We start from the raw sequence: 106,650 nt of genomic DNA, 5'->3' as shown, positions 1-106,650 counted from the left end.
GAGGTGCGCAACTTCCTGGTCGCCAACGCCGTGTACTGGTGCGAGGAGTTCCACATCGACGGCCTGCGCGTGGACGCCGTCGCCTCCATGCTCTACCTCGACTACTCCCGCGAGCCCGGCCAGTGGACCCCGAACGAGCACGGCGGCCGGGAGAACCTGGACGCCGTCGCGTTCCTCCAGGAGATGAACGCCACCGTCTACCGCCGCTGCCCGGGCGTGGTGACCGTCGCCGAGGAGTCCACCGCCTGGGACGGCGTCACCAGACCCACCGACCAGGGCGGCCTCGGCTTCGGCCTGAAGTGGAACATGGGCTGGATGCACGACTCCCTCGTCTATGTGTCCAAGGACCCGATCCACCGCAGGTACCACCACGACGAGATGACGTTCTCGATGGTGTACGCCTACAGCGAGAACTACGTCCTGCCGATCTCCCACGACGAGGTGGTGCACGGAAAGCTGGCCCTGGTGTCCAAGATGCCGGGCGACTGGTGGCAGCAGCGGGCGAACCTCCGTGCGTACCTGGGCTTCATGTGGGCGCACCCGGGCAAGCAACTCCTCTTCATGGGACAGGAGTTCGCCCAGGGCGGCGAGTGGTCACAGAGCCAAGGCCTCGACTGGTGGCTGCTGGATCCGGAGTACGGGGCGGAATCCGAGCATCGGGGCGTGCGGGACCTGGTCCGCGACCTCAACACGATATACCGCCGCACCCCGGCCCTGTGGCAGCGCGACACCGAACCGTCCGGGTTCCGCTGGGTCGTCCCGGACGCCGCCGACGACAACGTGTTCGCGTTCCTGCGCCACGACGCGGAGGGCGGACCTCTGCTGGCCGTGTCGAACTTCTCCCCCGTCGTTCGCCACGACTACCGCCTGGGTGTCCCCGACGACGTCCCCGCCTGGCAGGAGGTGCTGAACACGGACGCGGCGCCGTACGGCGGCAGCGACGTCCGCAACCCGGCCCCCCTCGCCCCCGAACAGGGTCCCGGACACGGCATCCGTCTGACCCTTCCGCCCCTGGCCACCGTATGGCTGCTTCCCGCAGTCGGGTGAGCGCCGACCGTCACTGTGTCCGAGAAATTGTTTGTCGTCCAGAAAGTCGGGAATGGGCTGATTAGTGCTTCGGACAGGAGGCACGTCCGTGGGAGCTGGCTCACCAGCCCCGGGTGTGTCCCCGTGCTGCTCCGTGAGTGCGCCCTCCCATGGTGTCTGTCCAATCAGCCCCTCGAGGGAGTTGAAAAGCACATGCGCATCACGGTCAAGGCCAAGCAACACCCGCACGACGACGCCCCTGACACCACAGACGCCTTCGCTCAGCTGCGCGGGCTGCCCGACGGCCCCGAGCGGCAGGCGCTGCGCGACGAGATCGTCCGGTCGTGGCTGCCGATGGCCGAGCGCATCGCCCGGCGCTACAGAGGCAGGGGCGAGTCCGTCGAGGATCTGTGCCAGGTGGCCGCCCTCGGGCTGGTCAAGGCGGTCGACCGCTATGAGCCGGCGCGCGGCTACGCGTTCGAGAGTTATGCCATTCCCACCATCACCGGTGAGATCAAGCGGCACTTCCGGGACCACATGTGGGTCCTGCACGTACCGCGGCGTGTTCAGGACCTGCGCAACCGGGTGCGGGCGGCCGTCAAGGAGATCGGACAGGAGGCCCCGGGGCACGGCCCGACCGTCGCAGAGATCGCCGAGCACGCGCACCTCAGCGAGGACGATGTGCGAGTGGGACTGGAAGCCATGGACAGCTTCACGGCGCTCTCCCTGGACGCGGAGGTCGCCGGCAGCGACGACGGCTACGCGCTCGGCGACGCCCTCGGCGACGCCGACGCCGGCTACGACCTGATCGTCGACCGGGAGGCCGTCAAGCCGTGTCTGCGTTCCCTGCCCGAGCGCGAGCGAACCATCCTCTATCTGCGCTACTTCCGGGGGATGACCCAGAGCCGCATCGCGAGCCAGCTCGGCATCTCCCAGATGCACGTCTCGCGCCTGCTCAGCGGATGCTGTGCGCGTGTGCGTGAGGAGGCCCTTTCCGACAGCGCCTGATGCCCGGACCCGGCCGAAGCGCCCTGCCCGTTCCGCTGTGCCGATCCGCCCTGCCGGTCCGCCGCGGCATCGGTTCGCATCGCATTCGGCCGCCCGAGCCGCTTGTCGACCGGACGGCCGTTTGCGGTGGGCTCACTGCCGAACCCTCCCGGGAACGGTTGGCCAGTGCGCCGACACCTTCCGGACTATCCGCGAGAGGGTGTTTGAAACACGACGCCGACACACGCGGCGTCAGTGCTGCGGCGGACCCTCCGGCAACTGCGTGGGGCCGTAACGGTCGAGCGTGTCCTCCAGAAGGGCGCGCAGGTCGTCAGGCAGATCCCCGTCGCGGCCCCAGATCAGTATCAGCTCCGCGACATTGCGCAATTTGATGTTCGCGTGCTGCGAGACCTCCCGCAGCACCTCCCATCCCTGGCCGGGCGTCACATGACCGAGGGCGACGAGCATGCCGATGGCCTGGTCCACCGTCGCGTGCGAGGTGACGGCCTCCTTCAGCTGGCAGATCTCCTCCTCCAGCTGGAAGATCCGTTCCGCCTGGGAGGTGGTGTCCGGCTCGTCGTCTCCCGGACGGGCTTTCGAGGTCATCGTCCCCTCCGGGCTGCCGTGGTCTTCGCCGATGTCGGGCTTCCTCCATCGTCCCCACCGCGCCAGGGGTGTGCGAGCCGGGAGAAGGGGTACTGCGGGGACCGGGTCAGGACCGTGGGCCGGGGAGGTGAAGAAAGTCATGAGCCGTACCGAGGACGCCCGGGCGAGCTCGTACGACGCGACGCCGTTCCTGCCGGACGGCGGTGACCTCGCCGCATACCGGCGTGCCGCCGCCGACTGCCACGGCTGCCCCCTGTACGAGAACGCCACCCAGACCGTGTTCGGGCAGGGGGACGGTTCGGCGCGGGTCGTGCTGGTCGGCGAGCAGCCGGGCGACCAGGAGGACCGCCAGGGCGAACCCTTCGTGGGCCCGGCCGGACGCCTGCTGGACAAGGCGCTGACCGAGGCCGGCATCGACCGCGGCACCGCGTACGTCACCAACGCGGTCAAGCACTTCAAGTTCACCGTCGTGCCCGAACGCGGCAAGCGGCGCATCCACAAGGCGCCCAGCCTCCGCGAGATGGGCGCCTGCAAGCCCTGGTTGCGCGCCGAACTGGACCTGATCCGGCCCGATGTGGTGGTCGCCCTGGGCGCGACCGCCGCCAAGTCGCTGCTGGGCGGCTCCTTCCGGGTGAGCAAGGACCGCGGGAGCCTGCTCCCGCTGCCCGGCTCCGAGGAGGAGCGGTACGTCGTCGCGACGGTGCACCCCTCGGCGATCCTCCGCGCCGACGACCGGGAGGCGGCGTACGCCGGGCTCGTGTCCGATCTGAAGGTGGCGGCGCGGGCGCTCAACGGGCGGGCCTGAGCTGGAGGCGGCGGTGCGGCGGCCGAACGCGTGAGCGGCGGCTCCGGCCCGCCTGATCCGGCGATCCGCGGGTACCCGGCCCGCCATGAGCACGATCCTGTCGCGCCTGCCGTGGCGCAAGAAGCCGACCCGTACCGCCACCGAGGAGGTTCTTCAGGAGGTGAAGGAGCAGGGCCACGAGGACGACACCGACACCGGCGGGGGCACCGGGGGCGGCGCGGGTGACCCGATCACCCCGAGCCGCCAGGCCAACCGGAAGGCCGCCGAGGGACGCCCCTCCGACCGAGAGCCGTGACCGACCGCTCGACGAAGGAGGGAACACCCGTGGACCAGACCCGAGTGCCGATTCTCGAAGCCCTGCGCCGCTACCACGAGCGCGGGGAACTCGCGTTCACGCCACCCGGGCACAAACAGGCCCGTGGCGCCGACCCGGAGGCCAGAGAGCTGCTGAGTGACGTCTTCCGCTCCGATGTGCTCGCCTCGGGCGGTCTCGACGACCGCCGCATGACCGGTGACGTCCTGGCGCGGGCCGAGGAGCTGATGGCGGACGCCGTCCATGCCGAGCACACCTTCTTCACCACGTGCGGCAGCTCGCTGTCCGTGAAGGCCGCGATGCTCGCCGTGGCGGGCCCGCACGAGCAGCTCGTCGTGGGCCGTGACGCCCACAAGTCGGTGGTCTCCGGACTGATCCTGGCGGGCATCGAGCCCGTCTGGGCCGACCCCCAGTGGGACGAGCGGCAGCGCTTCGCGCACGCACCCTCGGCGGAGGCCTTCGCCGAGGCCCTCGACCGCCATCCCGAGGCGCGCGGCGCCCTGGTCACCAGCCCGACCCCGTACGGCGGCTGCGCGGACCTGGCCGCGATCGCCGAGGTCTGCCACGCGCGCGGAGTGCCGCTCATCGTCGACGAGGCGTGGGGCGCGCACCTGCCCTTCCATCCGGATCTGCCGTCCTGGGCGATGGACGCCGGCGCGGACGTCTGCGTGACCAGCATCCACAAAATGGGCAGCGGCTTCGAACAGGGCTCCGTCTTCCATCTGCAGGGGTCTTTGATCGATCCCACGACCCTGAAGTCGCGTGCGGACCTGCTGGGCACCACCAGCCCCTCGGTCCTCATCTTCGCGGGACTCGACGCCTGGCGCCGCCAGATGGCCCTGCGCGGCAAGGACCTGCTGGACGACGCGCTGCACCTGGCCGAGCAGGTCCGGGCCGCCGTCGAGGAGATCCCGGGCCTGGAGGTCCTCGGGCGCGACGACCTGGTGGGCCCGGGCCTGTCCGCGGACTACGACCCGCTGCCCGTCACCATCGACGTCAGCGGCCTCGGCACGAGCGGCTACCGCGCCGCCGACTGGCTGCGCGCCGAACACCACATCGACATGCACCTCTCCGACCACCGCCGGATCAGCGCACAGCTCACCTTCGCCGACTCGCCCGACACCACCCGCCCCCTGCTTCGGGCCCTGCGCGACCTCGCCGGGCACGCCGACGAGCTCGCGGCCGGTCTGCCGCACCCCGAGGTGCCGACGGGAGACGGGATGCGCCTCGAACAGGCGTGCCTGCCGCGTGACGCGTACTTCGGGCCCAAGGAGTCCGTGCCCCTGGAGCAGGCGGCAGGCCGGATCTGCGCCGAGATGATCACGCCCTATCCGCCGGGCATCCCGGCCGTCCTGCCGGGCGAACGCCTCACCGAGCCGGTGCTGCGCTATCTGCGTACGGGCCTGGAGTCGGGCATGAACCTCCCCGACGCCGACGACCCCCGGCTGAACACCATCAGCGTGAGCCGCTGAGCCGTCCCGCACGCGCACGAGGGGCGGCCCCCGCCTTGGGGCTGCCCCTCGGGTCGTACGCACCTCACGCGGGCCACGGTTCCCCCCGCCCCGCACGCACGACACCTCCGTCGCCACCGCGGTGCGGACGGCGACACCCCGACGGGCCACCACAACGAGCGCGGCCCCTCACCCGCCCGGTCCCATGGACGTGTGACCTCGCCCCCGGACGACTGCCTCGCCCGCAACGAGTGGATCTGCGGCGCCTACCTGCGCACCCGCCGCCACATCCTCCTCGACGCGGTGCTCCAGCATCTGCAGCTGGTCACGGCCTCTATCGTCATCGGCCTGCTCGTGGCGCTCCCGCTCGCGGTCCTGGCACGCCGCCTGCGCCGGGCCGCCGCACCCGTCCTCGGTGTCACGACGGTCCTCTACACGATTCCGTCGCTGGCCATGTTCTCGCTGCTCCTGCCCCTGTACGGGCTGTCGGCGACCCTGGTCGTCACCGGACTCGCCCTCTACTCGCTCACTCTGCTCGTCCGGAACATCCTCGCCGGGCTGCGCGCCGTTCCCGAGGAGACCCGGCAGGCCGCCCTCGGCATGGGCTACGGGCCGATCCGGCTGCTGCTCACCGTGGAACTGCCGCTCGCCCTGCCTGCCGCCATGGCCGGCCTGCGCATCGCCACCGTCTCGGCGGTGTCCCTGGTCACGGTCGGGGCGATCGTCGGCTTCGGCGGTCTCGGCAACCTCATCTACGCGGGCATGAACACCTACTTCAAGGCACAGGTGTTGACCGCGTCCGTGCTGTGCGTGCTGATCGCGGTGGCCGCCGACGTGCTGCTGCTCGGTGTGCAACGGCTCGCCACCCCCTGGGCGAGGGCGAGAAGCCGATGAGGACCCTCGGCGACACCTGGGACTGGCTCACCGACCCGGCGCACTGGGCGGGCGACGACGGCATCGGGCACCGGCTGCAGCAGCACTTCGTCCTGACCGCGGTCTGTCTCCTCGTCAGCTGCCTGATCGCACTGCCGGTCGCCCTCGTCCTGGGTCACCTCGGCAAGGGCGGCGCACTCGCCGTCAACCTCTCCAACGTCGGCCGTGCCGTCCCCACCTTCGCCGTACTGGTGCTCCTGCTGCTCACCCCGATCGGCGCTTGGGGCGACGGCCCGACCGTCGTCGCTCTCGTGCTGTTCGCGGTACCGCCGCTGCTGACCAACGCGTACGTCGGCATGCGGGAGGTCGACCCCGACGTGGTGCGGGCGGCGCGGGGGATGGGCATGACCGGCCGGCAGATGCTCCTGCGCGTGGAGCTGCCCCTGTCGCTCCCCATGGTGCTGGGCGGGGTGCGCATCGCCGCCGTCCAGCTCGTCGCCACCGCCACGATCGCCGCGCTGGCCGGGGGCGGCGGACTCGGCCGCATCATCACCGCGGGCTTCAACCTGGCCAGTACGCCGCAGGTCGTCGCCGGGGCGGTCCTGGTGGCCGCGTTCGCACTGGTGGTCGAGGGGATCTTCGAGGCCGTCGAGCGGCTGGCGCCGCGCCGGGCGAGGGACCGGCGATGAGACGGTACGCGGCGCTCGCGTCCGCCCTGGTGGTCGCCGGCTGTATGACGGGCCCCTCCCTGGAGACCCGGGGCCGGGTCACCGCGCCGCCCGGCGACAGCAGGCACCTGACCGTCGGCTCGGCCGGCTTCACCGAGAGCGACCTGCTCGCCCACATGTACGCCCTGTTGCTGAACCGGGCCGGCTACACGACCTCCCTCATCACCGTCGCCAACCGCGAACTGTACGAACCCGCCCTGGAGTCCGGGCAGATCGACGTGATCCCGGAGTACGCGGCCACCTTCGCGGACTGGCTCCAGGCAAGGTCCCACGGCGCCGGGGCCGCGCCCGTCGGCTCGCCGGACCTCGCCGCCACCATGAGAGCGCTGCGGGGACTGGCCGCGCCCCGCGGACTGACGGTGCTCGACCCGGGACGCGCGGTCGACCGGAACGCCTTCGCAGTGACCCGCGCCTTCGCCCGCGACCACCACCTGAGGACCCTGAGCGACCTCGGCCGCTCCGGCCTGAAGGTGCGGCTCGCCGCCGGGGACGAATGCGTGCGCCGGCCGTACTGCGCGCCGGGGTTGAGGAAGGTCTACGGCATCGACATCACCGGTGTCGACCCCAAGGGTGTCGGCACCACACAGGCCAAGCGCGCCGTCCGGGACGGACGGGACCAGATGGTGCTGACCACCACGACGGACGCCACCCTCGACGCGTTCGGGCTCGTCCTGCTCGCCGACGACCGACACCTGCAGAACGCGGACTACGTCGTCCCGGTCGTCAACCGCGCCCGGGCGGGCGGAGTCCGGGTGACCAAGGCCCTGGGCGCTCTCAACTCGGTCCTGACGACAGAGGACCTGACGTCCCTGAACCAGCGGGTGGACAGCTGGCGGCGGCTGCCGCAGGACGTGGCCCGCGCCTACCTCGAGGACAAGGGGCTCCTGAAGTGACGCCGCGGGTGGACCTCCTGTCCGCTCCGGAAGCCGATGAGCGGCGCCGCACAGCCGCGCCCCAGCAGCAGGACGACACGACGCCCGACCGGGCGGCCCGTGGCTGTCGGGTCATGCCCGCCACTGTCCGCCGCCCGGTTCTGACGCACACGCCCTACGTTTCGGGTGCCCTGACGAAGCGTTCCAGAAGTGAGCACAACAGTTCCTGGTCGTCCTCTTCCAGGCAGTCCAGGAGCCGGGCGCCCACCTCGTCGGCGATCCGCGAGGCCTCGGCGAACAGGTCTCTGCCCTCTTCGGTCAGCTCCACCGCGTGGGCGCGCCGGTCGGCGGGCGAGGGCCGCCGCACGGCCAGAGCGCGGGCCTCCAGGTCGTCGACCGTGCGCACCATCGAGGACTTGTCGCTGCCGGTGAGGTCGATGAGCCGGCGCTGGCTGAGCGCCCCGTGCCTGGTGAGGTTGAGCAGCACCCCGTAGTGCCGGCCCTCGATGCCGAGCGGACGCAGTGCCTCGGCGAACGTCCGTGCGGCCCGTCGCTGGGCGAGACGGAGGAGCGGGCCGATGCGCGCGGGGCCGGCATCGGGTGCGGGGGAGGCGGAACGGGGGGCGTTCATGGCCGTTCAGCATAGGGCAAGCCGAGATTGGTTCCCAAGAGATAGTCTCATCTGGCACTATCTCGTCCATGCCTAATCGGATCGTTCCTTCCCCGCGCCCGGTGGCGGATCCCCCCGTACCCGCCGACGGCGGCCGCCCCTCGGTGCGGCCCTGGGCCCTCGTGCTCTTCCGGACCGTGGTGACATGCGAGGCCGTCCTGGCCGTCGGGCAGGCGGTACTGGCCGGGAGCTTCCTGTCCGGTCACTACGGAGCCCTCGACCTGCACGCCCTCAACGCGACCGCCACCGGGCTCGTCGCCGTGGCCCAGATCGTGGCTTCGGTGCTGCTGTGGCGACCCGGTGGCGGGCCCGGCTGGCCGGCCCTGACCGGCGTCGCGCTGTTCGGGGCGGAGGCGGGACAGATCGCCATGGGGTACGCGCGCGTACTCGCCGTTCATGTCCCGCTGGGCGTGGCGATCATCGCCTGCACCTTGCTGATGCTGGTCTGGGCCTGGCGTCCGGACCGTTCCCGCCGTGCGGAGGAGAGCGCATGAGCGGGGGCATCGGCCGACGCCGCCTGCTCGCCGCGGCGGCCCTCGGCGGCGGCGCGCTCACCGTCGGCGGATGGGCCATGGCCTCGGGCGCGCTGACGCCCGGTCAGCCGGGGCTGCTGCTGCGCAGCCAGGCCCCGCTGCCGCCGCGGTACGCGGTGCCGCTGCCCGTGCCGTCCGTGCTCGCTCCGGTCCGCTCCGACGGCACCACGGACGTGTACGAGATCACCCAGCGGACGGCGCGCCTGCGTATCCTGCCCGGTCTGGAGACCACCGCCTGGACCTACGGCGGGACCTTCCCCGGGCCTACGCTGCTCTCGCGCTCGGGGCGCCGCACGGTGGTGCGGCACCGCAACGAACTGCCGCATCCGACCGTCGTCCACCTGCACGGCGGCCACACCCCGTACGGCAGCGACGGCTATCCGACCGCGCTGATCCTGCCGCGCGGCGGCACCGTGTCCGGGGCGGACGACATGGCGGCGATGCCGGGGATGTCGGGGATGACCGGCATGGCCGGGACCGCCGGGTCCCACGACAGTGCCGCGGTCGTGCGGACGTACACGTATCCGATGGAGCAACGGGCCGCCACCCTCTGGTACCACGACCACCGTATGGGCTTCACCGGCCCGAACGTCTGGCACGGCCTCGCCGGGTTCCACCTCGTCCACGACGACGAGGAAGAGGCGTTGCCGCTGCCCCGCGGCGACCGCGACATCCCCCTGATGATCACCGACCGGTCCTTCGCGGCCGACGGTTCCTTCCGGTACCCCGCCCTGGACGCGGCACAGCACACGCCAGGCGTCAGTGCGCGCTACATGGACGGCGTCCTGGGCGACGTCATCCTGGTCAACGGGGCACCCTGGCCGGTACTTCCGGTCCGGCGGCTGCGCTACCGGCTGCGCCTGCTCAACGCCTCGAACGCCCGCCGTTACCGTCTGGCGCTCGACCCTCCGCCTCCGGGTGGCGGCGGCCTGGTGCAGATCGGCGGCGACGGCGGCCTGCTTCAGACGCCGCTCGCGCACGACTCGCTGGACATCGCCCCGGCCGAACGCTTCGACGTGGTCGTCGACTTCTCCCGCTACCGGCCCGGCACCCGCGTACGGCTGGTCAACCAACTGGGCAGCGGCAGCACGACCGCCGTGATGCGATTCGACGTCTCCACCGCCCGGCCACCGGCCGACGACTCACGCATACCGGCACGGCTGTCCGCGATACCCACGCCGCGCCCGGACCGGGCCACCGCGGTGCGGACGTTCCACTTCCAGCGGCGCGCCGGATCCACCGGCTGGACCATCAACGGCCGCCCCTACGAGCCCGGCAGGCCCCTGGCCACCGTCCGGCTCGGCACCACCGAGGTGTGGCGGTTCGTCACCGACTTCCACCACCCCGTCCATCTCCACCTCAACCACTTCCGGGTGACCGCCCGCAACGGCCGCTCGCCCGGGCCGTACGACGCGGGCTGGAAGGACACGGTCGACCTGCGCCCCGCCGAATCCGTGGAGATCGTCACCCGGTTCACCGACTACCCGGGCCGCTACATGCTGCACTGCCACAACCTGGAACACGAGGACATGGCGATGATGGCCGACTTCGTCACGGAGTGAACGCGTCCGCCGAGCGGCGAAGGGCCGTGTGGAGCCCGGCCGGGGTCAGGACGCCGAGGAAGTGCCTTGCGTCCAGAACGGCCACCCACCCGGCGTCGTACTGGATCATCACCTCGAACGCCTCCTTCAGCGAAGCGCCCACCGGAACCCAGCAGTCCATCCGGTGGGCGTGGTCGCGTACGAGGCCGCCGCCGGCCAGCTCCTCGGTGCCGACCCAGCCGTGCAGACCACCCTCAGCGGCGAGGACGACCGCCCGGAGTGCGCCCTCGGCCCGCAACCGGGCCTCGGCCCGCCGGGCGGGCTCGTCGAGGCGGGTGACCGGCGGCTGTTCGAGGTCGCCCGGCTGGACCTCCGTCACCGACAGGCGCTTCATCCCACGGTCCGCGCCCACGAACGCGGCGACACGCGGGGTGGCCGGCCTGCCCAGCACCGCTCCCGGCGTGTCGAACTGCTCGACGCGTCCCTGCCCGTACACCGCGATCCGGTCGCCCAGCCGCACCGCTTCCTCGATGTCGTGCGTGACCAGCAGCACCGTCTTGCGCACCGCCGCCTGCATCCGCAGGAACTCGTCCTGCAACTGTTTCCGCACCACCGGGTCGACCGCCCCGAACGGCTCGTCCATGAGCAGCACGGGCGGATCGGCGGCGAGTGCCCGCGCCACCCCGACCCGCTGCCGCTGACCGCCCGACAACTGGTCGGGGTAGCGCGGCCCGTACGTCCTCGGGTCCAGGCCCACCAGCTCCAGCAGCTCGGCGGCCCGCGCCCGCGCCTTGGCCCTCTTCCAGCCCAGTAGCAGGGGGACCGTCGCCGTGTTGTCGAGCACGGTCCGGTGCGGGAACAGCCCCACCTGCTGGATGACGTAGCCGATCCGGCGCCGCAACCGCACCGGATCGACGCCCGCGACGTCGGCGCCGCCCACGAGGACCCGCCCGGAGGTCGGTTCCACCAGCCGGTTGACCAGCATCATCGTGGTCGTCTTGCCGCACCCGGACGGCCCGACGAGCGTGACCAGTTCCCCCTCGGCGACCTCGAACGACAGGTCGCGCACGGCCGTCGTGCCGTCCGGATACCGCTTGGTGACCTGCTCGAACCGGATCATTCCCTCACGCTAACCGCGCCGGTCACTCACCGCTCACCAGCACCACCTCCAGGGTGCGCGGACCGTGCACCCCCTCGACCCGGTCCAGCTCGATGTCGCTCGTCGCGGACGGCCCGGAGATCCATGTCAGCGGGCGTGCCGGATCGAGCCGTTCCAGGGCCTGGGGGACGGAGGAGACCACCTGGTCGGGCACGCGCACCACACAGATGTGGTGGTCGGGGACCAGGGTGATACGGCGGCGGCCCTGGTCCGGTGCGCCGTCCAGCACGATGGTGCCGGTCTCGGCGATGGCGACGGCGCAGCCGGTGACCACGCTGTCGACGCCGTCCAGCTCGTGCGGGGTGCTCTCCGCCCGGTCGGGGACCTGCTCGACGCCGGTGAGCCAGTGCGACGGCAGTCCGGGCGGAACCAGGACGGTGCGCGCGCCGCGCGCGGCGAGCAGGCCGGCCAGCACCGACGGCAGCGCGGTGGCATCGGAGCGGTGCACGATCGCCCGGTAGTCCGCCAGGTTCTCCGCCAGCAGATCGATCGTCTCCTTGACGGTGCGTTCGCCGTGCTGCCGCAGATAGTCCCGGGGAACGGCCTGTTCGTACGCCGTGTCGTCCTTCGGTACGTCCGTCAGCGCGCGCCGCACCCGGCCCAGGATCTGCTCTCTGCTGTTCACTTGCCGTCGCCTCCGTCCTTGCTGCCGCGGGTCCGCTGCCACCAGTCGCGGAACGGCTCCGCCGGCACCTGCGGCAGGTCCCGGCTCGCGCTCCACGCCCGGCCCGGCCCCGGCAGCGTCCGGGGGAGGAAGCGGCGCGACCGCGACGCCAGCCGCTGACCCGTCCGCAGCGCCCCGGGGTGGCCGAACGCCCAGCGTGCCGCCCGCATCGCGGCCCGTTCGGCGGCATGGCCCTTCGCGGGCCTCAGCACGACCTTGTTGCCGCCCCGTGTCACCGGCCCGCCCTGCACGACCCGTTCCCGCAGATGCACCAGCACCTCGGGGATGTCGATGGCGACCGGGCACACCTCGTAGCAGGCGCCGCACAGCGAGGACGCGTACGGCAGCGAGGCGTCGATCTCGCTCTGCGTGCCCCTCAGCTGGGGACTGAGGATCGCGCCGATCGGGCCCGGGTACACCGAGCCGTAGGCGTGTCCGCCCGCCCGCTCGTACACCGGGCAGACATTGAGACAGGCCGAGCAGCGGATGCAGCGCAGCGCCTGGCGGCCCACCTGGTCGGCGAGCGTGTCGGTGCGCCCGTTGTCGAGCAGGACCAGGTGGAAGGTCTTCGGCCCGTCCTCATCGGTCGTGCCGGTCCACGTGCTGGTGTACGGGTTCATGCGTTCGGCCGTGGAGGAGCGCGGCAGGGTCTGCAGGAACACCTCCAGGTCCCGCCAGGTCGGCACGATCTTCTCGATGCCGACCACCGAGATCAGCGTCTCGGGGAGGGTGACGCACATCCGCCCGTTGCCCTCGGACTCCACCACGACCAGCGTGCCGGTCTGAGCGACCATGAAGTTCGCGCCGGAGATCCCGACCTTGGCGCGCAGGAACTTCTCCCGCAGGTGCAGCCGGGCCGCCTCGGCGAGTTCGGCGGGCCTGTCGGTCAGCCCCTCGGGCGCGGGGCGGCCCCACTCGGCCATCTCCGAGCGGAAGATGTCCCGGATCTCCCCGCGGTTTCGGTGGATCGCCGGGACGAGGATGTGGGAGGGCCGGTCCTTGCCCAACTGGACGATCAGTTCGGCGAGATCGGTCTCGTAGGCGCGGATGCCCTCCGCCTCCAGAGCCTCGTTGAGGCCGATCTCCTGGGTGGCCATCGATTTGACCTTGACGACTTCCGACTCGCCGGTCGCCCTGACCAGTTCGGCCACGATCCGGTTCGCCTCGTCCGCGTCGGCGGCCCAGTGCACCACGCCGCCCGCAGCCGTGACCGACTCCTCCAACTGGACCAGATACCGGTCGAGATGGCGCAGGGTGTGGTCCTTGATCCGCCGGCCCGCCTCCCTCAGCGCCGTCCAGTCGGACACCTCCGCGACCGCCTTGGCCCGCTTGGCGCGGATGGTGTGGGTGGCGTGGCGCAGATTGCCGCGCAAGGTCCGGTCGCGCACCGCCTCGTGCGCCGCCGCCGGGAAAGCGGGCATACCGAGATACGTTCCGCTCATATCAGCGGCTCCTCTTCCGTGCTCGCCAGGATCTCCGCGATGTGCACCGGCCGCATCCCGACCCTCAGGCGCGCCATCGTCCCGCCGATGTGCATCAGACAGGAGTTGTCGGCCGCGCACAGCACCTCCGCGCCCGTCGACTCCGCGTTGCGCACCTTGTCGACGCCCATCGCTGCCGAGACATCGGAGTTCTTCAGGGCGAACGTGCCGCCGAAGCCGCAGCACTCCTCGGCCCCCGGCAGCTCGGCCAACTCCAGTCCCTTCACGGCCTGGAGCAGCCGCCTGGGGCGGTCGCCGAGGCCCAGGCCCCGCAGACCGTGGCAGGTCGGGTGGTAGGTCACCTTGTGCGGGTAGTACGCGCCGACATCGGTCACTCCCAGCACGTCCACCAGGAACTCCGTCAGCTCGTACGTCTTCGGGACCACGGGCGCCAGCGTGGCCGCGAGCGTGTCCCCGCGACCCTCCGCCCGCGCCCGCTCGCCCATCCGCGGATACAGCTCCCGCACCATCGCCCCGCACGACCCCGACGGCGTCACGATCGCCTCGTATTCCCTGAAGACATCGGAGAACTTCACGGCGAGCGGCTCGGCCTCGTGCCGGTATCCGGTGTTGTAGTGGGCCTGCCCGCAGCACGTCTGCGCCATCGGGAAGTCCACCTCGACGCCCATCCTGGTCAGCAGTTTCACCACCGCGCGGCCGGTGTCCGGATATAGCGTGTCGTTGACGCAGGTCAGGAACAGGGCGACACGCATCGCGGCTCCTCGGGGGTCGGTCATCGGATGAATGCAGGGTAGTCGGCGGGGGCGACTTAGGGTAGACCCCGGCTCAGGGGGTGGTGAGCCGGGACTCCGCCGCCCGCCACACGGCCGTGTCGCCGCGCGGTTCGTACCGTGTGAGCGGCTGGGTGGCGGCGAGCAGCAGGCGCATCTCGGCCCGGTCGCCGACGAGCCCGTGGGCGCGGGCCTGGACGAGGACGTTCCCGAGGGCGGCCGCCTCCGTCGGGCCGGCCACCACCGGCAGCCCGCAGGCGTCGGCGGTCAGTTGGCACAGCAGGGCGTTGCGGGTGCCGCCCCCGACGATGTGGACCACGTCCACCGGGTGGTCGGCGAGCCGCTGGACCTCGGACACGGCCCGGCGGTGGGCGAGTGCGAGGGAGTCGAGGATGCACCGCGTGACCTCGGCGGGCGAGTCCGGCACCGGCTGCCCCGAGGCCCGGCACGCCTCGGCGATGCGCGCCGGCATCCGCCCGGGCGCCAGGAACTCCGCATCGCCGGCGTCCACCACGGACCGCAGCGCCGGGACCTCCGCGGCGGCCGACAGCAGCCCGGGCAGGTCAGGGTCGCCCCATTCCCGTACGCACTCCTGGAGCAGCCACAGCCCCATGATGTTGCGCAGATAGCGGACCGTGCCGTCCAGGCCCAGCTCGTTGGTGAAGTTGGCGGCCCGGCTCTCCTCGGTCAGCACGGGTGCCCGGAGTTCCAGGCCGGCCAGCGACCAGGTGCCGGTGCAGATGTAGGCGAACCGCTCACCGACGGCCGGTACGGCGGCCACCGCGGACGCCGTGTCGTGCGAGCCCACGGTGGTCACCGGCACGGGACCCCGCAGACCCGTCTCTTCCAGCACAGCGGGCCGCAGCACACCGGCCGGGTCGCCGGGCCGGCGCAGCGGCGCGAACAGGCTCAGGTCGATGTCCAGCCGGGCCGCGACGCCGTACGCCCAGTCGCGGGTGCGGGGGTCGATGAGCTGGGTGGTGGAGGCGTTGGTCAGCTCGGTGCCCTGCTCGCCCGTCAGCCAGTACGTCAGCAGGTCCGGAACGAGCAACAGGCGCTCGGCCTGGCCGAGTTGGGCGGTGGAGCGGGCCGCGGTCAGCTGGTACAGCGTGTTGAAGGGCGCGTACTGCAAGCCGGTGGCCGCGTACAGCTCGTCCGCGGGCACGGTCGCCCAGACCTTCTCCGCGATCCCCTCCGTGCGGGCGTCCCGGTAGTGCACCGGATTGCCCAGCAGGGCCCCGTCCGCGTCCAGCAGGCCGTAGTCCACGGCCCAGCTGTCGATGCCGACCGAGTCGACCTGACCGGCCGCGCGCAGCCCGTCCAGGACGCCCGCGTACAGCGACAGGATGTCCCAGCGCAGCCCCTCGGGGACCCGCACGGGCCGGTTCGGGAACCGGTGCGCCTCGGTCAGCTCCAGGGTGCCGGGGCCCACGCGGCCGACCATGACGCGCCCGCTGGACGCGCCGAGGTCGACCGCTGCGTACGACTGCACGGCGCTCACCGCAGGAAGGCGGCCGCGACGCCGGCGTCGACCGGGATGTGCAGTCCCGTGGTGTGGGTGAGGTCCCCGCCCGTCAGCGCGAACACGGCGTTCGCGACGTGCTCCGGCAGCACCTCCCGCTTGAGGATGGTCCGCTGGGCGTAGAACTCGCCGAGCTTCTCCTCCGGCACCCCGTACACGGCCGCGCGCTGCGCGCCCCAGCCGCCCGCGAAGATCCCGGACCCCCGTACCACCCCGTCCGGGTTGACCCCGTTCACGCGGATGCCGTGCTCACCCAGCTCGGCGGCCAGCAGCCGCACCTGGTGCGCCTGGTCGGCCTTGGTCGCGGAGTAGGCGATGTTGTCGGGCCCGGCGAAGACGGCGTTCTTGGAGGCGATGTAGACGATGTCGCCGCCCAGCTGCTGGGCGATCATCACGCGGGCGGCCTCGCGGGAGACGAGGAAGGAGCCGCGGGCCATGATGTCGTGCTGGAGGTCCCAGTCCTTCGCGGAGGTCTCCAGCAGCGGCTTGGAGAGGGAGATGCCGGCGTTGTTGACCACGAGGTCGACGCCGCCGAAGGCCAGCACGGCGGCCTTGAAGGCGTCCACGATCTGCTCCTCGGAGGTGACGTCGACCGTCACGGCGACGGCCTTGTCCGGCCCGCCCAGCTCCTCGGCCACGGCGGCGGCGTTCTCGGCGTCGAGGTCGGCGACGACGACGCAGGCGCCCTCGGCCACCAGCCGCCCGGCGATCGCCTTGCCGATGCCGCTGCCGGCCCCGGTCACCAGCGCCACCCGTGTGGCGAGCGGCTTGGGCTTCGGCATCCGCTGGAGCTTGGCCTCCTCCAGCGCCCAGTACTCGATGCGGAACTTCTCGGACTCCTCGATCGGCGCGTACGTCGACACGGCCTCGGCCCCGCGCATCACGTTGATCGCGTTGACGTAGAACTCGCCGGCCACGCGGGCGGTCTGCTTGTCCTTGCCGAAGGAGAACATGCCGACGCCGGGCACGAGCACGATCGCCGGGTCGGCCCCCCGCATGGCGGGGGAGTCGGGCAGAGCATGCCTCTCGTAGTAGGCGGCGTACTCCTCGCGGTAGGCGGCGTGCAGTTCCTTCAGCCGGGCGACGGCCTCCTCCAGCGGCGCCGTCGGCGGCAGGTCGAGGACCAGCGGACGGACCTTGGTGCGCAGGAAATGATCCGGGCAGGAGGTGCCGAGGGCGGCGAGCCGAAGGTGCTCCGCCCGCGCCACGAAGTCGAGGACGACCTCGGAGTCGGTGAAGTGCCCGACCTGCGGCTTGTCCTGGGAGGCGATCGCCCGGATGTGCGGAGCGAGGGCCGCGGCCCGTTCCCGGCGCTCGGCCCCGGGCAGGGCCTCGTACCCCTCGATCACGGGCCCGAACGGCTCGGGCCTGCCCCGCTCGGCGAGGAAGGCCTCGGCGGTGCGGATGATGTGCAGCGAGTTGCGCTCGCACTCCTGCGAGGTGGCTCCCCAGGCGGTGATGCCGTGCCCGCCCAGGATGCAGCCGATCGCCTGCGGGTTGGCCTCCTTGATCGCGGCGATGTCCAGCCCGAGCTGGAACCCGGGCCGCCGCCACGGCACCCACACCACGGTGTCGCCGAAGCACTCGGCGGTCAGCTTCTCCCCGTCGGCCGCGCAGGCGAGCGCGATCCCGGAGTCGGGGTGGAGGTGGTCGACGTGGGGCGCGTCGACGAGACCGTGCATGGCGGTGTCGATGGAGGGGGCGGCCCCGCCCTTGCCGTGCAGACAGTAGTCGAACGCGGCGACCATCTCGTCCTCGCGCTCCACACCGGGGTAGACGCCGACGAGGGCCCGCAGCCGGTCGAGCCGCAGCACGGCCAGCCCGTCCTCGCTCAGGGTCCCGAGATCACCCCCGGACCCCTTGACCCACATCAGCTCGACATCACCCGCGGTCACGGGATCGGTGCCGGTGCCTTTGGCGGAGGCGTTGCCGCCGGCGTAGTTGGTGTTACGGGGATCTGAGCCCAGCCGATGGGAACGGGCGAGGAGAGCGGCGGCTTCGGGATGGAGAGACATGTCCAGTCCTTCATAGACGAGGGGTGAGTGGAGCGCGCCCCAAAGGGGCGCGGGTCTGTATCGATGTGCGGCTCCGCCGCGATGGGGGTCCCCCTGTTCGAGCGAAGCCGAGAACTTGGGGGAGTGACCAGCCACATCCCGCCCGCAGTCTGCGAACGGCCTTACCCGGCAGACGCAGCGCAGCGCCTACGCTCCCCAACCTGCCTGCTGACCGCCCACGCGCTCCTCAACGATCTTCTGAGCCCATCCGGACCGGGCGTACGCCCCCATGGGGTCGGGGTCCAGCCCCATCTCCTCCCGCACCTCCGCCAGCAGCGGACGAACGTCCGTGTTGTACGCGTCCATGAGCACCGCGTTGGCGCCCAGCACATCCCCCGCCCGCTGCGCAGCAGCCAGCGCGTCCCGGTCCACCAGCAGCGCCTTGGCCGTGGCCTCCTGGACGTTCATCACCGAGCGGATGATCGCCGGGATCTTGGCCTCGATGTTGTGGCACTGGTCGAGCATGAAGGCGACCTCGGAGGTGAACCCGCCCCCGCGCACCACCTCGTACATGATCCGGAACAGCTGGAACGGATCCGCTGCCCCGACCATCAGGTCGTCGTCGGCGTAGAACCGCGAGTTGAAGTCGAACCCGCCGAGCTTGCCCTCCCGCAGCAGCGTCGCCACGATGAACTCGATGTTGGTGCCCGGTGCGTGATGCCCCGTGTCCACCACGACCTGCGCCTTCGGCCCCAGCTTCAGGCAGTGCGCGTACGCCGTCCCCCAGTCCGGCACGTCCGTCGTATAGAAGGCAGGCTCGAAGAACTTGTACTCCAGCAGCATCCGCTGCCCCTCGCCCAGCCGCTCGTACACCTCGGCGAGGCCCTCCGCGAGCCGGTCCTGCCGCTCACGGATGTCGTCCTGCCCGGGGTAGTTCGTCCCGTCCGCGAACCACAGCTTCAGGTCCCTCGACCCGGTGGCGTCCATGATGTCGACGCACTCCAGCAGATGGTCGACGGCCTTGCGCCGCACCGCCGCGTCCGGATGGCAGATGCTGCCCAGCTTGTAGTCGTCGTCCTGGAAGGTGTTGGAGTTGATCGCGCCGAGCCTCACGCCGCGCTCCTGCGCGTACTTGGCCAGCGCCGCGTAGTCGTCCACCTTGTCCCACGGGATGTGCAGCGCCACGGTCGGCGCGACGCCCGTGAACTCGTGGACCTTCGCCGCGTCCTCCAGCTTCTCCCGCGGATCGCGGGGGACCCCGGCTTGCGCGAACACCTTGAAGCGCGTGCCCGAGTTCCCGTACGCCCATGACGGCGTCTCGACGGCCTGGGACTTCAGAGCGGCCTTCACTGCGGCGAGCTCGGTCACTTGGGGGCTCCTGTGGCATCGGTGGGCATCGGTGGAGGACACCGGCGTGAAACGATTCAGGATGGGAAGCTAAGAGCCCCCACCTGGGGTGTCAAGGTCTGTGGCGGATCGATCTTCCCGTGGCCACGTCGTGCCTTGGGCTTTCGAAATTTTTTCGAGGCGACCCCATTGACGTGACATGGCTGGCCCGCCTAACGTCCCGGCAACCAGGTTGAAACCTTTCACGACGCGGTGAGGACAACCCGCCGGCGTCGTCGAGGAGCCCCCATGACCCACCCGTCCGACACGGGTCCGGCCCCGGTGCTGGCGCTCAGGGACATCTCCAAGTCCTTCGGCGCGGTGCGCGCCCTGAGAGACGTGTCCCTGGAACTGTTCCCCGGCGAGGTGCACGCCCTCGCCGGCGAGAACGGCGCGGGCAAGTCGACCCTCATCAAGACGCTCGCCGGTGTGCACCGACCGGATGCCGGTCAGGTGCTGCTCGACGGTGAGCCGACCGTCTTCCACGGCCCGGCCGACGCCCGGGACGCCGGTATCGCCGTGATCTACCAGGAACCGACCCTCTTCCCCGATCTGTCGATCGCCGAGAACATCTTCATGGGCCGCCAGCCCCGCAAGGCCCTCGGCCGGATCGACCACAAGGCCACGAACGCGGCCACCGCGGCCCTGATGCGGCGCCTGGGCGTCGACCTCGACCCCGAGCGCCCGGCGCGCGGCCTGTCCATCGCGGACCAGCAGATCGTGGAGATCGCCAAGGCGCTCTCCTTCGACGCCCGCGTCCTGATCATGGACGAGCCGACCGCGGCCCTCACCGGCAGCGAGGTGGCCCGGCTCTTCGGCGTCGTCCGCACCCTGCGCGAGCAGGGTGCGGCGGTGCTGTTCATCTCCCACCGGCTGGAGGAGATCTTCGAGATCTGCCAGCGGGTGACCACCCTGCGCGACGGCGCCTGGATCGCCAGCGAACCGCTCGAGGGGATGACCGAGGACGACCTCGTCCGGCGCATGGTCGGCCGCGACCTCGACGAGCTGTACCCCAAGCAGGAGGTGGAACCGGGCGACGTCGCGCTGAGCGTACGGCGGCTGACCCGGGAAGGCGTCTTCACGGACGTGTCGTTCGACGTGCGGCGCGGTGAGATCGTCGGCCTCGCCGGGCTCGTCGGCGCCGGCCGGACCGAGGTCGCGCGCGCCGTCTTCGGCATCGACCGCTGGGACGCGGGCGAGGTCGAGGTCGACGGCAGGACCCTCACCAACGGCGCGCCCTCCACCGCCATGGCCGCCGGGCTCGCCCTGGTCCCCGAGGACCGGCGCGCCCAGGGCCTGGTGATGGACATGTCCATCGAACGCAACATCGGGTTGACCGGTCTGCGCACGACCGTGAAGGCCGGGCTCGTGGACCGCGGCGCCGAACGCAGCCGCTCCCTCGACTGGGCCGTCAAGCTCCAGGTGAAGTACGCCCGGATCGCGGACGCCGTCTCCACGCTGTCCGGCGGCAACCAGCAGAAGGTGGTCCTCGCCAAGTGGCTCGCCACCGGCCCGAAGGTACTGATCGTCGACGAGCCGACCCGCGGCATCGACGTCGGCACGAAGGCCGAGGTGCACCGGCTGCTCAGCGAGCTGGCCGCGGACGGCGTGGCCGTCCTGATGATCTCCTCCGACCTGCCCGAGATCCTCGGCATGGCCGACCGCGTGCTCGTGATGCACGAGGGGCGGCTCACCGCCGAGATCCCGCGCTCCGAAGCCACCGAGGAAACCGTGATGGCCGCAGCCACCGGGAGGGCCGCCGCATGACGGTGACCGCACCCAACGAGGCCCCCGTGACCGATATGCCGAAGTCCAGCGGCACCCGGCTGGTCGACCGCGTGTTCAAGATGCGTGAACTCGCCATCCTGGTCGTCTTCCTGGTGATGATCATCGTCACCCAGCTCGGCAACAGCGACTTCCTCTCCGAGCAGGGCATCAAGGACCTGCTGCTGAACGCGACCATCCTGGTGCTGGTCGCGACCGGCCAGTCCCTGGTCGTCATCACCCGCAACGTCGACCTGTCGGTCGGCTCCACCCTCGGCATCAGCGCCTTCGCGGCCGGCACGTATCTGCACGGCGGCGGCAACCCCGTCGTGGGGGTGGCGTCGGCGATCCTGCTCGGGGTCGGCTTCGGTCTGCTCAACGGGCTGCTCGTCAGCCTCGGTCAGGTGCCCGCCCTCGTCGTCACCCTCGGCACCCTCTACATCATCCGCGGCATCGACTCGATCTGGGTCGGCTCGCGGCAGATCACGGCGGCCGACCTGCCCGGCGGGTTCGTCGACTTCGGGTCCGGCGGCATCTCCGCCGTCCCCTGGTTGGCCCTCATCGCCCTGGTCGTCCTGGTCGCGACCGCGTACTACCTCAAGCACTTCGGCAGCGGACGCGAGCTGTACGCGCTCGGCTCCAACCCGGAGGCCGCCCGCCTCGCCGGCATCCCGGTGCGCAAGCGGATCCTGACCGCGTACACCTTCTGCGGCGGCCTGGCCGGGCTCGCGGGCGCGCTGTACCTGGCCCGGTTCGGCAACGTCGACTCCGGCACCGGCAACGGCTACGAACTCACCGTCGTCAGCGCGGTCGTGGTCGGCGGTGTGGTCTTCACCGGCGGCTCCGGCAGCGTCTACGGCGCCGCCCTCGGCGCCCTGCTGCTGACCTCCATCAACAGCGTGCTGCCCGCCCTCGGCGTCAGCTCCGTCTGGGTGCTCGCCATCAACGGCGTCCTGCTCCTGCTCGCCATCGCGGTCGACCGGATCGTCGCGCTGCGGGTGGCCTCCGCCCTGAAGAAGACGGCCCAGAAGAAGGAGAACGCCCGCCATGCCTGACTCCTTGACGCGCGCGATCCGCTGGGACACGGTCGTCGGCGCCCTCCTCGTCGTCCTCCTGCTGCTGTCGTTCGGCTTCGTCGACGGCTTCGGCAACGCCCTCAACCTGTCGTTCCTGATCGGCAACACCCTGCCGATCGCGCTGATCGCGCTGCCCATGACCCTGCTGGTGGTCGCGGGTGAGATCGACCTGTCCGTCGCCTCCACGGCCGGGCTGTCGGGCGCGGTGATGGGCAAGCTGTGGAACGACGGCATGGCGATCGAGACGATCATCCCACTCTGCCTCCTCCTCGGCGTGGTGTGCGGGCTGGTCAACGGCCTGCTGGTGACCCGCCTCGGACTGCCCTCCCTGGCCGTCACCATCGGCACTCTCGCCGCCTACCGGGGCATCGCACAGATCGTGCTCGGCTCCGACGCGGTGACCGACTTCCCGACCCAGTACCTGAACTTCGCGGCCGGACGCATCGGCGACAGCTTCCTCCCGCAGGCGTTCCTGCCCTTCCTGGTGCTGCTCGCGATCGCCGTGGTGGTCCTGCACGCCACCCCGTTCGGCCGCTCGCTGTTCGCCGTCGGCGCCAGCGAGGAGGCGGCACGGTTCGCCGGCATCCGGGTCAAGCGCGCCAAGCTGATCCTGTTCACGGCGACCGGCTTCATGGCCTCCCTCACCGGCGTCTTCTGGGCGCTGCACTACGCCAGCGCCCGCTACGACAACGCCACCGGGCTCGAACTCTCCGTCGTCGCGGCCGTCCTGCTCGGCGGCATCGACTTCGACGGCGGCAAGGGCACGCTCGGCGGCGCCATCGCGGGACTGTTCCTGCTGGGCGCCCTGCAGAACGTGATGAGTCTCGTCAACGTCTCCGCGCAGTCGCAGATCGTCGTCACCGGCGTCCTGCTCGTCGTCTCCGTGCTCGGCCCCCGGGTCGCGCGCCAGATATCGGTGGCGAGGGCGGGCCGCAGAGCCGCGTAAGCGCTCCGCTCGATCGGCCGTTCGAAAAAGCTGCCGGCCGTCCGTGGCTGATCGCTCCCCCAAGTTCTCGGCTTCGCTCGAACAGGGAGGACCCCATCGCGGCGGAGCCGCATATCAATACCGCCCCGCGCCCCTTTGGGGCGCTCCCACTCACCCGCGTAAAAAGGACCCGTCATGCGCAAGTCGTCCCTCCACCGTACCTGCGCGGCGCTCGCCGCCGTCACCTCCCTCGCGCTCGCCGCGACCGCCTGCGGCGGCACCACCAAGAAGGACGTCGCGAGCGAGAGCGCCGCCCCCGCCGACTCGGGTGCCAAGGCGAACCCGAACGCCGCGACCAAGAAGGGCCTGACCGTCGGCTTCCTGCCCAAGCAGGTCAACAACCCGTACTTCACCTCCGCCGACAACGGCGGCAAGAAGGCCCTGGAGGAACTGGGCTCGAAGTACAAGGAGGTCGGCCCGTCCAGCGCCACCGACACCAGCGGCCAGGTTTCCTACGTCAACACGCTCACCCAGCAGCAGGTCAACGCGATGGCCGTGTCCGCGCAGGACCCGGGCGCCCTGTGCACCGCGCTCAAGCAGGCCATGAGCAACGGCATCAAGGTCGTCACCTACGACTCCGACACCAAGCCCGACTGCCGCAACGCCTTCGTCTCGCAGGCCTCCGCCGAGGACCTGGGCCGCACCGAGGTGCAGCTGCTCGCCCAGCAGATCGGCTACAAGGGCGAGATCGCGATCCTGTCCGCCGCGCAGACCGCGACGAACCAGAACACCTGGATCGGCTACATGAAGGACGAGCTGAAGGACCCCAAGTACAAGGACGTCAAGCTCGTCAAGATCGCCTACGGCAACGACGACGCCCAGCAGTCCTTCCAGCAGACCCAGGGCCTGCTCCAGCAGTACCCGAACCTGAAGGGGATCATCTCCCCGACCACCGTCGGGATCAAGGCGGCCGCCCAGTACCTGTCGGGGTCCAAGTACAAGGGCAAGGTCAAGCTGACCGGCCTCGGCACCCCGAACGACATGCGCCAGTACGTCAAGAACGGCACCGTCGAGGCGTTCGAGCTGTGGGACCCGGCCAAGCTCGGCGACCTGGCCGCGCGCGCCGCGGTCGCCCTGGTGTCCGGGCAGATCACCGGAAAGGAGGGCGAGACCTTCAAGGCCGGCGACACCACGTACACCATCGGCAAGGACGGCGTGATCAACCTCGGCAAGCCGACCGTGTTCGACAGCAAGAACATCGACCAGTTCGACTTCTGACATCGGGAGCGGTACTTCATGCAGCGCGTCTGTTTCCTGCTCAAGGTCCGTGAGGACCGGATCGCCGAGTACCGCGAACGCCACGCCGCCGTGTGGCCGGAGATGCTCCAAGCGCTCTCGGCCACCGGCTGGCACAACTACTCCCTCTTCCTGAGGGACGACGGCCTGCTCGTCGGCTACCTGGAGACCGAGGACTTCGAAGCCGCCCTGGCCGGCATGGAGGCCACCGAGGTCAACGCCCGCTGGCAGGCCGAGATGGCGCCGTTCTTCGAGTCGCTGGACGGCGTCCGGCCCGACGAGGCCATGAAACCCCTCACCGAAGTGTTCCACCTCGCCTGAACCCGGGAGACACACCCATGAGACGACGCACCGTGCTGGCGACCGCCCTGCTGAGCGCCGTGGTGGCTCCCGGGATGGCGCAGGCGGCGACCCCCGGCCCCTCGGTCACCAGGACCGGCACCACCACGCTCGACAGCCAGGCGATCTACTTCGTGTCGTACGACGGCCTGGTCAACAACAACTCCTTCCAGAAGAACGGCCTGCTCACCTACAAGGGCCACCAGTACGCCGCCTGGTACACCTCCACCCGCAACGCCGTGGTCGCCCGGCGCAAGCTCGGGGCGAGCACCTGGTCCACGGTCACCCTGTCCCACCAGCTCAAGAGCGACGACTCGCACAACGTCATCTCCCTGGGCGTCTCCAAGATCGACGGCCGCCTGCACCTCACCATGGACTCGCACAGCGACGGCTACTTCTACGTGAAGTCCGTCGCCGGGCTGATGGACGACCCCGCCACCACGGCCTGGACCGCGTCCGTCTTCGGAGCGATCCAGACGTCCCTCGACGGACTCGCCCTCACCTCGCAGTTCACCTACCCGCAGTTCGTCTCCACCCCCGAGGGCAAGCTGCAACTGAGCTACCGCGTCGGGATCTCCGGCAACGGCCGCAACGCCCTCGCGGAGTACGACGGTTCGTCCTGGAAGGCGCTCGGTGAGTGGAGCAGCTCGACCGGCACCTACACCAGCTCGCACGGCTCCAGCACCGCCCGCAACATGTACCTGCACGGCATCGACTACGACGTGAACGGCCGCCTGCACGCCTTCTTCACCTGGCGCGAGCAGAACGCCGCCGTGATGTGCTCCAGCGGGGGCATCACCAACCACGACACCGGCTACGTCTACTCCACCGACCGCGGCCGCTCCTGGCGCAACGACGCCGGCGCCCTCGTCGCCACCACCGGCACCTCCGACACGGTCGCCGTCACGGACGCGGGGCTCGTCGTGGACCCCCTCAACCCCGACCACTCCCTGATGAACCAGGAGAGCCAGTTCACCGACTCGGCCGGCCTGCCGCATGCGATCATCTCCTACGTCCCCGGCCGCTTCGGCCAGTGCACCACGGACTACGTCGCCGACCGCACCGCGAACGGCCGCGCCTTCCACGTCCGCAAGAACTCCTCCGGCACCTGGCAGAAGACCGAGATCCCGGTCCCCCTGAACTCCAGCCAGCGCACCAAGCTGGTCCTCGACAAGTACGACAACGCCTACGCCGTCTACCCTTACGGGCGCATCGCCGGCGCCTCGAAGTCCTCCGGCTACACGGACTGGACGCTGCTCTACGACGGCAGCGGCCTGAACGCCTTCGGCGAGGTCGTGATCGACGAGATGCGGGTGAAGACGGACAACACCCTGTCCTTCATGTACCAGGAGAAGTCCAGCGGTACGACACCCTCGGCGCTCCACGTCGTCGACTTCACCCTGCCCGCGTGACCGGATCCGCCGCGCGGGGCGGTGACGATAGTGTGAAGACCGCCCCGCCGCCCCTCGTCAACCTGGAGGTCCCCGCCTGATGGCCCAGTCGGTGGGTATCAAGGACGTCGCCCGCGCCGCCGGAGTGTCTGTGGGCACGGTCTCGAACGTCATCAACCGTCCCGAGTCCGTCGCCTCCGAGACGCGCGCCCGCGTGCTGTCCGTGATAGACCGGCTCGGCTACGTCCGCAGCGAGTCGGCGCGGCAGCTGCGGGCCGGGCGCAGCCGGATCATGGGCCTGCTCGTCCTCGACATGGGCAACCCGTTCTTCGTGGACGTGGCCCGTGGCGCCGAACGGGCCGCCCGGGACGCCGGGCTCGGCGTGATGGTCTGCAACAGCGCGCAGAGCGCCGCCGAGGAGGCCGAGTACCTGGGGCTCTTCGCCGAGCAACGCGTACGCGGCGTGCTGCTCACCCCCGCCGACGCGACCGGACGCAACATCGAGACGTTCCGTCGCCACGGCATCCCGTTCGTGCTCGTGGACCGGGTCGCCGAGGGCACCACCGAGTGCTCGGTGTCGGTCGACGACGTGGCGGGCGGCGCCCTGGCCGTGCGGCACCTCGTGGACGCCGGGCACCGCTTCATCGCCTACGTCAGCGGGCCGCCCGGCCTCAACCAGGTCAGGGACCGCCGCACCGGCGCCCTGAACGCGCTGGCCGAGGCCGGGCTGGGCCCCGAGGCGCTGCGGGAACTGCCGACCGAGCGGCTCGACGTCGCCGCGGGCCGGGACGCCGGTGCCCGGCTCCTCGGGCTCGCCGACCGCCCGACCGCCGTCTTCTGCGCCAACGACCTGCTCGCCCTCGGTGTCCTGCAGGCCATGTTCGCAGCCGGCGTCAGCGTCCCCGACGACCTCGCGATCGTCGGCTACGACGACATCGAGTTCGCCGCTGCCGCCGCGGTGCCGCTCACCTCCGTACGGCAGCCCGCCGTCACCATGGGCGCCCTCGCCGCCGAACTCCTCCTGGAGGAGACCGAGGCGGCCGAATCGACCACTCGCCCGCACGAACACCGGCGGGTCGTACTCCAGCCTGAGCTGGTGGTGCGCAACTCCAGCCTGTCCGCGCGCTGACCGGCACCGGGTGCCCCGGGAAACCGGCTGAACGACCGGTCGGTACGGATTTCTTGATCCCGGGCGCCCACGCCCCGCGACCATGTGCTGGACTGGGACGCGGCCTGGAATTCGTCCGTCCCGGGGAGCCCCCTTGACCCACAGCTACCGCCAACCCGGCATCGTCCTCACCGACCGCCGCTTCACCGTGCCCCTGGACCACGACGACCCCGACGGCGAGACCATCGAGCTGTACGCGCGGGAGGTGGTGGCGAGCGACAAGGCGGACGACGACCTGCCCTGGCTGCTCTACCTCCAGGGCGGACCCGGCTTCGGCGCGCACCGCTTCATCGGCAAGCAGGCCTGGCTCGGCCGCGCCCTTGAGGAGTTCCGCGTCCTGCTGCTCGACCAGCGCGGCACCGGCGCCTCCACGCCCGCGGGCCGGCAGACCCTCCCGCTGCGCGGCGGCCCCCGCGCACAGGCCGACTACCTCACCCGCTTCCGCGCCGACTCCATCGTCCGCGACTGCGAGGCGATCCGCCCCCAGGTCACCGGCGGCGCCCCCTGGACGGTCCTCGGGCAGAGCTTCGGCGGCTTCTGCACCGTCGCCTACCTGTCGACGGCCCCCGAAGGCCTGCGCGCCGCACTGATCACCGGCGGCCTGCCCTCCCTCGACGCGCACGCCGACGACGTCTACCGGGCCGCCTATCCGCGCATCGAACGCAAGGTCGCCGCCCACTACGCCCGCTACCCGCAGGACGTCGAGCGCGTCCGCCGCATCGCCGAGTACCTGCTGCGACACGAGCCGGTCCTGAACGGCGGCTACCGGCTCACCGTGGAGGCGTTCCAGTCCCTCGGCATCCTGCTCGGCGGCAGCGAGGGCAGCCACCGCCTGCACTTCCTCCTCGAGGACGCCTTCGTCCGCACCCCGCAGGGCCTCGAGCTCTCCGACGCCTTCCAGGAGGAGGTCCACCACCTGCTGTCGTTCGCGGGCCACCCCCTGTACGCGCTGGTCCACGAGGCGATCTACGGCCAGGACGAGCGCCCCACCGCGTGGTCGGCGGAGCGCGTGCGGGCCGAGTTCCCGCAGTTCGACGCGGCGAAGGCGCTCACGGGCGACGGGCCGGTGCTGTTCACGGGGGAGTCCGTGCACCCGTGGATGTTCGACACCGACCCGGCGCTGCGCCCGCTGCGCGACACCGCCCACCTGCTCGCCGAGCGCACCGACTGGACACCGCTGTACGACCGCGCCCGCCTCGCCGCCAACGAGGTGCCGGTGGCCGCGGCGATCTACCACGACGACATGTACGTCGACACCGCCCACGCGCTGGACACCGCCCGGGCGATCCGCGGCCTGCGCACCTGGGTGACGGACGAGTTCGAACACGACGGTGTCCGTGCGGGCGGCCCGCGCGTCCTGGACCGCCTGCTGGCGCTGGCGCGGGACCAGGCCTGACCCGGGGCCGGTGGTGTCCGCAGCCGTGGACGCCCCCGGCCGGCACCCGCTACGGATGCCCGCCGCAGCCGCATCCCCGCGCGGCGGCCGCGGTGTCCTCCTCGGGCGGCTCGGCCTGCGAGGCCGCTTTCTGGACGACGGCCAGCAGCCGTTCCCGCTCCGGGCCGTCGATCCAGCGGCCGTTCACCACCACCCCGTGAATCCTCCGCGTGTTGCGGATGTCGCGCAGCGGGTCGGCGTCGAGCACCAGCAGGTCGGCGGCCTTCCCCTTCTCCACGGTGCCGACCGAGTCCAGGCCGAGCGTGCGGGCCGCGTCGCGCGTGGCCGCCCGCAGAACCTGCATCTCGGTCAGCCCCGCCTCGACGAGCAGGGCCAGTTCACCGTGCAGGGCGAACCCCGGCACCAGATAACCGGTCCCGGTGTCCGTGCCCGCAGGCAGTCGCACACCCGCCTGGTGCAGCTCCCGCACCAGCCGCTGCCGATGGGCATAGATCGCCCGGACCCTGCGCGCCTGCCCGGGCGTACGCCCGCCGACCAGGGCCTGCAACAGCCCGGGCCAGGACTCCACCTGCCAGGCCGGAAGGTACTTCCACTCCTCGGCCCGTGCCGGAACCTCGTCGGGCAGCTCCAGCGTGCGGTGCACGCTCAGCGTGGGGACCACCGCCGTGCCGCCCCCCGCCAGCCGACGGAAGACGGCGTGCGCCTTGCGTGGGTCGTATCCGCGGACCGCCTTCCACTCCAGGGGATGCACCTGCTGGAACCAACTGTGGTAGCGGGACAGGCTGCTGGGATCCTTCGCGTCCACGCGGACGGCTGCCAGAGCGCGCCGGACCTCCGCCTCGTGCGCCGAGGTGGACAGCAGCAGCGCGTGCAGATGCTCGATGGTGTGCTGACCCGCGTCAGCGGCCTCGGTGATCCGTACGAGGTCGGGGCAGTGGCCGAGGAAGGGGATGTTCTGCCGCCGGGCCTCCTGCGCGACGGCCCAGTACGCCTCCCGGGACAATCGCGAGTACACCTTGACGAAGTCCGCCCCCTCCTTCTTGACCCGGCGTACGGCGCGCCGCGCGTCGGCCGCGTCCTTCACCTCGATGTGCTCGCCCACGTCCTCGGCCCACAGCGAAGGCTGCCCGTCGACGATCGGGCTGCCGATGAGCCACCTCGGGCCCAACAGCGTCCCGCCCCGGATCCGACGCCGCCACTCGTGGTGGACGGGTTTGCCCCACATGTCGCGCACCGTGGTCACACCGGCAAGCGGGTACAGCGACGGAATGACCGCGTCCGGGCCGTCGCTGTGGGTGTGCGCCTCGATCAGCCCAGGGATCAGGTACTTACCGGTCAGGTCGACGCTCCGGACGCCGGGCCGGAGCCCGGTCCGCACGCTCGGCCCCAGCCCCGTGATGCGTCCCCCTTCGACGACGACCGTCATGTCCCGGGCCGGAGGCGCCCCGGATCCGTCGATGACGGTGACGTGCGTGAAGGCGACGGCGGTCCCCGCGGCGGCCGTCGTCGCCCTGTTCCCCGGACCGTCCGCCGTCGCGGCGCTCGCTGTGCCCGTCAGCGCCGCCCCTGCCACCACGGCGGCCCCGGCCACGAAACCCCGCCGCCCCAGGCCCGGTTCATCCCGACCGACCATGTCCTCTGCCCCCTCGAAGTCACCCTGCATCGCCCTTTCGGCGTGCACCTACGACTCTGAGGCGGGCGGACGGACGGAGCAGTGGGCCGACCCGGTGGATCAGGGGTGGTCCTGACACCACCCCGGACGGCAACGACCCCGGACGATCAAGGGGTCTTGGACTGTCAGAGCCGGTCCGTCAGTTCCTCCGCGTAGACCTGCGACAGCGGCGCGGCCCCACGTACTGCGGGCAGTCGCACTGGCGTGCGGTCTCCAGGGCTCCATACGGAGGATCTCTTCGGCGGTGTGCGTTCCAGACCGCCCGCGCGGGTGCTGCAGGGCAAGAGGAATCACTCTGTTCGACTCAAGTGCCCGGACACCTGTCCGTGCGGGCGCGGGCAAATGTCGGTATCTGTGCGTTCAGCTGGAGCGGCGCATGCGCGGTGGGAACCCCGTCAACACGTCGACATGTCCTTCTCCCGCACTCGCACTCCTCACACTCCTTCTCGACACATCCAATGTCTGGCCTGGCCGCCAGGGCGTCGATCGGACGCTCATCCGGAAGCAGAAAAGGAATGTGTGTCGCAAGGCTAGACAGGAGCAACATCCATATCCGTTAATCCATCCCATGTATCAGTGCAGAGGACGGACGGGCCTGAGCCCCCCATGGGCCCCGGGCCTCCTTGCCGATCCGCGTTGCCGCCTTGCCCATGGTCGCCGACTCCGGTCGGACTCCGACAATCCAACAGGACGAACCACAGTCCGGAGAGCCGGCGCATCAACGACCGAGCAGTCGTTCTGCCGTCACCGAAAGGTGGAAGATGTCTTACTCCGTCAGCAGACGGCGTCTCCTGCAAGTGGCCGGGGCCACCGCCGCCGCCTCTGCCACCGGATCCCTCATCGGCGCATCTGCCGCCCAGGCGGCGATCCCTCCCGCCAGGGCCGACATCGGGGTCTCCGCGCACCCCTTCGAACTCGGCCAGGTCCGGCTGACCGCGAGCCGGTGGCTGGACAACCAGAACCGTACGCAGAACTATCTGCGGTTCGTCGATGTCGACCGGCTGCTGTACAACTTCCGCGCCAACCACCGGCTGTCCACCAACGGCGCGGCTGCCAACGGCGGCTGGGACGCGCCGTCGTTCCCCTTCCGCACCCACGTCCAAGGGCACTTCCTGACGGCATGGGCACAGCTGTACGCCGTGACCGGGGACACCACCTGCCGGGACAAGGCAACCTACATGGTTGCGGAGTTGGCCAGATGCCAGGCCAACAACAGCGCCGCCGGTTTCAACGCCGGGTACCTCTCCGGCTACCCCGAGTCCGACTTCACCGCTCTCGAGCAGCGGACCCTGACCAACGGCAACGTGCCGTACTACACCATCCACAAGACCCTCACCGGCCTGCTGGACGTATGGCGCCACATCGGCAGCACACAGGCCCGGGACGTGCTGCTCGCCCTGGCGGGATGGGTCGACTGGCGTACCGGCCGGCTGAGCAGCCAGCAGATGCAGGCCATGCTGGTAACCGAGTTCGGCGGCATGAACGCCGTGCTGACCGATCTCCACCAGCAGACAGGCGACGTGCGGTGGCTCACCGTCGCCCAGCGGTTCGACCACGCCGCGGTGTTCGACCCTCTGGCGTCCGGCCAGGACCAGCTCAGCGGTCTGCACGCCAACACCCAGGTACCCAAGTGGATCGGGGCCGCCCGGGAGTACAAGGCCACCGGCACGACCCGCTACCGGGACATCGCCGTCAACGCCTGGAACTTCTGCGTCACCGCGCACACCTATGCCATCGGCGGCAACAGCCAGGCGGAGCACTTCCGCGCGCCGAACGCCATCGCCGGCTACCTGAACAAGGACACGTGCGAAAGCTGCAACACCGTCAACATGCTCAGCCTCACCCGTGAGCTGTTCACGCTGGACCCGAACCGCGTCGCACTGTTCGACTACTATGAGCGGGCGTGGCTGAACCAGATGATCGGCCAGCAGAACCCGGCCGACGACCACGGCCACGTCACCTACTTCACCCCGCTCAACCCGGGAGGCCGACGCGGTGTGGGCCCGGCGTGGGGCGGCGGCACCTGGAGCACCGACTACGGCACCTTCTGGTGCTGTCAGGGCACCGGCCTGGAGATGCACACCAGGCTGATGGACTCCATCTACTTCCGGAGTGACGACACCCTGGTCGTGAACCTGTTCGTGCCCTCGGTGCTCAACTGGTCGGAGCGCGGAATCACGGTCACCCAGACCACGTCGTACCCCGTCAGCGACACCACGACCCTGCAGGTCACCGGCAACGTCAGCGGAACCTGGGCGATGCGCATCCGCATCCCGGGCTGGACCAGCGGAGCCACCGTCAGCGTCAACGGCGTCGCGCAGAACATCACCACCACGCCCGGCAGTTACGCCACCCTGAGCCGCTCGTGGACCTCCGGCGACACCGTCACCGTCCGCCTGCCCATGCGGCTCGGCATCCGACCGGCCAACGACAACGCGAACGTCGCCGCGATCGCCTACGGCCCGGTGGTCCTGTCCGGCAACTACGGTGACACCACGCTCAGTTCCCTCCCGTCGCTGGACACGTCCTCGATCAAACGGACCAGCAGCAGTTCGCTCGCCTTCACCGCCACGGCCAACGGCTCCACCGTCAACCTGGGCCCGTTCCACGACGCGCACGGCTACAACTACACCGTCTACTGGAACACCACCGGCAATACCGTCCGTCTCGCCAATGTGGGCAGCGGTCTCGTGCTGGGCGTCCAGAACATGTCCACGGCCGACGGTGGCCGCGCTCTGCAGTGGACCGACTCGGGAACCGCCGACCACAACTGGCAAATGATCACCGACGGAGACGCGGTCCGCTTCCGCAATGCCCACAGCGGCAAGGTGCTCGGCGTCCTGAACATGGCGACAACAGACGGCGCAACCGTCCTGCAGTGGTCGGACAACGGCACCGCCGACCACAGATGGACGCTGCTCGACCAGGGAGACGGGACCTACAAGATCCGCAACGAGAACAGCGGCAAGTTGCTCGCCATCGCGAACAACTCCACCGCTGTCGGTGCGTTCGCAGTCCAGGACTCGGACGACGGCACCGCCGACAACCGGTGGCGCATCGTGCCGAACTAGGTCTGTCGCGGAACCTGTTCGTTCTCTGTCTTCCCATGTGCTCGACGCTTCGACCATCGTTCGACATGCCGAACGCTCCAGAATCGCGAGGTTTCCATGCTCCGACGTAGTTCCCGCCGCAGACGTATGCCTGCGGTGCTCGCCGCCGCGGTCGCGGCCCTGGCCGCGTTGGCGGCGATGCTCGTCGCCGGTCCCGCTCAGGCGGCCACCACCGGCACCCTGCGCGGCGTCGCTTCCGGCCGGTGTCTCGACGTTTCGGGCGGCAGCCAGGCCGACGGCACGAACGTGCAGATCTGGGACTGCCATGGCGGAACCAACCAGCAGTGGACACTGACGGACAGCAACCAGCTGACCGTCTACGGCAACAAGTGCCTGGACGTCCCGGGCCACGCCACCACCGCCGGGACCCGGCCGGTGATCTGGTCCTGCAACGGCGGCACGAACCAGCAGTGGCGGGTGAACACCGACGGCACGGTCGTCGGCGTGGAGTCCGGGCTGTGCCTGGACGTCTCGGGCGGCGCCACGGCCAACGGCACGGCGGTGCAGCTGTGGAACTGTACCGGCGCAGGCAACCAGAAGTGGACCGGCCTGTCCGGCACGACCAACTCGTGTGCTCTTCCCTCGACGTACCGCTGGACCTCCACGGGGCCGCTGGCACAGCCGGCCAACGGGTGGCTGTCGTTGAAGGACTTCACCACCACGACGTACAACGGCAAGCACCTGGTCTACGCGACCTACTCCGACGGCAACTGGCACTCGATGGGCTTCAGCCCCTTCACGAACTGGTCGGACATGTCCACGACCGCCCAGATCGCCATGCCCTCGTCCGCGGTCGCGCCCCAGGTGTTCTACTTCGCGCCCAAGAACATCTGGGTGCTGGCCTCACTGGGGTGGGGTACCCAGTGGCCCTTCGTCTACCGCACGTCCAGCAACCCCGGTGACCCCACCAGCTGGTCCGCGCCGCAGCCGCTGTTCACCGGCAGCCTTCCCACCGGCGGCCCGATCGACCCGACCCTGATCGCCGACGACCAGAACATGTACCTGTTCTTCGCCGGTGACAACGGCAGCATCTACAAGTCGACCATGCCGATAGGGAACTTCCCGGCCAGCTTCGGCTCCTCGTACACCACGGTCATGAGCGACACGGTGAAGAACCTCTTCGAGGCACCGCAGGTCTACAAGGTCCAGGGCCAGAACCAGTACCTCATGATCGTCGAGGCTCGCGGCGCGAACGAGGACCGCTTCTTCCGCTCGTTCACAGCCACCAGCCTCAACGGCCCGTGGACCGCCCAGGCCGCCACCGAGTCCAACCCCTTTGCGGGCAAGGCCAACAGCGGCGCCACCTGGACCAACAGCATCAGCCACGGTGACCTGGTCCGCAACAACCCCGACCAGACCATGACCATCGACCCCTGCAACCTCCAGTTCCTCTACCAGGGCCTCGACCCCAACACACCGAGCACCACCCCCTACGAGCGACTGCCGTACCGGCCGGGCCTGCTCACCCTGCAGCGCTGAGTCGCGCACCTGACCAGAGGCCTGTGACCGTGCCTCTGAGGCACGGTCACAGGCGGCTCCCCCCATCTCCCAGGAAGGAACCCCGCATGGTTCCCATGCACAGACGGCTGCTGCGTCTCGTCGCGGCCACCGCGCTGACGCTCTCCGCCTGCGTCACCGCCTCCGCCGGCACGACCGCCGAGGCCGCGCCGGGCAGCCCCGCGCTCACCCCGCCGCTGGGCTGGAACAGCTGGAACAGCTTCGGATGCGGTGTCGACGAGACCCAGGTCCGCCAGGCCGCCGACGCGATGGTGTCGTCGGGCATGAAGGACGCGGGCTACCAGTACGTCGTCGTCGACGACTGCTGGTTCGATCCGCAGCGTGACAGCGCAGGCAATCTGCGGGCCAACCCGACCAAGTTCCCCAGCGGCATGAAGGCGCTCGGGGACTACATCCACAGCAAGGGCCTGAAGTTCGGCATCTACGAGGCGCCCAACGAGAAGACGTGCGCGCAGGGCGTGGGCACCTACCCCGGCTCCACCGGCAGCAAGGGCCACGAGGTCCAGGACGCCAACACGTTCGCCTCCTGGGGCGTGGACTACCTCAAGTACGACTGGTGCTCCGGCAGCGGCACCCTGGCCGATCAGGTCGCGCAGTTCACCGTCATGCGCGACGCCCTGCGCGCCACCGGGCGGCCGATCGTCTACAGCATCAACCCCAACAGCTTCCACGCCATCACCGGCGCCACGTACAACTGGGGACAGGTCGCCGACCTGTGGCGGACGACCGAGGACCTGCTCGACATCTGGCAGAACGGCAACACCAACAGCTACCCGATGGGCGTGGGCAACGTCCTCGACATCGACGCGCCGCTGGCCGCTCAGTCGGGTCCGGGCCACTGGAACGACCCCGACATGCTCGTAGTCGGCCGCCCCGGCCTGTCACTGACGGAGTCCCGCTCCCACTTCGCCCTCTGGTCGCTGCTGGGTGCCCCGCTCATCGCGGGCAATGACATCCGCACCATGTCCGCCGACGTGAGCGCGATCCTGCGCAACCCCCGCCTGCTGGCGGTGAATCAGGACCGGCTGGGCGCGGGCGGACGCCGGGTGCGCGACGACGGCGACACCGAGGTGTTCGCCAAGCCCCTGTCCGACGGCTCGGTCGCGGTGGGCCTGTTCAACCGGGGGAGCGGCACCGCGACCATCACTGCCACGGCCGCGCAGGTCGGCCTCACCGGAGGGCCGTTCACCCTCACCGACCTCTGGACCGGCGGCACGTCGAGCACGTCCGGCCAGATCTCGGCGAGCGTCCCCGCGCACGGTGTCGCCGTGTTCAAGATGACCGGCGGCAGCCCGCTGGCCTCCACCACCGCGCGCCTGCGCGGTAGCGGGTCCGGCCGTTGCCTGGACGTGGACGGCGCCTCCACCGCGGCCGGGACGAAGACGCTGATCTGGGACTGCCACACCGCCGCCAACCAGCTGTGGACCACCTGGGCCGGAGGCGAGATCCGCGTCTACGGCGACAAGTGCCTGGATGCCTCCAACCAGGGCACCACCAACGGCACGCCGGTCATCATCTGGCCCTGCAACGGCCAGGACAACCAGAAGTGGACCATGCAAGCCGACGGGTCGATCCGCAACGTCCACGCCGGGCTGTGCCTGGACGCCCAGCAGGCGGGGACCGCCAACGGGACCCCGGTCATCCTGTGGACCTGCAACGGTGAGAACAACCAGAAGTGGACCACGCTCCCGTAACCCGCCACCCCTGCCGCGCAAGGAGAAGCCCGATCGGAAGAGGGCAGTCCCACGACAGTGGGCCAACCTGCGGGGACTGCCCCTTCTGCACCGGGACCAGGACTTCGATCCCATCGCCGCAGTCACCGGCCGGGCGCCCAAGTGGCACGGCCCGCACTCCGGCAGACGAGACAGAGCCGGGTGCCTGCCGTTCCGAGGAAGCCAGACGTCGATCCCGCTTGTGCCGCTGCGAAGTCGCCCCCGATCCGCGAGGTTGTGCCACTCACCGGCGCTTCTGACCCCTCGCGACACGCAAGGGCGGGCGACGGAGATCCGCGTCAATCGCACTGACAACACCCCTGGAGCCGCCACATGCACGCTGTCCCCACCGTCCGAACCAGCAGGAGGGGGCAGACGATGAAGCCCGTCGCCTCCACCATCCGCACCCATACATGTGATGACTCCTGACCAAGGACGGAAACCGTGGACATCACCAGACGACAGCTCGGCAGGCTCGCCGCGGTAGGCACCGGGGCCCTCCTGCTGCCGGGCCTGCTGCCCCCCAGCAGGGCGGCGGCAGCCGCGCCGCTTTCAGCCGGTAAGTGGGGGGACCAGGGCGACGGCACCTACGTCAACCCCATCCTTCCGGGCGACTTCAGCGACTGGGACTGCATCCGGGTCGGCGCCGACTACTACGGCATCACCAGCACGTTCGGGTACTCACCCGGCGTGGCCGTCCTGCACTCGAAGGACCTGGTCAACTGGCGGACACTCGGTGGCGCGGTCGACGATCTCACCCGCATCGGGCCGGAGCTGAACTGGGACCGGATGAACCGCTTCGGCCGCGGCGTGTGGGCCGGGGCCATCCGCTACCACGCTGGGCGGTACTGGGTGTACTTCAACACCCCCGACGAAGGCTTCTTCATGACGTCGGCCCCGTCGCCGACCGGGCCCTGGGATCCGTTGACCGCGGTGTGGCGGACCTCCGGCTGGGACGACCCGTGCCCGTTCTGGGACGACGACGGACAGGGCTACCTGGTCACCACGCACTACTCGGACGGCTACAAGATCCACCTGTTCAAGCTGTCCGAGGACGGAACGTCGCTGGTCGGCCCGTCCACGGTCATCCACCAGTCGCCGGGAAGCGAGGCCAACAAGCTGTACAAGATCAACGGTGTCTACTACCACCTGTTCAGCGAGGTGAAGTCGGAGGGCCGGGTGCTGATGATGAACCGAGGCTCCAGCCTCTACGGCCCGTTCAAGACCCGGCAGCTGGAGCACGTCAACGCCTCGGTGGACCGCGAGCCCAACCAGGGCGGGCTGGTGCAGGCCCCGGACGGCGCATGGTACTTCGTGACCCATCACGGCCACGGCGACTGGGAGGGGCGCGTGCTGTCCCTGCTGCCGGTGACCTGGGTGGACGGCTGGCCGATCCTGGGCCAGGTGGGCGCGGACGGCATCGGCACCATGGTCTGGACGGGCCAGGTGCCCGTCGGCGGCACGCCCGGGCTGCCCCTCGACGCGCTGCCCCCCGTGGTGACCAGCGACCTGTTCACCGACACCCGCCTGAAGCCGCAGTGGGAGTGGTACTACCAGCCGCGCGCGGACCACTGGTCGCTGACCGAACGCCCCGGCTACCTGCGGCTGAAGGCGTTCGCACCGCTGGCGGCCGACAACCTGACCAAGGTCGGCAACACCCTCACCCAGCGGGTGCTGCGCACCGCGGGCGGCGCGACGGTGACCGTCCGCCTCGAACTGGCGGGCCTCGCCGACGGCCAGCACGCCGGACTGTGCCACTACGCGGCCACCTACGCCGGGCTGGGCGTCCGGCGCTCCGGGACCACCACCACGATCGCGCACAACGCCGGCGGCACCCTGACCTACGGCCCGGTGATCACACAGAACGCCGTGTGGCTGCGCACCTCCTGGGACGTGGGCGGAGTCAGCCGGTTCTCCTTCAGCCTCGACGGCAGCGAGTTCACCCCGTTCGGCGGCACCTACCAGCTCACCTGGGGCGGTTACCGCGGTGACCGGGTCGGCCTGTACACCTACAACCCCAACGGCACCGGCCACGTCGACGTGGACTCGGTGCACTACACCATCGCACCCACCAGGGCGTACACGTGCGTCAGCGTGCGCAGCGGCAAGGTCGCCGACGTCTCCGGCGCCTCCAAGGCGGACGGCGCCACCGTGATCCAGTGGCCCGACACCGGAAAGCCGAACCAGCAGTGGGCCTTCCAGTCCACGGGGGACGGCTACCACACCATCACCTGCGTCGGCAGCGGCAAGGTCCTGGACGTGGCAGGGTCATCGACGGCGGACGGCGCGCCGGTCGTGCAGATGACCGCCGACGGCCGGGCGAGCCAGCAGTGGCAGCTGCGCCCCCAGACCGGGGGCGAATTCGCCCTGGTCAACCGCAACAGCGGCAAGGTGCTCGACGTCAAGGGAGGCGGCACGGCCGACGGCACCGCGCTCATCCAGTACCGCGACGTCGGCAGTTCCAACCAGCGATGGACCTTCCACCGCGTCACCGGCTAGCCTCGCGCACCCACCCCGCCGGGCCGTCGGCCCCCGCGGGGTGGGTGCGCGCAGGTCACTGGCCCACCCGCCACGCTCTGGCGGAGCCTCCGGCAGGAGACGTACATGCCCGTGTCCGCACCGGTCCGCTCCACGACCGGACCCACGTTGCACAGCCGGTACCACCCCTGCTCGGGGTGGGCGGAGACGATGACCGCCGCGTCGTGGTCGGGGCGGTCGGCCGACGGGCACTCGGGCCGGTGCGGGCACATGACGTCTCTCCAGGGGTCGTACGAGGTCTGCCTCTGCGGTAGCGGAGTTTGTTTTCGTACGAGTGGAGAGGACCCCCACAGCCCAGGTACGTGCGCCGTGTCCTGACGGCCACTCACCGGCGACCGGGCGGGTGCCGTCCCGGCACGGGAGCCCCCGATTAGGGTGACGTCATGCATGCACCCTCCACCGATCCTTCCGATCTGCGCGGCGACTGCGGCTCCTGCTTCGCCCTGTGCTGTGTCGCGCTGCCCTTCGCCCGCTCCGCCGACTTCGCGGTCGACAAGGACGCCGGAACGCCCTGCCACAACCTCCGGGGCGACTTCCGCTGCGGTGTCCACTCCGAGCTGCGGCAGCGTGGCTTCTCCGGCTGTACGGTCTACGACTGCTTCGGTGCCGGGCAGAAGGTCTCGCAGATCACCTTCGGCGGGCGGGACTGGCGCTCGGGCGACCGGGAGCACGCCCGGCGCATGTTCGGCGTGTTCCCCGTCGTGCGGCAACTCCACGAGCTGCTCCGGTACCTGAGCGAGGCGCTCAGCCTCCCCGCGGCCCGCCCGGTCCACGCCGATCTGCGCCGCATGCTGGAGGAGACCGAGCGGCTGACCCTCCGGACCCCCGAGGAACTCGGCGAGTTGGATGTGGGCGCGCACCGGCAGGAGGTCAACGTGCTGCTGCTGCGCACCAGTGAGCTGGTCCGGGCGAAAACCGGCCACCGCACGAAGGACCGGCGGGGCGCGGATCTCATCGGCGCGCGTCTGAAGGGAGCCGACCTGCGCGGTGCCAGTCTGCGGGGCGCCTGCCTGATAGCCGCCGACCTCACGGGCGCCGACCTGCGCCACGCGGATCTGATCGGCGCCGATATGCGGGACGCGGATCTCACGGACGCCGATCTGACCGGCGCCTTCTTTCTGACCCAGCCACAGATCAACGCGGCGCGGGGGAGCGCGGGCACCAGGCTTCCCGCGTCCGTCACGCGCCCCGCCCACTGGACGGCGCACCTCTGACGGTTCCGTGACGGACCCGGGGCCTGGTTGGCGCACACTCCGATCTCCGATAAGTTAGGCAAGGCTTACCTAAGGAGGTTGGGGATGGGGTACCGTCATGCCTGGACGGCCGCGCCGGTCGCGGCGGAGCGTGCCCGTTCGGTGCTCGCTGCCGCATGGTCCTGCGCCGTTACCGCGCGGGACGGACGGGAGGAGTTCACCGGCGCGCACTCCGTCGCCGCCGACGGCCGGGTGCTGCTGCGCCCGCCCGGGGGCAGCGCACTGCCCACGGCCGCCCTGTGCGCTCCCCGAGGAGAGCCGTCCGTGGTGCTGGAGTTCGCCGATGTCGCGCCGGTTCCCGTACGGTCCCGGATCCGCGCCCGGCTGTGGCTCGCCGGCGAGGTCGAGCCCGAGGGGGACCGACTCGCCCTGCGGCCGACGCGCATCGCTCTGCGCCGGGCGAACGGCGTGGTCGTCGTCGACCTCGACGAGTACGCGAGTGCCGAGCCCGATCCGCTCGTCGCCGCCGAGGCCCGGCTGCTCACCCATCTCGCCGACGCCCACCCGGACGCCGTCCAGCGGCTGACCCGGCTCGTCGATCCGGGCAGCCTGCACGGCGCGGTACGGGTCCAGCCGCTCGCCGTCGACCGGCACGGGCTGACGCTGCGCATCGAGCGGGCCCGCGACCACGGCGACGTACGCCTGCCGTTCCCCGAGCCCGCGGACACGGTCCCGCAGCTCGCCGAACGCATGCACGCCCTGCTCGCGCAGGCCGCCCGGACCTGCCCGCGCGCACTGCTGCGGCAGCGCACGGACGGCGACCGGTGAAGCAAAGGGCTACCGGAGAGCCGCAGTTCACCGCTCACGCCGTCGACGGGGAAGACGCGGCCTCGGGGCGCGCTCGCCGAGCGTGCACCCGGCAAGCGAACCGGTCCGGTTGTGCACCAATCGCCGCCCGGACGGGGGCAGTCACCGGTCGCCGCCCGGACGGGGGCAGTCACCAGTCGCCGTCCTGCACCGGCTTCCCCGGCGCGTCACCGAGAGGCTTCACCTGGTGCGGCGAGGGTTGCTGCCAGGGCGTGTGGTCGTCGCCGAGCCAGTCGCCGACCGGCTTGATGCCGCCCAGGGTGTCCGTGGGCGTGAGATCCTCGCCGTCCTGGTCGTAGTAGTCGAACCACGGCAGCCCGGCTTCGGTGTACGCCGCGCGGTCCACCGGGGACGGCGGAGGCGCCTCGCCCGTGATGCGACGCCACTGCGGAGGCGTGACCAGATGCACGAACACGCGTCCGGCCGGCTCCTCGGCCCAGCTTCCTGCTGGCCGGTCGTCCCGGTAGACCTCCTGGCGCATCGAACCGCCGACGCCGAGGCCCATCGACGGGGCGCTGCGCGAAGGCCCGCCCGGAGCGGCGGCCATGGCCGGCGGAAACGCGGCACCCGGGGCCGGTGGGGCCCCTGGGGCGGGCAAGGCGCCACCGTAAGGACCTGCGGCCCCCCTGACGCGCTCGATCTGCCGGGCCGACTCCCTCCTGCGCCGCTCCTCCTCCCGCCACGCGGCCAGGGGCCCCTCCTTGAGCGGGAACACCTGCAGCTGTATCCCGCCCCAGACCTCCTCGCCGGTGACCTGGCCCTCGACCGTGGCTCCGAGCCCGAGCGGCACCGCCACGAACTGGCGCACCGTCCCCCGGCCGGAATTGATCCCGTCCAGCCACGGCTGACGCGGAAGCACCACGTAGTTCTGCGGGTCCCGGCCGAGACGCGCACTCCAGGGCCTGCCGGAGACCGCGCACACCTTGCCGGCGCCCACCTGCAGGGCGGCGGGCTCGGACGCCGTGAAATGCAGCCACATGGCCTCGCGCAGATACACCGGCAGCATCACGCCGCCGCGTGCCCGCCATTCGGCGGGCACCGTCTCGGCGTAGTCCTCCACCCGGCGTACGGGGAACTCGCCCAGCCCCGGCGGCAGCGGATGTGTGCCCGTCTCCGGCAGCCGCAGCGTCCGCATGAAGCGGACCCGCACACCCCCCGGCAGCAGCAGCCGGTTCCCTTCGATCCGCACCGCGCCCATGCGCCCCGCCCTTCTCCCCGTCCGGTGGCCCGTCCTACCTGGAACGCCGGGGCGGCCCCGTGCGGTTCCGGCGCTGACGAAGATCACGCATCCGGGTGAACCGGGGCTCGCGCACCAGGTCCCACAGCCTGGCCAGACGCGGGTTGCGCTCGCGCTGCTCCCGCGTGCCGCGGTCCAGCTCCTCCAGCAGGCGCCGGGTGCGGTGCTCGATGTCCAGCTCGTCCAGGATGCGGTTGACCTCGGTCAGCACCGCGCCGTGGAACTGCCACTGACGGCTGTCGCGTTGCACCTCCTCCAGCAGCAGCTGGGCCAGCTTGTCGCGGGTCGCGCCCGCCGTCACCAGCTCCTCGGTGAGGCGGGCCTCCGCGGACTCGGCGCTGCGGCTGACATCGGTGGTGACGAGCACCGCGAAGCTGACCACCGCATCACCGATCTCCGACAGCAGCCGCTCCAGCGTCGCCCCGATCTCCGCCTCGAACAGCGGCTCGGGTTCCCGCTCCTTCGCCAGGTCGGCCAGGGTGCGGGAGATCACCCGCAGCACCACCGTGACGATCTCCAGCGTGTCGAGTCCGGTGCGCAGCACGATCCGGTGCAGCAGGCCTTCGCGGACCCGCGGGTTGAGCTTCAGACTGTCCTCGGCCTGCCGCAGCGCGGCGTCCACCAGGACGATGTCATGGTCCAGCCGACGCGCCTCGTGCAGCCGTGCGGTCGCCTGCGCGACCGGCGTGTGCCCCGCGGCCTCCTCCCCGACGCGCAGCATCAGCTGGCGGATCCGGCGCGCGAGCCCCTCGATGGACTCTTCGGCGGCCCCCAGCCACACCGGGGGAGCGATGAACAGATTGGTGGCGAGGCCGACCGCCGCGCCGATGAGCGTCTCCACGACCCTGGCCCAGGCGGTGCTGCCGACCTGGGTCACCCCGAGGACCAGCATGCCGCTGATCGCCACTTCCTGCACGAACTCTCTGACCCGTACGAGATGCCCCACGGCCAGCGAGGCCAGGATGATCAGGGCGAGGCTCCACCAGGTCAGGCCCACCAGGATGCTGAAGGCGATCGCGATGACGACTCCGGCCACCACGGAGTTCACCCGCCGCACACCGGTGGTGAGCGTCGCGTACAGCGTCACCTGTACGACGAGGAGCGCGGTCAGGGGCGCGGTCAGGGGGGCCGGCTCAGGGCTCAGGCGCAGGGCGACGACATACGCGACGGTCGCGGCCGCGGTCGAACGCACTGCCTGGACGACCTCGGGCTCCTGCCGCCACCTGGCGATCCGGGCGGCGGCCTGCGCCCAGGCATCACGGACATCTCGCATCCCCAACGCCTTTCCCTTGGCACCCAGGCTCCGAACGTACACAACAGGTGCCGCGGGCGTCGCCCGGGGGCCACCGCAGTGCGCGCTCAGGTGCCCAGTTTGTCCAGGAAGGCGGAGAGGTTGGCCTTCATCCGGGCGATCTGCTCCTCCTCCGTGAGGCTCTCCTGGAAACGGCCCCCGGCCTCGGGCACCTTCTTTCCGCGCACGTCCAGGGAGCACGCGAGGTCGGTACACATGTACACCCCGACCGAGTTGCCCTCGCGGCCGGCCGCGCCCGCCTTCCGGGCCGTCATCAGGGACACGCCGTTGCCCGGGTGGGTGGTCAGGCACAGCGAGCACATGCTGCGGTGCAGGAAGCCGCGCTGCGAGGACGGGAAGCGCAGCGCGACGCCGACGAGCCGGTCGGCGCGTTCGACGACCAGATAGCTGCGATCGGGCGCCCCCGGATCCCGCCAGCCCAGGAAGTCCAGGTCGTCCCAGGGGCGTTCGCCGAGGTCGCGGGGTATCGCCAGGCGTTTCGCCTCTCCCTTCGAGCAGTTGATAAAGGAGTTGCGGATGTCCTGCTCGGTGAGCGATCTCATGAGGAGTCCTTGCGGGGGTACGGAAGCCTGGCAGCCTAGGGATCCTAGGTTTCTGCCTAAAGTAGCCGGTTCCCTCGGGGGTGGCCAATGGATTTCAGGGGAGACGAGCGATCCGGATCCGCTGCCGGTACGGCGGCCGAACGGGCGCTGCGACACGTCGCGGCCCTCTCCTCGGGTCCCCCGGTACCCCGGGACCTGCGGCTGACCCTCAACTTCCATCCCGACCGGCTCGTGCGCGGCGGCCGGCCGATCCTGCGGGCGCTGGCCGCGGACGGCGCGTACCGCTCGCAGTTCGTCACCGGCACCAGCAACGACGGGCTCACCGCCCACCCCGGCGGTGACCGCTGGCGCTGGGAGAGCCGGATCTTCGGCGGCGCCTACGACACCGGGCCCGCGTACCAGCGGCCCGTGTACGGCGCGCTGAACTTCCGCCGTCAGGTGGTCGGGGCGGCGCCCCGCTTCGGCTCCTCGCACTTCCGGCTCACCGCCGCCACGCTGGAGCGGGCCACGTTCTGCTACCCGGACAGCGCGGCCGAGCCGTGCCACTTCGGGGTGGTGGCCGCGGGCATGCACCTCGTCGAGCTGGCCGAGGCCGACCGCCAGGACGCCCTCAACGACTACACCGAGGCCCATGTGCACGGTCCGGTCCTGCCGGAACGGGACGTGGAGGCCCTGGTCCTGGACGCGAGCTACCGTGACACCCCCGTCGAGGCCGCCGCGCGCCGGCTGCCGTGCACTGTGGAGTGGCACCCCGGCTACCGGCTCTCCGTCGCGGAACTGCGCCGGCACGCGGACTACCGCGGCCCTCAGTACGTCGAGTTGGCGGAGCGGATCGCTGAGGACGGGTGCCTCGATCCGAGGATCATCGGTGATGCGGTGCGCGCGGGCCGGTACCTGGCGCAGGACCTGAAGATGGTGTGGCACTGCCTGGCGCGCTTCGGCGCGCCGGAGGGGGCCGGGACGGCCCGTCCGGCCGGTGCGGACGGCGGTGCGGCACGGCCCGCGGCTCAGCAGCCGGCCGCCTCCGGCGGCCACACCCCGGGCACGAGCACGCCCAGCGCGTAGGCGCGCGCCACCAGCTCCGTACGGTTCGCCGCGCCCCACCGCCGCGACAGACGCCGCAGATGGTAGGTGACACCGTAAACCGTGAGCCCGGTCTCGCGCGCCACCCGGGCCGTGGTGGCGCCCCCGGCCAGCAGCGCCAGGATGCGGGCCTCGGCGAGGCCGGCGGGCGGGGCGGCGGTCGGCCGGTCCGGTTCCGGGCACTCGCCCAGCACGCGTACCAGGACCAGCAGTGCGGGCATCGCCTCGGCCGAGTCGCTGACCGGGTCGGCGGTCAGCTCGCCGTGGCGCCGCACCCCGTCGGCGGCGTCCCAGCACACCGACACCGGATAGCGCGAACGGTGCCGTAACCGCAGTGCCTGCGCGATGCGCTCGATCTGGGTCGGCTCCTGCGGACGGAACCGGTCCAGCACGTTCCGCCCGCGCAGACCTCCCGGTGTCGCGCCCCACTCGGTGGCCATCGCCGGATTGGCCAGCACGATCACCCCGAGCACGTCGCACACCGCGACCGGCATCGGGATCCGGTCGAAGAGCGTCAGCGCCCGGTTCCGCCACACCACCGCGGCCTGAGATTCCGAGTCCATCACGCCCCCTCACCACGTTCTGTGATCCACGATAGACGCCCAGGTCAGAGGCGTGACCCCGGGTAGGCGCGGGGCCGTTGTCAGACCCCGGCCCTAGGGTGAGCGCCATGGACACCACGAACACGCGACAGGTGCGGCTCGAGCCCTGGGCCGAGGGCGACCTCTGGCTGCTGCGCAGGACCAACAGCCCGGAGATGACCGAGCACTTGGGCGGCCCCGAGACCGAGGAGCGACTCGCCGTGCGGCATCGGCGCTATCTCGCCGTGGAAGCGGGCCGGATGTACCGGATCACGCTGGCGGAGACCGGCGAGACGGTGGGGTCGATCGGCTTCTGGGAGCGGTCGTGGCGTGACGGGACGGTGTGGGAGACCGGGTGGGGCGTGCTGCCCGAGTTCCAGGGACAGGGCCTCGCCGCCCGGGCGGCCCGCGCGGTCGTCGAGGCGGCGCGAGCCACCGGGACCCACCGGTATCTGCACGCGTTCCCGAGGGCGGACCACCCCGCCTCCAACGCGGTCTGCCGCAAGGCCGGCTTCGAACTGCTCGGACAGGTCGACTTCGAGTACCCGAAGGGGCAGTGGGCCAGATCCAACGACTGGCGGATCGACCTCGCCCGCACCTGACAGCAGGCCGGGCCGCCGCGGCCTGCCCTAGGCGCTCCCAGGCGGTTCCTCCGCCTGCGCCAGCACCTCCGCCTCGACATCGGCGCGCGTCCGGCCGTGGGACTTCGCGTACTCGGTGAGCTCGGCCTGAAGGTCCCGGTCGAGGTCGCGCCAGGCGCGCCACGCGGTCTCGTACGTGTCGGTCTGCTGCTTGGTCCACGGCGTGGCGGTGGGCGGGCCGTACTTCTCGCGCAGTTCGGCGGTCCGCACCTGGGCCTCTCTCGCCGCACGCTGCATCTCCACGATTTCTTCAAATGTCTTCGCCACGGCCCCGGATCCTAGGCGCGCGCACGAGGGGCCGGGTCCCGCGACCCGCATGAGAGGACCGAGATCGACCGGTCGGCCCTAGGTGGTGTCCGGCAACGCCGTCTTGCGCACCACGGCCGGCCTGGCAAGGCCCGGCCGGCTCTTTCCACTGCGGATTCATGTAGTCGCACGGCACGGACCCCCGGCGACCGGCGACCAAGCTGGTGGCAGGAGTTCCGTACCGCGAAAGGCAGTTGTCGTGCCATGTCCCCCACCGCGCACCCGCAGACCACCCTCGGCACCCCGCACGGCGTCCCCGTGGCCGACATCTCCGACATCGGCCCAGGCGGCACTCCGATCCAGCAGGCCATGGAGCTGATGCGCCGGCACGGCCCCGTGCTGGTGCGCCGGCTGCACGGGCGCGACGTCCTGTTCGTGGCCGACCTCGACCTGGTCACCGACCTCTCGGACGAGGCGCGCTTCGCCAAGGCCGTCGGCCCCGCACTGGAGAACGTGCGCGAGTTCGCCGGGAACGGCCTGTTCACCGCGTACAACGACGAGCCCGACTGGGCCAGGGCCCACGACATCCTGATGCCCGCCTTCGCCCTGGGCTCGATGCGCACCTATCACCCGGTGATGCTGCGCGTGGCGCGCCGGTTGATCGAGTCCTGGGACCGGGCCGGCCGCGACGGCCGGCCGGTGAACGTTCCCGACGACATGACGCGCATGACCCTCGACACCATCGGGCTCGCCGGCTTCGGCTACGACTTCGGCTCCTTCGAGCGCGACGAGCCGCACCAGTTCGTCGAGTCGATGGTCCGCTGCCTGGAGTGGAGCATGACCCGGCTCGGTCGGCTGCCCGGTGACGACCACACGGCGGCGGACGCGGCCTTCCGCGAGGACGCCGCCCACCTCGCGCAGGTCGTCGACGACGTCATCACCGCACGCAGGGCGGGCGGCGGGCAGCAGGGCGAGGCGGAGGACCTGCTCGGCCTCATGCTCACGGCGAGGCACCCGGCCGACGGCACCACCCTGGACGACGCCAACATCCGCAACCAGGTGATCACCTTCCTGATCGCCGGCCACGAGACCACGTCCGGCGCGATGTCGTTCGCCCTGTACCACCTCGCCAAGAACCCGGCCGTGCTCCAGCTCGTCCAGCGGGAGGTCGACGCCCTGTGGGGCGACGCCGCCGACCCGGAACCGACGTACGACGAGATCGGACGGCTCACCTACACCCGCCAGGTGCTCAACGAGGCGCTGCGACTGTGGCCGACCGCTGCCGCCTTCGGCCGGCACGCCCGCGAGGACACCCTGCTCGGCGGCCGCATCCCGCTGCGCGCCGGGCAGTCCGTCACCGTCCTCACTCCGATGCTGCACCGGCAGCCGGTGTGGGGCGACAACACCGAGCTGTTCGACCCCTCCCGCTTCACACCCGAGGCCGAGGCCGCCCGCCCACCGCACGCCTACAAGCCGTTCGGCACCGGTGAACGCGCCTGCATCGGCCGCCAGTTCGCGCTGCACGAGGCGACCATGCTGCTGGCGATGCTGGTGCACCGCTACCGCCTGCACGACCACGCCGACTACCGGCTCACGGTCAAGGAGACCCTCACCCTCAAGCCCGAGGGCTTCACCCTCACCCTGTCGCCGCGCACCGCCGCCGACCGGACGCACCCGCCCCTGCCGGGCGCCCACCGGCCCCGTACGGAGTCCGCGCCCGACGACACCACCCTGCCCGCCCGCGTACGCCCCGGCACCCGCGCGTTGTTCCTGCACGGCAGCAACTACGGCACCTGCCGTGACGTCGCAGGCCAACTCGCCGACGAGGCCGCCGCCGTCGGCTGTGAGACGGAGGTCGCACCGCTCGACGCATACGTCGGCGGGCTACCCGCCGACCGCCCCGTCGTGATCACCGCCGCCTCCTACAACGGGCAGCCCACGGACGACGCCACCGCCTTCGCCGCCTGGCTGTCCGAGAACGCGACCGACGCCACGGACGTCACCTACGCCGTCCTCGGCGTCGGCGACCGCACCTGGGCCGCCACCTACCAGCACGTCCCGACCCGCATCGACGAACGCCTGGCCGAACTCGGCGGCACCCGGCTGCTGGCCCGCGCGGCGGCCGACGCCTCGGGCGACCTCGGCGGCACCGTCCGCGCCTTCACAGCGCGGCTGCGCACCGCCCTCCTGGACCGGTACGGCGACCCGGACGCCACCGGCTCCACGGAGCCGGCCCGGGCCTACGAGGTCCGGACCCTCACCGGCGGCCCCTTGCACGCGCTCGCCGCGCGGCACGACCTGGTTCCGATGACGGTCACCGAGGCCTACGACCTGACCGCGCCCGGCCACCCCCGGCTCAAGCGGTTCGTGCGCCTCGCACTGCCCGGCGGCACGACCTACCGCACCGGCGATCACGTGGCCGTGCTGCCCGTCAACGACAAGGCGCTCGTCGAGCGGGCCGCCGCCGCGCTCGGCGTGGACCTGGACACGGTCCTGGACGTCCGAGCGGCCCGCCCACGCCGGGACGGCCTGGCCGTGGACCGGCCGTTGACGGTGCGTCAGCTCCTCACTCACCACGTGGAATTGCTGGAGCGCCCGAAAGCCGACCAGCTGGCCGCGCTCGCCACCGCCAACCCGTGCCCTCCCGAACGTGCCGCGCTGGCGGCCCTCAGCGACGACCCGCGCACACTCGTCGAGGTCATCGAGGCGTACCCGGCCCTGCGCGGTGCCCTCGACTGGCCGACGCTGCTCGACCTGCTCACGCCGCTGCGCCCGCGGCACTACTCGGTGTCCTCCTCACCCGCGGCCGACCCCGGCCACATCGACCTCATGGTCTCGCTCCTCAAGGCCCCGGCCCGTTCCGGGAACGGGACCTATCGCGGCGTCGGCTCAGGGCACCTCGCCACGGTCGAGCCGGGCGACACCGTCCTGGCACGCATTCAGCCCTGCCGTGAGGCCTTCCGGGTCGACCACTCGGGTCCGGTCGTCATGGTCGCGGCCGGTACCGGTCTCGCCCCGTTCCGCGGCGCGATCGCGGACCGGGTGCGGGCGCTGGCCGAGGGCGCCCGGCTCGCCCCGGCCGTCTGCTACTTCGGCTGCGACGCACCGGACGCGGACTTCCTGCACGCCGAGGAGTTGCGGGCCGCAGAGGCCGCCGGTGCGGTCTCGCTGCGCCCCGCGTTCAGCGCGGCGCCCGTCGACGGGGTGTCCTTCGTGCAGCACCGCATCGCCGCCGAGGCCGACGAGGTGTGGCGGCTCCTCGATGCCGGGGCGCGCGTGTACGTGTGCGGGGACGGCTCCCGTATGGCTCCGGGCGTCCGTGAGGCGTTCCGGGCGCTGCACGCCGAGCGGGTGCCGGACGGGGACTCCGGACGGTGGCTGGACGAGCTGATCGCGTCGGGGCGCTATGTCGAGGACGTGTACGCGGCCGGGTGACGGCATCGAAGGGCGGCCACCGCTGGGCTGCCGTGGGCCCGCCCCGAGGGTGCCCGTCGGTCACGGCCGCTCTCGCCCCTCAGCCACCTGCCGGTTTCCCTGGTCAACCCGGCATCGCCGGTTTCGTGGACCCGCCCCGCGGTACTCGCGCCTCGCCCGGAAGGGCCCTGCCCCGTGCGGGGCCCGCCGTGCCGGCAACGAGAGGAATGGAGTGATCGCCGTGACCGAGCACCGACATGAGGGTCCCGGCGAGACCGTGGAGCGCGTTCCGCGGGACATGCCGGACCAGCAGGCCCACGAGGGCGAGGACCGGTGGGACGCCCGCCCCGCTGAGGGCGGCACCGATGCCCCGGACGTCCCCGACACGGACGAGGCGGGCACCGGCAGGCGGGGCGCCCCGCACGCGGGTTCCGCCCACCCCGAGGGCCCCGTACCGGACGAGTCCCCGGACTGACCGCCTCGTCCCCGACGTACCGGCTGCGCCGCCGGCCCCGGAGCGAGAGGCTCCACGGGCCGGCGGCGCGGTCACGTCCGCGGACACCGAGCGGCCGAGCCGCCCACTCTCAGGAGCCGGACGCGAACGCGTCGACGCCCGTCAGGTCCGCGGACAACTCCCACAGGCGCGCCGCCTCCTCCGGATCGATCGCCCAGTCCTTCACCCCGCTGCGGCCGCCGTCCGCCGGTGCGGGCTCGGCGATGTCGCAGTCCTCGCAGTACAGTCCGCCCATGCCGTCCAGGCGGGGCGAGGTCGCCGCCCAGACCTGGGTGGCCGCACCCTGCTCGGGTGTCTTGAAGGCGTCCGGGTCCACCAGGGCGCCCGTCTCGTCGATCCAGCCGCGCTCGACCATCTCCTCCTTGGCGAGGTGACGCTGCAGCGGGGTGAGGATCCCGCCGGGGTGCAGCGAGAAGGCGCGGACCCCGTACTGCCGGCCCAGCCGGTCCAGATGCACGGCGAACAGGACGTTCGCGGTCTTCGCCTGGCCGTACGCCTCCCACTTGTCGTACCCCTGCTTGAAGTGCGGATCGTCCCAGCGAATCCCGGACCTGTGGTGGCCGGTCGACGACACGGACACCACTCGCGCCCCGCCCGGTGCGATCGCCGGCCACAACCGGTTGACGAGCGCGTAGTGGCCGAGGTGGTTCGTGGCGAACTGCGCCTCCCAGCCGGGTCCCACCCGTGTCTCCGGGGTGGCCATGATCCCGGCGTTGTTGATCATGATGTCGATGGAGCGTCCCGACGCGAGGAACCGCTCGGCGAACCCGCGCACGCTCTGAAGGTCACCGAGGTCGAGCTCGTCCACCTCCACCCGGCCGAGCCCCGCCAGGGCCTCCTGGGCCACGTCGCGGCGCCGCGCCGGGACCACCACCCGGGCGCCCGCCTTGACGAGCGCCCGCGTCGTCTCCAGGCCGAGCCCGGAGTAGCCGCCCGTCACCACCGCGAGCCTGCCGCTGAGGTCGATTCCTCGAAGTACGTCGTCGGCGGTGCTCTTGGCGTCGAAACCCGACCCGATCCTGTGCTGTGCAGTGCTCATGGGAGGACGCTACGAATTGGAGTGCGCTCGAAGTCAAGCCGGTGCCGTCCCGGGACACCGGCATGTACGGCGTGCGGCGTGCGGCCCGGGCGGCGGGCGCCAGGCCGTGCGGGAAACCGGGCGTGTGCGGGCAAGGAAAAGCCCCGACCGGACGGGGGAATGCCGGTCGGGGCAGTCTGTGGTGGGCGCGCACGGCGGTCGCCTCTCGGCGAAAGGCTCCACAGGGCTTCAGCCGAACGATCGTCCCTGTGGGCGGAAGGTGAGGCCCGGGGACACTGTCCCGTGCGCTCCCACGGATGGTTCAACGGGAAACTACCGGTCGGTGTTCCGAAAAATCCAGCCTCCCGAGGTGATCTGCATCACTGTGCGACGCGTGCGGTCCCGCACGTCTACGTGTCCGGAGCCAGCGGACTGTCCGCCAGCATCGCCAGCAGGTGCGCCGGATCCCGGTAGATCGCGCGCGCCCCGGCCTCCTGGAGATCCGCGCTCGGAATGCCCCCGGACAACAGGCCGACGCACGTCACTCCGGCCCGTGTCCCCGCCCGCATGTCCCACACCGTGTCGCCCACGAACACCGCCTGCTCGGGCGGCACCCCGGCCAGCTCCAAGGCGTGCTCCACGGGGTCCGGCGCGGGCTTGCCCGCCTTCACGTCGTCCGCGCTCGCCGTCGCCGCGATCGCGTCGTCCGCCCCGATCGCCCGCCTCAGCGCCGACAGCTCGTGCCCGCTCGCCGAGGTGGCGAGCACGACGTTCCAGCCGTCGTGGTCGAGCCGGCGCAGCAGCCGTCCGGCGTCCTTGAGTGGCGGGAGGCGGTCGAAGTACGTGCCGTACAGGGTCGTGTGCGCGGCCACCAGCGTGTCGACCTCGTCCCGGTCCCGCCCGCCCAGCAGATGGGCGATCAGGTCCTCGGAGCCGAGCCCCACCGCCCGGTGGATGGCGTGCATCGGCACCTGGTGACCCGCCTGCCGGAACGCCTCCCACCATGTCGTGACATGCAGATGATTCGTGTCGACGAGGGTTCCGTCCACGTCGAACACGGCCGCCCGTCCCATGTGCCGTCCTCTCCTCCCTCACGTACCGGGCCGGGTACCACGCACCGCGCCGGCCACACGCGCGGGAACCCGCCGCTCACGGGTCCAGGCCAGCAGCTCCTCGGCGTTCCAGGTCGTGACCACACGGTCCGCGGGCACCTGGCACTCCTCGGCCCGGGCGCAGCCGTTGATCTGCCAGTCCAGTTGCCCGGGCGCGTGGGCGTCGGTGTCGATCGCGAACAGCACCCCCGCCTCGACCGCCCGGCGCAGCAGTCGCCGCGGCGGATCCAGCCGCTCGGGCCGGCTGTTGATCTCCACGGCCGTACCGGACTCGGCGCACGCGGCGAACACCGCGTCCGCGTCGAACTCCGACTCCGGGCGCCCTCGCCCGGTGATCAGCCGTCCGGTGCAGTGGCCGAGCACGTCGGCCAGCGGATTGCGGACGGCCGCGATTATGCGGCGGGTCATCGAGCGGGCGTCCATGCGCAGCTTGGAGTGCACCGACACGACCACGACATCGAGCCGGTCCAGCAGCTCCGGGTCCTGGTCCAGTGAGCCGTCCTCGAGGATGTCGCACTCGATGCCGGTCAGCAGCCGGAAGGGCGCCCACTGCTCGTTCAGCGCGGCGACCACGTCCAGCTGCTCGCGCAGCCGCTCGGGGGACAGCCCTCGGGCGACGGTCAGCCTGGGGGAGTGGTCGGTGAGCGCCGCCCACTCGTGTCCGAGCCGCGCCGCCGTGCGGCCCATCTCCTCGATCGGGCTGCCGCCGTCCGACCAGTCCGAGTGCAGATGGCAGTCGCCGCGCAACAGCGCCCGCAGCCGCTCGCCGCCCCGCTTCGGCGCGCTCCCGCCCTCCCGCTCCAGCTTCTCCAGGTAGCCGGGGACCTGCCCGGCCACCGCCTCCCGCACCACCTGGGCGGTGGTGGGACCGATGCCCTTGAGCGACTCCAGCGTCCCGGCGGCCGCGCGCTCGGCGACCTCGTCCCCGGGCAGAGCGGCCACCACGGCGGACGCGGTGCGGAAGGCTCGTACGCGATAGGTGGGGGCCTGGGCCCGCTCCAGCAGGAACGCGATCCGGTCCAGCGCTGTGACGGGGTCCATCGGCACCTCCCTCCTCAAGCGTTGCCCAGCCGGGTGCGGCCCGCACGACGGGCGCGTCCGGCCGCCTCGGCGCCCGGACCGCTCTACCCTCGATTGCATGACCGAAATCGCGAGTCCCCACATCTCCCGTCCGCGGATCGTGGTGCTCGGGGTCCAGCCGGGCGACCCGCCGTTCCGGATCGTGGAGGTCGACGGCGAAGTGGTCGGCGCGGCGCACTCGCTCACCGACGTGCTGGCGCTGGCCGCGGAGGCGGGCGTCCTGGTCCACGACTGCGACGACCCGGACATGGTCCGCTGGGTGGGCGGCGGCAAGTTCCGCTGGACGCCGCACTAGCCCGTACGACGACCTGGTACGGCGACTCGGCGCGAGGCCGCCGCCTCAGGCCTTGCGCGACGTGCGCGGCTTGCGGGCATGCACGGCCCGCCCCAGCCGGCGGCCCACCAGCAGATGGCCGAGCAGCGCGCCCGCGGTGTTGAGGATGACGTCGTCGATGTCGAAGGCCCGCCCCGTGACGACCGCGCCCTGCACGAGTTCGACCAGCAGCATCACGCACGCGGTGACAAAGCCCACGCGCAGGATGCCCCGCGCCCCGGGCGCCAGTACCGGCAGCAGGATCCCGAACGGAACACCTAGCAGTAGGTTCCCGCCGATCTGCCGCACGGCGTCGCGCGCCCCGGAATGCTCCAGATAGGCGCGCAGGGACCGCCCCGGATGCAGATTGCTGTGGACCAGCGCCCGGGACGCGGGCGACGGCTCCAGCGTCAGCCGGGCCAGCGCGGCGGCGAACGCCACCATCGCCACGAAGGCCAGTGCCATGGCCAGCAGCCGCAGTGGAAGCGGCAGCGGCCGCCGTTCCCGCTCAGGCGCCGCCGGTGCCCGGCGGAGACCGGACCTGGCGGCCAGTGCGCGCAACGCCGGATGTGCCATCGCGTCCTCCCGGTGTCAACTTGGCTCCAAGCGAAGCTGATTACCCGCTGTGGGGGCATCGAAGCCCGCCGGTGCGCAAGCCGGGACAGCCGTGCACCACTGATGAACCTGAGGCATACCGCCGTCGGTTTCCCCGCCCGTACGCGGGGCACTCCGAGCAGCAGCCACTCGCGCGCGCCGCCACCCCCCGCAGCCCGCGCGGTGCTTGGATGACATTCCAGTTGTTCAGGACATTCCACGGCGACAGTGGACGGAGGCGGTGCATGAACGCGCGTACGACATTCCGGGCCGCCCTCGAGATCGTCCTCTGGTGGGGCGGCCTCACCGTGCTCTGGATCGTTCTCATCAGCTCCGTCGACACCCTGGAGTGGGCCGTCGGCGCGTCGGCCGCACTCGTGGGCGCCGTCGCGGCACGCGCCGCACGACGGGCGGTGGGCGCCCGGTGAACGGCTGGACGCTCACGGCCACGATCGCGCTCGGCGCGGGCGTCGGCGCCACGGTGTGGGGTGTCTCGACCGGGCCGCTGCGCCGCCGGGTCGTCGCCCAGAACCTGTCCAGCGCGGTCGCGTGCCCCGGACTGCTGCTGCTGTCCCAGGGGTTCGGGCGCACCTCGTACGTCGACCTCGCGCTCCTGCTGGCCCTGTTGGGGCCGGTCGGCACCCTCGTCTTCGCCCGGCTGCTCGCCGACGAACTGGCCGAGGACCCGCCGCAGGCCTGGGGCATCACCCTCGCCGTCGCCGGATACGGGGCCGTGGTGGTGCTGGTGCTGTGCGCCGTCACCGGACCCGGGCGGGCGATGGTCAAGCTGCTGGTCGTCGGGGCACTGCTGATCAGCGGCAACCTCATCGCCTCCCGGGCGCTCGCGGGCGGATTCGGGAGCCACCGTGGATGACCCGCTGATCGTCGTCGCCCTGCTGCTCGTCGCCGCCTCGGCGACCGCGGCCGTCGCCACCCGCGACCCCGCCCGCCAGGCCCTCGTCCTCGCCCTGCTCGGCCTGTGTCTGGCCGTGCTGTTCACGGTGGTGCAGGCCCCCGACGTGGGCCTGTCGCAGCTCGCGGTGGGGTCCGCGGTCACCCCGCTGCTGATCATGCTCTCGGTGCGCAAGGTCAGGAGGAAACCCGGGGGCGGAAAGGGGGAGGAGCGATGACGCCGCGCGTCCGGGTGGTCGTGCTGGCTCTCGGCGGCGCCTGCCTCGCGGCCCTCCTCGTCGCCGCCTGCCTCGGTCTGCCCTCCTTCGGCGGCTCCCGGCACCCCTACGGAGACCGGGCCGTCCACGCCTCCCTGTCCCGGCAGACCGCCAACACCATCGCCTCCGTCAACTTCGACCTGCGCGCCTTCGACACGCTCGGCGAGATGAGCATCCTGTTCGCGTCCGTCCTCGGCACGGTCGTGCTGCTCCGCCAGACCCGCGACGAGAAGCGCGCCGCGCCGGAACCGGAGACGGTCGCGCCACCCGTCCGCCGCTACGCGCTGATCGTGCTGCCGGTCGCCGTCCTCACCGGCCTGTACGTCATCGCGCACGGCCAGCTCAGTCCCGGCGGCGGCTTCCAGGGCGGAGTCGTCGCCGCGACCGGCCTGCACCTGCTCTACCTCGGCGCCGACTACCGCGCCCTGGAACGCATCCGGCCGATCGACGTGTACGAGATCGGCGACGCGCTCTCCGCCTCCGGCTATCTCGTGACGGGGCTCGCGGGCGTCCTCGCCGGCACGGCGTTCCTCGCCAACACCCTTCTGCCGTACGGCACGTTCAACACACTGTCGTCCGGCGGAATCGTGCCAGTGCTGAATGCCGCCATCGGCATGGAGGTGACCTGCGCGATCGTCGTCCTGCTCGCACGCTTCCTGGACCAGGCCGTCGAAATCGAGGAGGAGGACGGGAACCGATGAGCGTACTGCCGTACCTCGTGGCCGTCTGGATCTTTCTGACCGGCTGCTACGGCCTCGCGACCAGCCGCAACCTGATCCACGCGGTCGGCTGCCTCGCGGTCTGCCAGTCCGCCACCTACGTCCTGCTGCTCGCCGTCGGCTACCGCGACGGCGGCACCGCGCCTGTCTTCTCCGACCTCAAGCCCGGTTCACGGCCCGTCGTGGACCCGGTCGTACAGGCGCTCACCCTCACCGACATCGTCGTCGGCGCCACCGTCACCGCCCTGCTGCTCGCCCTCGTCATGCAGGTCGCCAAGCGCCACGGCACCGTCGACCCCGACGAACTGCGGGAGCTGCGCGGTTGATGAACCACCTGTTGCCGCTGCTGGTCGCCGTCCCGTTGCTCGGTGCCGGAGCGCTGGTCGCCTGCGGACGCCTGCTGCCCCGCGTCGTCGCCGAGAGCGCCGGGTGCGTCCTCTCGGGCGGCACCGCCGCCCTCGCCCTCTGGCTGCTCCTCAACTCCTCGCCGCCGCTGACCGAATGGGTCGGTGCCTGGACGCCCGTGGGCGGCGAGAGCGTCGGCATCGTCCTCGTCGGGGACGGCCCCGGGCTCGGGATGGCCGCTCTCGCCTCCGTGCTGACGCTGGGGGCCCTCGTGTACTCCTGGCGCTACTTCGAGGAGCCGCCCCGTGGGCACGCCGGTTCCTACCCCGCCCTGTTGCTGCTGTTCCAGGGCGGCATGTGCGGCTTCGCGATCACCGGCGACCTGTTCAACGCGTTCGTGTTCTTCGAGTTGATGGGCGCCGCGGCCTACGCCCTGACCGGCTTCCGGGTCGAGGAGGCCAAGGCCGTCCAGGGCGGGCTGACCTTCGGCGTCATCAACTCCCTCGGCGCGTACGCCATGCTCATGGGCATCGGACTGCTGTACGCGCGCACCGGCCAACTCGCCATGACCAAGCTGGGACGCGGACTCGACGCCCACGGCGGACCCGATGCGCTGACCCTCGCCGCCTTCGTCCTCGTCCTGACCGGGCTGCTGGTCAAGTCCGCCGCGGCACCGTTCCACTTCTGGCTGCCCGACGCGCACGCCGTCGCACCCACCCCGGTGTGCATGCTGCTGTCCGGTGTCATGGTCGAACTCGGCCTGTACGGGGTGTGGCGCGTCTACACCACCGTCTTCTCGGGGCCCGGCGGAATTCCGGCGGCCGACCTGGAACGGGCCCTGGTCGTCCTGGGCATCCTGACCGGCGTCGTCGGCGCCGTCATGTGCTGGCAGCAACGCCACATCAAACGGCTCCTCGCCTGCTCGACCATCGCCCACATGGGGCTGTTCCTCGTCGGTGTCGGCACGCTCGTACCCGAGGCGGACGACGGGGTGGCCCTGTACATCCTGGGACACGCCGGGGCCAAGGCCGCGCTGTTCGCCTGCACCGGCCTTCTGCTCGACCGGTTCGGCTGTGTCGACGAGGCGGCGCTGCACGGCAGCGGCCGTCCGCTGCGCGGCGTCGCGGTGATGTTCGTGCTCGGCGGACTCGCGCTCGCCGGACTGCCCCCGTTCGGCACCTCCCTCGGCAAGGCGGTCCTCGAGGAGGCGGGCGGGCCGCTGACCGTGCTCTACGTCGCCGTGTCCGCGGTCACGGGCGGCGCGGTCCTGCGGGTCGCCGCGCGCGTCTTCTTCGGGCTCGGACCTCAGCCGCAGGTCGATTCGGCGTACGAGACCGCCGGCACCGGAGAGGAACCCGAGACCCGGCACCGGCTGCGCCGCATCCCGGACACCATGACGGCCGTGCCCGCCGTGCTGCTCGCCGCCTCGCTCGCGGTGGGCGTCGTCCCGGGTTTCGCGCAGACCGTGGCGCGCTCCGTGAACGAGTCCGGCTCGGGCGGTGCGGCCGTCTCGGTCCACTGGACCGCGGCCGGCGTACTGCTGGGGCTCGCCTCCACGGTCCTCGCCCTCGCCCTGGCCGCACTCGCCGTCGCCCGCCCCGGACTGCTCGCCCTCCGGGCGTGGACGCTGCCACTGCGTCGGCTGCAGTCCGGGCACATCGGGGACTACGTGGCGTGGGTCCTGGCGGGTGCGGCCCTGCTGGGGGTGCTCGCCCTGCCGGCTGTCCTGACCGGCTGAGAGCCCTGAGCGGAGGGCGGCGGCTCAGGTGCCGTAGGACACCTTCACCTCCTTGAAGCCGAGGGACTTCAGCAGCCCGTCGAGCATGCTGGTGGTGTTCGTCTCGGCGCGGCCGGTCAGTTCGCTCTCCTTCGCGGCCTCGGCGATGTGCTGGACGGCCAGTTTCTGCACGGCCTGCTCACTGCCCGGGTTGTCCGAGAAGAAGTCGCCGATGCGGTCGAGCAGGCCGCGCTGTTTGGAGACGGCGTAGGAGCGGTCGGGGTCGAGCGCGGGTTTGCCCAGGGCGGCGTGGGGGAGCCGGATGGTGGCGGACGTGCGGTCGCCGTTGACCTCGACGTCCTGCTCGTGGACCTTGCCGAGGTCGACGTAGGCGTCGACGGTGCCCGCGCCGACGTACAGGGTGCGGGTGCCGCGGATCGCCGACGGCAGGAACCTGGAGTCCTTCTCCAGGTCCACGACCACCTGGAAGTTGCCTGAGGCGGCCTGGTAACGGCTCATGTCCTGGATGGACTTCAGCAGTGCGGGTCCGGACCGGTCGTGCGTGTCCGTGCCGAACAGGTCACGCAGCCCCGGGAACACGCTCAGCCGCAGCCCGGCGAAGAACACCGCGAGCAGGGCGACGAGCGCGACGACGGCCTTGCCCCAGCCGGGCATCCGCCGCCTCGCGGTCACCGATGAGGGTGCCTGCTTCGTGGACGTCGTCATCTCGACAGTCCTCCCTTCTGACAAGCGGTTGCCCGCCAGATGCCTTGGTCGAACGCGACGTTGCGCGGCTGGGGAAGCAAACGGCGCGGCCATGAGGTCGCTGTGAATTTCCGGTGCGGTTGAACACAGCTGGGTTTCGCCACGTACAGGGAGGGGGGCTTACCATGCCGAGCCGGCCAAGATGTGTAGGAGCACTGCCTTGAGACGCAATTCGCGTAGACGTCCGACGGGCGCACGGCGCGCGACCTTTGCAGCGGTCGCGCTGATATTGGGCGGAGGGGGGCTGGTAGCGGCGAACGTCTACGCCTCGGCGACCGAGGGCGGCTGGGGCGGCTCGGAACAGGGCGGCGGCGACCGGGTCCTGGCGGCCGGGACCGTCACCATCGACTGCCCGGACGTCGGCCAGAAGCTGACCGACGTGCCGGGCGCGGTGAAGCCGCAGGTCGACACGGAACTGGCGACACTGGACCAGCAGATCACCGAGGCCTACGACCGGCTGGCGTCCACGCGCCAGGCCCAGGCGGACGACACGGACTACGTCCAGAACTCCATCCTCGGCCCGCTCAAGGACCGGCGCGCCGCGGTGATCGACCGGATCAAGACCGACTACCGACGGGCGGGCGGCACCGCCCCCGGCGCGATCGACGGCATGGCAGCGTGCACGGGGATACCGGCCGATCGGGCGCAGCCCTCAGCCGGTGGCCGGAGCGGCGACGGCGGACAGCAGAACAACGGGGGCGACGCCCAGAACAGCGGCGGACAGCAGAGCGGCGACGGTCAGAACAACGGCGGGCAGCAGGGCAACGGCGGTCAGGCGGGTACGAGCGGGCCCGTCGCCTCCGACTTCGTGGACATCCGGACCGTGCAGCCGAACGTCGTCAAGCCCGGCCTGCAGGCCGGCGGCTCCACCGGTTCCTTCGAGACCAGGTGCGGCGTCAACGAGAACAAGAACCACAACACCGACAACGTGATCGTGGCGCCCGGCGTCAAGAACGGCGCGCACCACCTGCACGACTATGTCGGCAACCAGTCGAACGACGCCTTCGCCACCAACGACACCTTCGCAGCGGCGCAGACCAGCTGCCAAAACCAGCAGGACAAGTCCTCGTACTACTGGCCGGTGCTCCGTGTCCAGGACGGCACGCAGGACTTCGACCAGAACGCCGACGGCGGCGGCAAGGAAGGCAACGTCGGCCGGATCCTGGTGGCCCGGCAGGCCGAGATCAGGTTCACCGGCAGCCCGACGAGCAAGGTCGCGCCCATGCCGCGGTTCCTGCGGATCATCACCGGTGACGCCAAGGCATTCACCAACGGCCCCAAGAACGCCAACGCGCACTGGAGCTGCACCGGCTTCGAGGACAAGGTGCAGCTGACGGACAAGTACCCGATCTGCCCGCAGGGCAGCGAGGTGGTGCGGTCGTTCGCGTTCCAGAGCTGCTGGGACGGCCAGAACATCGACAGCGCCAACCACCGCACACATGTGGCCTTCGCCGACGCGAGCGGCACCTGCCCGAACGGCTTCAAGGCGATCCCGCAGCTGACGATGCGTCTGGTGTACGACGTGCCGCAACCGGTCGTCGAGAACGGCCTGGTGAGGAACGCCTACGCGGTGGACGGCTTCCCCGAGCAGCTGCACAAGCCGATCACCGACCACGACGACTTCATCAACGTCATGACCGACGAGCTGATGAGCCAGGTGGTCGACTGCGTCAACACGGGCAAGCAGTGCGGTGGCGACGCCGGCGACCAGCCGCAGAACACGCCGTCACCGTCCGCCGACGCCCCGTCCGGCGGCGGCGACGCCGGTTCCGGCTCGACCACCTCGCCCGGCGGCGGGACGGGATCCACCCCGGCCGCCACACCCGGTGGCGGCGACGGAAACGGCTCCGGCACCCCCGGCCCGCAGTCCGCGCAGCCCTCCACGGCCGCGCCGGTCACCATGGCGCCGACCGCAGGTGCGGGTGGCGCAGGCGGCGGTGCCACGCCCGAGGTCCTCGCGTCCTCGTCGGCGGCCGGCGGCGGCGCGGTCGCCGAGCCGCGCAGCGCCTCCGAAGGGCACCACACCGGCGCGGCCACGCGTCCTGCCGAGACCTCGCCCGCCATCGGGGAGGCGACCTCCGCCGCTCCGTCCGCCGTCTCCTCCACGGCCCCGTCCGCCGTCTCCCCCACGGCCCCGGCCGCCGCCCCCTCGACCGCGCCGGGGACCGCGCCTCAGTCGGTCTCGGGTGGAGGGCTGGCGGAGACCGGTGCGCACCTGTGGCCGGCCGCGGCCGGAGCGGTCCTGGTGATCGCGGGTCTGGTGGTGCTGCGCCGGAACGCACGCAGGTCCTTCTGACACGCGTTCGTGCCGCAGGGAAGGGCGGCGAGACCTGACCGGATCGGACAGGTCCCGCCGCTCTCCGTCTCCGCCGCGTACCGAACGGGCTACCAGGATCCGGCGGACTCCGACTCGCCCAGGACCTCCTCGAGCGACGCCGCGGGCGGCAGCACGGCCGCCAGCCCGGTCAGGCGCAGGATGCGCAGGGTCAGCGGATGGGTGCACACCAGATGCAGTGTGCCGCCCTGCGCGAGCACCCGGCGCCGGGCCCGGTACAGCAGGCGCAGCCCGGAGCAGTCGAAGAACTCCACCGGACGCAGGTCGATGATGACGCGCGGGGCGCGCCGGATCGTCGCGGAGTCCAGGAACGGGATGATCTCCACCGCGGCGAGGATGTCGATCTCGCCGCGGAACTCCAGCACCGTGTGACCGCGCTCCCGGTGGATGCGCAGATGACGGGTGAGCGGTGCAGGATCCTGCCCCACGTCGACATCGCCTCCCCGCCAACTCCTCGCACCAGCCTGCAACTTACCCTCGACAGGGTGAATTTGAGCATGTTCGATTGACATATGTCTTCGAATTGAGGGCGAGTCGCCGGTGCAGGTCGCGACGGAGATCCTCGTTCGGCCGCGGCAGACCTACGACAACGCGTGCCAGGCCTTCGACAGCGCCTGACGGAGCTGATCGGCCTGGTGCGGCGTGAGGTCGCGGACCATCCGCTCCTCCAGCTCCCGCACCGGACGGGCGACCCTCGCCAACAGCTCACGCCCGGCGTCGGTCAGCAGGATCAGCAGTTCACGGCGGTTGCGCGGGTTGCGCTCCCGCCGCACCAGGCCGCGGCTCTCCAGTGACCGTACGAGGTCGGCCATGGACTGTGCGGTGACGAACGAGTCCCGGGCCAGCTGGGCCGCCGACAACCCGTCGTGGCGCTCCAGGACGGTGAGGGCCGTGTACTGCAGGGCCGTGATCCCCTCGGGCTTGACCAGCTCGTCCAGGTGCGAGCGCACCACGAGTTCCACCTGCTTGACCATATAGAGCAACGACGGGCGTGTCTGTGTACCGACCATGCGTGCACCCTAGACCATTGACAGGAAACCTGTCTGTAATCAGACTGCGGACCAACAGGATTCCTGTTTGTTGAACTTTTGGCGATCACAACGCTGGGGAGTGGGCCATGACCACCACCTTCGACATCGATCCCGGGCAGCTGTTCATCGGCGGCCAGTGGCGCGAGGCCGCGGACGGCGCCCGCATGGATGTCATCGACCCGTCCACCGGCCAGGTGATCACGACCGTCGCCGAGGCGGCCGCCTCCGACGTCGACGCCGCCGTACGCGCGGCCCGGGAGGCCTTCGACTCCGGGCCGTGGCCCCGGATGAGCGGCCGTGAGCGCGGACGCGTGCTGCACCGCGTCGCGGAGCTGATCCGCGCCAACGCCGAAGAGATCGCCGCCCTGGAGAGCCTGGACGTCGGCAAGCCGATCTCGCTGTGCGGCGCCGTGGACGTCACGAACGCGGCCAACGACTACGAGTACTACGCCTCCCTCGCACAGAGCCAGGACGGCGCGACCCGCGACACCCCCCTGGGCGCCTTCGCCTACACCCGGCGCGAGCCGCTCGGCGTGGTGGCGGCCATCACTCCCTTCAACTTCCCGCTGATCCTCTCCGGTTCCAAGCTCGCCCCCGCCCTCGCGGCCGGCAACACCGTGGTGCACAAGCCCGCCGAGGAGACCCCGCTCAGCGCCCTGTACATGGCACGCCTGCTGGCCAAGGCCGGTGTCCCCGACGGCGTGGTCAACGTCGTCACCGGCACGGGCCCGGTGGCGGGCGAGGCGCTGCTGCGCAACCCCGGCGTCGACAAGGTCGCCTTCACCGGTTCCACCGCGGTCGGCCGGCACGTGGCGAGCGTGGCGGGCGAAGGGCTCAAGACCGTGATGATGGAGCTGGGCGGCAACGCCGCGCACGTCGTCTTCGAGGACGCCGACCTCGAGAAGGCGGTCGGCGCGATCATCAAGGGCTTCGTCTTCAACACCGGCCAGTTCTGCATGGCCGGACCCCGGCTGCTGGTGGCGCGGCCGGTGCACGACACCGTGGTCGGCATCCTCGCGGAGGCGGTCGCCGGGGTGCCCGTCGGCGACCCGCGCGATCCGGGCACCGTCGTCGGGCCGATGGCGGGGGAGAAGCACCTGAAGAAGGTCGAGGAGTACGTCGAACTGGCCCGCAAGGAGGGTGCCAGGGTCGTCGTCGGCGGTGAACGGCTCGACCTGGGCGGCGGCTACTACTACAAGCCCACCGTGATCACCGGCCTGTCCAACGACTCCCGGGTCGTCCAGGAGGAGATCTTCGGGCCCGTCCTCACCGTGCAGCCCTTCGACTCCGAGGACGAGGCGGTGACACTCGCCAACTCCACGCCGTACGGCCTGGCTTCGGGCGTGCAGACCACCAACCTGGCCCGCGCCCACCGCGTCGCCGGGCGGCTGCAGGCCGGCATCGTCTGGATCAACGACTGGGCCATGCTCGACCCCGCACTCCCCTTCGGCGGCGTCAAGGACTCCGGCTTCGGCCGCGAGTACGGGCCCGAGGCCCTCGCCGCCTACACCAAGGTCAAGTCCGTCCTCGTCTCGCTCGACTGAGCGCCCGCGCAAAGGAGTTCACCGCATGACCACCACCACACGCGCCGCCGTGGTCGAGTCCGGGGGAGCGCCCTTCACGCTCTCCGAGGTTGAACTCGACGACCCGGGCCCGGGCGAGGCCCTGGTCCGCATGGTCGCCACCGGCCTGTGCCACACCGACCTCGGCGTGGCGGGCGGCGGACTGCCGTTCCCGCTGCCCGGCGTCCTCGGCCACGAGGGGGCCGGAATCGTCGAGGCAGTCGGGCCGAATGTGACGGGCGTCGAGCCCGGTGACCATGTGGTGCTGTCCTTCACATCCTGCGGCGGCTGCCGCAACTGCCGCGACGGGCACCCGGCGTACTGCGCCACCTGGCTGCCGCTGAACCTGATCGGCGGTCGCCGCGCCGACGGCACCAGCACCGTCAGCCGCGACGGCACCCCCCTGGGCGGCCACTTCTTCGGCCAGTCCTCCTTCGCCGAACGGGCCCTGGTGGACGAGCGCAGCCTGGTCAAGGTCGACCCGGAGGTGCCGCTCGCCTCCATCGCCCCGCTCGGCTGCGGAGTGCAGACCGGGGTCGGCGCCGTGTGGAACGTACTCAGGCCCCGCGCCGGCAGCACGCTCGTCGTCCTCGGCGCCGGCGCGGTGGGCCTGTCGGCGGTGATGGCGGCCGCCCTCACCCCCGCCGCCAGGATCATCGCCGTCGACCGGGTCGCCGAACGCCTCGCCCTGGCCAAGGAGTTGGGCGCCACGCACACCGTCAACGCGGCCGAGGCCGACCTCGCCGATGCGCTGGCGCTGCTGACCGACGGCCAGGGAGCCGACGGTGTCGTCGAGACCACCGGCAGCGTGGCCGTGCTGCGCCAGGGCGCCGACGCGCTGGCCGCCCGCGGCGCCCTCGTCGTCGTCGGCGCTCCGCCCTTCGGCACCGAAGTCGCCCTGGACGTCAACGGCTTGCTGCCCGGCAAGCAGATCGTGGGCATCACCCTGGGGGACAGCGAGACCCAGACCTTCATCCCGGCCCTCGTCCAGCTGGTCAAGGAGGGGCGGCTCCCGCTGGACCGCCTGATCGGCACCTATCCGTTCGCGGAGATCGACCAGGCGGTGCGGGACATGAGCGCGGGCAAGACGATCAAGCCCGTGCTCACCTTCTGAGCGAGCGCCGTCAGCCCACGAGCAGCTCCAGCGCGCTCGTGGTCCGGCCGGTGCCGCGAGCGGGTGCGCCTCGGCGGCACCGGCCGGCGGGAACGTCCACGGCGGACGTTCCCGCCGGCCGCCGACACGTGAAGCCCCGGTCCTCAGGCGTCCGGGGCCGCGTACACGCACGCGCCCCCGACATAGGTGAGCGCCACCCGTGTTTCGCCGATCGCCTCGGGCGGCCCGGCGTACGGGTCGCGGTCCAGCACCACCAGGTCCGCCAGCGCGCCCGTGCGCAGGGTCCCGGTGTCGTCCAGGTGGTTGACGTACGCCGACCCCGCCGTGTAAGCCGTCAGCGCGTCCGTGAGTCCGATCCGCTCCTCGGGCAGGAACACCGGACGCGAGCCGCCCGGAAGCACCCGGTTGACCGCGACATGGACGCCCTGCATCGGATCGGGGCTGCTCACCGGCCAGTCGCTGCCCGCCGCCAGGGTCGCCCCGGCCCGCAGCAGCGCGCCGAACGGATACTGCCGGGCGGCCCGTTCCGGACCGAGGAACGGGATCGTCAGCTCGTCCATCTGCGGCTCGTGCGCCGCCCACAGCGGCTGGATGTTCGCCGTCGCGCCGAGCTGCGCGAAGCGGGGCACGTCGTCCGGGTGCACGATCTGAAGGTGCGCCAGATGCGGCCGGGTGTCGCTCGGCCCGTTGGCCTTGCGGGCCGCCTCGACGGCGTCCAGCGCATCCCGTACGGCCCGGTCGCCCAGCGCGTGGAAGTGACACTGGAAGCCCAGCGCGTCCAGCTCGGTGACGTACGCCGGCAGCCGCTCCGGGGCGACGAAGCTGGTGCCGCGGTTGGCGGTGGCGCAGCCGCACGCGTCCAGGTACGGGTCGAGGAGCGCCGCCGTGCCGGTCTCGGCGACCCCGTCCAGCATCAGCTTGACGCTTCCCGCGCGGAACCTGCCGTGGCTCGACGCCGCCCGTCGCTCGACGAGTTCGGGTATCTGCTCGGCGCCGCGTCCGCGATCCCACCACAGGGCGCCGACGACCCGCGCGGTCAGCGAACCCTCGCGGGCGGCGGCCAGATAGGCGTCGGACGGGTCGTCCATGCCGAGGAAGTCGCCGACGAGCGCGTCCTGCCAGGCCGTGATGCCGAGCGCGTGCAGATGCCGCTGGGCGTGCAGCAGTGCGGCGAGCCGGTCGGCAGCGGTGGCCGCGGGCGTGAGCCGGCCGACGTACTGCATCGCCCCTTCCTGGAGCATGCCCGTGGGCTCCCCGGACGCGTCGCGCTCGATCCGTCCGTCGGCCGGGTCCGGAGTGTCCCGGGTGACGCCCGCACGCTCCAGCGCCCGGCTGTTGACCCAGGCGCCGTGATGGTCGCGGTTGGGCAGGTACACCGGCCGGTCCGGGACGACCGCGTCGAGCAGTTCCCGGGTCGGGGCACCGCCCTCGAAGGCCTCCATGGACCAGCCCCCGCCGGTGATCCACTCCCGGTCGGGGTGCGCCTCGGCGTACGCCCGTACCGCGGCGACGGTCTCCTCGGCGGTCTTCGTCCCGGTGAGGTCGCACTGGGCCATCTCCAGGCCGGCGGGCACCGGATGGATGTGCGCGTCCTGGAAGCCGGGCAGCAGCAGCCGTCCGGCGAGGTGGACGACCTCGGTTCTCGGACCGGTCAGTTCCCGTGCAGCGGTGTCGCCGACGGCGGCGATCCGGTCGCCCACGACCGCGACCGGGGTGGTGACGGGCCCGTCGGGGGTGAGGACGGGACCGCCGGTGAAGAGGAGATCGGCCTGCATGGTGTCCGTTTCTTCGAGGGGACGGTGATCAGCTGTGAGTGGCGAGGAGCTGGGGCGCGTCGGCGTCCGTGCCGTGCCCCGTGCGGAAGTACGGCGATCTGCGCACCCACTTGGCCCAGGCGGCCGCCACGAAGCCGGAGACGACCATCAGCGTGGGCATCAGCAGCAGGAACCAGCCGTTGTCCGCGCGGAGCGCGAGGTGGTCGGTGGAGGTGTAGAAGGACCAGCCGAGGTAGCCGCCGAGTCCGAGCAGCGCGAGCGCGCTCAGCGCGGGCAGCACCACGGCCCGGATCCCCTGCCGCCAGTCCTGGCGCAGCAGCCCCCGGAAGCGGGCGGCCGCCGCGAGCGCGGTGAGGGCGTAGGAGAGCGAGACCACGATGCCCACCGCGTTGACCGTCGCCATGATCATGTCGGAGAGACGGGGGATGACCAGCGACAGCGCGGCGACCGCGGCGGCCAGCCCGCCGATCAGCAGCGTTCCGGCGGCCGGCGTCCCGTAGCGCGGGCTGACCTTCGCCCACACCGTCCCCAGCGTCCGGTCCCGGCTCATCGCGAACATGGCGCGCGCCGTGGGGATCACCCCGGCCTGCAGCGAGGCCACCGCCGAGAACATCAGCGCCACCAGTGGCAGCGCGGCCAGCGGCTGGGAGGCCAGCCGGTCGCCGAAGTACGCCAGGCCCTGCGCGCTGTGGCCCGCCAACTCCTGCTGCGAGAGCACCCGTTGGAAGGCGGCCGAGCCGAGCAGGAACAAGGCGAGCATGGTCAGCAGCGTGGTGATCCCGGCGCGGGAGGCGTCCCGCGCGTCGCGCACCTCCTCGTTGACGCTGAACGCCGCCTCGAAGCCCCAGTAGCAGAACACCGACAGCAGGAGCCCCTGTGCGAGCGCCGACGCCGACGGGATGGCGAACGGGTCGAACCAGCTCAGCCGGAACGGGTGCGGGCCGGTGACGATGCCGTAGCCGCAGAAGCCCAGCAGCACCGCGTACTCGAAGACGAGCAGCCCGGTCTGCAGCCGGGCCGCGGTGCGCACGCCGGTGACGGCGGTCACGGTGACCGCGATCAGCACCACCAGGCCCACCGCCGTCGTCTGCGCGGTCGAACCGGGGTCGAGGGTCAGCCCGGCGATCCGGTGCAGACCGGCCTCCCCGGCCAGTTGCAGCACCGCGGAACCGGTCACGGCCGTGGTGTAGGCGAGGAACGCCACCGTGGCCACGATGTTCACCCAGCCGACCAGGAACCCCAGCCAGGGTGTGAGCGAACGGCCCACCCACACATAGCCGTTGCCGGCGTTGGGCTCCACCCGGTTCAGCCGGGAGTAGGCGCCCGCGATGCCCAGGATCGGCAGGAAGGCGAGCAGCATGATGGCCGGAAGATGCAGCCCGACCACACCGGCCGTCACCCCGAGCCCGATGCCGATGCTGGTGGTGGCAGCCGTGCTGGAGGCGGCGATGGCGACGCCGTCCACAACGCCGAGGGACCTGCGCAGGGAGGGTTGCGCGGGCGGGTCCGCGCCAAAGGGGGTCCGTGTCATGACGGGCTCCGATCGCACCAGGGGGCCGGAATGAGCCCCGGTGACCGGAAATGAAACTGCTCGGGGCCTTAACAGGTCAACGCTGTTGACATAAGGTGCCCGCACCCGGACCGAAGGGCTGTCGCCGGGCCCCTGCGGGCCGTCGGCCGCCCCTGGACAGCAGTCGGGAGAGCACATGACCGACCGAGTGGTCCCACCCGCCGCGCGCCGGCGCAGGCGCCCCACCAAGACCGGTGTCGTCCTGACCGAGGAGCTCATCGTCGACACGGCGATGCGGCTGCTGAAGGAACACGGCGCCGACGCCCTCACCGTGCGCCGTCTCGGCCGCGCCCTCGGCGCCGACCCCACCGCGCTGTACCGGTACTTCCGGGACACCGACGACCTGCTGCTCGCGATCGCCGACGAACTCATCGGCCGGACGCTGCGCGTCTGGCGCCCCACCGGACAGTGGCGCGCCGACCTGTGGGACCTGGGACTGCGCATGCACGCCGGGGCGCTCGCCCATCCGCAGGCGTCCGTGCTCAGCGCCTACCGGGTGACCGGACGGGTGCACGAGATCGAGGCGGTGGAGACGATCCTCGGTGTACTGCGCGGGGCCGGGTTCCCGGACCGGGAGGCCGTACGGATCTACCACGCGTTCGTCGACCAGGCCCTGGCCTTCGCCGCCCTCGACGCGGCGAACGCGTCGCTTCCGCACACGGCCCGCGAGGCGGAGACGGAGGTGTGGCGCACCACGTACGCCCGGCTGCCCGCCGAGACGCACCCGAACATCGCGGCGACCGCCCGCCATCTCGTCGCCGACATGCGTCACGGCTCCTATCCGGTCGCGCTCGGCCTGTTGCTGTCCGCGGCGGCGGCGCGGCTGGCGCAGGTCACGGGCGCCCACGACACCGGGCGGTGAAAACGGTGGGTGGCGGGGCGAGTTCGGGCCCTACTGGTCGCCGGCCGGAGCGGCTTGGCCCACGACACTCGTCCCCTCGGTAGCGGCCCAAGAAGCGAGGAGCCGCAGGGCGTCGTGCTCGGGCGTACCGGTGGCGGCGCTGTAGGCAGTCAGGGTCAGGCCGGGCTGGGCGGGCAGCTCCATGGCGTCGAAGTCGAGAGTGAGGGTGCCGACGGCCGGGTGACGGAAGGACTTGCGCCCGGTGTGGTGCAGGCGCACGTTGTGCCTGGCCCAGGCGGTGCGGAACTCCTCGCTGCGGGTGACGAGCTCGCCGATGAGGCCGGTCAGCTCGCTGTCGTGCGGAGCGCGTCCGGCCTCGGTGCGCAGCAGCGAGACGGTGGTGTTCACGGACTCCTCCCAGTCGGGGAAGAAGTCGGGTCCGGCGGCGTCGAGGAACTGGAAGCGGGCGATGTTGGCCGTCCGGGTGGTGGGGTCGGGAAAGAGCGGGGAGTAGAGGGCGCGGCCGAGGTGGTTGGTGGCGAGGATGTCCAGACGGCCGTTGCGGATGAAGGCCGGGGAATCGGTCATGGAGTGCAGGACACGCAGGACGCTGTCGGGTAGCGGTCCGTGGGCACGCCTGCGGCGGGTGGGGCGCTTGGCGACGGCGCGCGCCAAGTCATGCAGATGGGAGCGTTCGGCCTCATCGAGCTGGAGTGCGTTCGCGACGGCGTCGAGGACTTCCTCCGAGGCTCCGCCGAGATGCCCGCGCTCCAGGCGGACGTAGTAGTCGATGCTGACGCCGGCGAGGAGAGCGACTTCTTCGCGACGCAGGCCCGGCACGCGCCGGTTGCCGCCGTAGGCGGGCAGGCCAGCCTGCTGGGGGGTGATTTTGGCGCGGCGGGAGGCAAGGAACTGCCGGATGTCGCTCTCGGTACTCACGATTTCCAGGCTAGATCGAACGGCGCACGTGAGGGGGGTCCTGTCGGTACCTGTAACGGCAGACCCTTCTCCAGCCCACTGAGCTGCTGTTTCCTTTCTGGTGGCAGTGGTCGGGAACTGTTCAGCCAGCCTCCGGTGCGACTCGCCGCCTGTGTCGACGGCCTCGCGGCCGCCGAGGCCGAGGCGGGGAAATCCTCGCCCGGATCGGTGCTTCTCCTGAGCCGGGCTCCGGCCTCGCCGACGCCGCCGCCGACGCCGACGCCGTCTGATCCATCCCCGCAACCCCGTATACGTGAAAGGCGCATCATGGAATTCGTCAAGCAGCAGGCCACGGTCAAGGCTCCCGCGGACTGGTTCACCGGCGACGTCTGGTTCGACGTGATCTACGCGGGCAAGGAGCCGTCCCGGATGCGCGCCAACATGGTCCGCTTCTCCCCGGGCGCCCGCACCCACTGGCACTCCCACGTGCTGGGCCAGACCCTGCACGTCGTTTCCGGTATCGCCCTGATCGGCACCCGTGACGGCACCGTCTTCGAGGCCCACCCCGGCGAGACGGTCACCTGCCCCCCGAACGAGGAGCACTGGCACGGCGCCACCCCCGACCGCTTCATGGAGCACATCGCCATGTGGGAGGGCAAGGGCGACGGCAGCGAGGAAACCACCTGGAACGAGCCGGTCACCGACGAGCAGTACAACCGCTCCCGCACCCGCTGACCCCGCACCGAACCGAAGGGACCTTCCATGGCCGACCAACCGAAGCAGATCGGCGGCGGACGCCGCGCGATCGGTGATTTCGCTCCCCAGCTCGCCAAGCTCACCGACGACGTCCTGTTCGAAGACGTGTGGAACCGCACCGAGCTGGCCGCCCGCGACCGCAGCCTGATCACCGTCGCCGTCCTCGTCGCCGGAGGTGACGCCGACCAGCTCCGCTTCCACCTCGGACGAGCCAAGGAGAACGGCGTCACCGAGAACGAACTGATCGAGGCGATCACCCACCTCGCCTTCTACGCCGGATGGCCCAAGGCCATGACGGCGATCACGATCGCCAAGCAGGTCTTCGCAGCCTGAACACCGGGGGAGGAGCCGTCAGGATCCGCCCCCGGCAGCGTGTCCGCACAGCGGCTTGGTACTCCGACGACCGGGGACCGGCCCGAACGTCAAGGAGGCACTCTCATGCGAGAAGCAGTCATGCATGGTGCCGGCGCGGCCCCCACGCTCCCCGCCCCGGTCCCTGTCCGGAGACCACGCGTACGAGAGGCGGTGCGATCGTGAGCCGCATTTTGGTGACCGGTTCCGCGGACGGCCTGGGACGTGCCGCGGCCGATTCGCTGCTGTCCGCCGGACACGAGGTGGTGGTGCATGCCAGGAACCAGGAGCGCGCCGCCGGTCTCGACTCGTTCGTCGACCGCGGGGCACACATCGTGGTGGGCGATTTCAAGGACCGTGACGCCGTACGGCGCATCGCCGCCGAACTGAACGACACGGGGCCCCTCGACGCGGTCATCCACAACGCCGGCGTGTGGAGCGGACCGGCGGTCATGCCGGTCAACATCATCGCCCCGTACCTGCTCACGGCCCTGCTCCGGGGCCCGCGTCGGCTGGTGTACCTGAGCAGCAGCTCGCACTTCGGTGGGCGCCCCTCGCTCGCCGGCATCGACTGGCAGGGCAGGAGCCCGGGTTCGTACTCCGACAGCAAGCTGTTCGTCACCACGCTCGCCGCGGCGGTGGCCCGCCTGCGGCCCGGAGTGCTGAGCAACGCCGTGGATCCGGGCTGGGTGCCGACCAAGATGGGCGGACCCGGTGCACCGGACGATCTGGAACTCGGCCACCGGACGCAGGAGTGGCTCGTGACGAGTGACGAACCCGAGGCCCTGACGACCGGAGGGTACTGGTACCACCGCGGGCGGCAGCAGCCGCATCACGCGGTCCATGACGAGGCGTTCCAGGACCGCCTCCTGCAGGCGTTGGCCGAGGAGACGGGCACCGCGTTGTGACCGATGAAGCCTCCCGGCATCTGCCCTCTGCCGGGAGGCTTCTCGCGCTGGTACCCGATCAGTCGGCAGCAGCTCGTGCTGTCGCGTGACGGACTGAAAACGGGGGCGGCGGATACCCGGGGAGCGTATACGGGCGGGCACAGCGCCCGCCCAGAAGCCCAACGGAGGAAGCATGCCTTCGGTACTGGCGGGCGTCGTGGTCCTGGACTGCGCCGAGCCCGAGAAATTGGCCGCGTTCTACAAGGATCTGCTCGGCGCCGAGGAGACCGACGCCACCGCGAACCGGGTGGAGATCCGCAGCGCCGACGGGTTCAGGATGGCGTTCCGCCGCGACGTCAACGCCACCCCGCCCAGCTGGCCCCGCCCCGAGAACTCCCATCAGGTCCACCTCGACTTCCTGGTACAGGACCTCGATGAGGTCGAGCGCAGGGTGGTCTCACTGGGCGGGCGCCCGTTGGAGGCCAAGGAGGCGCCGGGCCCGTTCGAAGAACGCGGCTACGCGGACCCCGCCGGCCACTCGTTCACCGTGCGGCGCACGAGGACCACGGCGCCGAAGCAGGGGTGAGGCGACGACGTCCGCGAGCCCGTGAGACCGGGCCGGCCGCACCCCGGAGTGCGACGCACAGGACCGGCGCCGGGGGTCGGAGAGGGGGAGCGGTGCCGGTGTCGGGGGCGGGGCAGTGGCGGGAGCGGTGCTCGGCGCCGGTGTTCGGGGGCGGGAGCCATGCCCGGCCCCCGGCCCCGAACACCGGGACCCGGGCGTGTGACGCCCGGCCCCGGGACCGGGGCGTGCGGCCCTCGGCCCCGGCGCAGGAGCGAGGTGCGTCCCGGCCCGGCGTGGAGCTTCAGTCCCGGCCGCCCTTGTCCCCGCCCGGCCACACGCCCGTCGACCGTTCGATCGCCTTCGCCCCCGTCCGGTCCGCCAGGCTGCGCGCGACTGCGAACAGGGCGCCCTGAAGCGCCGCGGCGAGCAGCACCTCGCCCCAGCCGCGGTCCCGGTCCAGCGCGTCGGGGGCGTCGTCCTCGTGGCGTATCGCCTTCCATGTCGCCTGGAAGGCGTACCCCGCGAGGGCCCCGCTCGCCCAGCCGAGGGCGAACCCGACAGGCCGGTAGACGAGCGGAAGCTTCGGTTTCTTCTTGTCGTGGGCCACGTTTCCCTCCTTGTGTGTCCGTACCTCGTGCGTACGTGCCCAGGCGCCTCAGGGCCGCCCCTCGGCCGGAACCTGCTCGGCCGCGGGCACCGGCCCCGGCGGCGTCCCGTCACCGAACGGACGCCCGCCGAGGTCCTCCCGGCCGTGCGGCGTGAGCCAGCCGGCCAGGTCCGGTCCGAGCGGCACGATCCCGGTGGGATTGATGCCCGTGTGCACCTGGTAGTAGTGCCGCTTGATGTGGTCGAAGTCGACGGTGTCGCCGAAGCCGGGCGTCTGGAACAGATCGCGCGCGTACGCCCACAGCACCGGGTCCTCCGCCAGCTTCCAGCGGTTGCACTTGAAGTGACCGTGGTAGACGGCGTCGAAACGGACCAGCGTCGTGAACAGCCGGATGTCGGCCTCGGTGATCGTGTCACCGACCAGGTAGCGCTGTCCGGCCAGGCGCTCCGACAGCCACTCCAGCCGGCGGAACACGTCCGTGCACGCCTCCTCGTACTCCTTCTGCTGGTGGGCGAAACCCGCCCGGTACACCCCGTTGTTGACGTCCTTGTACACGAGGCTCATCACGTCGTCGATCTCGTCGCGCAACCGCTCCGGGTAGAGGTCGGGCGCGCCGCTGCGGTGCAGCGACGTCCACTCGGTGGCCAGGTCCAGGGTGATCTGCTGGTAGTCGTTCGTGACCAGCCTGCCGCTCGGCACGTCCACGACCGCGGGCACGCTGACACCGCCGGGGTATCCGGTCTCACGGGCGTCGTAGGCCTCGCTGAGGTAGCGGATGCCGAGGACGGGATCGCGGCCGTCGGGGTCGAGGGTGAACCGCCAGCTTCGGTCGTCCTGGATGGGATCGGCGATGGCCAGCGACAGGGCGTTCTCGAGCCCGAGCAGCCGCCGCGAGATCACGGCCCGGCTCGCCCAGGGGCAGGCCCGGCTGGCCACCAGCCGGTAGCGGCCGGCCTCCACCGGCCAGCCGTCGCGCCCATCAGCGGTGATGCGGTCGGCGAAGTGGCTCCTGGACCGCTTGAACGGCTTCTTCCCGTATGCGCTGTTGCTGTACTCGCTGTTGCCGTCGGTCATGCGGCCCCTCCTCGCACCGGCGTCCGTCGCACGCCGCTCGGGTTCCCCGATTTGCGTCCCGACACCGTGTGAGAGGCGCGGATGGGGGCAATCGGGCGAGGTGAGCGGGACATCCTCGGATACGGAACGGGACAGTACGGCAGTCACACGGGCGCCCTCGGACGACGGGCCGCCGCGACGCGAGCCGGAGCGGCGCGACGGGTCCTCGGACGGCAGTACGCGGGTCACGGTGCTCGTGGCGCTCGGCGCGAATCTGCTGATCGCCGTGGCCAAGGCCGTCGGGGGACTCCTCGCCGGCTCGCCGGCGCTGCTGTCGGAGGCGGCGCACTCCGTCGCGGACAGCCTGAACGAGATCTTCCTGCTGGCCGCGCTGCGCCGCAGCCGCCGCCCGGCCGACCGGCGCCACCCCTTCGGTTACGGCAAGGAACGGTTCTTCTGGTCGCTCCTGGCGGCCGTCGGCATCTTCGTCATGGGCGGCTGCTTCTCCTTCTTCCAGGGCTTCGAGGCGCTGAAGAGCGGCGCGGAGGAGTCGCACAGCGGCTATGTCGCCGGGCTCGTGGTGCTCGGGGTGGCGCTGGTGTCGGAGGGCGTCTCCCTGGTGCGGGCCCTGCACCAGGTGCGCCGGCAGCAAGGCACGTCCCTGCGGGCGCTGCGGGACCCGGCGCTGCGGACGGTCCTGGCCGAGGACAGCACGGCGGTGCTGGGCGTGGTCCTCGCGATCGTCGGCATGGCGCTGCACATGGTCACCGGGCAGGTCGTGTGGGAGGCGTCCGCGTCGCTGGCGATCGGCGCGCTGCTCGTGTACGTCGCCTTCCGGCTCGGCCGTGACGCCCGCGACCAGCTGATCGGCCAGGCCGCCGATCCCGACCTCAGCCGCCGGATCCGGGAGCTGCTCCAGGCGCAGTCCGAGATCGACAGCGTGGAGGCGCTGCAGACCATGCAGCTGGGCCTGGAGTCGCTCCTGGTCGCCGCCCGGATCGACCTCGTCCCCGGCCTGGACAGCGAGGAGGTCGAGGACGTCGCGGTGCGCATCAAGCGCTCGCTCACCCAGGAGGTCCCCCAGGCCGACCAGATCTTCCTCGACATCACGGACGCCTCGACCCGCTCGGCGTCCCGGAACCCGGGCACGCACCCGAAGAGCCCCGCCGCGACGGGGGAACACGGCGGGGCCTAGGGGACGGTTGCCCCGCGCAGAGCGCCTCATGCAGGCAGGTTCCGACGGGCCGCGCGCGTGCACCGTACGACCGCGGCCGCCGCGCCCGGCGCCCGGTTGAGGCAACGCACCCCAGGGATCATTCTGAGAACATGGAGCAAGCCGCCGCTGCGGCGATCGTCGATGCCCGGGGCACGCTGACGGGATGGAGCGAGGGTGCCCGGCGGCTGACGGGATACACGGCCGAGGAGGTCGTTGGACGCGCCGTACAGGAGCTGCTCGCCGAGGACGTACCGCTACCGGGCCTGACCGCCCTGACCGGCACCGTCGTCCTGCGCCACCGCGACGGCCACCCCGTCCCGCTGTGCCTGAGCGTGCACCCCGTCACGGGGGCGGACGGCTCGCCGCAGGGGTTCGTGGTCACCACCGCGCCCGCCACGGCGGACGCGGTGCTGGTGGCCAGGGCTTTCCAGCAGGCGCCGGTCGCGATGTCCGTCTTCGACCTGGGGCAGCGCTACATCCGCGCCAACGACAGGGCCGGCGAGATCCTGCAGGTCGACGCGGACACGTTGACCGGGCGGTACCTGCCGGACACGGTGGCCGACGACGATTCGGGCCGGCGCTTCCACCGCCAGCTGCGCCGGGTCGCCGAGACGGGGCTCCCCGTGCACTACGAGAGCTACACCCGCGCCCCGTCGGAGCGCCGGGAGAACGCCTGGACCATCGACATGTGGCCGGTGTGCTGCGCACCCGGCGAGATGACCGCCGTCGCCATGTCGGCCGTCGACAACAGCGAACAGCACTGGGCGCGTCGGCGCCTGGTCCTGCTCAACGAGGCGTCCACCGTCATCGGCACCACGCTGGACGTGCAGCGCACCGCCGGGGAGCTGCTGGAGGTGGTCGTCCCCGGGGTCGCCGACTTCGCCAGTGTGGATGTGCTCGACTGGGTGCTCGGCACGGAGGAACCGCCCGTCCTGGCGGAGGGAGACGTCGCCCTGCGCCGCATCGCCCACCGGTCGGTCACCGAGGGCACGCCCGAGGCGGCCGTCCGGCTGGGAGACCGCGACACCTACTCTCCCCTCTCGCCGCCCGCGCGGGCCCTGCGCGAAGGCCGCGCCGTGCTGCGCCGGGTCGGCGAACCCGACTTCGACCGCTGGGTGCAGGAGCGCAACGCCCGAGGAGTGGGCGACGCCGCGTACCGCAGGGGCGCCCATTCCTTGGTGGCGGTGCCGCTCCGGGCCCGCGGCACCACCCTGGGCGTCGCGGTGCTCGTGCGTATCGTCAACCCCGACCCCTACGCCGCGGACGACGCCGTGCTCGCCGAGGAACTGGCGAGCCGGGCGGCCGTCTGCGTCGACAACGCCCGCCGCTTCGCCCGCGAACGCGCGACCGCGCTCGCCCTCCAGCACAGCCTGCTGCCGCGCGGCCTGCCAGGACAGGCCGCGGTGGAGGTGGCCCACCGTTATCTGCCGTCCGGATCGCTGGCCGGGATCGGCGGTGACTGGTTCGACGTGATCCCGCTGTCCGGCAGCAGGGTCGCCCTCGTCGTCGGTGACGTCGTCGGGCACGGCATCCGCTCCTCGGCCACCATGGGCCGGCTGCGCACGGCAGTGCGCACCCTGGCGGACGTGGACCTGCCGCCCGACGAACTCCTCACCCACCTGGACGACCTGGTCATCCACCTGGCCACGGGCGAGGGCGGTGACGAGGTGGGCGAACTCGGCGCGACCTGCCTCTACGCGGTCTACGACCCCGTCACCCGCCGCCTGGCCCTGGCCGCCGCGGGACACCCCGCGCCGGCCGTCCTCGCCCCCGACGGCACCGCCCGGCTCGTCACCATGTCAGCGGGCCCGCCGCTCGGCGTCGGTGGCCTGCCCTTCGAGGCGAGGGAGCTGGACCTGCCGGAGGGCTCGCTGATCGCCCTGTACACGGACGGGCTGATCGGCGAGGGCCGCGAGCGCGACCTGGACCACGGCACCACCGAACTGTGCCGTGCCCTGGAGACCCCGAGCGGCTCCCTCGACGCGCTGTGCGACACGGTCCTGAAGTCGGTGCTGTCCGAGGAGCCCGGCGACGACGTGGCCCTGCTGCTGGCCCGCACCCGGGCCCTGGGCGCCGACCGGGTGGGCACCTGGGACGTCCCGCCGGACCCCGCGTCCGTGGCCACGGCCCGGCAGTACGCCGTCGACCGGCTCGCCGACTGGGGGCTGGACGAGGCCGGGTTCGTCACCGAACTCGTCGTCAGCGAACTGGTGACCAATGCGATCCGCTACGGCGGGCCCCCCATCCAGCTGAGGCTGATCAGGGACCGCTCACTGATCTGCGAGGTCTCCGACGGCAGTTCGACCTCACCGCATCTGCGTCGCGCGCACGCCTACGACGAGGGAGGCCGCGGTCTGCTTCTGGTCGCCCAGCTCACCCAGCGCTGGGGCAGCCGGCAGACCAGCGAGGGAAAGACGATCTGGGCCGAACAGCCGCTGCCGGACTGACCGTTGACCCGCACAGCGTTTGAGACGCACGAGCCGCACGGGGCGCCGCCCGTGCGGCTCGACGCGAGGGGTCACTTCCCGGTCGGCTCCAGCACGAAGACGGGGATCACCCGGTCGGTCTTCTTCTGGTAGTCGGCGTACGGCGGATACGCGGCGACCGCCCGCTCCCACCACACCGCCTTCTCCTCGCCCGTCACCTCACGGGCCGTCATCTCCTGCCGCTGCGGCCCGTCCTGAAGCTCCACCGTGGGATGCTGCTTCAGGTTGTAGTACCAGACGGGGTGCTTGGGCGCGCCGCCCAGCGAGGCCACGACGGCGTACCGTCCGTCGTGTTCGACACGCATCACGGGAGTCTTGCGGATCTTGCCGGACTTGGCGCCGAGGGTGGTGAGGATGACCACCGGCATCCCCGTGTCCAGGAGCGTCGTACCCTTGGTGCCGCCGGAACTCTCGTACTGTTCGACCTGTTCGCGCACCCACTGCTCCGGGCTGGGCTCGTACTCGCCCTCAAGAGGCATGGCATCCGTCCCATCGTCGTGTACGACTGCTGTCTCGTCCGTGGTGCCGACGACCACGCCCCGGGCCGCGGACCACACGGTTCACGATTCAACACCGGCCGCCGACGGATTCATCCTCACCACGCGCCGGCCGGCATCCGGATCGCCAGTGCCGCGACGACTGCGCAGGAGACCATCGCAGTCACCAGCCGGCCGCGCCGCCCGGTCAGTGCCCGGCCGAGCAGCGCACCGCCGCCGGCCAGGAGCAGCTGCCAGCTCGCGGACGCGGCGAACGCCGCGAGCACGAACGCGCCCTGGTCCAGGAGCCGCACGGTCTCCGTGGTGCGGCTGCCGACCACCAGTGCGGCGAAGTAGACGACGGTGGTCGGGTTGAGCAGTGTGACGCCCAGCAGGCCGAGATACGCCCTCGCGGGACCCGGCGGGACCGCATCGGCCGTTGCGGCGGTCCCCGACGAGCGGTACCGGAGCACGGCGCGGACGCCGCCGTGCACGGCGAGCACGGCCAGCACCAGCGCCGCCGCCCAGCGCAGCGGGACCAGCACCGGCTGGAGCGCCGCGGCGAGAGCGCTGCCGCCGGCGGTCGCCACCAGGGCGTAGAGCCCGTCGGCGGTGGCGACACCGAGCGCGGCGCACGCTCCGGTCCGCAGGGACGTACGGGCGGTCAGGGACACCAGGTAGGTCCCGACCGCACCGACGGGCACCGCGATGCCGTAGCCCGCGATCAGGCCCGCGACGAGTGCGGCGGTCACGGCAGGAGAGTCACGGGCCTCCGCGGCCGGCCGCACCGCTGCTGTCGCGCCCGTACCCCGCGAACGGCGGCGCAGGACGGCGACAGCAAGGCTTCCGTGATCGGCATGGGCTGAGCCTGGACGACCGGCGGCGCACGGGCAAGCGAATTACTTTGGCCATATGCGGCGGCCGGCGCTTCTGGCCGAACTTCGAGTGGCCCTGTAGATGCCCGAGGCATCTAATGATGATCGGCAAAGGGAATCTCCGTGCGAGGTCATTCATGACGAAAACCGGTACGACCGTGTCAGAACCCGTCGCCTTCCCCCAGGACCGCACCTGCCCCTACCACCCGCCCACCGCCTACGAGCCGCTCCGCTCGGCCCGGCACCTGACCCGGGTCACCCTCTACGACGGCCGCGACGTATGGGTGGTCACCGGGCACGCCACCGCCCGTGCGCTGCTCGCCGATCCGCGCCTGTCCTCCGACCGGACCCGGTCCGCGTTCCCCGCCGTCACCGCACGCTTCGCCGCCGCCCGCAACCGCAGGCTCGCCCTGCTCGGCGTCGACGACCCCGAGCACCGCGCTCAGCGCCGCATGCTGGTGCCGAGCTTCACGCTCAAGCGGGCCACGGCACTGCGCCCCCGAATCCAGGGCATCGGCGACCGGCTCCTGGACGCCATGGAGGCCGCGGGCCCGCCGGCCGAACTGGTGAGCGCCTTCGCGCTGCCGCTGCCGTCGATGGTGATCTGCGCGCTGCTCGGTGTGCCGTACGCCGACCACGACTTCTTCGAGGAGCAGTCGCGCAGGCTGCTGCGCGGCCCCTCCGTGGCCGACACCCAGGACGCCCGCGACCGGCTGAACGCCTACTTCGAGGAGCTGATCGACCGCAAGCGCGAGGAACCGGGGGACGGGCTGCTCGACGAGCTGATCCAGGAGCAACTGCGGGAGGAGGCACTGGACCGGGACGAGTTGGTCTCTCTGGCCACGCTCCTGCTGGTCGCCGGGCACGAGACCACCGCCAACATGATCTCCCTCGGCACCTTCACCCTGCTGCACCACCCTGAACAACTGGCCGAACTGCGCGCCGACCCGGGTCTGATGTCCGCCGCGGTGGAGGAGTTGCTGCGTTTCCTCTCCATCGCCGACGGGCTGGTGCGGGTGGCCACCGAGGACATCGAGATCGCGGGTACGAGGATCCGGGCCGACGAGGGCGTCCTGTTCTCCACGTCCGTCATCAACCGCGACACCACCGCCTTCCCCGAGCCGGACACCCTCGACTGGCACCGCCCGGCCCGTCACCACGTCGCCTTCGGGTTCGGCATCCACCAGTGCCTCGGCCAGAACCTGGCACGGGCCGAGCTGGAGATCGCCCTGCGCACCCTCTTCGACAGGCTGCCCGGACTGCGGCTCGCCGCCCCGGCGGAGGAGATCCCCTTCAAACCGGGCGACACGGTCCAGGGGATGCTGGAACTCCCCGTGAGCTGGTAGGAGGCTGCGGCCATGACCGACATCTCCATCTCCATCGACCCGGACGTCTGCATCGGCGCCGGCCAGTGCGCCCTGACCGCCCCCGCGGTCTTCACCCAGGACGACGACGGCTTCAGCCAAGTGCTGCCCGGCAAGGAGGACGGCGGCGGCGACCCACTGGTGCGGGAGGCGGCGCGCGCCTGCCCGGTGGGCGCCATCACCGTCTCCGAGAAGGGAAGCTGACTCCTCACCGCCCCGTGACTCCCGTATCGAGGACGGCGAGTGCGAGCCCGCGCAGCCGCACGGGATCGGCGATCGCCTCGTAGGAGGTGATCCTCCCGTCCTCGACCGTCATCTTCAGCACCAGGCGCAGTCGGCCGCGCGGCGCCACCACGGCTCCCACGGCCCCGTCCACCAGCGCGACCTCGGAGAACCGGGCCCGCCCGCGCAGCAGCACCGTCTGCTCCGCCACGGCCCGCGCTCCGCGCAGCTCCGGCGCCCCGCCCGGCGGCAGCGCTGCGGCGTCGGCTCGCCGTACGACATCGGGCGCCAGCACCGCCAGCAGTCCGCCGAGGTCACCGCCGCGTGCCGCCGCGAGGAACGCCTCGACGACCCGGCGGTGCCCGTCCAACTCGGCGGGAGGCGCGGAGGTGCCGCGGACCTTGTGCCGGGCGCGGCTCGCGAGCTTCTTGGTGGTGACGGTCGAGCGGCCCACGACGGGCCCGATCTGCTCGAACGGCACGCCGAACGAGTCGTGCAGCACGAACGCCACCCGCTCGGCGGGGGAGAGCCGGTCGAGCACGACGAGCAGCGCCAGACCCACCGAGTCCGCGAGCAGCGCCTCCTCCTCGGGGCCGGACGCACCGCCGTCCGCCCCCACCTCGTCGGAGACGGGCTCGGGGTCCTCGCGCCGGGACGCGCGCGAACGCAGCATGTCGAGACAGATCCTCGAGATCACGGTGCGCAGCCAGCCGGGCAGGTTCTCCACCTCGTCGGCGTCGGTCCTGGCCAGCCGCAGCCAGGTCTCCTGGACGGCGTCCTCCGCCTCACCGAGCGATCCGAGCATGCGGTACGCGACCGCCCGCAGCCTGCCGCGCTGCGCCTCGAACCGCTCGGCCAGCTCGTCCTGTCCGCTCATCGGTCACCTTTCCCCGGCGTGCCCCGTCACCTGGCTGACGTACCGGAACCCCAGGAAGTGACAGGAGACGACCATGGCCGACCCCCGACCCGGGCTGCTGCACCTCGACTCCAGCGCCGGCCCCGCCGCCGAGTCTCTCACCCGCCGACTGACCAGGCTGTTCGCGGACATCTGGTGCGACCGCCACGGCATCGACGGCTACCGCCACCGCGACCTCGCCGCCGACCCGGTGCCGCCGCTGGGCCCCGCCTACGTCGTCCTCGGCCGGCGCCTGGAGCGCTGCGGAGTCGTCCCGCCGGAGGAGGTCGGCGCCCTCACCGGAACTCCGGACGAGCGGCGCGAGTGGGCGCTCACCCTGCCGCTGATCCGCGAACTGCGGGCCGCGGGCACCGTGCTGCTCGGCGTGCCGATGTACAACTTCTCGGTGCCCGCCGCGCTCAAGGCGTGGATCGACCGGGTGACCTTCCCCGGTGCCTTCCTCGACCCGGGGACCGGTGGCAGCGCGCTTCACGACACCCGGGTCGTGGTGGTCATGGCCCGCGGCGGGGCCTACGGGCCGGGCACGCCCCGCGAGGCCTTCGACTTCCAGCGGCCCTACCTGCGCGCCTGGTTCAGGGACCACGGCGTGGCCGAGGAGAATCTCCACTTCGTGCAGGCCGAGATGGCCCTCGCCTCTCTCGTCCCCCACCTGGCCCGCTTCCGGGACCTGGCGGACACCTCCCTCGCGGAGGCCCGGAAGGAACTGACCGAACTGGCCACCCGGCCGCCCGCCGTGATCACTAGGGTGCGGGCGTGACCCGACACGACAACAAACCCTTCCTCTACGTCGTCGTCTGCGCCGCCGGCGTCGCGCAGGACGTCCCCGAACTGATCACGGCCGCGCTGCAAGGGGGCTGGGAGGTGGGCGTCATCGCCACCCCGCTCGCCCTCCGGTTCTTCGACACGGCCGACGTCGAGGAGCGGACCGGCCGCCCCATCCGGTCCGCGTGGCGCGCCCCGGGCGACCCCCGGCCGTTCCCGGACCCCGACGCGGTCGTCGTGGCCCCCGCCACCTTCAACACGATCAACAAGTGGGCCGCCGGCATAGCCGACACCCTGGCCCTCGGCACCCTGTGCGAGGCGTACGGGCTCGGCGTCCCGATCGCCGTCCTGCCCTGCGTGAGCGAGGCGCTGGCGGCCCACCCCGCCTACCGCGCGAGCCTCGAACGGCTCACCGGCATGGGGGTGCGGTTCGGTGACCCGTACGCCGGAGAGGCGGCCGAGGACGGCACCCGCCCGCGGTTCCGCTGGCACCGGGCCCTGGACCTCCTCACGCCGCGCCCCTGACGGAGGGCCCGTTTCACCAGGGCGTACGCCGATTCACCAGGGCGTACGCCGACCCGACGCTCTACTGTCGTGCCATGACCGCAGACCGTATCGCGCTGGCCGTGCACGACCACGGGGGTGCCGGGCCGCCCCTGTTGCTCCTGCACGGCGCCGGGCGCACGCTCGCCGACTGGGCGGCCGTGGCCCCCCTCCTCGTGGCCCGGCACCGCGTGCTCGCAGTCGACCTGCGCGGTCACGGCCTCTCGCCGGACGGACCCTGGCGCCTGCCCGAGGTGCTCGGCGACCTCGAGGAGGTCCTGACGGCGCACGGCATCCCGGGCGCGCTCCCCGTCGGGCACTCCTTCGGCGGCATCCTCGCCGTGTTGTACGCGCTGGAGCACCAGGACGTCACCCCCGGGGCCGTGAACCTCGACGGGTTCGGCTGGGGACGCCCGGACCAGTACGTGGGGCTGGACCCGGACTATGTGGCCCAGCACCTCGGCCAGGTACGGGAGTTGAACGCGGCCGGCCAGGGCAGGAAGCTGCCCCCGGACGGGGTCAAGGACCTCCTCGCCGAACAGCGCGCGATCTCCGAGCGCCTCGGCATCCCCTACGAACTGCTGGAGGCGGGCATCCGGCGGTCCGTGCGGGAGCGGGACGACGGGGCTCTGGAGCTACGGCCGGGACGGGAACAGGCGCTGCAGATGCTCGAGGTCATCGACTCGCTGGACCTGTTCGCCCTGTTCCGCAGGATGACCGCGCCGCTGCTCCTCGGCCGGGCCCAGCGGCAGGTGCCCTCCGTCCCGGGCCTGGACTGGTTCGATCCGATGATGCTCGCCTACGCCAGGGGGCTCGCCCGCGACCTGGCCGCCCTCGCCGAGGAGCGGCCCGATGTGACCGTCGCCCCGATCGACGGCACGCACGCCATGCTGCTGGAGAACCCGCGGGCGGTCGCGGACGCCATCCTGGCCTTCACGTCCTGACCGTGGCGCCTCAGTGCGGACCCACGGCGGCGAACTCCGTGCCGCAGGGGCCCGCGCCCTCGCTCTCGGGCAGCGCGACGGGTGTGCCGTCCATCGTCAGGGTGTCGTAGTAGCCGCCGATGCGCTCCGCGGAGCGGCCGACGTAGTGGCCGATGAAGGAGCGGCGGAAGCGGTCGGCGCTGCGGTTGGGCTGGGAGCCGTGCACCAGGCTGCCGTTGAAGAACAGCACGTCGCCCGGATCCATCACGACGGGCACCGGATCGAGGCCCGGCGGTGGCGGCACGTACTCACGGGCGAAGGACAGCTCGATGTCCGCCTCCTCAGGGCAGAACAGGTCCATCCGGTGCGTGCCCGGCACCACCTCCAGGCCGCCGTTCTCCCGGTCGATCACATCGCAGGCGATCCATGCGGCCACACAGGTGCCCGGCTCCACCCGCAGATAGAAGTTGTCCTGATGCAGCGCCTGACCCCGGGCGCCCGGCGGCTTGAAGTAGAACATGCTCTGCGCGGCCAGCACCTCCTCGCCCAGCAGCGTCTCGAGAACCTCCCCGAGCCTCGGGTCCAGCAGGAACCGCAGCGACAGCTCGCTGATGCGGTGCGGGTGCATGACGCGGGGGTGGACCTGCAGCGGATCGGCGGCCGCGTCCGCCGCGGACGCACGGGGCTCGAAGTGCCCCGGTACGGGTCCCGCGTCCTTCAGGGCCGTGAACTCGGCGCACAGGGCGTCGATCTCCGCCCGGGAGAACAGCCCGCGCGCGACCGCGAACCCGTCCTCCTCGAACCCCTCCATGCCGGTGACTGCCATGGGCCCTCCCCTTTCAACGGTCTGGTGTGTGCCTCACGCTAGGCGGGAGTGCCTGTGGGGAGGATGCCTGTGCGTGCTGACGACTTGCCCGGGACTGCTGTCCCGGCCCCGCCGCCCGGCCTGGTGACGGTCGGACGCTTCGACCAGCCGCCGGGATACGGCATCAACCCGCCACGGGGAGCCGACAGCTGGCTGTTCACCTGGACCACCGGCGGGCGGGGCATCCTGGACCAGGGCGCCACCCGGGTGACGGCCGGTGACGGGGACCTGGTGGTGCTCGGGCCGGGCGTGCCCCACCGGTACGGGATCGCGCCCGGGGCCCGGCACTGGGCGTTCTGGTGGGTGCACTGCCAGGCGCGGAGTTCCTGGGTCGGCCGACTGGGGCCCCATGAGGTGGGTGACCGTCTCTACACGGTCGGCGCCGGACACGGGCGGGACCGTATCGAGACGGCCTTCACGCGCATGCTGGCCGACGCCCGCTGGGGCGGGCTCGGCACACCGCCCGAGCCGGTGCGGCCCGACGACGGCGAGGTCGCCGTCGCACACGGTACCGTCGCCCGCGAGCTGGCTCTGTGCTGCCTCGAGGAGATCGTGCTGCTCGCCACCGCCCGGGTGAGCCCGTCCCCCTCCGGAATCGACGAACGGATCCGCCTTGTCGAGGCGTTGATCGCGGCCGACCCGGCCGCGCCGCACACCGTGCGGTCCCTGGCCGAGGGCGTGTCCCTCTCCCCGTCCCGATTCGCACACCTTTTCACCGAACAACTGGGCCACTCCCCGATGGCCGCCCTGCGCGAAGCCCGATTGCGGCATGCCGCCCGTCTCCTGGAAGCGACCGAGCTCTCGGTCGAACGGGTGGCCGCCGCCTCCGGTTTCGGCAGCCCGTTCCACTTCAACCGTCTCTTCCGCCGGCGCTATGGAACACCGCCGGGCGCCTACCGGGCCGCACAACGGGGTATCTAGGGCTGAATTCCGGGCGCGGAGGGGCCGACGGGAGGGAATTCGCGGTTACCGGTCCCCAGTTGACTGACATTTGGTCAACAGACCTAATGCAAAGGGCAAATGGAAAGTGACGGAGTCTCTTGTTCGGGCTCGGTGACCTGTGCAAGGGTGTTCCCCGTCAGCGCGCGGACCATTGCTTTCACCGCGACGCACGCAGGCGCCGTCGATCCCCGCCCGCTCCACGAGAGCTGCCCAGGGCGGAGTTCGGCCTGACGGACAACCTTTCCATGGACACCCCCGCGTGCTGTCGGCCGGGCGTGCCTCCATTGGTATGTACCAAGAACTCGCGTGGCTTTTTTGGAGGAGCGTGGACGCGAAAGGTGGGGCCCTGAACCATTCCCCCGACCCCGTTCCGTCGTACGGCGTCACTGACGAACAGCTCGCCGCCGAACTGAAGAAGTCCGCCGGGAAGAGGCCCGTGCACCATCCGGTCGGCGAACTGCTCGACCGGCACTGGGAAGCCGCCTTCTCCTACGCCCGCCTGTGCACGGACGGTGCGCATCCCGCGGGAATGCTCACCACCGCCGCATTCACCCGGCTCTTCGAGGATTCCGCGCGCCAGGGCGGACCCACGGCGGCCTGGCGGCCCCAATTGCTGGTCGCCATACGGCGCCTGGCGGCCGAATGGGACACCGACCACCGGCGCGAGCTGCTGCACCCCGTCCTCCGTTCGGACCCCGCCCTGGGTGAGCGCGCTGCGGCGCGGCTGCTGCCGCCCGGGAACCGGCGGCTGGTCTCCCGCGCCTTCCCGAGGCTCGCCGAGCCGGCCCGCTGTCTGCTGTGGCACGTCGAGGTCGAACGTGAGGAAGTCACGCTTCCCGCAGCCCTGTTGGGGATCGACGCGGGCGACGCCGAGGTGCGGCTCGAGCGGGCGCGCGAACAGCTGCGCGAGGCATGCCTCGACGTCCACCGGGAGTCCGCGCCCGACGAGGAGTGCCGCCGCTACGTCCGACTGCTGGACGTCTCGCTGCGCCGGGAGAACCCCGTCCTCGACCCCGACCTGCGCCTGCACATGGACGGCTGCGCGCACTGCCACCACGCCGCCGAGCAGCTGGAGGGCTTCCGCGCCCGGCTTCCCCTCCTCCTCGCCGAAGGTGTGCTCGGCTGGGGCGCACAGGCCTACCTCGACGACGCGGCCGCACGCACCCGGGCGGCCGAGCCGGTCCCGGCAGCGCCCGTGGGCGGAGAGCCACTGGTCGACCCGGCCGACGCGCACCGGCGGTTCGCCCCCGAGCCGCCGGCCGATTCCGCCGACGCGTACGGGCGGTTCGCCCCAGAGCCACCGGCCGATTCCGCCGACGCGTACCGGCGGTTCGCCCTCCAGCCCGAGCCGTCTGCCGACGCCGGGTACCGGCCCGCCACGGACGTACCCGGCAGCGACCCCGGCCGAGCCACCCGTGCCACCCCGGCCGCCTCCGCCGGGCTCGGCCCCCGGTCCGCCGGCGCGCACAAGGCCCCCCGCCGCTCCCCTCAGCGCCGGCAGCTCGTCCTCGCCGTGGCGACGGTGAGCGCGCTCATCCTGCTGCCGCTGGCGGTGTGGTCCGTCGCCCACTCCGCCGGGGGCGCCCCCTCCGCCACCGCCGCGCCGTCCGATGAGCCGAGCCCCGGAGCACGGGCGAGCGCCTCCGGATCGCCCTCGTGGGTCGGCGCCGCCGCCGAGGTCCCCACCGGTGCCTTCCGCGGCCGGCTGCGCAACCAGGACAGCGGGCTCTGCATCGGCCTGGACCGCAAGCAGGCGGCGGCCGGCGCCGAGGCCGTACTCGTCTCGTGCGCCACGTCCGCGACCCAGCAGTGGGCGTACGAGACGGACGGACTGCTGCGCAGTGTCGCCGCACCCGGACTGTGTCTCGACTCCCACCTCGGCTACTCGGCGCAGCTCGCCCCGTGCGTGGGACAGTCCCGGCCCGAGTCGAAGAACGTCCGCTACGACTTCACCGTGCAGGGCGCGATCGTCCCGCGCTGGAACCAGGACCTGGCGCTGACCCCGGCCTCGCCGGCCACCGGGGCGGGGCTCGTGGTCAAGCCGCGCACGGAGGACGGCACCCAGCACTGGCTCACCGACACGCCGAACTCGCTGCGGATGCAGTCGGTCAACTGGGGCAGGGACGCCGAGACGGCCACCCCGACGGCCCCGAGCGCCGCACCCTCCCGTACGACCACCCCCACGACGCACGGCGCCCCGAAGCCGGCTCCCACCCCCGCCCGGCCCACCCCGGGCACGAGTCGGCCCTCCTCCCCGGGAGGGGGAGCGTGCTCCTCCCCGGACTGCGCCCCCAACGGCCCGGGTGGATACGGCGGTTGGGGTGGCTACGGGGGATACGGCGGATACGGGGGCTGGGGACCCTACGGCGGCGGGGGCGGCCGGCGCTGACCGGGCGGGCGGCCGTGCGTCACTCCTGGACCAGGTTCAGCTCCGCCCAGATCGTCTTGCCGTCGGCGGTGTGGCGGCTGCCCCATCGCTGGGTGAGCTGGGCCACCAGGAGCAGCCCGCGGCCGCCCTCGTCGTAGATCCTGGCCCGGCGCAGGTGCGGGGCGGTGTGGCTGGTGTCGGAGACCTCGCAGATGAGTGTCGCGGCGTCATGGATCAGCCGCAGGCGGATCGGGCGCTCGCCGTACCGTATGGCGTTGGTGACCAGCTCACTGACCACCAGTTCGGCCGTGAACACGGCGTCCGTGTGTCCCCACGTCTCCACCTGCCCGGCGACCTGCTTGCGGACCGCGGCGACCAACGCCGGATCCGCGGGGATGTCCCAGGTCGCCACCTGGGAGGCGGGCATCGAGCGGGTGCGGGCGAGCAGCAGGGCCACGTCGTCGGACGCCCCGCCCGGGGGAAGCAGCGCGTGCAGGACACGGTCGCAGGCCTCGTCCAGGGAGCCGGGGGCGGACGCCGGGTCCGCGGTGGGCGGTCCGGCCAGGGCCGCGCACAGCAGCTCGCGGCTGGTGTCCACGTCGCGTTCGCGGCTCTCGATCAGCCCGTCGGTGTACAGGCCGAGAACGGTGCCCTCGGGCAGGGCGATCTCGGCCGACTCGAAGGGCAGCCCGCCCAGGCCCAGGGGTGGCCCGGCCGGCAGTTCGACCGGCCGGGGCGGCCGGCCCGGCACCATCATCATGGGGGTCGGATGACCCGCGCGGGCGAGAGTGCACCGCCGTGAGATCGGGTCGTACACCGCGTACAGGCAGGTGGCGCCGACCTCTCCGGTGACGCCGTCCTGACCGGCCTCCCCGGAGAGGCGTACGACGAGGTCGTCGAGGTGGGTGAGCAGTTCGTCCGGTGCCAGGTCGATGTCGGCGAGCGTCCGCACGGCGGTGCGCAGCCGGCCCATGGTCGCGGAGGCCTGGATGCCGTGTCCGACGACATCGCCGACGACCATGGCTACCCGCATCCCGGACAGCGGGATCACGTCGAACCAGTCGCCGCCCACCCCGGCGCGCGCCGCGGGCAGATACCGGGAGGCGGCCTCCACCGCTGCGGTGCGCGGCAGGGTGCGGGGCAGCAGGCTGCGCTGGAGGGCGAGCGCGGTCCTGCGCTCGCGGGAGAACCGGCGGGCGTTGTCGACGCAGACGGCGGCCCGGGCGGTGATCTCCTCGGCGAGCAGCACGTCGTCGGCCGTGAAGGGGGCGGGGCGCCGGAACCGGGAGAACACGGCCACCCCGAGGGTTCCGCCGCGGGCCTGGATCGGCACCGCCATCGTGGAGTGGATGCCGTGGTCCCGTACCCGTGCGGCGCGCACCGGGTCCCAGGCGAGCCACCGGCCGAGCTCGGTGCCCGCCGCCACGATCGTCCGGCCGGCCACCAGGGCGTCCGCCTGCGGTGAGGGGCTGGGGTAGAGGTCGACACGGCCGGGTTCGAGGACCGCCTCGGGGCAGCCGGGGGTCACCGACCGATGGGCGGCCCGGCACAGCGCGACCGGCGCGGTGAGCGAGGCCGGATAGCCCTCGAGATCGTCGGCGGGCGGATCCAGCAGGTCGACGCTGACGAAGTCGGCGAGCGCGGGCACGCACACCTCGGTGAGCTCCTGCGCGGTGCGGGTGACGTCGAGGGTGGTGCCGATGCGGACGCTCGCCTCGTTGACGAGTTGCAGTCTCTCCCGCGCCAGGTACGGCTCGGTGAAGTCGTGGGCGGCCACGCACACGCCCCGCACCCGTCCCCCGGCGTCCGTGATCGGGGACATCCGGGCCAGCCACGCGTGCATGCCGCCGTCGCCGCCGATCGGCACGTAGCTGTGGACGTCGTTGCCCCGTCCGGTGGTGAGCACCCGGTACATCTGCCGTTCGATGTCCTCGCTCTGCGGCCGGCCTCCGATCTCGGACAGCCTGAGTCCCCTCAGACGTTCCTCGGGCAGGCCGATCACCTCGGCCATGGGGCCGTTGATCCGGTGCAGGCGCAGCCGGTCGTCGTAGATCGCGACGGCGCAGGGCGACTGGGTCAGGTCGGCCCGCGCCAGCGGGTCGTCCACAGGAGGCGGTCCGCCGCCCGTGAGCGGGGTGACCACCAGCCAGCCGCCGTGGTCGCCGTCCTGCGGGGGCCGGTGATGGGCCAGCAGCCAGACGGAGAGTGTCCGGCCGTCGCGGTGCCGCAGGGCGAGAGTGCCGCTCCAGCGGGGATCCGGGGGGAGCACGGTGTTCGCTCCCGCGGCCAGCAGCTCGGCAGCGGGCCGGCCCACGACGTCGGAGGGGGCGTGGCCGAGCAGCCTGCGCGCACCCTCGTTCCACTCGACCAGGACGCCCTCTTCGTCGATGAACGCCCGTGCCGTGTCGGCGTCGTCGAACGGATAGCCGGAGCTCATCGTCGCCACTCCATGGTGCACACGCACAGTGAGCAGAGCGCGTCACTGGTGTTCCAGCGTAGTGCCAACCGGGGGTCCGTGAACCCGCGGGCATCACCGGAAGAAGGGAGCGGATCCGGCCGGACGTGGCGGGTGGGGCAGAAGGACGCTGCCGCACCCTTGACGGGCATGTGTGCCACACCGTCAGAATCTGTTTGGTCACGATCAGTTGTGAGTACTTCTGGGCCCTGATGAGGGAGAGCCGCCCATGACGGTCACGCGCAGATCGGTCCTGATCGCCGGTACGGCAGCCCCGGCGGCCGGCGCACTCCTCGGCGCCGGGAGCACTCCGGTGGCGGCAGCCGCCCGCGCTCCGGGGCGCCGGACGGTGGCCCTCCGCGACGGCTGGCGGTTCGCGCTGGTCGACCCCGGCGGCATCACCGACCCGACGGGCGCGTACTCCCCCAAGCCCTCGGCTTCGCTCGAGCAGGGGGGACTCCCATCCGCCGCCGCGCCGGGGTACGACGACTCGGGCTGGCGCGAGGTCGCGGTGCCCCATGACTGGAGCATCGAGCAGACCCCCACCACAGAGCACGGCACCACCAGCGGCACCGGCTTCTTCCCCGGCGGTCTCGGCTGGTACCGCATCGCCTTCACCCTGCCGTCGACGCTCGGGGGTAAGCGGATATCGGTGGAGTTCGACGGCGTCTACATGGACTCGTACGTCTACTGCAACGGCACCGAGGTCGGCCGCCACCCGTATGGCTATACCGGTTTCGCCTTCGACCTCACCGATCTGCTGCACACCGACGGCACCACCGAGAACGTCCTCGCGGTCAAGGTCCAGAACCAGCTCCCGAGCAGCCGCTGGTACTCGGGCAGCGGCATCTACCGCGAGGCCCGGCTGGTGATCACCGAGCCGGTGCACGTGGCGCGCTGGGGCACCCATGTCACCACGCCGGACATCACCGAGGCCCGCGCCGTCGTCCGGGCGCGCACCTCGGTGGTGAACGAGTCGGGGGCCACGGTCGACGTGGAGATCCGCTCGACGGTCACGGACCCGGACGGCCGGACCGTCGCACGGACCTCCTCCACGGTCACCGTCGCCGGCACCACGACCGAGACCCATGAACTCGCCGCCCCCAGACCCCGGTTGTGGGACTTCGCGACCCCGGACCACCGGTACACCCTGCACACCGAACTACGGGTCGGCGGCGGGAGGGTCGACACCTACGACACCACCTTCGGCATCCGTTCCTTCCGCTTCGACCCGGACGAGGGGTTCTCCCTCAACGGCACCCACGCCAAGATCAAGGGTGTCGACCTGCACCACGACCAGGGCGCGCTCGGGGCGGCGATCAGCATCGACGCCGTGCGCCGACAGATGACGATCATGAAGTCGATGGGGGTCAACGCCTTCCGCACCTCCCACAACCCGCCCTCACCGCAGATGATCCAGGTCTGCGAGGAGCTGGGCATCGTGATGATGGTCGAGGCGTTCGACTGCTGGCACACCGGCAAGACCACGTACGACTACCACCGGTTCTTCGACGACTGGTGCGAGAAGGACGCCACCGAGATGGTGCTCGCGGCCCGGAACTCACCGGCCGTGGTCCTGTGGTCCATCGGCAACGAGATCCCCGACTCCACGTCCACCGCCGGGCTCGCCATGGCGGACCGGATCATCGGCGCGATCAAGGCCGCCGACGACACCCGCCCGCTGGTCATCGGCTCGGACAAATACCGCAGCGTCCCGAAGAAGGGCACGGCGGCCGACCTCATGCTCGCCAAGCTCGACGGCCTCGGCCTGAACTACAACACCGCCAAGTCGGTGGACGCCCTGCACGCCGCCTACCCGCACCTGTTCCTCTTCGAGTCCGAGTCGTCGTCCGAGACCTCGACGCGCGGCGCCTACCAGGAGCCCGAGCACCTCAACACCGGCGAGAACCACACGCCCGGCCGACGCGCCACCTCCTCGTACGACAACAACCTCGCCTCCTGGACCATGAGCGGCGAGTACGGGCACAAGAAGGACCGCGACCGGAAGTGGTTCGCCGGGCAGTTCCTGTGGTCGGGCATCGACTACATCGGGGAGCCCACGCCGTACGACGTCTTCCCGGTGAAGGCGTCCTTCTTCGGCGCCGTCGACACGGCCGGCTTCCCCAAGGACATGTACCACCTGTTCAAGAGCCAGTGGACCGGCGAACCCATGGTCCATCTGGTGCCCATGACCTGGAACCACGAGAAGGGGGACACCGTCGAGGTCTGGGCGTACGCCAACGTCGACACCGTCGAGCTGTTCCTGAACGGAAGGTCCCTCGGGACGAGGAAGTTCGACACCAAGAAGACGACGGACGGGCGTACCTACCTGGAGACCACCGAGGCGACCGGTGACGACAAGACGTTCACCTCGGGTCCCTACCCCGGCAGCTACACGAGCCCGAACGGCAGCGCGGGCAAGCTCCACCTCACCTGGAGGGTGCCCTTCGAGCCGGGCGAGTTGAAGGCGGTCGCGCGACGGGACGGCAAGGTCGTCGCGACCGACGTCCTGCGCACCGCCGGGCCCGCGCACGCCCTGCGCCTCACTTTGGACCGCGCGTCCCTGGCCGCCGACGGCCGCTCCCTGCTCTTCGTGACCGCCGAAGTCGCCGACGCCCACGGCGTGGTGGTGCCCGACGCCGAGGACCTGATCACCTTCGACGTGAAGGGCGGCTCCCTCGCCGGGCTGGACAACGGCCGGGAGGAGAGCGCCGAGCGCTACCAGGCCACCACCCGGACCGCCTTCCACGGGAAGGCACTCGCCATCGTGCGCTCGGGCACCCGGGCGGGGGCCCTGAAGGTGACGGCCCGGGCGGACGGGCTGCGCACCGCCACCGCGACCGTCCGGGCCACTCCCGCGCGGTCCACCGCACTCACGCCCGCGCCGGTGTTCAAGCCCGACCTTCCGGCAGCCCTCACCTACCCCCACGCCGACGCCAGTTACTCCGGCCGCCCCGACACCCTTCCCGCCGCCATGCTCGACGGCGATCCGGCCACCGGGTGGTCCAACGCCTTCTACAAGTCGGCCACCGCCCTGCTGCCCGCCTTCAACGGCGCCCGGCCGGAGGACTGGGTGTCGGTCGACTTCGGGCGGCGGCGGACCATGGGCCGCGTCGAGGTCTCCTTCACCGTCGACGCGACCCACGCCCTGCCCGCCTCGGTCGAGGTCTCCGTCTGGGACGGCGAGCGGTACGTGCCCGTGACCGGCGCCGCCGTGGACCGGGCCACCGCCTCCGACGCCCCGACCGTGATCACCTTCGACGCGGTCAGCGGCTCCCGCCTGCGCCTGACGATGACCAGCGCCCGGCCGGGCGCCGCCGACGGCGCGGTCCGCATCAGCAGGCTGGAGGTCCCGGCCGGCTGAGCCGGGGCCCTGAGGTGCTGTGCGGCACTGCCGCCGGTACCGTGGACACCCCACGTTGACCTGGGGGTATTTACGAGTAAGTACCCTCGCTGTACCGTTACGGCATGCCAGCCCTCAACGTGGAGTTCAGTGATCGGGAGCTAGAGGACCTGCGGCAGATCGCCAAGGAGCGCGGTACGTCGATGAAGGCCCTGGTGCGTGAGGCCGCCGCGGCCGACATCGCCCGGCACCGGGCCCTTCAGGAGGGTGCCGAGGCCTTCCGCCGGTTCTTCGCCACGCACGCCGACGAGTTCGCGGCGGCCTTCCCCGACGACGAGCCACCCGTGAAGGGCGAGGGGCAGGACGCCTGACCGATGACCTCCGTCATCCACATCGACGTGCCCTGGCTGCTCCAGCGCCACGAAGAGGTCCTGCCGGACCAGCCCGTCATCAACGACTTCTCCGCGCTGGTCGCCGCGGTCGCCCGGCACCGCGTGGACCCGCCCCGCCTCGGTGTGGACTCCGACCCGGCCTGGCGCGCCGCCGCCCTGCTGCACACCCTCGCGCTGCTCAAGCCGCTGCCGTCGGCGAACGCCCGCTTCGCCTGCGCCACCGCAGTCGCATACATGTTCGTCAGCGGCGTAGGCATCGACCCGCCCTACGGCGCCCTCGTCGACCTCACCCGCGACCTGATCTCCGGCAAGGCCGACGTCTACGGCGCCGCCGACCGACTGCGGTCCTGGCAGATCTGAGATCGCGCGCACCCCTGTCCGCGCGCCTTCTGGGCCGCCGACCGAGGGCGGGGGATCGGGGTCGGCGGCCCGTTGCGCGCGGCAGTGCCGCCGTGCCGCGCGGGGCCGAAGAGAAGGCCGGCTCCAGTGGACTACGGAGCCCCGCCGCGGCGGGAGCGTGCGAGCGACGCCGACGTGGGCGCACGGTTCACACGGGGCGCGTGGGGCCGGCGAAAACGGTTACGTAAACACGGAGTTGGTGCCAGGGGCTCCCACTGTCCTTTTCCTGGTGCCGATGTTGTTCAAGTGCCTTGTTGGCCGTCAGTGACCTGTGCAAAGGTGACCTGTCTGTGCAGGGGCAATGGCCGGGGCGGCATCGCTGCTCGCTATTCCGGACCGTCGGCGAGCTCAAAAGGCTCGTCCGCCGACGATCGCCGTGCAGCCGTCACCCGTGACCTTTTCCCGGCGCGGCGCTGAAATGGCCCGGCAACCGGGTCCTTTCGGAGAGCAGAACTCCGTGTGCAGCCTTGTGCTTTGGAAGGAACCCGCTCAGTGCACACCCCCCACCCCCCGCGTCCGCCCTATCCTCCCCGTCCCGGCGCGGCACCGGGAGAATCCGACGAGAACCTGGCCGCCCGGCTCAGGGGCCGGCCCGTGGGCGAGACCGCCCAGCCCGTCGCGCTGCTGATGGCCAGACACTGGCAGGCGGCGTACGACTACGCGGTCATCTGCCTCGCCTCCTCCCGCGACGTCGCCGCGATGGCCACCGCCGCCGCCTTCCACCGGGTCCTCGGCGACCTCACCCGCTCCCGTTCCGCGGTGGCGCTGCGTCCGAGGCTTCTCGTGGCGGTCCGGGACACGGTCGCGGAATGGGCGGCGGAGGACCGGATATCCGGTGCCCTGCCGGAGCTGAGGAAACCCGCGGGGGGCCGCGGTATGCGCGCCGCGAAGTTCCTGACACCCGAAAACAGCGCCCTCGCCGAACACGCTTTCCGCGCTCTGTCCCCATTCGCCCAGTCCCTGCTGTGGCACACCGAGGTCGAAGCCGAACACATATCCGTCCCTGCCGTTCTGCTCGGCATGGACGCCGAGACCGCGGCGGCCGCACTGGAACAGGCGCGCGAAGAATTCCGGGCGGGCTGTGTGCGCGCCCACCGGGAACTCGCGCCGAGCGCCGAATGCCGCTTCCACAACCGGCTGCTGGACATCCCCCTGCGCCGCGGCGGCGACCTGCTGCCCGAGGTGCACCAGCATGTCCTCCAGTGTCGCCACTGCCGTTCCGCCGCCGAACAACTGCGCCGGTGCGAGGACGGCCTCGGCGCGCTGCTGGCCCAGGCGGTCCTCGGCTGGGGCGCCCGGCGCTACCTCGACTCCCGGCACGGCCGCACCCCGCACCCCGCGCGCGCCGGTTCCCGCGGACGGCGCCCGGGCGGCGGCGGACGCCACCGGCTGCTCACCCGGATGCCCGCGGCAGGCCGCTGGATCACCGCGGGGGACCGGAAGTCCAGGACGCTGCTGACCGGCGTCGGCTTCGCCACCGTCGCCGTCCTGCTGGCCCTGCTGGTCACCGGAGTCTGGACCGACGACGGAAGCGGCGCCGACCCGGTCGCCTCCACCAGCGCCGACGGCGGCCCCGACACCCCCTCGCCCCGCTCCGGCCCCCAGGCGCCGCCCGACACGGCCGGACTGCCCACAGCCCCGCAGGAGACCCGGCTGCGTGCCGTCGCCGCAGGCCTCTGCCTCGACATCCGCGGCACGGTCGGCGCAGGCGCGGGCACCCGGCTCGCGACCTGCTCCTCGGCGTGGACCCAGAAGTGGTCGTACGAGAGCGACGGCCTGCTGCGCAGTGTCGCGGACCCGGGCCTGTGCCTCGACTCCCACGCCACCGACGGAGCCGTCACGCTCGCCCCGTGCGTCGAGGCGGGCCAGGCACACGCCGACGACGTCCGCTACGACCTCACCGTGGGGGGCGAGTTGCTCCCGCGCTGGGGCGCGGGCCTCGCCGTCACACCCGCGAGCCCCGACCCGGACGCCGACATCGTCGTCAAGGACCGCGACGGTTCCGACGCCCAGCGGTGGGCGACCGATGCCCGCGCGTACGGGCAGCCGGCGGCCCTGGACGGACCCGTCCTCGATGCCGTCTGAGCCACCGCCCTGCTCCGAGCGACACACCGGCGAGCCGAGGGCCGCGTCCTCATACCCGACTACCGTCCGTCCAGGAGGGTAGTCGGGGTGGGCGGATGGCCCGTGATCACCAGCGGTCGCGGCAGACGGACAGAGAGGCGGCATGACGTGCGGACCGTCGGAGTGGAAGAGGAACTCCTCCTGGTCGACCCGGAGACCGGTGAGCCGAAGGCGTTGTCGGCCGCGGTGCTCGCCCGCGCCGCGCAGGACGAGGCGGACGAGGGCCTGTTCGAGAAGGAGCTCTACGGTCAGATGCTGGAGTTCGCCACGCATCCGCAGACGGACATGGCGGAACTCGGCGCCGAGATCGTCCGCTGCCGCCGGGAGGCGGCCGAACACGCCGGGGGGATCGGCTGCGCCGTGGCGGCGCTGGCCACCTCACCGCTGCCGGTGAGCCCGTCCATCAGCATGAACCGCCGTTACCAGTGGATGGCCGAGCAGTACGGCATCGCCACGAGGGAACAGCTGGTCTGCGGCTGCCATGTGCACGTCTCGGTGGAGTCGGACGAGGAGGCCGTCGCGGTGGTCGACCGCGTGCGGCCCTGGCTCCCCGTACTGGTCGCCCTGAGCGCCAACTCCCCGTTCTGGCAGGGCAGGGACTCCGGCTACGAGAGCTACCGCAGCCGGGTGTGGGGGCGCTGGCCCTCCGCGGGGCCGACCGAGTTGTTCGGGTCGCCCGAGCGGTACCACCGGCGAGTGGCCGACATGGTCGCCACCGGAGTCATCCTCGACGAGGCGATGGTCTACTTCGACGCGCGTCTGTCCGAGCGGTACCCGACGGTGGAGCTCCGGGTCCCCGACGTCTGCCTGCACGCGGACACCGCGCAGTTGATCGCCACCCTCGCCCGCGGGCTGGTGGAGACCGCGGCGCGCGAGTGGCGGGCGGGCCGGGAGCCGGTGGACCACAGCGTGAGCCTGCTGCGGCTGGCCGCCTGGCAGGCGGCCCGGTCCGGCCTGGCGAGTGAGCTGCTGCACCCGAGGACGATGCGGCGCATGCCGGCGGAGTCGGTGGTGCGGGACCTGCTCGACCACGTCGGTGACGCGCTGGCCGGAACCGATGACCTCGACGGGGCCGACCAGGCCGTGACCGGGCTGCTGGAGCGGGGAAACGGCGCCCGGGTGCAGCGGGAACTCATGGAGCGCACCGGAAGCCTGCGCGACGTCGTCCTGGAGTGCGTACGCCACACCCAGGGTGAGCTGCAGCCCTGATCCGGCGTCGGAAACAGCGGCCCGCCCAGGCCCGGCACACCTGGGGGAGCCGCAGTCCCGTCGAATCGTCGGTGACGTCAGGACACGACGTCCCGGAGCTCCTCGCGCGCCAGGAAGTCCGCCGCGTTGCGGACCGCCGCCAGCGCGATCCGCACCAGCGTCTCCCGGGTGACACCGGCGACATGCGGCGACAGCACCACGTTCGGCGCCTTCAGCAACCGCAGGGCGGAGGTGGGCGGTTCGGGGTCGAAGACGTCAATCCCCGCCCCGGCCAGCGCGCCGGCCTCCAGCGCGTCCGCCAGCGCGTCCTGGTCGATCAGGGCGCCCCGCGCCGTGTTGATCACGAACGCGGTGGGCTTCAGCAGCGCGAGGCGCTCGGCGTTCAGCAGGTGCCGGGTCGCGTCGGTGAGGGGCGCGTGCAGCGTCACGTAGTCGGAGGTGCGCAGCAGTTCGTCGAGGCCCACGTACCGGGCCCCGAGCCGTGCCTCCGTCTCCGCGTCCGACGGCTCCGGGCCCGCGTACACGATCGACATGTCGAAGGCGGCCGCCCGGCGTGCCACCTCCTGGCCGATGTGGCCCAGCCCGACGATGCCGAGTGTCTTGCCGGACAGCTCCGTGATCGACTGCTGCAGCCGGGGCAGCGCCCAGTCGGCGTCGACGAGCGCGGTGTGCGCCGGGACCAGCTGCTTGGCCAGGGCGAGCATGAGCGCGAAGGTCTGCTCGGCCACGTTCTGCTTCTCGGCGCCACTCGAGCCGATGTTGCAGACCGGGATGTTCCGCGCACGCGCCGCGGCCAGGTCGACGTAGTCGAAGCCGTGACTCGCGCACTGGATCAGCCTCAACTCCGGTGCGACGGCGATGTGTTCTTCGGTGACGGGGCCGAGCCCTGTGACGATGACGTGGGCCTCGCGCAGCGCCGCCGGATCCTCGTCGGTCCTCTCCACCACGGTCACCCGGGCCTCGCCGGGGAAGACGGTGGCGAGCGCGGCGCCCGCCTGCCGCCCGCCGACGTGCGGCGAGACGACGGCCAGGACGTTGTGGGTGTCGGTCGTGCCGGTGGCGCCGGTGGTGTCGGCGGCGTCGGTCGTGTGGGTCATCGGGTTTCCTCGATCAGGTCGGCGAGGCCGAGTGTGGCGGGGCGGGCGTGCCCGGACAGGGCGAGGGTGAGGTCGAACTCGGCCAGCAGACAGCGGATCACGTGCTCGACGCCCGCCTGGCCGTCGAGCCCGAGACCGTAGGCGTACGGCCGTCCCACGAGCACCGCCCGCGCGCCCAGCGCGAGTGCCTTGAACACGTCGTCGCCGGTGCGGATCCCGCTGTCGAACAGCACGGTCAGCCGGTCCCCGGCCGCCTCCACCACCCGCGGCAGCGCGTCCGCGGCGGCCAGAGAACCGGCCACCTGCCGGCCGCCGTGGTTGGACACCACCACCCCGTCCATCCCGGCGTCGGCGGCCGCGCGGGCGTCGTCAGGATGCAGGATGCCCTTCAGGACGATCGGACCGTCCCAGTGCTCCCGCAGGAACGCCAGGTCCGGCCAGGTCTTTCCGGGGTCCGCGAACATGTTCACGAAGTGCAGCACGGCCGCGTTCGGGTCCTCGTGCACCGGCTTCGCCAGACCCGCCTGGAACGCCGGGTCGGAGAAGTAGTTGGCGGTGCCCACCCCGTGCAGGAACGGGAGATACGCCTGGTCGAGGTCGCGGGGCCGCCAGGCCAGCAGCGGGGTGTCCAGCGTGACGAACAGCGCCGTGAACCCGGCCGCCTTCGCCCGGGTCAGGAAACTGCGGGTGACCTCGCGGTCCTTGGCCCAGTACAGCTGGAACCACCGCTCACCGTCACCCGAGGCCTCCGCGACCTGCTCCATCGGCGTGCTGGACGCCGAGGACAGGACGAACGGCACGCCCTGCGCCGCCGCGGCCCGCGCCGCCGCCGTTTCGGCGTCCGGATGCATGATCGACAGCACGCCGATCGGAGCCAGGGCCAGCGGTGCGGGCAGCCGCCGCCCCAGCACGTCCACGGACAGGTCGCGGTCGTGCACGTCCCGCAGCATGCGCGGCACGATCCGGCGCCGCTCGAGCGCGGCCCGGTTCGCCCGGGCGGTGCTGCCGGTGCCCGCGCTGCCCGCCACATAGCCGACCGGGCCGGGACCGAGCCGCTGCTCGGTCAGCGCCTCCAGCCGGGTCAGATCGGTGGGCAGCCGCGGAACGGCGCCCGTCATGCCGTTGAGATAGATCTCGTACTGGAAGTCCGCCCAGTGCTTCGCCATCCCGTACGTCCCGCCTCTCGTCCCTGAGACCGCGTAGACCGCGTAGTAGGACCACGCGTACGCCGACGATCCTGGCGACCGTGACAAGGTCCGTCCACCGTGGTGCGCACATCGGGCGGCTGGAATCATCACCCTGTGACAAGTGAGCCGCTCAAGACCCGCAGCGCCGTCCGGGCGGAGATCGTCGCCGACCCTCGGGTCGTCGAGGCGGTCGTCGCCGCCGTCCACGCGACGGTGCCGGTGTACGCGGCGCTCGACGACAGCCGGCTGCCGGAGGTGCGGGCCATCGCGGCCTGGGGCGTGGACCGGCTGCTGCACCTGTGGGCCACCGACGGCGCCCTGGGACCGGCCGATCTGCGCCGCTTCCGTGGGATCGCGGCGGCCCGTGCGGCCGACGGCCGGCCTGTGCAGGCCGTGCTGCGCGCCTACCGGGTGGCCGCGGCCGTCCTCACCGAGGAGGTCGCCGCCCGTGGCCGCGCCCTCTCGGCGGCGGACGGCCTCTCCCTGGCCCGGGTCCTGCTGACGGCCCTGGACACCCTGTCGGAGGAGATGACCACGGCGTACGCGGCGACCACCGAGGACCTGGCGGGGGACCGGGACCGCGCGCTGCGACTGCTGCTCGACGACCTGATCGCCGGCCGGCACGCCTCGGTGGGCGCGCTGACGGACCGCTCGGCCCGGCTGGGCGTCCAACTCCCCGACCCGTACTGCCTGCTGGTGGCCGAGCCCGCGACCGGTGGCGGTCCCGACATGTCGTACGAGGCCGCCGCCGGACTCCTCGGGGCGCTCGTCGGCGGCACCGGGTCGCTGTCGACGGTGCGCGGCTCCCGCGCGGTCCTGCTGCTGCCCGCCACGGCCGTCGGCCGGGCACCGGCCCTCCTGGACGCGCGGGCGTGGCGTGGCTGCGCCATCACGGGCGAGGGCCTGGACCGGGTCGCCGTCGCGCACCGACTGGCTGCCGACGCCCTCGACTCGGCCCCCGCCCACGCCCACCGGCCCGACCGCATCCTCAACGACGCCGACGCACACGTGCTGGCCCTGCTCGCCGGCCACCCTGCGGCCACCCCGGACCACATCGCCCGTCTCGTCCTCGGCCCGCTCACCGACCCGGAACAACGCCACCTGCTCCAGGCCCTGACGGCGTACATCGACGCGGGCTCGGCCACCGCCGCCGCCCGGGCCCTCCACCTCCACCCCCAGTCCCTGCGCTACCGCCTGCGCCGCGTGCACACCCTGACGTCCCGCGACCCACGCGACCCCTGGCAGCGCCTGACCCTGGACATCGCCCGCACGCTCAAGGCCTGACCGGCCTCACGCCCTGGCCCCGGCACCCACACGGGCCACCGCCCGGACCGGTGCGCCGTCCGCGCCCGGCAGGTGCAGCGGGAACAGGAACACGTCCACCGGGCGGCCCGCCGCCTGCGCGGCGGCGACCTGGTCCAGGCCCGTCAGGTTCTCGGCGATCACGCCGCCCACCCCGCACAGCACCCGGTGCGCGGGCAGGTCCGGGTCGCCGGTCGCGTCCACGCTCAGCGCGTCCACCCCGACGGTGCGGACGCCCGCGCCCACCACCGCCTCCATCGCCTCCGGCGTCAGCCAGGGATGGGCCAGGTAGGCGTCCGTGCCCCAGTACGCCGACCAGCCCGTGGCCACCAGCAGGATCGCGCCTGGCCGCAGTCGCAGCAGACTCAGCGCGGGCGCCAGCAGTTCGGGTGTGAGCGGCGTCCGGGCCGGCAGACCCCGTACGTCCGCCACCACCGCCGGGCCCGCGAACCGCTCCAGCGGCAGTGCGTCCAGCGCGGGCCACGCCGAGTCCACGTGGTACGGCGCGTCGACATGCGACCCGGACTGCGAACCCAGGTGCAGGGCGAGCACGTTGACCCCGTCCGTGGCCACCCGCAGCGCCCGCTCCACCGCGACCTGCGGGTCACCGGGATACACGGGCATCCCGGTGACCACGGGCACCGACAGGTCGAGCCAGGACTCCATCAGCCGCCCTCGACCGCGTGTGCCGGGGCCAAGTCGCCCTGCGGCGCCCCAGGACCGGTGATCGCCGGCACGGGCACCTCGGCCGTACGGGCCAGCCGCGCGCCCTCGGGCCCGTACGCCGCCCGGGGCTCGGGGAAGAGCCGCAGCAGCGCCAGGTACAGGACCGCGGCGACGGCCAGTGACAGCGGCAGGCTGATGTCGACGCCGTTCGCCAGGTTTCCGAGCGGGCCGACGAACTGGCCCGGGATGTTCGTGAACAGCACGCCGATCACCGCCGCCACCCACCAGGCGGTCATGCCCCGCCAGTTCCAGCCGTGCGCAAACCAGTAACGGCCGCCGCGCTGACGGCGGTTGAAGACCTGGAGCGCGTCCGGGTCGTACCAGCCGCGCCGGGTGTAGAAGCCGAGCATCATCACGACCATCCACGGAGTGGTACAGGTGATGATCATTGTGGCGAAGGTGGAGATCGACTGCACCAGGTTCAGCCCGAAACGGCCGATGAAGATGAACGCGATCGACAGCACGCCCACTACCAGCGTCGCCTGCACCCGCGTCAGGCGGGGAAAGACGGACGAGAAGTCCAGGCCCGTCCCGTACAGCGACGTCGTGCCCGTCGACAGGCCCCCGATCAGCGCGAGCAGGCACACCGGCAGGAAGAACCAGGTCGGGGAGATCGCGAGCAGTCCGCCCACGAAGTCCGGGGCCGAAGGGTCGACGTACCTCGGCGCCTGCTTCGCGATGATGCTCGCGGTGGCGAGCCCGAACACGAACGGCAGCAGGGTCGCGATCTGCGACAGGAACGCGGCCCCGACCACCTTGCGGCGCGGCGTGTCCGCGGGGATGTAGCGCGACCAGTCGCCGAGGAAGGCGCCGAACGACACCGGGTTCGACAGCACGATCAGCGCGGCGCCGATGAAGGACGGCCAGAACAGCGCCTTGGTCGCCGGGTCGGCCGAAGCGGTGAAGACACCCGCGTACGACGGGTCGAAGTCCCCGGCGAACGCGATCGCGCCGAGCAGGAACAGTACGGTCGCCGACGTCACCGCGATCTTGTTGACGAACAGCATGAACCGGAAGCCGTACACGCACACCGCGAGCACCAGGCCCGCGAACAGCGCGTACGCGACGACGTACGACGGTGTACCGCGCTCGAGCCCGAACAGCCTGTGCGCGCCGCCGACCAGGGCGTCGCCGGAGCTCCACACCGAGATCGAGAAGAACGCGACGGCCGTGAGCAGGGACAGGAACGAGCCGACCACGCGGCCGTGCACCCCGAGGTGCGCGGACGAGGAGACCGCGTTGTTCGTGCCGTTGACCGGGCCGAACACCGCCATCGGACACAGGATCAGCGCACCGGCGACCACGCCGAGGACCGTCGCCGCGAGCCCCTGCCAGAAGGAGAGGCCGAACAGGATCGGAAAGGCGCCGAGGACGCAGGTCGAGAAGGTGTTCGCGCCGCCGAAGGCGACCCGGAACAGGTCGAGCGGAGTCGCGGTGCGGTCGGCGTCGGGGATGCGCTCCACGCCGTACGCCTCGACCTCCGTGAGGGAGGGCGGCGCGGCGGCGGAGGCGGAGGAGGCGGAATTCTCGGGCAACGGGGCTCCAGCGGGGGAGGGACGGTGGAGCGCGTTCGTGGCGCTGCGGGGCCGGACGGCTGTGGGCCACCGCAGGGGTGCGCGGTGCGCGAGGAAGCCGTCCATGGGGATTCGCCGACGCTAAATCCGCGGACACGGCCCGCGCCAGAGGATTCTTCATCCATTTCGGGGACGCCAGGTGGATGATTCGTCCACTGCGCGCCATGCGCCCCGACGGCCTTCGATGGCCGTCCACCCTGTTCTGGGGCAGACAGGAAATCTGTAATCTGAGGTGGAGGTCTGGTCCGTCGGACCGAGGAGTCGAGGATGGCCCTCTCCATCGACGATGCCGATGCCGCGTTGTACACGATCGGCCAGGTCGCCGAGATGCTGGGCGTCCAGCCCGCCTTCCTGCGGCGGCTGGACGCCCACGGCATCGTGGTCCCGGCCCGCTCCGCGGGCGGCCAGCGCCGCTACTCCCGGCGGGAGATCGACCGGGTCGCCGAGGTGGTGGACCTGGTCGCGGAAGGAGTGACCCTCGCCGGGGTGCGGCGCGTCCTAACGCTGCGCGAGCGGGTGGGAATCCTGGAGGAGGACCTGGCCGCCGCGCGCGCCGCGGCCGCGCCGCCCGGGGACCGGAGCCGGGCGGACGGTCACCCGGACGAGCGGCCGGGAGCCGCCTCCGGCTGAGAGCGGGCGTCGGCGGGCAGCATCGGTGCGTCGTGCCGCTCCGGGCGGTGGCTGCCGTCCCCGGGCACCGGGCTGCGCGGGGCGTCGGCGCCGCCGGGCAGCGGCACGGGGCGGCGTGCCACCAGACGGCCGACCCAGCGGCGGCCGCAGTGCACGCACGGCGGCGCACCCTCCAGGGTGTACGGGGAGGGCACGGGGGTGTTGTCCCGGTAGAAGTACTCCCATTCGTCCCCGTGGCCGTCCGTGGACCGCTGGACGTCGTAGTCGACGCTCCAGCGGTGCCAGCACGAGCCACAGGTGAACTCGACACGTTCGACGGCCAGTTCGGTGATCATGCACACCACCTCCGGTCGGTCGGGAGCGGGCGGTGGCGATCTCCCTGACGTCGGCGGCGGGACACCCGGCGCAGACGTCAGGGAGATCGCGCTCCACGTTCACGTCGACGGACTTCGGATCGACGCCCGGCGGATCGAAGCGGACGATGAAAGAGCGTTCCGATGGGCGTCCACCGGTGCCTACGGACACCCCTATACATCGCCAGGCCAGGCTTGACAAGAGGCGACTCAAGTTTTATCCAGACTAGTGAGGAAGTCAGGTGCGAACCCGCAGCCCGGAGGGGCAGCCGCCGGGCCGCTCGCAGTCGGCGAGGAGGTGGGACGGTGGACACGCGCAGGGCCACCGGCGCCGCGCCGGACCCCTACGACGTCCTCGGGGTGGACCCCTCGGCCTCGCCCGAGCGGATCACTGCGGCGTACCGGCGCCTGGTGCGCCGACTGCACCCCGACACCCGGTCGGACGAAGTGACCGAGGAAGCGCTCGCGCGGGTGCTCGCCGCCTACGAGACGCTCCGTGACCCCGCCGCACGCGCGGCCCTGGACCGCCGGCGGCGCGCCAAGCCCGCTGCCGGCCCCACCCCGGTGCGTGGTGCCACGGCCGTCGAGACGACTGCCACGGGGCGGTTCCCGGCACGGGCGCCCCTGCTGCGCGCGGGCCCGGTTCGGGTGGAACGGACCCTCTGACCCGCTGGAGGAAGACGGACGACGAGGAGGGAAGCCCCATGGCACGTCCGGTCGGTATCGACCTCGGCACCACGAACTCGGTGGTCGCGGTCCTCGAGGGCGGCGAGCCCACCGTCATCACGAACACCGAGGGCGCCCGGACCACGCCGTCGGTGGTGGCC

Annotated in this window: 99 protein-coding genes (1 of these 99 only partly in view); 61 read left to right on the top strand and 38 right to left on the bottom strand. The window is 71.8% G+C overall.

What is annotated here, in order from left to right:
- Both glgB and SY2F82_RS35045 read left to right on the top strand, forming a co-directional pair.
- Nucleotides 1-1,047: 1,4-alpha-glucan branching enzyme (gene glgB / locus SY2F82_RS35050; protein ID WP_200423112.1), on the top strand; the 1,047-nt coding region annotated here is incomplete at its 5' end.
- A 192-nt stretch (nucleotides 1,048-1,239) separates the two neighbouring features.
- Complete coding sequence (locus tag SY2F82_RS35045) at nucleotides 1,240-2,034, top strand: SigB/SigF/SigG family RNA polymerase sigma factor (protein ID WP_200423111.1); 795 nt, start codon at nucleotides 1,240-1,242, stop codon at nucleotides 2,032-2,034.
- A gap of 231 nt (nucleotides 2,035-2,265) precedes the next feature.
- On the opposite strand, the gene SY2F82_RS35040 is transcribed toward SY2F82_RS35045, so the two are convergent.
- Nucleotides 2,266-2,619 carry an ANTAR domain-containing protein gene (locus SY2F82_RS35040; protein ID WP_200423110.1) on the bottom strand — a complete coding sequence of 118 codons (354 nt, stop codon included), beginning with the start codon at nucleotides 2,617-2,619 and terminating at the stop codon, nucleotides 2,266-2,268.
- Nucleotides 2,620-2,758: 139 nt separating this feature from the next.
- Here SY2F82_RS35040 and SY2F82_RS35035 point away from each other — a divergent pair, with 139 nt between their 5' ends.
- The 6 genes from SY2F82_RS35035 to SY2F82_RS35010 all read left to right on the top strand — a co-directional run bounded on the left by SY2F82_RS35035 (nucleotide 2,759) and on the right by SY2F82_RS35010 (nucleotide 7,682).
- Nucleotides 2,759-3,424 carry a UdgX family uracil-DNA binding protein gene (locus SY2F82_RS35035; RefSeq protein ID WP_200423109.1) on the top strand — a complete coding sequence of 222 codons (666 nt, stop codon included), beginning with the start codon at nucleotides 2,759-2,761 and terminating at the stop codon, nucleotides 3,422-3,424.
- An 85-nt stretch (nucleotides 3,425-3,509) separates the two neighbouring features.
- A complete protein-coding gene (locus SY2F82_RS35030) occupies nucleotides 3,510-3,719 on the top strand; it encodes a hypothetical protein (RefSeq protein WP_200423108.1) in 210 nt (69 codons plus the stop codon).
- A gap of 29 nt (nucleotides 3,720-3,748) precedes the next feature.
- The gene (locus SY2F82_RS35025; RefSeq protein ID WP_200423107.1) at nucleotides 3,749-5,209 is read left to right on the top strand and encodes an aminotransferase class I/II-fold pyridoxal phosphate-dependent enzyme; all 1,461 of its coding nucleotides are present in this window, start codon (nucleotides 3,749-3,751) and stop codon (nucleotides 5,207-5,209) included.
- Between the two features lie 192 nt (nucleotides 5,210-5,401).
- On the top strand, nucleotides 5,402-6,082 hold the full coding sequence (locus tag SY2F82_RS35020) for an ABC transporter permease (protein WP_200423106.1): 681 nt from the start codon (nucleotides 5,402-5,404) through the stop codon (nucleotides 6,080-6,082).
- Nucleotides 6,079-6,750, top strand: coding sequence for an ABC transporter permease (locus SY2F82_RS35015; RefSeq protein WP_200423105.1), 672 nt, complete (start codon nucleotides 6,079-6,081; stop codon nucleotides 6,748-6,750). The genes SY2F82_RS35020 and SY2F82_RS35015 overlap by 4 nt, the downstream gene beginning before the upstream one ends.
- On the top strand, nucleotides 6,747-7,682 hold the full coding sequence (locus tag SY2F82_RS35010; protein WP_200423104.1) for an ABC transporter substrate-binding protein: 936 nt from the start codon (nucleotides 6,747-6,749) through the stop codon (nucleotides 7,680-7,682). The genes SY2F82_RS35015 and SY2F82_RS35010 overlap by 4 nt, the downstream gene beginning before the upstream one ends.
- A 154-nt stretch (nucleotides 7,683-7,836) precedes the next feature.
- On the opposite strand, the gene SY2F82_RS35005 is transcribed toward SY2F82_RS35010, so the two are convergent.
- Nucleotides 7,837-8,292 (bottom strand): MarR family winged helix-turn-helix transcriptional regulator, encoded by a 456-nt coding sequence (locus SY2F82_RS35005; protein WP_200423103.1) that lies wholly within the window; start codon nucleotides 8,290-8,292, stop codon nucleotides 7,837-7,839.
- 68 nt (nucleotides 8,293-8,360) lie between these two features.
- On the opposite strand from SY2F82_RS35005, the gene SY2F82_RS35000 reads away from it, so the two are divergent.
- The gene (locus SY2F82_RS35000; RefSeq protein WP_200423102.1) at nucleotides 8,361-8,825 is read left to right on the top strand and encodes a hypothetical protein; all 465 of its coding nucleotides are present in this window, start codon (nucleotides 8,361-8,363) and stop codon (nucleotides 8,823-8,825) included.
- Nucleotides 8,822-10,426: a multicopper oxidase family protein gene (locus SY2F82_RS34995; protein ID WP_200423101.1), complete on the top strand. Its 1,605-nt coding sequence runs from the start codon at nucleotides 8,822-8,824 to the stop codon at nucleotides 10,424-10,426. Before SY2F82_RS35000 ends, SY2F82_RS34995 begins: the two co-directional genes overlap by 4 nt.
- On the opposite strand, the gene SY2F82_RS34990 is transcribed toward SY2F82_RS34995, so the two are convergent.
- From SY2F82_RS34990 to rhaI, 7 genes are all read right to left on the bottom strand, one after another.
- Entirely contained in the window at nucleotides 10,416-11,525 is a 1,110-nt protein-coding gene (locus SY2F82_RS34990) for an ABC transporter ATP-binding protein (protein WP_200423100.1), read from the bottom strand. The two genes, SY2F82_RS34995 and SY2F82_RS34990, sit on opposite strands and share 11 nt — an antisense overlap.
- 22 nt (nucleotides 11,526-11,547) lie before the next feature.
- Complete coding sequence (locus SY2F82_RS34985) at nucleotides 11,548-12,189, bottom strand: LUD domain-containing protein (RefSeq protein ID WP_200423099.1); 642 nt, start codon at nucleotides 12,187-12,189, stop codon at nucleotides 11,548-11,550.
- Complete coding sequence (locus SY2F82_RS34980) at nucleotides 12,186-13,670, bottom strand: LutB/LldF family L-lactate oxidation iron-sulfur protein (RefSeq protein ID WP_200423098.1); 1,485 nt, start codon at nucleotides 13,668-13,670, stop codon at nucleotides 12,186-12,188. Before SY2F82_RS34980 ends, SY2F82_RS34985 begins: the two co-directional genes overlap by 4 nt.
- On the bottom strand, nucleotides 13,667-14,422 hold the full coding sequence (locus tag SY2F82_RS34975; protein WP_200423141.1) for a (Fe-S)-binding protein: 756 nt from the start codon (nucleotides 14,420-14,422) through the stop codon (nucleotides 13,667-13,669). Before SY2F82_RS34975 ends, SY2F82_RS34980 begins: the two co-directional genes overlap by 4 nt.
- A 73-nt stretch (nucleotides 14,423-14,495) precedes the next feature.
- Entirely contained in the window at nucleotides 14,496-15,932 is a 1,437-nt protein-coding gene (locus tag SY2F82_RS34970; protein ID WP_200423097.1) for a rhamnulokinase family protein, read from the bottom strand.
- A gap of 5 nt (nucleotides 15,933-15,937) precedes the next feature.
- Nucleotides 15,938-17,977, bottom strand: coding sequence for a bifunctional aldolase/short-chain dehydrogenase (locus SY2F82_RS34965; RefSeq protein WP_200423096.1), 2,040 nt, complete (start codon nucleotides 17,975-17,977; stop codon nucleotides 15,938-15,940).
- Between the two features lie 186 nt (nucleotides 17,978-18,163).
- Nucleotides 18,164-19,324, bottom strand: a complete 1,161-nt coding sequence (rhaI, locus tag SY2F82_RS34960) for an L-rhamnose isomerase (RefSeq protein WP_200423095.1) — start codon at nucleotides 19,322-19,324, stop codon at nucleotides 18,164-18,166.
- Between the two features lie 267 nt (nucleotides 19,325-19,591).
- On the opposite strand from rhaI, the gene SY2F82_RS34955 reads away from it, so the two are divergent.
- The 8 genes from SY2F82_RS34955 (at nucleotide 19,592) to SY2F82_RS34920 (ending at nucleotide 28,697) form a co-directional block, all read left to right on the top strand.
- Complete coding sequence (locus SY2F82_RS34955; RefSeq protein ID WP_200423094.1) at nucleotides 19,592-21,109, top strand: sugar ABC transporter ATP-binding protein; 1,518 nt, start codon at nucleotides 19,592-19,594, stop codon at nucleotides 21,107-21,109.
- On the top strand, nucleotides 21,106-22,161 hold the full coding sequence (locus tag SY2F82_RS34950; RefSeq protein ID WP_200423093.1) for an ABC transporter permease: 1,056 nt from the start codon (nucleotides 21,106-21,108) through the stop codon (nucleotides 22,159-22,161). The genes SY2F82_RS34955 and SY2F82_RS34950 overlap by 4 nt, the downstream gene beginning before the upstream one ends.
- Nucleotides 22,154-23,128: an ABC transporter permease gene (locus tag SY2F82_RS34945; RefSeq protein WP_200423092.1), complete on the top strand. Its 975-nt coding sequence runs from the start codon at nucleotides 22,154-22,156 to the stop codon at nucleotides 23,126-23,128. The genes SY2F82_RS34950 and SY2F82_RS34945 overlap by 8 nt, the downstream gene beginning before the upstream one ends.
- A 174-nt stretch (nucleotides 23,129-23,302) precedes the next feature.
- Nucleotides 23,303-24,385 (top strand): rhamnose ABC transporter substrate-binding protein, encoded by a 1,083-nt coding sequence (gene rhaS, locus SY2F82_RS34940; RefSeq protein WP_200423091.1) that lies wholly within the window; start codon nucleotides 23,303-23,305, stop codon nucleotides 24,383-24,385.
- A gap of 18 nt (nucleotides 24,386-24,403) precedes the next feature.
- On the top strand, nucleotides 24,404-24,724 hold the full coding sequence (locus SY2F82_RS34935) for an L-rhamnose mutarotase (RefSeq protein WP_200423090.1): 321 nt from the start codon (nucleotides 24,404-24,406) through the stop codon (nucleotides 24,722-24,724).
- Nucleotides 24,725-24,741: 17 nt separating this feature from the next.
- A complete protein-coding gene (locus tag SY2F82_RS34930) occupies nucleotides 24,742-26,154 on the top strand; it encodes a BNR repeat-containing protein (RefSeq protein WP_200423089.1) in 1,413 nt (470 codons plus the stop codon).
- Between the two features lie 79 nt (nucleotides 26,155-26,233).
- Nucleotides 26,234-27,262, top strand: coding sequence for a LacI family DNA-binding transcriptional regulator (locus SY2F82_RS34925; protein ID WP_200423088.1), 1,029 nt, complete (start codon nucleotides 26,234-26,236; stop codon nucleotides 27,260-27,262).
- A 133-nt stretch (nucleotides 27,263-27,395) separates the two neighbouring features.
- Complete coding sequence (locus SY2F82_RS34920) at nucleotides 27,396-28,697, top strand: alpha/beta fold hydrolase (RefSeq protein WP_200423087.1); 1,302 nt, start codon at nucleotides 27,396-27,398, stop codon at nucleotides 28,695-28,697.
- Nucleotides 28,698-28,746: 49 nt separating this feature from the next.
- Here the strand turns inward: SY2F82_RS34920 and SY2F82_RS34915 are convergent, their stop codons facing one another.
- On the bottom strand, nucleotides 28,747-30,330 hold the full coding sequence (locus SY2F82_RS34915) for an amidohydrolase family protein (RefSeq protein WP_236041972.1): 1,584 nt from the start codon (nucleotides 30,328-30,330) through the stop codon (nucleotides 28,747-28,749).
- 800 nt (nucleotides 30,331-31,130) lie between these two features.
- On the opposite strand from SY2F82_RS34915, the gene SY2F82_RS34910 reads away from it, so the two are divergent.
- From SY2F82_RS34910 to SY2F82_RS34895, 4 genes are all read left to right on the top strand, one after another.
- Nucleotides 31,131-33,440, top strand: coding sequence for a beta-L-arabinofuranosidase domain-containing protein (locus tag SY2F82_RS34910; RefSeq protein ID WP_200423086.1), 2,310 nt, complete (start codon nucleotides 31,131-31,133; stop codon nucleotides 33,438-33,440).
- 96 nt (nucleotides 33,441-33,536) lie between these two features.
- Complete coding sequence (locus SY2F82_RS34905; protein ID WP_200423085.1) at nucleotides 33,537-34,958, top strand: non-reducing end alpha-L-arabinofuranosidase family hydrolase; 1,422 nt, start codon at nucleotides 33,537-33,539, stop codon at nucleotides 34,956-34,958.
- A gap of 86 nt (nucleotides 34,959-35,044) precedes the next feature.
- A complete protein-coding gene (locus tag SY2F82_RS34900; RefSeq protein ID WP_200423084.1) occupies nucleotides 35,045-36,691 on the top strand; it encodes an RICIN domain-containing protein in 1,647 nt (548 codons plus the stop codon).
- A 462-nt stretch (nucleotides 36,692-37,153) separates the two neighbouring features.
- Nucleotides 37,154-39,208 carry a family 43 glycosylhydrolase gene (locus tag SY2F82_RS34895; RefSeq protein WP_200423083.1) on the top strand — a complete coding sequence of 685 codons (2,055 nt, stop codon included), beginning with the start codon at nucleotides 37,154-37,156 and terminating at the stop codon, nucleotides 39,206-39,208.
- On the opposite strand, the gene SY2F82_RS39745 is transcribed toward SY2F82_RS34895, so the two are convergent.
- On the bottom strand, nucleotides 39,205-39,459 hold the full coding sequence (locus tag SY2F82_RS39745; RefSeq protein ID WP_308437809.1) for a DUF5999 family protein: 255 nt from the start codon (nucleotides 39,457-39,459) through the stop codon (nucleotides 39,205-39,207). The two genes, SY2F82_RS34895 and SY2F82_RS39745, sit on opposite strands and share 4 nt — an antisense overlap.
- A gap of 171 nt (nucleotides 39,460-39,630) precedes the next feature.
- Between SY2F82_RS39745 and SY2F82_RS34890 the strand changes: the two genes are divergently transcribed.
- Both SY2F82_RS34890 and SY2F82_RS34885 read left to right on the top strand, forming a co-directional pair.
- On the top strand, nucleotides 39,631-40,461 hold the full coding sequence (locus SY2F82_RS34890; protein WP_200423082.1) for a pentapeptide repeat-containing protein: 831 nt from the start codon (nucleotides 39,631-39,633) through the stop codon (nucleotides 40,459-40,461).
- An 84-nt stretch (nucleotides 40,462-40,545) separates the two neighbouring features.
- On the top strand, nucleotides 40,546-41,268 hold the full coding sequence (locus SY2F82_RS34885; RefSeq protein WP_200423081.1) for a DUF2470 domain-containing protein: 723 nt from the start codon (nucleotides 40,546-40,548) through the stop codon (nucleotides 41,266-41,268).
- Nucleotides 41,269-41,437: 169 nt separating this feature from the next.
- Here SY2F82_RS34885 and SY2F82_RS34880 read toward each other — a convergent pair whose 3' ends face one another.
- The 3 genes from SY2F82_RS34880 to SY2F82_RS34870 form a co-directional block, all read right to left on the bottom strand.
- Nucleotides 41,438-42,505 (bottom strand): hypothetical protein, encoded by a 1,068-nt coding sequence (locus tag SY2F82_RS34880; protein WP_200423080.1) that lies wholly within the window; start codon nucleotides 42,503-42,505, stop codon nucleotides 41,438-41,440.
- A gap of 34 nt (nucleotides 42,506-42,539) precedes the next feature.
- A complete protein-coding gene (locus SY2F82_RS34875; RefSeq protein WP_200423079.1) occupies nucleotides 42,540-43,817 on the bottom strand; it encodes an FUSC family protein in 1,278 nt (425 codons plus the stop codon).
- Between the two features lie 86 nt (nucleotides 43,818-43,903).
- A complete protein-coding gene (locus tag SY2F82_RS34870; RefSeq protein ID WP_200423078.1) occupies nucleotides 43,904-44,398 on the bottom strand; it encodes an FBP domain-containing protein in 495 nt (164 codons plus the stop codon).
- Nucleotides 44,399-44,485: 87 nt separating this feature from the next.
- Between SY2F82_RS34870 and SY2F82_RS34865 the strand changes: the two genes are divergently transcribed.
- Entirely contained in the window at nucleotides 44,486-45,463 is a 978-nt protein-coding gene (locus SY2F82_RS34865; RefSeq protein ID WP_200423077.1) for a DUF3626 domain-containing protein, read from the top strand.
- Here SY2F82_RS34865 and SY2F82_RS34860 read toward each other — a convergent pair.
- Entirely contained in the window at nucleotides 45,406-46,044 is a 639-nt protein-coding gene (locus SY2F82_RS34860) for a PAS domain S-box protein (RefSeq protein WP_200423076.1), read from the bottom strand. The two genes, SY2F82_RS34865 and SY2F82_RS34860, sit on opposite strands and share 58 nt — an antisense overlap.
- Before the next feature lie 107 nt (nucleotides 46,045-46,151).
- Between SY2F82_RS34860 and SY2F82_RS34855 the strand changes: the two genes are divergently transcribed.
- Entirely contained in the window at nucleotides 46,152-46,664 is a 513-nt protein-coding gene (locus tag SY2F82_RS34855) for a GNAT family N-acetyltransferase (protein ID WP_200423075.1), read from the top strand.
- Between the two features lie 27 nt (nucleotides 46,665-46,691).
- Here the strand turns inward: SY2F82_RS34855 and SY2F82_RS34850 are convergent, their stop codons facing one another.
- Entirely contained in the window at nucleotides 46,692-46,970 is a 279-nt protein-coding gene (locus SY2F82_RS34850; RefSeq protein ID WP_200423074.1) for a hypothetical protein, read from the bottom strand.
- A 243-nt stretch (nucleotides 46,971-47,213) separates the two neighbouring features.
- Between SY2F82_RS34850 and SY2F82_RS34845 the strand changes: the two genes are divergently transcribed.
- Nucleotides 47,214-50,384 (top strand): cytochrome P450, encoded by a 3,171-nt coding sequence (locus SY2F82_RS34845; protein ID WP_200423073.1) that lies wholly within the window; start codon nucleotides 47,214-47,216, stop codon nucleotides 50,382-50,384.
- A 220-nt stretch (nucleotides 50,385-50,604) separates the two neighbouring features.
- Complete coding sequence (locus SY2F82_RS34840; RefSeq protein ID WP_200423072.1) at nucleotides 50,605-50,838, top strand: hypothetical protein; 234 nt, start codon at nucleotides 50,605-50,607, stop codon at nucleotides 50,836-50,838.
- 109 nt (nucleotides 50,839-50,947) lie between these two features.
- Here SY2F82_RS34840 and SY2F82_RS34835 read toward each other — a convergent pair whose 3' ends face one another.
- The 3 genes from SY2F82_RS34835 to SY2F82_RS34825 all read right to left on the bottom strand — a co-directional run bounded on the left by SY2F82_RS34835 (nucleotide 50,948) and on the right by SY2F82_RS34825 (nucleotide 54,048).
- Complete coding sequence (locus SY2F82_RS34835; RefSeq protein ID WP_200423071.1) at nucleotides 50,948-51,916, bottom strand: SDR family NAD(P)-dependent oxidoreductase; 969 nt, start codon at nucleotides 51,914-51,916, stop codon at nucleotides 50,948-50,950.
- A 389-nt stretch (nucleotides 51,917-52,305) separates the two neighbouring features.
- Nucleotides 52,306-52,968: an HAD family hydrolase gene (locus SY2F82_RS34830; protein ID WP_200423070.1), complete on the bottom strand. Its 663-nt coding sequence runs from the start codon at nucleotides 52,966-52,968 to the stop codon at nucleotides 52,306-52,308.
- Between the two features lie 18 nt (nucleotides 52,969-52,986).
- Nucleotides 52,987-54,048 carry a PHP domain-containing protein gene (locus SY2F82_RS34825; protein WP_200423069.1) on the bottom strand — a complete coding sequence of 354 codons (1,062 nt, stop codon included), beginning with the start codon at nucleotides 54,046-54,048 and terminating at the stop codon, nucleotides 52,987-52,989.
- Between the two features lie 97 nt (nucleotides 54,049-54,145).
- On the opposite strand from SY2F82_RS34825, the gene SY2F82_RS34820 reads away from it, so the two are divergent.
- On the top strand, nucleotides 54,146-54,382 hold the full coding sequence (locus tag SY2F82_RS34820; protein ID WP_200423068.1) for a hypothetical protein: 237 nt from the start codon (nucleotides 54,146-54,148) through the stop codon (nucleotides 54,380-54,382).
- Nucleotides 54,383-54,427: 45 nt separating this feature from the next.
- Here SY2F82_RS34820 and SY2F82_RS34815 read toward each other — a convergent pair whose 3' ends face one another.
- On the bottom strand, nucleotides 54,428-54,976 hold the full coding sequence (locus SY2F82_RS34815; protein WP_200423067.1) for a VanZ family protein: 549 nt from the start codon (nucleotides 54,974-54,976) through the stop codon (nucleotides 54,428-54,430).
- Between the two features lie 263 nt (nucleotides 54,977-55,239).
- Here SY2F82_RS34815 and SY2F82_RS34810 point away from each other — a divergent pair, with 263 nt between their 5' ends.
- Genes SY2F82_RS34810 through SY2F82_RS34785 form a run of 6 tightly spaced genes read left to right on the top strand, consistent with a single transcriptional unit; the run spans nucleotide 55,240 to nucleotide 58,965 of the window.
- Nucleotides 55,240-55,422 carry a hypothetical protein gene (locus SY2F82_RS34810; protein WP_200423066.1) on the top strand — a complete coding sequence of 61 codons (183 nt, stop codon included), beginning with the start codon at nucleotides 55,240-55,242 and terminating at the stop codon, nucleotides 55,420-55,422.
- Nucleotides 55,419-55,868 carry an MrpF/PhaF family protein gene (locus tag SY2F82_RS34805; protein WP_200423065.1) on the top strand — a complete coding sequence of 150 codons (450 nt, stop codon included), beginning with the start codon at nucleotides 55,419-55,421 and terminating at the stop codon, nucleotides 55,866-55,868. The genes SY2F82_RS34810 and SY2F82_RS34805 overlap by 4 nt, the downstream gene beginning before the upstream one ends.
- Nucleotides 55,861-56,124 (top strand): hydrogenase subunit MbhD domain-containing protein, encoded by a 264-nt coding sequence (locus SY2F82_RS34800; protein WP_200423064.1) that lies wholly within the window; start codon nucleotides 55,861-55,863, stop codon nucleotides 56,122-56,124. The genes SY2F82_RS34805 and SY2F82_RS34800 overlap by 8 nt, the downstream gene beginning before the upstream one ends.
- Nucleotides 56,121-56,864 (top strand): MnhB domain-containing protein, encoded by a 744-nt coding sequence (locus SY2F82_RS34795; RefSeq protein WP_200423063.1) that lies wholly within the window; start codon nucleotides 56,121-56,123, stop codon nucleotides 56,862-56,864. The genes SY2F82_RS34800 and SY2F82_RS34795 overlap by 4 nt, the downstream gene beginning before the upstream one ends.
- Nucleotides 56,861-57,208 (top strand): sodium:proton antiporter, encoded by a 348-nt coding sequence (locus SY2F82_RS34790; protein ID WP_200423062.1) that lies wholly within the window; start codon nucleotides 56,861-56,863, stop codon nucleotides 57,206-57,208. The genes SY2F82_RS34795 and SY2F82_RS34790 overlap by 4 nt, the downstream gene beginning before the upstream one ends.
- Nucleotides 57,208-58,965 carry a complex I subunit 5 family protein gene (locus tag SY2F82_RS34785; protein WP_200423061.1) on the top strand — a complete coding sequence of 586 codons (1,758 nt, stop codon included), beginning with the start codon at nucleotides 57,208-57,210 and terminating at the stop codon, nucleotides 58,963-58,965. Before SY2F82_RS34790 ends, SY2F82_RS34785 begins: the two co-directional genes overlap by 1 nt.
- 24 nt (nucleotides 58,966-58,989) lie before the next feature.
- Here the strand turns inward: SY2F82_RS34785 and SY2F82_RS34780 are convergent, their stop codons facing one another.
- Nucleotides 58,990-59,670 (bottom strand): DUF4230 domain-containing protein, encoded by a 681-nt coding sequence (locus SY2F82_RS34780; RefSeq protein ID WP_200423060.1) that lies wholly within the window; start codon nucleotides 59,668-59,670, stop codon nucleotides 58,990-58,992.
- Between the two features lie 181 nt (nucleotides 59,671-59,851).
- On the opposite strand from SY2F82_RS34780, the gene SY2F82_RS34775 reads away from it, so the two are divergent.
- Nucleotides 59,852-62,005, top strand: a complete 2,154-nt coding sequence (locus SY2F82_RS34775; protein WP_200423059.1) for a DUF1996 domain-containing protein — start codon at nucleotides 59,852-59,854, stop codon at nucleotides 62,003-62,005.
- An 89-nt stretch (nucleotides 62,006-62,094) separates the two neighbouring features.
- On the opposite strand, the gene SY2F82_RS34770 is transcribed toward SY2F82_RS34775, so the two are convergent.
- Nucleotides 62,095-62,472 (bottom strand): anti-sigma factor antagonist, encoded by a 378-nt coding sequence (locus tag SY2F82_RS34770; protein ID WP_236041969.1) that lies wholly within the window; start codon nucleotides 62,470-62,472, stop codon nucleotides 62,095-62,097.
- Between the two features lie 153 nt (nucleotides 62,473-62,625).
- Nucleotides 62,626-63,054 (bottom strand): MarR family winged helix-turn-helix transcriptional regulator, encoded by a 429-nt coding sequence (locus tag SY2F82_RS34765; protein WP_200423057.1) that lies wholly within the window; start codon nucleotides 63,052-63,054, stop codon nucleotides 62,626-62,628.
- A gap of 107 nt (nucleotides 63,055-63,161) precedes the next feature.
- Between SY2F82_RS34765 and SY2F82_RS34760 the strand changes: the two genes are divergently transcribed.
- The gene (locus tag SY2F82_RS34760) at nucleotides 63,162-64,619 is read left to right on the top strand and encodes an aldehyde dehydrogenase (protein WP_200423056.1); all 1,458 of its coding nucleotides are present in this window, start codon (nucleotides 63,162-63,164) and stop codon (nucleotides 64,617-64,619) included.
- A 25-nt stretch (nucleotides 64,620-64,644) separates the two neighbouring features.
- Entirely contained in the window at nucleotides 64,645-65,751 is a 1,107-nt protein-coding gene (locus SY2F82_RS34755) for an NAD(P)-dependent alcohol dehydrogenase (RefSeq protein WP_200423055.1), read from the top strand.
- Nucleotides 65,752-65,894: 143 nt separating this feature from the next.
- Here the strand turns inward: SY2F82_RS34755 and SY2F82_RS34750 are convergent, their stop codons facing one another.
- Both SY2F82_RS34750 and SY2F82_RS34745 read right to left on the bottom strand, forming a co-directional pair.
- Nucleotides 65,895-67,526, bottom strand: coding sequence for an amidohydrolase (locus SY2F82_RS34750; RefSeq protein ID WP_200423054.1), 1,632 nt, complete (start codon nucleotides 67,524-67,526; stop codon nucleotides 65,895-65,897).
- Nucleotides 67,527-67,554: 28 nt separating this feature from the next.
- A complete protein-coding gene (locus tag SY2F82_RS34745) occupies nucleotides 67,555-69,057 on the bottom strand; it encodes an APC family permease (protein ID WP_200423053.1) in 1,503 nt (500 codons plus the stop codon).
- Nucleotides 69,058-69,232: 175 nt separating this feature from the next.
- Between SY2F82_RS34745 and SY2F82_RS34740 the strand changes: the two genes are divergently transcribed.
- Nucleotides 69,233-69,958, top strand: coding sequence for a TetR/AcrR family transcriptional regulator (locus tag SY2F82_RS34740; RefSeq protein WP_200423052.1), 726 nt, complete (start codon nucleotides 69,233-69,235; stop codon nucleotides 69,956-69,958).
- 30 nt (nucleotides 69,959-69,988) lie between these two features.
- Here SY2F82_RS34740 and SY2F82_RS34735 read toward each other — a convergent pair whose 3' ends face one another.
- Nucleotides 69,989-70,876 carry a helix-turn-helix transcriptional regulator gene (locus tag SY2F82_RS34735; RefSeq protein ID WP_200423051.1) on the bottom strand — a complete coding sequence of 296 codons (888 nt, stop codon included), beginning with the start codon at nucleotides 70,874-70,876 and terminating at the stop codon, nucleotides 69,989-69,991.
- A gap of 306 nt (nucleotides 70,877-71,182) precedes the next feature.
- Between SY2F82_RS34735 and SY2F82_RS34730 the strand changes: the two genes are divergently transcribed.
- The 4 genes from SY2F82_RS34730 to SY2F82_RS34715 all read left to right on the top strand — a co-directional run bounded on the left by SY2F82_RS34730 (nucleotide 71,183) and on the right by SY2F82_RS34715 (nucleotide 73,435).
- Nucleotides 71,183-71,590 carry a cupin domain-containing protein gene (locus SY2F82_RS34730; RefSeq protein WP_200423050.1) on the top strand — a complete coding sequence of 136 codons (408 nt, stop codon included), beginning with the start codon at nucleotides 71,183-71,185 and terminating at the stop codon, nucleotides 71,588-71,590.
- 27 nt (nucleotides 71,591-71,617) lie between these two features.
- Entirely contained in the window at nucleotides 71,618-71,944 is a 327-nt protein-coding gene (locus tag SY2F82_RS34725; RefSeq protein WP_200423049.1) for a carboxymuconolactone decarboxylase family protein, read from the top strand.
- Nucleotides 71,945-72,144: 200 nt separating this feature from the next.
- Nucleotides 72,145-72,870: an SDR family NAD(P)-dependent oxidoreductase gene (locus tag SY2F82_RS34720; RefSeq protein ID WP_200423048.1), complete on the top strand. Its 726-nt coding sequence runs from the start codon at nucleotides 72,145-72,147 to the stop codon at nucleotides 72,868-72,870.
- A gap of 172 nt (nucleotides 72,871-73,042) precedes the next feature.
- Entirely contained in the window at nucleotides 73,043-73,435 is a 393-nt protein-coding gene (locus SY2F82_RS34715) for a VOC family protein (RefSeq protein ID WP_200423047.1), read from the top strand.
- A gap of 280 nt (nucleotides 73,436-73,715) precedes the next feature.
- Here SY2F82_RS34715 and SY2F82_RS34710 read toward each other — a convergent pair whose 3' ends face one another.
- Both SY2F82_RS34710 and SY2F82_RS34705 read right to left on the bottom strand, forming a co-directional pair.
- Complete coding sequence (locus tag SY2F82_RS34710; RefSeq protein WP_200423046.1) at nucleotides 73,716-74,021, bottom strand: DUF4235 domain-containing protein; 306 nt, start codon at nucleotides 74,019-74,021, stop codon at nucleotides 73,716-73,718.
- Between the two features lie 48 nt (nucleotides 74,022-74,069).
- On the bottom strand, nucleotides 74,070-75,095 hold the full coding sequence (locus tag SY2F82_RS34705; protein WP_200423045.1) for a glutathione S-transferase family protein: 1,026 nt from the start codon (nucleotides 75,093-75,095) through the stop codon (nucleotides 74,070-74,072).
- 229 nt (nucleotides 75,096-75,324) lie between these two features.
- Between SY2F82_RS34705 and SY2F82_RS34700 the strand changes: the two genes are divergently transcribed.
- A complete protein-coding gene (locus SY2F82_RS34700; RefSeq protein ID WP_200423044.1) occupies nucleotides 75,325-76,269 on the top strand; it encodes a cation diffusion facilitator family transporter in 945 nt (314 codons plus the stop codon).
- Nucleotides 76,270-76,400: 131 nt separating this feature from the next.
- Nucleotides 76,401-78,737, top strand: a complete 2,337-nt coding sequence (locus tag SY2F82_RS34695) for a SpoIIE family protein phosphatase (RefSeq protein WP_200423043.1) — start codon at nucleotides 76,401-76,403, stop codon at nucleotides 78,735-78,737.
- Nucleotides 78,738-78,808: 71 nt separating this feature from the next.
- Here SY2F82_RS34695 and SY2F82_RS34690 read toward each other — a convergent pair whose 3' ends face one another.
- Together SY2F82_RS34690 and SY2F82_RS34685 are read right to left on the bottom strand one after the other, a co-directional pair.
- Nucleotides 78,809-79,255, bottom strand: coding sequence for a nitroreductase family deazaflavin-dependent oxidoreductase (locus SY2F82_RS34690; RefSeq protein ID WP_200423042.1), 447 nt, complete (start codon nucleotides 79,253-79,255; stop codon nucleotides 78,809-78,811).
- Nucleotides 79,256-79,371: 116 nt separating this feature from the next.
- The gene (locus SY2F82_RS34685; RefSeq protein ID WP_200423041.1) at nucleotides 79,372-80,004 is read right to left on the bottom strand and encodes a LysE family transporter; all 633 of its coding nucleotides are present in this window, start codon (nucleotides 80,002-80,004) and stop codon (nucleotides 79,372-79,374) included.
- Between the two features lie 260 nt (nucleotides 80,005-80,264).
- Between SY2F82_RS34685 and SY2F82_RS34680 the strand changes: the two genes are divergently transcribed.
- Both SY2F82_RS34680 and SY2F82_RS34675 read left to right on the top strand, forming a co-directional pair.
- Nucleotides 80,265-81,473, top strand: coding sequence for a cytochrome P450 (locus SY2F82_RS34680; protein ID WP_200423040.1), 1,209 nt, complete (start codon nucleotides 80,265-80,267; stop codon nucleotides 81,471-81,473).
- Between the two features lie 21 nt (nucleotides 81,474-81,494).
- Complete coding sequence (locus tag SY2F82_RS34675) at nucleotides 81,495-81,695, top strand: ferredoxin (RefSeq protein ID WP_103845377.1); 201 nt, start codon at nucleotides 81,495-81,497, stop codon at nucleotides 81,693-81,695.
- A gap of 4 nt (nucleotides 81,696-81,699) precedes the next feature.
- Here SY2F82_RS34675 and SY2F82_RS34670 read toward each other — a convergent pair whose 3' ends face one another.
- The gene (locus SY2F82_RS34670; protein WP_200423039.1) at nucleotides 81,700-82,590 is read right to left on the bottom strand and encodes a sigma-70 family RNA polymerase sigma factor; all 891 of its coding nucleotides are present in this window, start codon (nucleotides 82,588-82,590) and stop codon (nucleotides 81,700-81,702) included.
- A 73-nt stretch (nucleotides 82,591-82,663) separates the two neighbouring features.
- Here SY2F82_RS34670 and SY2F82_RS34665 point away from each other — a divergent pair, with 73 nt between their 5' ends.
- The 3 genes from SY2F82_RS34665 to SY2F82_RS34655 all read left to right on the top strand — a co-directional run bounded on the left by SY2F82_RS34665 (nucleotide 82,664) and on the right by SY2F82_RS34655 (nucleotide 84,878).
- On the top strand, nucleotides 82,664-83,386 hold the full coding sequence (locus SY2F82_RS34665; protein ID WP_200423038.1) for an FMN-dependent NADH-azoreductase: 723 nt from the start codon (nucleotides 82,664-82,666) through the stop codon (nucleotides 83,384-83,386).
- Nucleotides 83,383-83,916, top strand: a complete 534-nt coding sequence (locus SY2F82_RS34660; RefSeq protein WP_200423037.1) for a flavoprotein — start codon at nucleotides 83,383-83,385, stop codon at nucleotides 83,914-83,916. The genes SY2F82_RS34665 and SY2F82_RS34660 overlap by 4 nt, the downstream gene beginning before the upstream one ends.
- Before the next feature lie 74 nt (nucleotides 83,917-83,990).
- Nucleotides 83,991-84,878 (top strand): alpha/beta fold hydrolase, encoded by an 888-nt coding sequence (locus tag SY2F82_RS34655; RefSeq protein ID WP_200423036.1) that lies wholly within the window; start codon nucleotides 83,991-83,993, stop codon nucleotides 84,876-84,878.
- Between the two features lie 10 nt (nucleotides 84,879-84,888).
- Here the strand turns inward: SY2F82_RS34655 and SY2F82_RS34650 are convergent, their stop codons facing one another.
- Complete coding sequence (locus SY2F82_RS34650; RefSeq protein WP_200423035.1) at nucleotides 84,889-85,683, bottom strand: phytanoyl-CoA dioxygenase family protein; 795 nt, start codon at nucleotides 85,681-85,683, stop codon at nucleotides 84,889-84,891.
- Between the two features lie 63 nt (nucleotides 85,684-85,746).
- Between SY2F82_RS34650 and SY2F82_RS34645 the strand changes: the two genes are divergently transcribed.
- Both SY2F82_RS34645 and SY2F82_RS34640 read left to right on the top strand, forming a co-directional pair.
- A complete protein-coding gene (locus tag SY2F82_RS34645; RefSeq protein ID WP_200423034.1) occupies nucleotides 85,747-86,643 on the top strand; it encodes a helix-turn-helix domain-containing protein in 897 nt (298 codons plus the stop codon).
- Between the two features lie 346 nt (nucleotides 86,644-86,989).
- Entirely contained in the window at nucleotides 86,990-89,053 is a 2,064-nt protein-coding gene (locus SY2F82_RS34640; protein WP_308437808.1) for a ricin-type beta-trefoil lectin domain protein, read from the top strand.
- 19 nt (nucleotides 89,054-89,072) lie between these two features.
- On the opposite strand, the gene SY2F82_RS34635 is transcribed toward SY2F82_RS34640, so the two are convergent.
- Nucleotides 89,073-91,469 (bottom strand): SpoIIE family protein phosphatase, encoded by a 2,397-nt coding sequence (locus SY2F82_RS34635; RefSeq protein ID WP_200423032.1) that lies wholly within the window; start codon nucleotides 91,467-91,469, stop codon nucleotides 89,073-89,075.
- Nucleotides 91,470-91,716: 247 nt separating this feature from the next.
- On the opposite strand from SY2F82_RS34635, the gene SY2F82_RS34630 reads away from it, so the two are divergent.
- The 5 genes from SY2F82_RS34630 (at nucleotide 91,717) to SY2F82_RS34610 (ending at nucleotide 98,954) form a co-directional block, all read left to right on the top strand.
- On the top strand, nucleotides 91,717-94,851 hold the full coding sequence (locus SY2F82_RS34630; protein ID WP_200423031.1) for a glycoside hydrolase family 2 TIM barrel-domain containing protein: 3,135 nt from the start codon (nucleotides 91,717-91,719) through the stop codon (nucleotides 94,849-94,851).
- A gap of 104 nt (nucleotides 94,852-94,955) precedes the next feature.
- Nucleotides 94,956-95,201: a hypothetical protein gene (locus SY2F82_RS34625; RefSeq protein WP_200423030.1), complete on the top strand. Its 246-nt coding sequence runs from the start codon at nucleotides 94,956-94,958 to the stop codon at nucleotides 95,199-95,201.
- 3 nt (nucleotides 95,202-95,204) lie between these two features.
- Nucleotides 95,205-95,582, top strand: coding sequence for a toxin Doc (locus SY2F82_RS34620; protein WP_200423029.1), 378 nt, complete (start codon nucleotides 95,205-95,207; stop codon nucleotides 95,580-95,582).
- A 633-nt stretch (nucleotides 95,583-96,215) separates the two neighbouring features.
- Nucleotides 96,216-97,706 (top strand): RICIN domain-containing protein, encoded by a 1,491-nt coding sequence (locus SY2F82_RS34615; RefSeq protein WP_374707231.1) that lies wholly within the window; start codon nucleotides 96,216-96,218, stop codon nucleotides 97,704-97,706.
- A 147-nt stretch (nucleotides 97,707-97,853) separates the two neighbouring features.
- Nucleotides 97,854-98,954, top strand: coding sequence for a glutamate--cysteine ligase (locus SY2F82_RS34610; RefSeq protein ID WP_200423027.1), 1,101 nt, complete (start codon nucleotides 97,854-97,856; stop codon nucleotides 98,952-98,954).
- Between the two features lie 77 nt (nucleotides 98,955-99,031).
- Here the strand turns inward: SY2F82_RS34610 and SY2F82_RS34605 are convergent, their stop codons facing one another.
- Nucleotides 99,032-100,051, bottom strand: a complete 1,020-nt coding sequence (locus SY2F82_RS34605) for a 2-hydroxyacid dehydrogenase (RefSeq protein WP_200423026.1) — start codon at nucleotides 100,049-100,051, stop codon at nucleotides 99,032-99,034.
- The gene (locus tag SY2F82_RS34600; protein ID WP_200423025.1) at nucleotides 100,048-101,217 is read right to left on the bottom strand and encodes a lactate 2-monooxygenase; all 1,170 of its coding nucleotides are present in this window, start codon (nucleotides 101,215-101,217) and stop codon (nucleotides 100,048-100,050) included. Before SY2F82_RS34600 ends, SY2F82_RS34605 begins: the two co-directional genes overlap by 4 nt.
- Nucleotides 101,218-101,352: 135 nt before the next feature.
- Between SY2F82_RS34600 and SY2F82_RS34595 the strand changes: the two genes are divergently transcribed.
- Complete coding sequence (locus SY2F82_RS34595; RefSeq protein ID WP_200423024.1) at nucleotides 101,353-102,522, top strand: CdaR family transcriptional regulator; 1,170 nt, start codon at nucleotides 101,353-101,355, stop codon at nucleotides 102,520-102,522.
- 6 nt (nucleotides 102,523-102,528) lie between these two features.
- Here SY2F82_RS34595 and SY2F82_RS34590 read toward each other — a convergent pair whose 3' ends face one another.
- Together SY2F82_RS34590 and SY2F82_RS34585 are read right to left on the bottom strand one after the other, a co-directional pair.
- Nucleotides 102,529-103,206, bottom strand: coding sequence for a cyclase family protein (locus tag SY2F82_RS34590; protein ID WP_200423023.1), 678 nt, complete (start codon nucleotides 103,204-103,206; stop codon nucleotides 102,529-102,531).
- Entirely contained in the window at nucleotides 103,206-104,801 is a 1,596-nt protein-coding gene (locus SY2F82_RS34585; RefSeq protein WP_200423022.1) for a cytosine permease, read from the bottom strand. The genes SY2F82_RS34590 and SY2F82_RS34585 overlap by 1 nt, the downstream gene beginning before the upstream one ends.
- A gap of 306 nt (nucleotides 104,802-105,107) precedes the next feature.
- Between SY2F82_RS34585 and SY2F82_RS34580 the strand changes: the two genes are divergently transcribed.
- Nucleotides 105,108-105,470, top strand: a complete 363-nt coding sequence (locus tag SY2F82_RS34580) for a MerR family transcriptional regulator (RefSeq protein ID WP_200423021.1) — start codon at nucleotides 105,108-105,110, stop codon at nucleotides 105,468-105,470.
- Here the strand turns inward: SY2F82_RS34580 and SY2F82_RS34575 are convergent.
- Nucleotides 105,434-105,805 (bottom strand): hypothetical protein, encoded by a 372-nt coding sequence (locus tag SY2F82_RS34575; RefSeq protein ID WP_200423020.1) that lies wholly within the window; start codon nucleotides 105,803-105,805, stop codon nucleotides 105,434-105,436. The two genes, SY2F82_RS34580 and SY2F82_RS34575, sit on opposite strands and share 37 nt — an antisense overlap.
- A gap of 324 nt (nucleotides 105,806-106,129) precedes the next feature.
- Between SY2F82_RS34575 and SY2F82_RS34570 the strand changes: the two genes are divergently transcribed.
- Nucleotides 106,130-106,489 (top strand): J domain-containing protein, encoded by a 360-nt coding sequence (locus SY2F82_RS34570; protein WP_236041967.1) that lies wholly within the window; start codon nucleotides 106,130-106,132, stop codon nucleotides 106,487-106,489.
- A gap of 38 nt (nucleotides 106,490-106,527) precedes the next feature.
- Nucleotides 106,528-106,650: the 5' end (the start) of a molecular chaperone DnaK gene (dnaK, locus tag SY2F82_RS34565; RefSeq protein WP_200423018.1), read on the top strand. 1,743 nt of this gene lie beyond the right edge of the window; the window shows 123 of its 1,866 coding nt (coding positions 1-123); its start codon is at nucleotides 106,528-106,530; its stop codon lies off the right edge, out of view.

This window comes from Streptomyces sp. Y2F8-2 (genome assembly GCF_014905555.1).
Lineage (GTDB): Bacteria > Actinomycetota > Actinomycetes > Streptomycetales > Streptomycetaceae > Streptomyces > Streptomyces cynarae.
The sequence above is the reverse complement of the archived record's forward strand: the minus strand, read 5'-3'. Positions and strand labels throughout refer to the sequence as shown.

Coding starts and splice junctions, on each gene's coding strand:
- SY2F82_RS35045 (WP_200423111.1), top strand. CDS start 1,240: ATGCGCATCACGGTCAAGGCCAAGCAACACCCGCACGACGACGCCCCT.
- SY2F82_RS35040 (WP_200423110.1), bottom strand. CDS start 2,619: ATGACCTCGAAAGCCCGTCCGGGAGACGACGAGCCGGACACCACCTCC.
- SY2F82_RS35035 (WP_200423109.1), top strand. CDS start 2,759: ATGAGCCGTACCGAGGACGCCCGGGCGAGCTCGTACGACGCGACGCCG.
- SY2F82_RS35030 (WP_200423108.1), top strand. CDS start 3,510: ATGAGCACGATCCTGTCGCGCCTGCCGTGGCGCAAGAAGCCGACCCGT.
- SY2F82_RS35015 (WP_200423105.1), top strand. CDS start 6,079: ATGAGGACCCTCGGCGACACCTGGGACTGGCTCACCGACCCGGCGCAC.
- SY2F82_RS35010 (WP_200423104.1), top strand. CDS start 6,747: ATGAGACGGTACGCGGCGCTCGCGTCCGCCCTGGTGGTCGCCGGCTGT.
- SY2F82_RS35005 (WP_200423103.1), bottom strand. CDS start 8,292: ATGAACGCCCCCCGTTCCGCCTCCCCCGCACCCGATGCCGGCCCCGCG.
- SY2F82_RS35000 (WP_200423102.1), top strand. CDS start 8,361: ATGCCTAATCGGATCGTTCCTTCCCCGCGCCCGGTGGCGGATCCCCCC.
- SY2F82_RS34995 (WP_200423101.1), top strand. CDS start 8,822: ATGAGCGGGGGCATCGGCCGACGCCGCCTGCTCGCCGCGGCGGCCCTC.
- SY2F82_RS34990 (WP_200423100.1), bottom strand. CDS start 11,525: ATGATCCGGTTCGAGCAGGTCACCAAGCGGTATCCGGACGGCACGACG.
- SY2F82_RS34980 (WP_200423098.1), bottom strand. CDS start 13,670: ATGAGCGGAACGTATCTCGGTATGCCCGCTTTCCCGGCGGCGGCGCAC.
- SY2F82_RS34975 (WP_200423141.1), bottom strand. CDS start 14,422: ATGCGTGTCGCCCTGTTCCTGACCTGCGTCAACGACACGCTATATCCG.
- SY2F82_RS34965 (WP_200423096.1), bottom strand. CDS start 17,977: ATGTCTCTCCATCCCGAAGCCGCCGCTCTCCTCGCCCGTTCCCATCGG.
- SY2F82_RS34955 (WP_200423094.1), top strand. CDS start 19,592: ATGACCCACCCGTCCGACACGGGTCCGGCCCCGGTGCTGGCGCTCAGG.
- SY2F82_RS34950 (WP_200423093.1), top strand. CDS start 21,106: ATGACGGTGACCGCACCCAACGAGGCCCCCGTGACCGATATGCCGAAG.
- SY2F82_RS34945 (WP_200423092.1), top strand. CDS start 22,154: ATGCCTGACTCCTTGACGCGCGCGATCCGCTGGGACACGGTCGTCGGC.
- rhaS (WP_200423091.1), top strand. CDS start 23,303: ATGCGCAAGTCGTCCCTCCACCGTACCTGCGCGGCGCTCGCCGCCGTC.
- SY2F82_RS34935 (WP_200423090.1), top strand. CDS start 24,404: ATGCAGCGCGTCTGTTTCCTGCTCAAGGTCCGTGAGGACCGGATCGCC.
- SY2F82_RS34930 (WP_200423089.1), top strand. CDS start 24,742: ATGAGACGACGCACCGTGCTGGCGACCGCCCTGCTGAGCGCCGTGGTG.
- SY2F82_RS34925 (WP_200423088.1), top strand. CDS start 26,234: ATGGCCCAGTCGGTGGGTATCAAGGACGTCGCCCGCGCCGCCGGAGTG.
- SY2F82_RS34915 (WP_236041972.1), bottom strand. CDS start 30,330: ATGGTCGGTCGGGATGAACCGGGCCTGGGGCGGCGGGGTTTCGTGGCC.
- SY2F82_RS34910 (WP_200423086.1), top strand. CDS start 31,131: ATGTCTTACTCCGTCAGCAGACGGCGTCTCCTGCAAGTGGCCGGGGCC.
- SY2F82_RS34905 (WP_200423085.1), top strand. CDS start 33,537: ATGCTCCGACGTAGTTCCCGCCGCAGACGTATGCCTGCGGTGCTCGCC.
- SY2F82_RS34900 (WP_200423084.1), top strand. CDS start 35,045: ATGGTTCCCATGCACAGACGGCTGCTGCGTCTCGTCGCGGCCACCGCG.
- SY2F82_RS39745 (WP_308437809.1), bottom strand. CDS start 39,459: ATGTGCCCGCACCGGCCCGAGTGCCCGTCGGCCGACCGCCCCGACCAC.
- SY2F82_RS34890 (WP_200423082.1), top strand. CDS start 39,631: ATGCATGCACCCTCCACCGATCCTTCCGATCTGCGCGGCGACTGCGGC.
- SY2F82_RS34885 (WP_200423081.1), top strand. CDS start 40,546: ATGGGGTACCGTCATGCCTGGACGGCCGCGCCGGTCGCGGCGGAGCGT.
- SY2F82_RS34880 (WP_200423080.1), bottom strand. CDS start 42,505: ATGGGCGCGGTGCGGATCGAAGGGAACCGGCTGCTGCTGCCGGGGGGT.
- SY2F82_RS34875 (WP_200423079.1), bottom strand. CDS start 43,817: ATGCGAGATGTCCGTGATGCCTGGGCGCAGGCCGCCGCCCGGATCGCC.
- SY2F82_RS34870 (WP_200423078.1), bottom strand. CDS start 44,398: ATGAGATCGCTCACCGAGCAGGACATCCGCAACTCCTTTATCAACTGC.
- SY2F82_RS34865 (WP_200423077.1), top strand. CDS start 44,486: ATGGATTTCAGGGGAGACGAGCGATCCGGATCCGCTGCCGGTACGGCG.
- SY2F82_RS34860 (WP_200423076.1), bottom strand. CDS start 46,044: ATGGACTCGGAATCTCAGGCCGCGGTGGTGTGGCGGAACCGGGCGCTG.
- SY2F82_RS34855 (WP_200423075.1), top strand. CDS start 46,152: ATGGACACCACGAACACGCGACAGGTGCGGCTCGAGCCCTGGGCCGAG.
- SY2F82_RS34845 (WP_200423073.1), top strand. CDS start 47,214: ATGTCCCCCACCGCGCACCCGCAGACCACCCTCGGCACCCCGCACGGC.
- SY2F82_RS34835 (WP_200423071.1), bottom strand. CDS start 51,916: ATGAGCACTGCACAGCACAGGATCGGGTCGGGTTTCGACGCCAAGAGC.
- SY2F82_RS34830 (WP_200423070.1), bottom strand. CDS start 52,968: ATGGGACGGGCGGCCGTGTTCGACGTGGACGGAACCCTCGTCGACACG.
- SY2F82_RS34825 (WP_200423069.1), bottom strand. CDS start 54,048: ATGGACCCCGTCACAGCGCTGGACCGGATCGCGTTCCTGCTGGAGCGG.
- SY2F82_RS34820 (WP_200423068.1), top strand. CDS start 54,146: ATGACCGAAATCGCGAGTCCCCACATCTCCCGTCCGCGGATCGTGGTG.
- SY2F82_RS34815 (WP_200423067.1), bottom strand. CDS start 54,976: ATGGCACATCCGGCGTTGCGCGCACTGGCCGCCAGGTCCGGTCTCCGC.
- SY2F82_RS34810 (WP_200423066.1), top strand. CDS start 55,240: ATGAACGCGCGTACGACATTCCGGGCCGCCCTCGAGATCGTCCTCTGG.
- SY2F82_RS34795 (WP_200423063.1), top strand. CDS start 56,121: ATGACGCCGCGCGTCCGGGTGGTCGTGCTGGCTCTCGGCGGCGCCTGC.
- SY2F82_RS34790 (WP_200423062.1), top strand. CDS start 56,861: ATGAGCGTACTGCCGTACCTCGTGGCCGTCTGGATCTTTCTGACCGGC.
- SY2F82_RS34785 (WP_200423061.1), top strand. CDS start 57,208: ATGAACCACCTGTTGCCGCTGCTGGTCGCCGTCCCGTTGCTCGGTGCC.
- SY2F82_RS34780 (WP_200423060.1), bottom strand. CDS start 59,670: ATGACGACGTCCACGAAGCAGGCACCCTCATCGGTGACCGCGAGGCGG.
- SY2F82_RS34775 (WP_200423059.1), top strand. CDS start 59,852: ATGTGTAGGAGCACTGCCTTGAGACGCAATTCGCGTAGACGTCCGACG.
- SY2F82_RS34765 (WP_200423057.1), bottom strand. CDS start 63,054: ATGGTCGGTACACAGACACGCCCGTCGTTGCTCTATATGGTCAAGCAG.
- SY2F82_RS34760 (WP_200423056.1), top strand. CDS start 63,162: ATGACCACCACCTTCGACATCGATCCCGGGCAGCTGTTCATCGGCGGC.
- SY2F82_RS34755 (WP_200423055.1), top strand. CDS start 64,645: ATGACCACCACCACACGCGCCGCCGTGGTCGAGTCCGGGGGAGCGCCC.
- SY2F82_RS34750 (WP_200423054.1), bottom strand. CDS start 67,526: ATGCAGGCCGATCTCCTCTTCACCGGCGGTCCCGTCCTCACCCCCGAC.
- SY2F82_RS34745 (WP_200423053.1), bottom strand. CDS start 69,057: ATGACACGGACCCCCTTTGGCGCGGACCCGCCCGCGCAACCCTCCCTG.
- SY2F82_RS34740 (WP_200423052.1), top strand. CDS start 69,233: ATGACCGACCGAGTGGTCCCACCCGCCGCGCGCCGGCGCAGGCGCCCC.
- SY2F82_RS34730 (WP_200423050.1), top strand. CDS start 71,183: ATGGAATTCGTCAAGCAGCAGGCCACGGTCAAGGCTCCCGCGGACTGG.
- SY2F82_RS34725 (WP_200423049.1), top strand. CDS start 71,618: ATGGCCGACCAACCGAAGCAGATCGGCGGCGGACGCCGCGCGATCGGT.
- SY2F82_RS34715 (WP_200423047.1), top strand. CDS start 73,043: ATGCCTTCGGTACTGGCGGGCGTCGTGGTCCTGGACTGCGCCGAGCCC.
- SY2F82_RS34705 (WP_200423045.1), bottom strand. CDS start 75,095: ATGACCGACGGCAACAGCGAGTACAGCAACAGCGCATACGGGAAGAAG.
- SY2F82_RS34695 (WP_200423043.1), top strand. CDS start 76,401: ATGGAGCAAGCCGCCGCTGCGGCGATCGTCGATGCCCGGGGCACGCTG.
- SY2F82_RS34690 (WP_200423042.1), bottom strand. CDS start 79,255: ATGCCTCTTGAGGGCGAGTACGAGCCCAGCCCGGAGCAGTGGGTGCGC.
- SY2F82_RS34680 (WP_200423040.1), top strand. CDS start 80,265: ATGACGAAAACCGGTACGACCGTGTCAGAACCCGTCGCCTTCCCCCAG.
- SY2F82_RS34670 (WP_200423039.1), bottom strand. CDS start 82,590: ATGAGCGGACAGGACGAGCTGGCCGAGCGGTTCGAGGCGCAGCGCGGC.
- SY2F82_RS34665 (WP_200423038.1), top strand. CDS start 82,664: ATGGCCGACCCCCGACCCGGGCTGCTGCACCTCGACTCCAGCGCCGGC.
- SY2F82_RS34655 (WP_200423036.1), top strand. CDS start 83,991: ATGACCGCAGACCGTATCGCGCTGGCCGTGCACGACCACGGGGGTGCC.
- SY2F82_RS34650 (WP_200423035.1), bottom strand. CDS start 85,683: ATGGCAGTCACCGGCATGGAGGGGTTCGAGGAGGACGGGTTCGCGGTC.
- SY2F82_RS34645 (WP_200423034.1), top strand. CDS start 85,747: ATGCCTGTGCGTGCTGACGACTTGCCCGGGACTGCTGTCCCGGCCCCG.
- SY2F82_RS34635 (WP_200423032.1), bottom strand. CDS start 91,469: ATGAGCTCCGGCTATCCGTTCGACGACGCCGACACGGCACGGGCGTTC.
- SY2F82_RS34630 (WP_200423031.1), top strand. CDS start 91,717: ATGACGGTCACGCGCAGATCGGTCCTGATCGCCGGTACGGCAGCCCCG.
- SY2F82_RS34625 (WP_200423030.1), top strand. CDS start 94,956: ATGCCAGCCCTCAACGTGGAGTTCAGTGATCGGGAGCTAGAGGACCTG.
- SY2F82_RS34620 (WP_200423029.1), top strand. CDS start 95,205: ATGACCTCCGTCATCCACATCGACGTGCCCTGGCTGCTCCAGCGCCAC.
- SY2F82_RS34605 (WP_200423026.1), bottom strand. CDS start 100,051: ATGACCCACACGACCGACGCCGCCGACACCACCGGCGCCACCGGCACG.
- SY2F82_RS34600 (WP_200423025.1), bottom strand. CDS start 101,217: ATGGCGAAGCACTGGGCGGACTTCCAGTACGAGATCTATCTCAACGGC.
- SY2F82_RS34590 (WP_200423023.1), bottom strand. CDS start 103,206: ATGGAGTCCTGGCTCGACCTGTCGGTGCCCGTGGTCACCGGGATGCCC.
- SY2F82_RS34580 (WP_200423021.1), top strand. CDS start 105,108: ATGGCCCTCTCCATCGACGATGCCGATGCCGCGTTGTACACGATCGGC.
- SY2F82_RS34575 (WP_200423020.1), bottom strand. CDS start 105,805: ATGATCACCGAACTGGCCGTCGAACGTGTCGAGTTCACCTGTGGCTCG.